Origin of the sequence: Priestia megaterium (assembly GCF_046599315.1) — a bacterium.
Classification (GTDB): domain Bacteria; phylum Bacillota; class Bacilli; order Bacillales; family Bacillaceae_H; genus Priestia; species Priestia megaterium_F.
Genome location: NZ_JBKIKC010000001.1, coordinates 1 through 110,077, shown reverse-complemented (window position 1 = coordinate 110,077; position 110,077 = coordinate 1). Strand labels below are relative to the sequence as shown.

The window sequence follows — 110,077 nt, the reverse complement described above, 5'->3', positions numbered from 1 at the left end:
GAAGGAGAGTGCTTTAGATTTGTAATTGCTTGACGGGTATCGTCATGGACATGCTGAAGAGTTTGTTTCATTCGTATAAAATCAGGATCACGCTCCAATTTGTTTTTTCTTCCGAATTTATTCATTTTAACAGATAGGAGAAACAGCGACTGCGCGATGCCGTCATGCAGTTCTCGCGCTAATTTTTCACGTTCAATAAGCGCTGCTTTCTTTTCTTTTTCTTGCCTTAATTCTTCTTGTATTTTTTCTAAAATAGAAAATAAATAACGCACAAATACAAGCGTTACAAAAAAGACAAGCAGCGGAGATAGCATATTTCCCATGTCCATTGAGATGTACGGAAGCAAAAAAGCATGGCGAACGTATTCCCAAAGTGCGATAGTCAGCGTAGGAAGCACTAAAATCAGCCATTTAATTTGTCTATATTTCACTGTATCACTTCTTTCGTTCATAAAATGTGTCTATATTTTATCATTTGAGATGAAAATTGCTAGAGGAAAGAAGAGAAATCACTCTTAGGGATGATTCGGTGCGATACTCACTTCAATCTATAAAGATAATGAAAGACAGCCTTACCTGCAATATCATACAAGAAAAATTTTAAAGTCAATGGTATGGTTAAGAAGCCTAGTAGCGAATAAGGAGGAAACGATGGATGCCAAAAGAAATTCGGACAGCGCACGCTGATGCTGATTTACATATTGAAGCTTACCGTTTTAAAGGAATTATGCAAAAGTTTCCCGCTCACTTTCATGAGTATTATGTCATTGGGTTTATTGAAGAAGGACAGCGTCATTTAATTTGCCAAGGCAAAGACTATATTATTAATCCAGGAGATTTGCTGCTGTTTAATCCGTATGATACGCATAGCTGTGAACAAATAGACGGGAAAACCCTTGATTATCGCTGTATTAACGTGACGCCAAAAGCGATGAAAAAAGCTGTTTTTGACATTAACGGCAGTGAAAGTCTTCCGCATTTCAACAGCAACGTGGTGCAAGGAGCTGAAGTGGTATCTATATTAAAGGAGCTTCATTTGCAAATTTTAAATGGTGAACGTGAGTTTAAGAAAGAAGAGTTATTTTTATATTTGTTAGAAGAACTTATGCAAGATCATTCAAACCTTTCCTTTTTCTCGACGGCCGTTGACACGTCTCGTGAAATCAAAACAATCTGCAGCTATTTGGAAGAAAATTACACAAAAAAGATAACGCTGGATGAATTAAGTCAATTAATTGGATGGAGTAAATATCGGCTCCTGCGCTCTTTTACAAAGCAAAAAGGAATCTCTCCATACAGCTACTTAGAAACAATTCGAATCAATCAGGCTAAAAAAATGCTAGAACAAGGAAAAAGGCCAATTGACGTATCCTTTTTAACTGGATTCAGTGATCAAAGCCATTTGACTAGATTTTTTAAAAGTCAGGTTGGATTGACACCAAAACAATATATGAAAATCTTTGAAAGTGAAAAGAAAACAGAATGCTAGTAATAGCTTAGAAGGGGGAGCGTTGCCATGGATCATTTAGCTGCTTACATATTGATGGCGCTGGTCATGTCGATGATACCTGGTGCTGATACAATTCTTATCATGAAAAATACGCTTCATCACGGAGCAAAAGCAGGTCGTTTTACCATACTTGGCATGGCGACGGGTCTCACGTTTTGGACATTAATTGCTGTGCTTGGTTTGTCAGTTGCTATCGCTCAGTCGGTGTACCTGTTTAATACAATTAAATACGTAGGTGCAGCGTATTTATTTTACTTAGGAATCAGAGTATTTCTGACAAAAAATACGCTCTCAGTGGAGACCATTTCAGAAGAACAAAAAGCTGTCAAGCCTTCATCTAATCACTGCTATAAAGAATCATACATGCAAGGTGCTCTTAGCAATTTTCTTAACCCTAAAACGGTATTAGTTTATATTACGTTCATGCCACAATTTATCAACTTGGATGCTGACACAAATCAACAGCTGCTGATGCTTGGTTTTATTCTTACTCTCATAGCGGTAGGGTGGTTTTTGATTTTAGTGTATGTAATAGATTATGTGAAAAGGTGGATTAAAAAGCCGGTATTTCAAAAAGCTTTTCAGAGATGTAGTGGAGTACTGCTAATTGGTTTTGGGATAAAGACGATAGTGTAATAGTGGTTATTAAGCAAAAAAGCCTTATTAAAAAATAAGGCTTTTTTTTAACGTTTAAAAACAGGGGAACGAAATAATTTGGCGTGTATCCACACCGGAAATGGTCCAAAAACGTCCATTCCATCTAAATCCTGCAACCAGTCGCGGGCCTACAAAAACAAGGGAATACCAGAAGCTAGAGCCGTTTCTAAGCCATAATAACATTTTTATATAAGCCTTTTTGATGAAGAAAAGTTTCGTTCCTAAGTCGGAAGTAAATTTCTTCATGAACTCAATAAAAGATGAATAAGATAAAGCATAGTGTGTTTTTAGAGGAGGAATTTTCATGGATAACAATCCGAAAAATACATTTACACCGGTTAAAACGTATCAACCTTTCCATAGTATCTATGATCCTTGCCGGCCAATAGGAGTTAAATATTACTCTACACCACCTCAATTATATATGGGATTTCAGCCGCCGAATCTGCAGCAGTTTTCGCCTAAAGAAGCGTTAAAAAAAGGAACGCTGTGGCCGGCTTTTTGGGACTACTATGAAAATCCATACAAAGATAAGAAGAGGGATGAAGAATGAAAAAACTACCTCCAGAGTACTATCAGGATTTAGAGGAAATACAGGCAATTGATTTTGCATTAGTAGAATTAACGCTGTATTTAGATACTCATCCAAATGACCAGCAGGCTATGCAGCAGTTTAATGAATACGCGCAGCAGGCTATGCAGTTAAAAAGAAACTTCGAGACAAAGTACGGGCCGCTTCAGCAGTACGGAAACAGCTATACCGACGGAAAGTGGAGCTGGGGAACAAGCCCTTGGCCATGGCAAATATAAGCAGATAAAGGCGGGAACTATATGTGGGTATATGAGAAAAAATTGCAGTATCCAGTTAAAGTAAGTACATGTAATCCAACGCTTGCCAAATATTTAATGGAACAGTACGGAGGAGCTGACGGAGAGCTTGCAGCTGCACTCCGTTATTTAAATCAGCGCTACACAATTCCAGATAAAGTTGTTGGATTACTAAACGATATCGGTACAGAAGAGTTTGCTCATCTTGAAATGATCGCTACGATGATTTATAAGCTAACAAAAGATGCAACGCCGGAGCAGCTGAAGGCAGCTGGATTAGCAGAGCATTATGTAAATCATGATAGTGCACTTTATTATAATAACGCTGCTGGCGTTCCGTTTACAGCTACTTATATACAGGCAAAAGGAGATCCGATTGCAGACCTTTATGAAGATATAGCTGCAGAAGAAAAAGCAAGAGCTACATATCAATGGTTAATTGATATATCAGATGATCCGGATTTAAATGACAGTTTAAGATTTTTACGAGAAAGAGAGATTGTTCACTCACAGCGGTTCCGAGAGGCGGTTGAGATTTTAAAAGATGACAGAGACAGGAAGAAAATCTTTTAACTAGCAAAAGGAACATCCCTCCTTAATAAATAAAAGGCGGGATGTTTTTTATTTTGGCTACCTTACTTATGCGCTAGAACTGCAGTGGCCAGACACAACCTTTAATGTTCCTTCAACATCTTTCCAAACCCGCGTATAGCAGTATTCGCCTCCGATGGCTTCACCGGTTGCCAGCGACCCATTTAACGCTACTTTTGTAACCGTCACGGCAAGCTCTTGAAACAGTTTAATTTCTTGTTCTAAAACTTCGATGCCCGCTATATCAAGACTTTTTGAACGATGAACATTTATATCTTCTTCCTTTGACAACCATTGCCCAAGGTGATTTACAAAAATAAGCTCATCTGAAAGCAATTCTTCTAACAGCTCTACGTTACTAGAAAGCATAGCTGAACGAAGCATTTCCTCGTATTCTATAACTCTTGCTTGATTCATTTTTTGTCCTCCTTTACGCCTTATATAACACTTTTCTATTTCCACTTTACCTTTCCTTTAAACTTGAATTTTTAATGATTAATGTTAATTTATGTTAATTAAGGAGGCAAGTGGACTACTTTTCTGTAAGCATAAAATATTCTGAAAGGCGTAATCATTTACCTTTAAATGGTATAAATTTGGATTGTAAGAACCTTTTCTTTCCACTTTCCTAGTTATCTTTTTACTATTAAGAGGCAGTTTTTTATACTTGTAATTGTAACGGAATGAACGTTCATTCCGTTTTTGAAAAGAGGTGATAAAGTGGAATCTACTCCAACAAAACAAAAAGCGATTTTTTCTGCTTCGCTTCTGCTATTTGCAGAAAGAGGATTTGATGCAACAACGATGCCAATGATTGCAGAAAATGCCAAAGTAGGAGCAGGAACAATTTATCGCTACTTCAAAAATAAAGAAAGCCTTGTAAATGAGCTTTTTCAACAGCATGTGAATGAGCTTTTACAGTGCATTGAAAGCGGCTTAGCAAACGAAAGAGATGGATATCGAGATGGATTTCATCATATCTTTGAAGGTATGGTGGCATTCACTAAAAATCATCCTCGCGCTCTTGGGTTTATCAAAACTCATAGTCAAGGAGCTTTTTTAACTGAAAAGAGCCGCTTAGCTTATCAAAAACTGGTGAAATTTGTCTGCACGTTCTTTAGAGAAGGGCAAAAGCAAGGCATTATTAGAAATCTTCCTGAAAATGCGTTAATCGCTATTTTATTTGGAAGTTTTATGGAAGTATACGAAATGATTGAAAATGACTATTTATCATTAACTGATGAACTTCTTGCCGGTGTAGAAGAGAGTCTGTGGGCAGCACTTAGCAGACAATCATGAAACTTAACAAGTGAAAGAGGGATATAATGACAATTAAAGAAATGCCTCAGCCAAAAACATTTGGAGAGCTTAAAAACCTACCGTTATTAAATACAGATAAACCAGTTCAAGCGTTAATGAACATTTCAAAAGAGCTAGGAGAAATTTTTAAATTCGAAGCGCCTGGACGTGTCGCACGTTACTTATCAAGTCAGCGTCTTGTGAAAGAGGTATGTGACGAGTCACGCTTTGATAAAAACTTAAGTCAAGCGCTTAAATTTGTGCGTGATTTTGCAGGAGACGGGTTGTTTACAAGCTGGACCCACGAAAAAAACTGGAAAAAAGCCCATAACATCTTGCTTCCAAGCTTTAGCCAGCAAGCAATGAAAGGCTATCATGCGATGATGGTAGATATCACGGTGCAGCTTATTCAAAAGTGGGAGCGTTTAAATGCAGATGAGCATATTGAAGTACCGGAAGATATGACGCGTTTAACGCTTGATACAATCGGTCTTTGCGGCTTTAATTATCGCTTTAACAGCTTTTACCGAGATCAGCCGCATCCGTTTATTACAAGTATGGTCCGTGCACTAGATGAAGCAATGAACAAGCTGCAGCGTGCAAATCCCGATGATCCAGCTTACGATGAAAATAAGCGTCAGTTTCAAGAAGATATCAAGGTAATGAACGACCTAGTAGATAAAATTATTGCAGATCGCAAAGCAAGCGGTGAACAAAGCGATGATTTATTAACACATATGCTAAACGGAAAAGATCCCGAAACAGGTGAACCGCTTGACGACGAGAATATCCGCTATCAAATTATTACTTTCTTAATTGCAGGGCATGAAACAACAAGCGGCCTTTTATCATTTGCGCTGTATTTCTTAGTCAAAAACCCACATGTATTAAAAAAAGCAGCAGCAGAAGCAGCACGAGTTCTAGTAGATCCCGTTCCAAGCTATAAACAAGTGAAACAGCTTAAATACGTTGGAATGGTCTTAAACGAAGCGCTGCGCTTATGGCCAACGGCTCCTGCGTTTTCTCTATATGCAAAAGAAGATACGGTGCTTGGAGGAGAATATCCTTTAGAAAAAGGCGATGAACTGATGGTTCTGATTCCTCAGCTTCACCGTGATAAAACAATTTGGGGGGAAGATGTGGAAGAGTTCCGTCCAGAACGTTTTGAAAATCCAAGCGCGATTCCGCAGCATGCGTTTAAACCGTTTGGAAACGGTCAGCGTGCGTGTATCGGTCAGCAGTTTGCTCTTCATGAAGCAACGCTTGTACTTGGCATGATGCTAAAACACTTTGATTTTGAAGATCATACAAACTATGAGCTAGATATTAAAGAAACCTTAACGTTAAAACCTGAAGGCTTTGTTGTAAAAGCAAAATCGAAAAAAATTCCGCTTGGTGGCATTCCTTCATCTAGCAGTGAACAGCCTGCTAAAAAAGTCCGCAAGACAGTTGGAAATGCGCATAACACTCCGCTGCTTGTGCTATACGGTTCGAACATGGGAACGGCTGAAGGAACGGCGCGCGATTTAGCGGATATTGCAATGAGTAAAGGCTTCGCACCGCAAGTCGCTACTCTTGATTCTCATGCAGGAAATCTTCCTCGCGATGGAGCTGTATTAATTGTAACGGCTTCTTATAACGGTCATCCACCTGACAACGCAAAGCGATTTGTCGACTGGTTAGACCAAGCGTCTGCTGATGAAGTAAAAGGCGTTCGCTATTCTGTATTTGGATGCGGCGATAAAAACTGGGCGACAACGTATCAAAAAGTGCCTGCTTTTATCGATAAAACGCTTGCCGCTAAAGGGGCAGAAAACATAGCTGATCGAGGTGAAGCAGATGCAAGCGACGACTTTGAAGGAACGTATGAAGAATGGCGAGAACACATGTGGAGTGATTTAGCAGACTACTTTAACTTAGAGATTGAAAACAGTGAAGATCATGCGTCTACTCTTTCACTTCAATTTGTCGATAGCGCTGCGGACATGCCGCTTGCGAAAATGCACAGTGCGTTTTCAGCGAATGTCGTAGCAAGCAAAGAACTTCAAAAACCAGGCAGTGAACGAAGCACGCGTCATCTTGAAATTGAACTTCCAAAAGAAGTTTCCTATCAAGAAGGAGATCATTTAGGTGTTATTCCTCGCAACTATGAAGGGATAGTAAATCGTGTAACGACAAGGTTCGGTCTAGATGCATCGCAGCAAATCCGTCTGGAAGCAGAAGAAGAAAAATTAGCTCATTTGCCACTCGGTAAAACAGTATCAGTGGAAGAGCTTCTGCAATATGTGGAGCTTCAAGATCCGGTTACGCGCACACAGCTTCGCGCAATGGCTGCTAAAACGGTCTGCCCACCGCATAAAGTGGAGCTTGAAGCCTTACTTGAAAAGCAAGCGTATAAAGAACAAGTGCTGGCAAAACGCTTAACAATGCTTGAACTGCTTGAAAAATATCCGGCGTGTGAAATGGAATTCAGCGAATTTATCGCCCTTCTTCCAAGCATGCGTCCGCGCTATTACTCAATTTCATCTTCACCTCGTGTCGATGAAAAACAAGCAAGCATCACGGTTAGCGTTGTCTCAGGAGAAGCGTGGAGCGGATATGGAGAATATAAAGGAATTGCATCGAACTATCTTGCCCAGCTGCAAGAAGGAGATACCATTACTTGCTTTGTTTCTACGCCGCAGTCAGGGTTTACGCTACCAAAAGACCCTGAAACGCCACTTATTATGGTCGGACCGGGAACAGGCGTCGCGCCGTTTAGAGGCTTTGTGCAGGCTCGCAAGCAGTTAAAAGAAAAAGGACAGTCGCTTGGAGAAGCGCATTTATACTTTGGCTGCCGTTCACCGCATGAAGACTATCTTTATCAAGAAGAGCTTGAAAATGCACAAAATGAAGGCATCATTACGCTTCATACCGCTTTTTCTCGCGTACCAAATCAGCCAAAAACATACGTTCAGCACGTTATGGAACAAGACGGTACGAAATTGATTGAACTTCTTGATCAAGGAGCGCACTTCTATATTTGCGGAGATGGAAGCAAAATGGCACCTGACGTTGAAGCAACGCTTATTAAAAGCTACGCTGAAGCTCATAAGGTGAGTGAAGCAGACGCTCGCTTATGGCTGCAGCAGTTAGAAGAAAAGAGCCGATACGCAAAAGACGTGTGGGCTGGATAAATTAAAAAGAGGCTAGAACAAAAGTAGTTTAGTTGGTTGAAAGAAAATCCGAACGATGAATCGTTCGGATTTTTTTATTGTTAGGGTGAACATGCATTTATTCAATTTAGTGGCTTCTAGCTGTTGATTGGAGGGCAAGGCGAAGACTCCGCTTTTCCCGCAGGAGTCTTGCACGGAAACCAACAGCGGTCTCACAAGCCATCCATATGAGCTCCTTTATTCCATTTGTTCGTCTTTAGATTAAATTGATTTCGTTATGTCTTAACCTCTTTTTTATAGCGCCTTAGCGTTTCTTCTGCGTGATAGCAGAGCTTTTCAATTAGTTCCTTAGGTTCTTCAATAAGAGCATGAGCACCTAGGGTATAGAAAAAAGAAGCCATGTAGTTTAGTTCATTTCCATCAGTTATCGTATCAATATAGCCACCGCCGTCATGCGTTACCTTCACATGATTTTCAAGCCACGGAACGCCTTTACACTGACGAACGCCTTCGTGCGTCAAGGTTACTTTTAACGAAATAGGCTGTGTGTTTACCGGAGTTGTTTCGAGCCATTCTTTTAACGTAAGAGACATATTTTCGTCTTTTTCTAAAATTTTTAACGAGTGAATACGATCCGCTCGAAACAATAACACTTTTTGCTTCTCGTAGGAATAAGCGGGGCAGTACCATAAACCGTTATGAGCATAAATGCCAAGAGGTTTGACTTGTTTTCTTGTTTGCCCCGCCTTTGAATCATAAAGAAATTCAATATAATTTCCTGCAAGACTTGCTTCTAAGAGCTCTTTTAAATAAGGAGTATCTAGATTTCTTTTGGGATTCCAAAATGCAATATGAGCACTCATTTTATCTACTTTTTTCTTTGTTTCCTCAGACAGATACACATAAAATTTTTGAAGAGCCGCATGAATTTCTGCATCAAATGGAAGGTAATGATAATGCTGCAGAGCTTGATAAGCAAAAAAGATAGAAATGGCTTCTTCTTCCGTAAACAAAATAGGGGGGAGAATACGATTTTTTAACACTCTGTAGCCGCCGCTTCGTCCTTTTTCACCGTAAAGAGGCAGTCCTAATTCACTTAAGTCCAGCAAATAGCGCTGAACGGTCCGTACGGAAAGGCCAAATTCCTCTGCTAGTTCTTTTGCTGTAAACGTTCTTTTTGTATTAATAAACATGAGCATATCAACAAGTCTTCTAGACTTAGCCATTTATTTTCACCTTTTTCTTTTAATGTGACAAAAAGTGTCGTATTAAGATGATATCATACAGAAGCAGTAAAGTTGAAAGGAGAAAAGGGAATGAAGAAAAAAATTATTGTATATATTGCCGCAAGCTTAGATGGGTATATTGCAAGAGAAAACGGAGAGATTGACTGGTTAGAAAGCGTAGAAGGAGAGGGAGACAACGGCTACGAAGATTTTTATCAAACGTGTGATGCGGTCGTTATGGGAAAAGCTACGTACGACTATGTGCTAAAACTCACCTCTGAGTTTCCGTATTCCGATAAAAAGTGTTACGTATTTAGCCGCTCAGCTCAAGGGGAAAATCAACATGTAGAGTTTGTAAACAAAAGCGTGGCGTCATTTCTCAACAACTTAAATCAAGACAATAAAAAAATATGGCTAGTAGGAGGCTCGGATATTCTCGCTGACTTCTTAAAAGAAGAAAGGGTGGATGAATTTATCATATCGGTCATTCCGGTTTTACTTGGGGCGGGTATTCCGCTATTTAAACGAGGGATTCCAGAAATGAACTTGAAGCTTACCGATATAAAGCAATACGGGCAAATTGCTCAGCTGTATTATGAAAAAGGATAAGCTCTTTACAATAGAAACTCTTTCTGTAATGTCAGTGTTCTCATCATGTATTTAACATACAGCCATTGTTATTTTAGGAACAGTGACATCAAGACCGTGTTTTTTTCATAGTATATTTTTGGGGTGAAAAAATGCCAAGAGTAAGTTATCGAGATTCAGACGTTGCTTTAATGGCAAGGATGATGAGAGCAGAAGCTGAAGGCGAAGGAAAACAAGGAATGCTGTATGTTGGAAATGTCATTGTAAATCGTCTTAAAGCAAACTGTTTAGATTTTAAGAATTTAAGATCCGTGCCGCAAGTTATTTATCAAGTGCAGGGTGGCAACTATTCGTTTGAAGCTGTTCAAAAAGGAAACGTATTTTATCAAAGAGCAAGAAGTGTTGAAAAAAGGTTAGCCAAAAAGAATTTGGATTACTGGAGAGAACACCCGGGAAATATGCCCTGTGGTACTTTAATCCATCCGCTCCATGCCCTCCAACCTGGTACGGTCAACCCGCTTCCGGTCAATACAAAAATCACTGTTACTATGAGCCAAAACCCGGAACGTGCGCTAGCGTTTATAGTGGGTAGATAGCCTAGTAGATATGCTGCATCCTGAAGGGGTGGCCTCACATTCAAATCTTTAGGTGTAGGTGACAAGGCAGTCGTTTTTCCTATAATAAAAGAAAGCCCTCTTTTAACAAAGGGGGCTTTTGTTAGTTGGGCATTCATTATTTTACTTCAAACTCTATGTTTTCACCGGCATCAAATTCCTCTTGCTCCTTCGTTTTTGTATCCTTTAATACCCACGACGTCTTTATCTTACCTGTTGCTAAAATTTCTTTAATTTGCTTATCGTTTAAGCCGTTCGTGTAAAGTACAAATTCCCTCGTATAGATATTTTTATTTTCTTGCTCTTCATCTGCACTGCTGCCAAACCAATATCTTATTTGCTGATCGTCTTTAATGTTATTAAAAGCTTCTCTATAGTGAGGTAGCTTAACTTGAATATCCGACAGGTAATCCGTCCCGCGTAACGTAAGAATCATACGCACGTTGCGAAAATCTTCTTTAGAAGGATTTGTTAACTCTGATGTTTCAACTTCACTAAATTCTTTTTTCGTCAGCGGTTTAACTGTAGTAGAAACAGAAACTTCCGGCTCCGATTCGTTTGTCACAACGTCTTCAGTACTGCAGGCACTTAACATGAACACCGTTAAAAGAGCACAAACTGCTCCCATTGCTTTTTTCTTCATGCTCATTCTCCCTTGTAATTAATAGATAATGGTACCTATTCGCCATGTTAAATGTAATTGCCTCCATTTGTCTTAATGTTATGATCAACAAAAAAAGTATAGCGTATCATTATATTCCAGTATTTGTGGGTTTATCTTAAAATTAAAAAGAGAAATGCCGGTGCATTTCTCTTTTTGTTCTATGAATCTGGATTAAGCGAAGTATGCGTGTATTCCGGCATACGTTCTTCTTTTTCTGTTAGTTGAGTATCTGGGCTTTGCTGCTCTTGTGAGACAGGAGACAGCGTGGATTTTTGTTCATGATTCATGTTTGTTATTCCTCCTTATATGAAGTGAGATGTTAATCAAGATTATACGTTTGCTCATCTTAATGTGCGTGATGTTGTAAAAAATATACAAATAAAAGGTGTATAAATTTAAAAATAGTAGAAAATACCATGATTATTTTTGTTTTAATACGGGTAGAGTTAAGTACATTACTTTTATCTATTGATGATTGAAAACACATACATAAAAAACAAAAGGAGTGGAGAAAGATGAGAAAAGAAGAGCAGCCGGTATTATCTGATTTTCTTGAAAAGGACCAATTTGAGTTAAATTCATATTTAACTTCTTTACTTGAAATGACAAATGAAAAGGAAGAGAAAAACAGTTGATGAGCTGAGAGTGTATAGAGCTACTTTCCATGTGGAAAGTAGTTTTTTTAATCTGTGAACTTGATATACTGATTGGACAAAGAGGTGAGAAAGGTGAACGAAAGAGACGTAGTTTCGAGAAGTATTTTAACAAAAGCAACCGGCTTTTTGGCATCGGGTTATACTCATAGTTTAAATCCGTATGCCGGATGCGCATTTTCCTGCAAATTTTGCTACGTGCGAGAGCTGCCGATTCAGCGTTTTAAAGAGATGGAGTGGGGGACATGGCTGGAGCTAAAAGTCAACGCAGCTGAAGTCTACCAAAAAGAAATACAAAAACTTCGAATAAAAAAACAGCCGGTGCGCATCTTTATGTCTTCAGCGACAGATCCATATCAGCCGGTTGAGCGAAAAGCAGGCATCACCCGCGCCCTTTTAGAAATGATGCTCGATCATCCGCCTGATTTTTTATTGATTCAAACAAGGTCGCCGCTTGTTACGAGGGATATTAATTTGCTTTTAGAGCTTCAAAAAGTATGTGATCTTCGCGTATCAATGACTGTTGAAACAGACCGTGAAGATGTAAAACAGATTTTTTCTCCTTATGCTCCGGGGATGAAACTTCGTATGAACGCGTTAAAACAAGTAAAAGAAAGTGGAATTTCAACGCAAGTAACGATTGCTCCCATGCTTCCTTTTACGCCTGAATTTCCTAAAAAAATAGAAGGAATGATGGACCGGATTTGCATTGACACGTTGTACTTAGGAGACGGTTCCTTAGGTAAAACGTCTAAAAGGCTAGGGATGCCGGAACTATTTGAGCAGCACGGTTTTCTAAACTGGTATGACAAAAACATTCATATCAAAGCCATTCGTTATTTTGAAAAATTTTATCCTTCTTCGATGATTTATCTTTCTCAAGAGGGATTTGCCCCGTAAAAAAAGAAGGGCCAGTGGAGCCCCTCTTTTTACATATTAGTTTTTATACGTATCCAACATATTTGTATCGTCAGGTACATTTTCTAAATAGCTAATTTTTCCGTTGTCGTCTAGCTTAGCAATATCTTTTCCCGTTTGAGTAAATACGCTGCCAGATGCACGTTTTCCGCATACTGCCCAAGGCGTTTCAAACATAGCTGTACCTTCAACTGCTTTCCAGCCTTCGAACATATGCTTAATATCAGCATTTTCTTTAAAAACCATTTTCACAAACAGCTTCCAGTTTTCAATGCCTTGCTTTTCGTGGCCGTTTAAGACAAATACGATATCGTCTGAAAACAGGCTGACTAATTCTTCAAATGCTTGTTCGCTTGTACGTGATTGATCGAATAAATCAAAATATCTATTTAAGTTTTCCATAATAATCTCCTTTGTGTACTACAGCACCATTTTTTCTTCTACTGTTGCTTTTAGCATGTCTAGGTTTTCTTTCGGACATTTTTTGTGAATTTCATTTGTGAGCATGGCAATGGTTTGCCGTTTTAAAATGGACTGCCATGAAGATTCGGCTTCTTCCATTAAATCTGATAATAAGCAAATATCTTTGTCTTTTAAGTTAAGCATATCTTGAAAAATACCGCTTGATGAATAAAGAGACTGCTTGCCTTCGATTGCTACGTATATGTCATAAATGCGGATTTCTTCCGGTGTTTTCTTCAAGCGAAATCCACCTTTGCTTCCCGGAACTGAAGCAAGTAAATCAGCGCTAACCAGCTTGCGAAGAAGCTTTTGAAAATACGTAGGTGAACCACCAAGCTGAGCACTGATGACATCTCCCGGCAACACAGCTTTTTCAGGTAAAAACGTAAGCAGCAAAATGGCATACACCGATTGCTCAACGCCTGTTTTCATATGCAAAAACATCATCTCCTGCTATATGTGTACAACGTGGATAATGTTTGTCCGCGTTTTGGATACCATAACGCTTATGAATCAAAAAGTAAAGCAGTTACTTAATATGCACGTGATATTCGTGTATACTGTGAAAGAAGCAGCAACAAAATACGGAGATGAGAGAATGACAACTATTGCAGATATCGCTCGGCTTGCAGGAGTAGCAAAAAGCACTGTATCCCGCTACCTTAACGGAGGGTCTGTGAGCGATGCGACGAAACGAAAAATTGAAGGGATTATTAAAGAAACAAACTATAGCCCAAATGCTTTTGCTCAAAGCTTAAAAGCAAAAAAAACAAATATCATCGGTGTAATTGTTCCGCGCATGGGTTCTTTTGCGACTTCCCGCACATTAGATGGTATTGACCAAGAACTTAGAGACCACCACTATCAAATGATTGTTTCCAATTCCAATCAAGATTTAGAAAGAGAAATCGAAAATATTTATACGCTCGCTAAGCAGAAGGTAGCTGGTATTATTCTGCTTGCCGTTCAAATCACAAAAGCTCATTTGGAAGCGTTCCGTACGATTTCAATTCCCGTTTTGCTAATTGGACAGCAGCATGAAGACGTCCACAGTTTAATTCACCAAGATTACGAAGCTGCATGTGACATTGGAAGGTACATAGGGGAAAAAGGACATAAAAAAATCGCTTTTTTAGGTGTAACAGAAAAAGACATAGCTGTAGGTGTAAAGCGAAAAGAAGGCTTAAAGCAAGGTCTTAAAGACAGAGAATGTGAGATTCGCTGTTATCAAACAAGCTTTAACATGAGCGACGCAATCGGAGCAGCTACGGCAGTCATGAAAGAATTTAACCCGTCCATTATTGTATGTGCGACCGATAACATTGCACTTGGCACATTAAAGGCAGCTTATTTAAATGGACTTCGCGTTCCCGAAGACGTATCGATTACCGGCTTTGGAGGCTATGAAATTACAGGTGTAATTCATCCAAGCTTAACGACCGTGAACTATTACTACAAAGAAGCAGGACAAATGGGGGCACAGCGAATTATCAAGCTAGTCAACGGAGAACAAGTCGAGAAACTTACGCTTTCTAACTATGAGCTGATTGAAAGAGAAAGCGTTGACCATCGTTTTACATAAAAAACGTTTGACAGAATGTAGGAGATACTATAGTATAAGTTGTGTAAATAAAAACAAATAATTGAACGTATCTCCTAAAGGGGAGTAGCTTTAACAGCAAAGTCGTCATTACAGAGATTATCTCTCGGCTTTGTTGGCGACATTATGTTGTTAGCAAGACCTTTACCGCTTATTTGGTAAGGGTCTTTTTTGTATTCAATTATAAAAAAGGAGGAAAAGGCTCGGACATTTAAAGGAGAAACGTTACATAAAAAAAGAAAGTGGAGGTAACTATGGAGGAACTAATTGGCGTATCAGTGCAAGGTTTGCTGCAAATTATTTTTCTTGATTTAATTTTGAGCGGCGATAACGCGATTGTTATTGCAATGGCGGCTCGTAACGTACCAAAAGATTTACAAAAAAGAGCGATTTTAATTGGAACAGGAGGCGCGATTGGTCTTCGGTTATTATTTGCGGCTATTATTGTCCCTTTATTAAAAATTCCATTAATCGGAGCGGTCGGCGGTTTGATGCTAGTATGGATTGCATATAAATTATTAGCGGATAATCACGATCATGGCGATAATCCTCAAGGTGGAGCAACGGTATGGAGTGCGGTTAAAACTATCATCATTGCAGATGCGGTTATGTCATTAGACAACGTATTAGCTCTAGCAGGTGTAGCCCACGAATTTGTCCCAATTATGATTGGTGTATTAATTTCAATTCCAATTATTATTTGGGGAAGCAGCTTTATTATGAAAGCAATGGAAAAGTTTCCAATTATTATTTATGCTGGAGCAGCGATGCTTGCATGGTCTGCAGGAAAAATGATTGTTGAAGATAAAATTATCGGCGGGTTTATTCCAAGTACAGCTCTACATCTTGCTGTTCAAATTATCTTAACTGTTGCAGTTGTAGGAGTTGGGTATATGAAAAACAAAAAAATGAAAAAAGAACAAGCCCACGCAGCTTAATAAAAAGAGAACGTACGGATGATCCGTACGTTTTTTTATGATTCGGGATAGTGCATAAGCAAAAAAAAGCTTGCTTCTTCTTCAGAAGAATTTATATAGCTGTGAGAGGTATTTCCTGAAAAATGCAGAGCGTCTCCTGAAACTAATTCATGTTCTTCGCTTTCAAAACGAACCGTTAATTCTCCTTCCTTAATAAGTAAGTATTCATCTCCTAAATGTGTTTTCGCTTCATGCACGCATCCAGGCTTTAACGTGACGATGTAAATTTCAAACTTTTTTTCCGGATGATAAGGAAAAAAAGAATACACTAAGTAATCACCTTTGTTGTCTGTGATGGGATCGAGCTGTTTTATGCTTACTTTCTGCACATCTGGGGTGTCTTCTTTCATAAATACAGAAAAAGAGACTTGAAGACCGTTGGCAATTTTCCAAAGCGTAGTAACCGTCGGGCTGGATTTACCTTTTTCAATTTGTGCAAGCATCGCTTTACTAACACCCGTCAATTCAGAGACTTGATCAAGTGTCAAATTTCGATTTTTTCGTAATTTCACAAGATTTTTAGCAATAATATCTTGGATTGCGTCCATTGTTGTTCTCCTTTAATTATTATAAGGATAGTATAACATACTGTTGTTTAATATAACGTATAGATGTATAATATAGCAGAAAAGGAGGAAGTACGGTGATCGCAGAAAAAGCAGTACAGCAGAGAGAAAAAATGAATTTAACGTTCAGACAAGGGGCTAAGGATTGTATCCCTACGCTACTCGGCTACATAAGCATAGGGCTTGCCGCTGGAATTGTTGGAGTGTCTTCACATCTTTCTATTATGGAAGTAGCTTTATTATCGGCGCTCGTATATGCCGGAGCAGCACAGTTTATTATTTGTGCGCTGATGGTTGCTAACAGCTCAATTTCAGCTATTATTCTTACAACATTCATCGTTAACTTACGACATTTTCTTTTGAGTGCTACGGTCGCACCTAAATTTACAAAATATTCGTTATTAAAAAATGTTGGAATTGGAGCGCTTCTGACAGATGAATCATTTGGAGTGTCTTCAAGTAAAATTGCAAAAGGGGAGCCAATTAATGACCGCTGGATGAACGGATTAAATGTAACAGCTTACGTCAGCTGGATTATTGCCTGTACGGTAGGAGCTATTTTTGGCCATTTGCTATCCAATCCAGAAGCCTTTGGATTTGATTTTGCCTTAACGGCTATGTTTTTAGCTCTGCTTGTTTTACAAATCGAAAGTGTGTTACCTTCAAAGCTTAATCATTATTTACGTTTAATCTTTTATATGGCGATTCTTATGATTGTGCTGTCTTTTTTGGTGCCTTCACATGTGGCTGTGTTGATTTCAACCATTATTGTAGCGACAATTGGGGTGGTGACGGATAAATGAGTATCCACTACCCAACACTTATCATCATTTTAGGGTGTGCCCTTGTTACCGTAGTTCCTCGTATTGTTCCGTTTTTAGTTGTGCGTAACATCGCGCTGCCAGAACCGATACTAAAATGGTTATCTTACATTCCTATTTGTATTTTAACAGCACTTGTTGTAGAAAACTTTATCATTCAAACAAATGACAGCGTAAAGGTTAATTGGCCCGTCATCATCGTAGTCATTCCAACCTTACTGATTGCACTGAAAACAAAAAGCTTATCCATCACCGTTATTAGCGGGGTTGGAATGATGGCGCTGCTTCGTTTTTTTCTTTTGTCATGAAAGCTCAAGTTATGCTCTTGAGCTTTTTTACTGTCTCCTTTACGTACGCTTTTTCATATAGTATGATAAGAGTGTAAATTAGAAGCCAATGAAAACAAAAATATAGATGAGGTGCTTTTATGAGCGGAGTAGTATCTAAATAGGAACAATTAAATGAAATAAATTGAATAAGTAAGATGGGTATTTTTTTAAAAAAATAAGGTACCCTTTATTTGCTTATGGATTTATTTCACTGCCTATGAAGATACCTACAATGCTTTATAAAGGGTTCGGCATTTGTCGTCAGGGAGGCGTCTGTTTTTACAGAGCTTTCTTTTGTGATATGTGCCCTAGACGCCTGATTAACGCAAAAAGCTGTGGGATCACCACAGCTTTTTTTCGTTTACTTTTTCATTGCCTTCTAATGAATAGGTATCTTCATATGTGATGACAAATCATAGTAAGGAGAAAAACCATGAATACGATGACATTTGAAAAATTGCAGTATCATGAATTAAAAGAAATCGTAAAATCTCACTGCGTAAGTGAGCTGGGAAAACAATTAATGGATAAACTTCAGCCGAGCACATCTCTTAAAACCGTAAAAAACCGACTCAAAGAAACAACAGAAGCACGGAGACTTCTAGATGCTGAGAAATCACTTCCGCTATCGGGTGTCTCAGGTATAGGAAGAGTCATTGAAAAGCTTGAAAAAGGCATGATTTTAGAGCCCGAAGAGTTAATGCGCGTATCCGATTTTTTAAAAGGCTGCAGAAAAGTAAAACAATATATGGTGGATAAAGAATTTTTTGCTTCGCTCTTAAGTTCCTATGCCCATTCAATGAAAGAACTGACAAGTATAGAAGAGGAAATTAACTTTGCGATCAAGGCCGGAAAAGTAGACGCTGCGGCAAGCAAAGAGCTCAAGCGTATCAGAAGACATATGGAAGGAACGGAAGCTAAGATTTCAGAACAGCTTGCGAAATTTTTACGAAACAGTAAAAACAAAGAGTATATTCAAGACTTCTTCATCAGTAAAAAAGGAGACCGCTATACGATTCCGATTAAGGCCTCCTATAAAAATCACGTTGGAGGAACAATTGTTGAAACATCTTCTAAAGGGTCAACAGTGTTCATAGAGCCGGCATCTATTACAAAGCTGAATGCGGAACTAGCGATTTTGAAAGCAGAAGAAGAGGTAGAAGAATATCAAATTTTAGCGTCTTTAACAGGAGTAGTGTTAGAGAAGCTAGCTGATATTCATATTAATTTAGAGCTAATTAGCCAATACGACATGGTGTTTGCTAAAGCAAAATACAGTAAACAGGCAGATGGAATCGAACCTAAAATTAATGATTATGGATATATCCATTTAAAAGGTGCATATCACCCGCTGTTAACGGGTGATATTGTTCCGCTTCAATTCGAAATTGGCGAGAATTATCGAAGCTTAATTATTACGGGACCTAACGCAGGAGGAAAAACCGTTGTTTTAAAAACGATTGGACTACTGACGCTCGCTACAATGTTAGGATTTCATATTACAGCTGATGAAGGAACAGAAATTGCATTGTTTGAGCATATTTTTGTCGATATCGGTGATAACCAAAGTATTGAAAATGCGCTGAGCACCTTTTCCTCGCACATGAAGAATATATCGGTTATTTTGCAAAAAGCAACGAACAATACGCTGCTCCTATTCGATGAAATCGGCAGCGGCACCGAACCAAATGAAGGGGCTGCACTTGCAATTGCGATTTTAGAAAAGTTTTATCATATGGGCTGTATAACGGTCGCGACCACGCATTACGGAGAAATTAAGCGTTTCTCAGAAATTCATCCTGACTTCATGAATGCCGCGATGCAGTTCAATAGTAAAACATTAGAACCTCTGTATCAGCTGTTAATTGGCACATCTGGAGAAAGCAATGCGCTTTGGATTTCAAAGAAAATGAAGGTAGAAGAAGAGATTTTACAAAAAGCAAAGTTCTACATGGAAAGCAAATCGTATGATACAGAAGTCGTGAGAGAAAATAAAATAAAAAAACCAACTGTTTTGAAGGAAAAGAAGAAAGACAGTGTTGAATACCAAATGGGAGATCGAGTAAAACTGTTAGATTATGAAAATCATGCGATTGTGTATCAGTCTAAAGACAACACAAACAATATAGTCGTACTCTATGAGAATGAGTTAATTGAAGTAAATGTTAAGCGAGTAGCTCTTGAAATCAAAGCTGCTGACTTATATCCCGAAGGCTATGACCTCGATTCGTTATTTATTAGCTATAAAGATCGAAAAGAGCAGCATGATCTGCGGCGAGGATCAAAAAAAGCATTGCGGAAAATTGAAAAAGATATACGGAAAAATAGGTAAAGCAGAAACCCAGCACTTATAGGAAAGTGCCGGGTTTTTGTTTTATGTAGCTTCTCAAAAATACATAGAACAAATCTTCAGCTAAATTTTAAAGGAATTTACATCATTTTTATAATTATTTATTGTTGTGGTTTTTTATTGTTTTAACGTGTTATAATATAAAAAAAGTGTGAAAACAACAAAAAACAACATCTAAAGCACTTTCATTTTGTTAAGTGTAAAAAACAGCCTCAGAGATAAGTGCACTCATTATTTTTACCGCTTTCGGCCATCGTAGGAATTCTCTACGAATGAGAAAACTATTTATCAAAGATATTGTAAATGGCAAATTAAATAACGAAAGGAAAGAGGGAAAATGGAAAAAATTGAAGCTGTAGTATTTGACTGGGCTGGAACAATGATTGATTACGGATGTTATGCTCCGCTTGAGGCATTTTTAGAGGTATTTAAAAGACAAGAGGTAGAAATTACAATTGAAGAAGCTAGAGAGCCAATGGGCATGCTGAAAATTGAACATATCCGAGCGCTTCTTAAGATGCCGCGTATTCAACAGGAGTGGAAAAAAGCACACGGATCAATGCCAACAGAACAAGATGTTGCAAAACTGAATGATGAATTTGAAGCAAGCTTATTCTATATATTAGAAGACTTCACCACGCCTATTCCCGGAGCCGTTGAGCTTACAGAGCGTTTGCGAAACAGAAATATTAAAATAGGTTCTACGACGGGGTATACGAAAAAAATGATGGAGATTGTTGCGCCCAAAGCAAAAGAAAAAGGATATTCACCGGATTGTTATTTCACAGCAGATGATGTAAAAGCAGGCAGGCCGTATCCATGGATGTGTTACCGTAATGCCATGGAGTTAGGTGTCTTTCCCATGAATCGTATCATAAAAGTAGGAGACACCGTAACAGATATGCAAGAAGGAAAAAATGCCGGCATGTGGACAGTGGGCGTGATTTTAGGAAGCAGTGAGATGGGACTTTCTGAAGAAGCGGAAAAGAATATGGATCAAAAAGAATTAAAAATAAAAATGGAAGAAGTGCGAAGCCGTTTAGAAGAAGCCGGGGCAAATTTCGTAGTTGATCGTATATCTGATCTTGATCAAGTGATTAATCAACTGGAACAACAATAAAAAGGAGGATTATTATGAAAAATCCATATTTGCTTCTAACTCCAGGTCCATTATCTACGACAGCTTCGGTTCGCGAAACGATGCTGAAAGATTGGTGTACATGGGATGATGAATATAATAATCTCGTCCAAGATATAAGAAAGCGCTTAGTCAAGCTGGCAACGGCATCTTCTTTATACACTGCTGTGTTAATGCAAGGAAGCGGCACGTTTTGTGTAGAAGCAGCCATAGGAACATTCATACCGAGGAATAAAGGGAAAATCTTAATAGCAACAAATGGAGCTTACGGCTTAAGAATGGTTCAGATGTGTGAAGCAATCGGAATTAATAACACTGTATATAAAGTAAATGAAACTGAGTCTCTTGATACAGATGCGATTGAACGACTGCTTCAGGAAGACGAAGACATCACTCATGTAGCTGTCGTTCACTGTGAAACGACAACAGGAATTCTAAATCCTATTGAAGAAGTATGTGGCATTGCTAAGCGCTATAATAAAGTGACTATTGTAGATGCCATGAGCAGTTTTGGTGGTATACCAATGGATATAGAGCAGCTGCAAATTGATTTGCTTATCAGCAGTGCAAATAAATGCATTCAAGGCGTTCCTGGATTCGGGTTTGTCATTGCTAAAACAGACGAGCTTAAAAAGTGTAAAGGAAATGCCCGTTCCCTTTCACTCGATCTTTATGATCAATATAAAACGATGGAAAAGGATAAAGGAAAATGGCGCTTTACCTCCCCAACTCATGTGGTCCGGGCATTTTATCAGGCGCTACTCGAACTTGAAGAAGAAGGAGGAGTCCAAGCTCGCTTTAAGCGGTATCGAGAAAATCAGCACTTGCTAGTGACAGGAATGAGGAAGCTAGGGTTTAATACGCTACTGCAGTCAAAACAGCAGTCACCCATTATTACATCATTTCTTTACCCTAACGATTCTCTTTTTACATTTCAAGGATTTTATCAATCTTTAAAAAAACAAGGTTTCGTCATTTATCCAGGAAAAGTTTCTCAAGTTGACACCTTTAGAATTGGAAACATTGGAGATGTACATAAACAAGATATCGAAAGGTTGCTAGAAGTGATTCATTCGACAGTGAGGCGGAAGGAGATTCAGCAATGAAAGTATTTTGTTTAGGTGGTGCCAGCAATATTTCGCACGAACCAGTATTAAATTTAGCGGAGTACTATCTTTCAAGAGGTAAAGAAGCAAGGTCTTACTAGACATGAAGAAAGAAAATATCATCTTTACATGAGCAAATTTTTTCATAGAGTTAGGAGTGCAATAATGTGTCTTTATTGGCAGAACAACGTAAAAAAACAATTTTAGATTTGATTGAACATCAAGGGCAAGTCAAAGTAAACGACTTAGCACACGCTTTTGATGTATCGACTGAGACTATTCGCCGTTATCTAGAAGAATTAGAAGGGGAAAAAAAGTTAAAAAAAGTGTATGGCGGGGCCGTGAAAATAGAAACAGAAATTACTGAGCCGCCTATGTTTGAGCGAGAAGTCATAAGAAGCAAAGAAAAGAAAAAAATAGGGAATAAAGCAACTGAGTTGATAGAGGAAGGCAACGTTATTTTTATAGATGAAGGCAGCACGACCATGCAAATGGTTTCGTCACTTGTCAATATTTCTAATATAACGGTTATTACAAATTCCTTTCCTCTTGTGACTATGCTAATTGACTACCAAAACAAGCAGGTTTTCAGCGGAGAAATTATTTTTCTAGGAGGTCATGTAAGAAGTAAGCATTTTCGGGCTTCTGGATCCCTAGCAGAAAGGGCTGCAAAAGAATTTTATGTAGATAAAGCCTTTATTTCAATTGACGGCCTTCATCCCGAAGCTGGGATTACGAGCTTTGATTTAGAAAAGTGCCTGCTGTCTAAAGTCTTCATCGCCAATGCAAATCAGACCATTGTATTGACTGATCATTCCAAGCTAGAAGTGAAGGCGAACTACAAAATAGATTCTTTAAAGCACATTGATTATATTTTATGCACTGCTCCTCTTCCGGAGACTTGGGGAGACTTAGACGCATGCTGGATAAAATGTTAAAAATAAAAAAGGCGAATGTTTATGAAACATTCGCCCTTTTGTTAATTACTTAAAAGGTAGGGAGGTTTCCTTTAGCTATATTAATAATCTATAGGTACAAAAAACATCTCTCACTGCTCTAATGTACTCGAGAGATGCGTTTAATAAATTATTCGTTCGTCGGAATGGGAAGACTTTTGAGCATTGAAAAACAAAAAGCCATTTTTTTCGCGAAGTGTAAAGGAGGCTCTACAGATTGAATGTGAAGATACATAAGGACAGGTTCTGTAAAAAGCCAGTGGTTATGCAAAGCGCTTAAGATAAGACCTTGGCGCGCAGCCGCTTCCGTAAAACGAGGAATTTCTTCTTATAAAATAGCAATTTCAGCCAAGTTTAACGCGTTGCCCTGTGCGTCTATAGCCTCAAATGATACACCAACAGGAACGACAGAGCTGCTTTTCCGCCCTTGAACTTGAGCTTGAAAGCTTCTTTTAAGCGACACTGAGCATCCCGTTGAACTAACTTTGCTTTTAGCATTTAAAATCTGGCCAAACTGCTGACAAATATCACTTGTGGTATACATATGAGCTTCCGCCTTTCTTCTAGTCTCTTAGTAAGCCTTATGACATAGGAGCTTCACTTATGCAAGTAGCGTTCTTATGAAAAAAAACCTCTTCACGATGAAGAGGTTTTTTTATTATTCAGCATGTGATGAGCGTTCGTTTAAAAGATTTTCATAAAAACGAGCAAGTGAAGAAGAAAGGTATGGAATAGACCATAAAAAGCCGATTCCCAGTGTGAAAATACTTAATAAAAACCATCCAAGAAAGCTTAATAGCAGCAGGAAGTACTGTCCTTTATAGCCATTCATCAACCTGCGGCTCTCTGTAATCGCTTGATTCATCGAGTAAGTGGGATTATCTTTACAAACAAAATACGTTTGTGAATATGCTAGTGCTTTAATAATTCCTGGGATCAGTAAAAGCAATGACCACAGCATCACATAAAGAGTCATTAGCACATAAATCCCTAATGACTTTACATAAAGACCAAAGTCTTGGAATGTTTTAAATAAATGCCCCACCTGGACAGATTCGCCTCGCGCCAAACCTAAAAATGCCCAGTAGTTCGCCATTAGAAGAGGCGAAAAGACGATAGCAAATGCAGTTGAAATCCATGAGGCCGAATCAGATTCACCGTTCATCCAATTCTCATAGCCTCCGCTTGCCACAATTTCAAACGGAATAGGTAAAAGCGTATATACTCCGTACGTTACCACCGTCAGTAAAATTGCTAGTCCCCAGCGATTTTTTAAAGAAGCTTTAGCTTCTCTTTTAATGGTACTGATATTCATGTTGTTCCTCCTTCAATTTTGCAAAATAGGTATCTGTTTTGCTCTTATTGACATGTAGACCATGCACAATTGTTAATTTTGTAGGAAATGAAAATAATAGTCAATAGGTTCTGAGATGAAAAGGAAAGCACTTACGAAAAATTTTTACTAGCCAGGTAGAAAACAATAAATAGATACAAAGTGTTTTAGGAGAATGCAGTGTTTTATTCATTTCTGACAGTATTTGTTATGGAGATTGTAGTGAAAATCATTAGCGATTGGATTGCAGGTAAGAATAGAAGCTATAACGTTAGTTGAACAAACCATACTCATATCTATAACCCGATATGAGGTATTACTTGTTCGAGTGAAAATAACGCGTTATTTCTTTATAATAAGTGTAAGAGGAGATGAGTAAAAATGAAGAATACTATTCAAACATTTTATGAGCTAGAATGCATACACTTAAAACCAGAAGTACGCACCTCTGCTATAGAGCTTTCAAACATTCTTGCAGATGATTACGTGGAGTTCGGCAGCTCGGGCAGGGTATGGAAACGAGAAGATTACAACGACAATCATGTACTTTCGCCAGATGTATTTGAGATATCTCATTTTCATGTAGACGTATTGTCTCCTGACTGCGTGTTAACTACATATCATCTTATGAACCATACGGCAGGAAAAAAGACGCTTCGCAGTTCTATTTGGCGAAAAGGAGAAGAAAAGTGGCGCTTGTTTTTCCACCAAGGCACAGTGACAAACGGTGATCAATAAATAAGATTATTCGGTTATTATTATACTTTCCCTCTATTTGATGCTATGATGAAAGTATATTTTGACGTAAGGGATGTTTTAAAATGAGCAAAAATAATGTAAAAAAAGAAGTGTTTTCATGGATTAAATCCATTATTATTGCACTAGTTATAGTAGTGGGAGTTCGCCATTTTTTATTTGCGCCGACTACGGTACACGGAGAATCAATGTCTCCAACGTTTGAAGATTCAAACCGCGTCATTTTAAATAAAATCAGTGATGTTGATCGCTTTGATATGATTGTGTTTCATGCGCCGGATGCAGATGAAAATTATATTAAACGTGTAATAGGACTGCCGGGAGATACGGTAGAAATGAAAAATGACGTTCTGTATATTAACGGAAAAGCTTACAAAGAGCCGTATTTAAAAGATTCTAAAAAATCTCTTGCACCTGGTGAAAAATTCACAGAAGATTTTACGCTTCAAACGCTGCCTGAAACTGACGGCAAAGTAAAGGTACCAAAAAATTCGCTGTTTGTAATGGGGGACAATCGTCCTGTAAGTCATGACGGACGAGCATTTGGCTTCATTTCACAAAAATCAGTTATTGGAAAAGTGCAGTTTCGCTACTATCCGTTAAATGAAGTGGGCGAACCGAAATAAAAAGACATAAAAAAGCGGCTTTATATACATATATAAAGCCGCTTTTTTACGTGACAGTTTCAAACTTCAGGGTATAAGGTGAGATAGTTTGTGTTTACCCGCCTATTCCTAAATAAAACAATCTAAATGATAATGAAGTAGAAATTATTTATTCTGTTTGTTTATAAAACGTTTAAATATAAAATAAAGTAGTTTAGCTTTGGGAAATAAGGGAAGTAACATACTAACTTGCCTATATATATTTAGAAAAGGAGGAATAAAGATGTCGTTAGCTCATTTTGATGATATTTCAGAAATTTGTTACGCATGCGAAAAACAGCCGCTTGGAAAAAGACAAAAACGCATTGGCGTATGGACGGAAAAAGAAATGAGGAAGCCTACTGAAGAGCGAGTAGAAAATCAGAAGATGGTCGCACTTTCGCGTTAATGTAAAAAAGCCTTTAGCTTATCTAAGGGCTTTTTTACGTATTGGTGTTTGGACATGTGTAAAGAGTCATAGCGGCAATCGTTATAAATCTTCTAGCCTTTGAACCTTTTTGCCTTCTATTTTATGCTGTTCCATCGTTTCTTTTAATTCTTTGTTTGCTGTTGTCATCGTTGTTTCATTTGTTACGCCCATAAATGACCAGCCGTGGGATTCAAGCCAGTACTTGAATTCCCGCAAAAACTCTTCCTGCGTTCCTCCCGTATGATAAAAAGCTCCTTGAATCGTGATAGCCGGTTTTTCCGTGTTATACGTCACATACATTTTATTTGCACACATCCAAATAGACCTCCTTTATTAATAAACAAACGTAAATTGACAAAGAAGCGTTGAATCATTCCTCAATAATTACACTATTTCTCTATTTGTCTGCTGTTTTCCTTTTTATCTCTGAGATTAATGATAAATAAAATCAAGGTTTTTACAGAAAGAGAAATCTAAGTAAATGAATAAAAAAGCTCGTTTCGCAATGGAATCGTCATATTTCTACATATTCTTTAAGGGTCATGTAAAAGTTGTAACATAACGAATGGCACTGTAAGAAACTTAATCCAATTAGAACAAATGTTACTGTTTTTTTTAATGAAAAGGCGAATCTATGTGCTAAGGTAATAGCAGGTTCAAATTTTAGGAGGTAGTTTTTGTGAGTAAAAAACGTGTAAAAAAATGGGCAGTTGCTTCTGCAGCGTCTGTAGCATTTCTAGCAAGTCAAGGAACAGCAGCAGCAGCAGCTTCGCACAAAGTCGTAAAAGGAGATACCTTGTGGGGGCTTGGCCAACAAAATGGGGTTACGGTAGATGAACTGAAAGGTGCTAATAACCGTCAAAACGACATGATTTACGTTGGAGAAACATTAACGATTCCTGACCAGGGACAAGCACAACCTGCCGCTAGTCCGGCATCATCTGTACATACAGTAGCACAAGGAGAAACTTTATATCATATTGCAACACAAAACGGCATGACTGTTGATCAGTTAAAAGCTGTTAACGGTTTACAAAATGATATCATTACAATCGGACAAACATTAAAACTTCAAGGAGAAGCACCGGCGCCGGCACAAACTGCTCCGTCTACATCGGTTTCTGCACAAGATCAAGATTTACTAGCAAGATTAGTAGAGGCAGAGGCAAAAGGGGAGCCGTACCAAGGAAAAGTAGCGGTAGCAATTGTGGTATTAAACCGTGTAGCTTCACCGGAATTTCCAAATAACATTCACGACGTTATTTATCAGCAGCTAGGAAACGGCGTATATCAATTTTCACCAGTAGCAAACGGAGCAATTAATCAGCCTGCATCAGAAGAATCAAAACGAGCGGTAAACGAAGCATTAGCAAACCCGCATGAAAACGATGCACTGTTTTTCTATAATCCGCAAATTGCCGAAAGCCAATGGGTTGCAACGCAGCAAGTAACGGCAGTTATCGGAAACCATGTATTTGCAAAATAAGTAGATTTCTTTCAAATATAAACATATATTTCATATATATGTATATGAAGTTAATACACAAAAAGGATAGCAACAAGGAGCCATCCTTTTTGTATACAGAGAGAAATCGTCATTTTCAAACGTAATTAAACCTTAAAATGCTTTAACAGAGCTACCTGTTAAGGCATTTTTTTTGCCTGAATTTTGATAAAACCATTGATTATTTAGAAAATAATGATATGATAAAAGAAGTCAATTGATAATGATAATCATTTACAGATGATGAAGGAGGAGATAAGTAGACTTATAGCGGGAAGAAAGGAGTAAGGAAAGTTGAAGTTTTATCAGTTAATTCTTGTATTTGCCGTACTAGCGGTTGCTTCTCTTTTTATAGGAGTACAAGATTTGTCAGCAGTAGACCTGTTTCATTTAACAAAAGAAGAAAGTCAAACGCTGTTTTTTAGTCGTTTTCCAAGGCTTTTGAGTATTATTATGGCGGGAATGAGCCTTAGTATTTGCGGATTAATTATGCAGCAAATTACGCGAAATAAGTTTGTATCTCCAACGACTGCAGGAACGATGGACTGGGCAAGACTTGGTGTGTTAATTTCTCTACTAGTATTTGCTTCAGCAAGCCCTCTATTAAAAATGACCATTGCTTTCATTTTCTCACTTGCGGGTAATCTATTGTTTATGAGAATACTAGATAGAATTAAATTCAACGATACGATTTATATTCCACTAGTTGGTTTAATGCTCGGTAGTATTGTAAGTTCCTTAGCTACCTTCATCGCCTACAAATACGATTTGATTCAAAACCTTTCTTCATGGCTGCAAGGTGATTTTTCGCTTGTGGTCAAAGGGAGATATGAACTTTTATACCTGAGTATACCGCTCTTAATAATTGCTTATCTTTATGCAGATAAGTTCACGGTTGCTGGTATGGGAGAAAGCTTTTCAATCAATTTAGGCGTGAAATATAAACAAATCGTGAACATTGGATTAGTCATCGTTTCGCTTATTACGTCAATTACGATTTTGACCGTTGGCATGCTGCCTTTTTTAGGGTTGATTATTCCAAATATCGTATCGATTTACCGTGGAGATCATTTACGAAAAAGTCTGCCTCATACAGCCCTGCTTGGAGCTGTGTTTGTACTTGCGTGCGATATCTTAGGCAGAATCATTATTTTCCCTTATGAAATCTCCATTGGGCTAATGGTTGGTGTAATAGGAAGTGCGATCTTTCTTTTTATGCTGATAAGGAGAGGTCGTTATGCATAACAAATATAAAATCATCATTCTTGCCGCGCTGGCCATTTTATCAGCGGCACTGTTTATTGGCTACGATTTAGGCTACTGGCAGTACACACTGCCGCGAAGAATTGAAAAAGTCGTTGCGATTGTTTTAACTGGAGGAGCCATTGCGTTTTCATCTGTTATCTTTCAAACAATTACAAATAATCGAATCCTAACTCCTAGTATTCTGGGGCTGGATTCACTGTATTTATTTCTGCAAACGTTTATTGTGTACATCTTTGGCTCGACGAATATTGTCATCATGAACAAAAATCTTAATTTTCTTCTTTGCGTTTCGCTGATGATTATTTTTTCAGTTTTGCTTTACATGCTGATGTTCAAAAAAGCCGGTAAGAATATTTTCTTTATTTTACTGGTTGGAATTGTGTTCGGCACCTTATTTAAAAGCATGTCTTCATTTATGGAAATGCTAATCGATCCGAATGAATTTCAAGTTGTACAGGATAAATCATTTGCAAGCTTTAACAATGTTAATACCGATTTGCTATACATAGCAGCCGTTATATTTATCCTACTTGGCATTTACATATGGCGCTTTACATCCATTTTTGATGTATTGTCGCTAGGAAGAGAACATGCGGTAAATTTAGGTATTGATTATGACAAGCTCGTCAAAAAAATGCTGATTGTGATCGCCATTTTTGTCTCAGTGGCTACAGCGTTAGTTGGGCCGATTACATTTCTTGGACTGCTTGTTGTGAACCTTGCGAGAGAGCTGTTCAAAACGTACAAGCACACCTATCTAATGATGGGATCACTGCTGCTTAGTGTTATAGCTCTCGTCGGAGGAGAATTTATTGTTGAAAAAGTGTTCACCTTCAGCACCACGCTGAGCGTCATCATTGACTTTGCCGGCGGAATTTACTTTATTTATTTGCTGCTAAAGGAGAATAAATCATGGTAGAAGTAACAAATGTCAGTAAAACATACGGGGGAAAAACCGTTTTAGAAAAAACATCCGTCGTGATTCCAAAAGGAAAAATCACGTCATTTATCGGCCCAAACGGAGCGGGGAAAAGTACGCTGCTTTCAATTATGAGCCGTCTCATTAAAGCTGACTCAGGGTCAATATCTATAGAAGGAAAAAATATAGAGAATATTGACAGCTCAGATTTAGCCAAAAAAATGAGCATTTTAAAACAGTCCAATCAGCTTAATATTAGGCTTAGCGTACGTGAACTCGTAAATTTCGGCCGCTTTCCTTATTCAAAAGGCCGCTTAACAAAAAGCGATGAACAAGCGGTTGACCAGGCGCTGAGTTATATGAAGCTTGAAAGTATTCAAGATAAATACTTAGATGAACTGAGCGGGGGGCAGTGTCAGCGAGCTTTTATCGCTATGGTCATTGCACAGGACACGGAGTATATCTTCTTAGATGAACCGCTCAATAACTTGGATATGAAGCATTCTGTTGAAATTATGAAGCTGTTGAAACGGCTCGTAAAAGACTTAGGCAAAACCATTGTGATTGTCATTCACGATATTAATTTTGCATCTGTCTATTCGGATTATATTGTGGCGCTTAAAAACGGTCGAGTAATCCGTGAAGGTCCAACAGAAACCATCATTCAAACGCCCGTATTAAAGGACATATACGATATGGATATTCCTATCCAAATGGTTGACGGACAGCGTATTTGTGTGTACTTTTCATAAAAATTTATTCATGAGGTGACGAACGTGAAAAAAGTATTATTAATGTTTGTAGCAGTCTTAACTGCGATTGTTGTAGCCGCTTGCGGTAATCAAGGGGCAAAAGAAACATCAAGTGGAGAAAGTAAACAAAAAGAGACGGTAACGGTAACGGATCAGTTTAATAAAGATGGTATTAAAATTGAGAAAAATCCTAAAAAAGTTGTAGTATTCAGCATGGGTGCACTTGATACGCTAGATAAACTAGGTGTTGAAGTAGCGGGCTTACCAAAACAAGCGCTCCCTGAGTATTTATCAAAGTATCAAGATGATAAGTACGCAAATGTAGGTGGCTTAAAAGAGCCTGATTTTGAAAAAATTGCAGAACTAAAACCAGACTTAATTATTATTCAAGGCCGCCAAGCGGATTCATTTGATGAATTCTCAAAAATTGCGCCGACGATCTATATCGATACAGACAACCAGCACTACATGAAGTCATTTAAAGAAAATACAAAAGTACTAGGACAAATTTTCGATAAAGAAGATCAAGTGAAAAAAGAGTTAGCAGCGATTGATAAGCAAATTGCGGATTTGAAAAACCAAGCTGACAAACTAGATAAAAAAGCACTTGTAATGATGGCAAATGATAGCAAAATGACAGCGTTTGGTCCAGGTTCTAAATACGGATTAATTCATGATGTATTCGGTATCAAAGCAGCAGATAATAGCCTAGATCCATCCGCTAAGCACGGTCAAAGCATTGCATATGAATATTTAGTTAAACAAAACCCGGATTACTTATTCGTGGTTGACCGCGGCGCAGCAATTGGTGAAAAATCATCTGCTAAACAAATTGTTGAAAATGAGTATGTAAAAGAAGTCAATGCAGTGAAGAACAATCACGTTGTGTACCTTGATCCAGGCCTTTGGTATTTATCTGGAGGAGGCCTTGAGTCAATGGAAGGTATGATTAAAGAAATCAAAGCAGGTATAGAGAAGTAATAGTAAAAAAGGAGCTGGTCTAAACCAGCTCTTTTTTTTATAAATAATTTTCTGTCTTGCAGTGGTTTTGACTATAAAAGAAAGAGCTTTATAAACTGAACGAATAGTAGAGAAATGTTTAGGTGGGTCCTTATCTTTAAGAATAGCATATAGGTCCTTTATCCTTCTCGTTGAGTGGCTGTCTGCTTATTAAAGTAGGTTTAATAGGTTTTTTTATCTATTTTCTTTCAAGATGACAAAAAGTAGAAAATTAGTGATTAATTAAAATAAGAAGAGGGAAACGAAAAAAAGAGGAAATAACAAATTTCTAAAAGGAAATTAAAGGAGGAGTTAACATGTTTCGTCATCAAAAAGAACTGCAATTTGAAGTGAAAGTAGATCGCCCAGATCCGATGCTTGCTCGGCAGATTCAAGAAGTACTAGGTGGACAATTCGGTGAAATGACAGTAATGATGCAATACCTCTTTCAAGGATTTAACTGTCGAGGAGAAGAAAAGTATAAAGATATGCTGATGGATATAGGTACAGAGGAAATTGGACATGTAGAGATGCTTTGTTCACTTATTAGTCAATTGCTTGATGGAGCCTCTCCCGAAGATCAAGCAGAAGCCGCGAAAGATCCTGCAACAGCAGCTATCATGGGAGGAATTAATCCTCAGCACTTACTAGTGAGCGGACTTGGCGGTTTGCCTACTAATTCAAATGGAGTTCCGTGGAACGGTTCATATATCGTAGCAAGTGGGAATTTATTAGCGGACATGCGTTCAAACTTGCATGCAGAAAGCCAAGGTAGACTTCAAGTAGCTAGGTTGTACCATATGACAAAAGATGAAGGTGTACGTGCGACGTTCCGAAAAATGCTAGCGCGTGATCGTTATCATCAGTATCAGTGGATGGAAGCGATAAAGGAACTGGAAGAAAAAAATGGAGTAGTTGTTCCGGCATCTTTCCCTCCTGAGGCTGAAAAAGAATCACAGCCGGAAGCTTATGAGTTTTGGAACCTCTCCCAAGGAGCTGAATCAGAAGAGGGACCATGGGCTAATGGAAGCGCTCCAGACGGAAGCGGTGAATATGTATATATCAAAGATCCTGTAGCAAAAGGACAGGTTCCTGATCCAGAAATTCCTGATACTTCGCTACATCATGATTTGACTCGTGAAAAAGTTTTCTCTAAATAAGAAAAGAAAGGCCCTCGACATATTCGAGAGGTCTTTTTTTGGGGTTCAAAAAAATTTGTTTTTCTCTACAAAAGAAAAGTTTCACGGTGAATTCAACGCATTTGCTATTCCATATAAGGACTGCAAAAAGACTGCTATAAGCAGTTTTTTTGCTTATTTTAAAGGTTAGTATCCACGTGTATTAATTAAGGTATCTGTTAATATCTAGAATAAAAAAGCCGCATAGGGAAACAGTAGTTATGTGCATATGTTAGAAAGGTGGCACACTATTATGAGTATTTTAAGGAGGATAACAATGGGTATTTTAAGCGGGAACCCTACAGATGAACCAATGCACTATGGTGAAGTTTTCGGTACGTGGTCGTTTCTTTCTGTCTCAAAAGGGTTAGTAGCTGGCTATCAAACATTTTTAAATCATGTAGGAGATAAAGATCTACATAAATTAGTTCAAGAAACAATCGAGCAGTGTCAGCAAGAGATGAAAGGTGTAGAGACATTGTTAAAAGAAAATGGAGTGGCTTTACCGCCGACTCCTCCTGAACGTCCAGAAGCATGTTTAGATGATATTCCAGTAGGGGCACGTGTTCAAGATCCAGAGGTTGCAGCAGCCATTTCAATGGATATCGCTGCTGGTCTCGTAACTTGCAGCCAATTAATTGGACAATCTATTCGTGAAGATATTGCAGCTATGTTTAGCCAAATTCATATGCAGAAAGTAGCTCTTGGGGGTAAGTTTTTACGCCTTAATAAAGAAAAGGGTTGGCTGATTCCACCACCTCTTCACAAATCAAAAAATACAGACTGTTAAGAAAGAGCTTTTATAAATTGCAAAAAGCAAATTGGAAATAAAAAAGGTACCTCTACTAAGTAGAGGTACCTTTTTTTTGCTTCAAAATAAGGTGATGCAATATTTTTCAAAGCTCTAACTCTAGGGGAAAAGAAACGCAATATCGAGGTTTGGTGAAGGTGTTTTTTTAGAAGAAATAGCTCATGTAGAACTCGGTCAAAATACTTTTAATGCATTGGGAGATGAATCTGGCGGAGCTGTTAGATCAGGCTCCTCTTGATGAAGCTGTAAAACATGCTAATCCTCATCACTATATTATTGGGGCTCAAAGTTCACTGGCAGTAGACGCAGGCGGGAATCCATGGAAGGCTAATGGGTTTATAATCACGGAAATCTAGTGGCTGATTTGCTCAATAACGTTGTATGTTATAAATAACTAAAATATATAGACACAGTCAAAAAAGCTCATATTATTTAATATATGAACCTTTTTGACCGCTTTAAACTTGTTCAAAGGAATTAGCATGTTTACAAATGGTTCCAGGAAGGTTATGGATCATGTTAAACAAAGCTAATGCTGTTGTTTCCAGTTCTTCATAACGATGCATGACATCGTTTTCATTGTCATGAATTTGAAAGCTGTTTAATTGCTTTGAATAACTTAGTGTAAACCTATTGGCAAGAGTATGAGTAATATCGCTATCTTTATAATTTACTAAATTTGCTATCATATGCTTAATTTCAGTGAGATTCATCCACCAAGTCACCCTTTCACGTTATTAAGGTTATCATACCATATACAGGCAATTTGAATGCTGGTTTTTACAATTTGTAACAACAATTTTTAAAATGAAACATAAAGGTAACAAAAAGTTAAAACGAGTAGCTTAATGCAAGCTGAACATTTCCTATGAGGGTGTCGAATCTTCTTTATGATAGGTCAACTTCAGCTTTTTATCCGCGATTTCTTTTAGACCAATACGAATCATACTGAATACTAAAATCCATAATATAACTGTTAAAATCGTATGTCCTGCCGGGAAAGTATTCAGTATAGGTGAATCCCAAAGAGCATGCATGAAAACGACAAGCAAAAATACCCCGAGAAATTTTGTTTTTATTAACATGCTCCACTGAAATCTCTTATCTCCTTGTACAATACAGACTGCAGCCCCTGTCAAGGCAGCCCAAGCCACATGTCCTCCGGGAGCAAAAATACTGCGCCAGAGTATTGTAGAATAAAGCATGTGAAAGCTGTCTGAAAGAAGTGCTCGTAAAGCATAGCCAGCAGTTTCAAAAGCAGCAAAACCTGCTCCTATTGCAGCTCCCAATAAAAGGCCGTTAAGGATATATCTATATTTAAGATTGCGCACAAAATAAATAACAGCGATAACTTTTGCCAGTTCCTCACATATTCCAATCACAATCACATTTGTATTATTTCCAAGAATATCGTAAAACACAAGTGCTAATAGAAGCGAGAGGATTCCGCCAATAAAAACTACATAAACGATTTTATAAATAGCAATATTTTGCGGAGCGTTCATTTCCCAAAAGAAAATCAGGGTAGTAAATGGAACAGCAAAAGCACCGACCACAATAAGACCTGGTATGAAGTTACTGTTTTCGAACAAACTTACGCCTAGATATAATCCTAAGTATGCGACAAGCGCAATAAGAAAAACCCTTGCAAAAAGCCAAGGTTTTGGCCATGTATTTACAACTTCTTCTATTTTAGGAGTCGTAAGTGCTGTTCCTACAATAAAAAGTCGTTCAGCTTCCATTTCACTGTGATGCCGGAAGACTCGAGAGAATATATTTCGAAATTTAGGTTCAACCGAACGTTCATTTCTCGGAATCTTATCAACACGATGGGCAAACAAGTAGAATATGCTGTAGTTTTCATCATGGTCCACGATTTCATGGCCGCAGTTTAAGCAGAATTGTACCCCTTCTGGATTAGAATAAGCGCAATGGGGGCATTTCATTTATCTTCCTCCTCTTTCTATAGACACATCATTTGACGCTTGCCTTGTGATAGTTTTTACATATATTTATTATATGAGCTGATGAAAAAAGCATAAGAGGGTTTGGTAAGCAATTTATTCAAATTATGGAATTATATGTATATAAAAGACAAGCAGCTGGCTGGCGTAGCTATTTTTGTATCACTCAAACCCCTTTATAAAAAACGCTCATTAAAAACAAAAAAGCTGTGCCATAAATCGAATATCCCACTTACGACACAACCATCTATATTATTGGAAATTTGAATTTGAGCAAGTTACACACCTGCTACGCAATAAAAAAGCTTCCCGACACAAAAACAATGACACCAATAATCATCATTAACGTTTCACGATCTTTTTTTTCTGTTTTTTTATTAGCAGGCAGCAGCGATTTTGAAAGGGGCTTGGCAAAAATAATGACAAGCATGCACACAGCAGCAAAGATGCCAAGCGCCACCTGGAAATTACCTTCAATAAAGACGCATGCCATTAAAAGTATGAGACTTATTTTCAGAAAATTTTTTGATAGGTTCACTATCAACACTCCTTTTGAACACTTAATACGAAAGACTTAGTGATTTTTTTATATTCCTGTTGTTTTCCACGGCTTGAAGCAGAAAATGAGCTACGTCAGCACGGCTGATGTTACGTCCGTTTTCCGGTATGCTTTCTTCTGCTATACGATAATACGTGGTTAATGGGCCTCTCGTTAAACCCATTGGTCGAGCGATGGTCCAGTTGAGTCCGCTTATTTTTAAGAGCTTCACCGCTTCGTGATGATCGCGAAGCACATTTTTTAAAATACGCTGAGCAAGCCAGCCTGTCACTCCTGGAATTTCTCCGTGGATTCCGGCAGAGGCCGTATAGGCGATACGCTGAATTCCGTTTTCGTTCATACATTGAATCAGCAGATTGGTCGTTTCGACTAAAAGGGTAGAAGGCCCTAAATTTTCGGTTCCAAGACAAGAAATCACTGCATCACATCCTCGCATGGCCTGACAAATTTCATAATAATCAAGCACGTCGCCTTGTATGACGTGTACGTTCGCATGTGTTATCTTAAGCTTAGCTGGATTTCGTACAAAAGCTTTTACATAATGTCCGTTTTTAATCGCTTGCTTGATCAATTCCTGTCCCGTCCTGCCGCTTGCGCCAATCAAAAAAATGTTCATACGATCAACCCTTTCGTTTCAATGTAGGTAGTAAAAACGAAATTTTCTTTTACCATAACACATTTTTCTCGATTTAGCTTGTCAAAACATAAAAGCTTCTTACGAGATTCACCAAGGTAAGGGGTATCCTCTGTTCTTTTTTAAAACTTATGTCATAGACTGTCTAGAAAACAAAGAAATGTACGAACGGTTTATAAAGGTGTTTAATGATATAGAAGCGAAAGGGTATGATAGGAATAAGGGACGAACAGAAGGGGCGATGCACTATGAAAAAATCGGTAAGCCGAGCACGTGTTATCATAGTACTAATAGGTTTTCCGCTCATCTTTCCCATTATGGCGCTTGTGACGGGTGAGTGGCGATATATGACTTGGACTATTCCACCTGCGCTGATGTCGTGTTGGACGGCGCTTTTTGTATTAAGGAAGCAAGAAGAAAGATAACAGGAAATTTGAACTATTGCATCGAATTTATAGAAAAAGTATAAAATGATAGAACGCTATAGTAAGAAAATTTAATGAAGGACGGTGTGAAGATGAACGGACAACAGTTATTGTATGGGTTGCTTACGTCTAAAGGCGATATCCTAAGAGCTGCTTATGTGTTATGTGACCACCGCATTTATACGGAAATGTCAGCGCAGTATCAGCAAACGGAGCATACGGATTTTCAGGCCTCATTGGTAGAAGAAATGAAATTGCTTGAAAAACAGCCTGAAGTAGACATGCATTTGCATATTTTGCTCGAAATGGCGAAGTTTTTTGAACTTCCTGTTTCCCATGCTACAACAAATGGCGAGCTGTATGAGCTAAGCGATAACATTGGAAATTTACTTGTATCTAAATACAATGAGCTGTTTTCAATTGCACGCTGTCATACGTTAGAAGACGTAATGCGCCATCAAATTCGACTGTTCTTTCATCTAATTGATTCGCAATATATGATTGCTACAAATCGTCAGCAAGCTGTGTTTCAGCAGCAGCTGATGACTTGGATTGAACAGCTATCCCCCATGTATCAGGAAAGAATGATTGATGCATTAGGAGAATATCAGCAGGAAGCACTTGTGAAACTACTGCAGAAAAAAGGGACAATTGAACTGTACAAACAGCTGCCTCCGCACGCATACCCTGCTATTTCAGGCCTTATGGCAACCGTAATGAGTATCTTTATTCCTGTTAATTACCCGCCAGCACTGCTATTTAGTATGAATGCGCCGCTGTTTTTAATGGCGAGCTTTGAAAGTCATGAAATTATCGCAAAACGCAAAGAAGCTGGAACTTTTTTACCGCTGTTATTAGTAGTTGTTCAGCAAATGTGGACGTACAAGCTTGAACATCAGGATGAGCTGTTGAATTATCAGTCTCTGCTGATTAAATGGTCATCTGTACACACAGCGTATCAAGATTATGTAAAAAAGAAAGAACAGTCACTGTTTGACCGTGAACGGTTAGACAATTTCATTTATAAAACAGAGCAGTATGTCAAGCAGCTCCGCGCTACGGAGAAAAAGACGGTGAAGCAAATTGAAACGCTCAAAACAGCCATTCGCCATCAGCTTGATGAAATGGAGCTCACATCGTTAAACGGAGGGCTTGTGCTTCAAAAAATGATTGAAGAGCACGAATCATTAAAACAAGATGTAGAAGAACTACAGCGCAAGCTTTCGATTAAAGGTGACTTCCTTTCCAAGGTAAGGCTCACATTCCGTTCTGCAGAACGAGCTGTCAAAAGCAAGGTGAAAGAAGTAGAGCGTAAAAAAGTGCTCATGCAAATGACGGACTTTATTTTAGCAAATCGGTTGCCCGTATGCGTAGATATTCAAAATGAGATTTATGATTATCAGGACGAGCTGACGACGACCATTTTTCAGATTAATCAGCAGCTCGAACTGCTTGAAGAAACAAAACAAAGCCGCCAGTTAGCAGATGCCAAGGTACGCCGCTATGACCAAGAAATAAAGCGGTTTGAACGGAACTACTATGGCTTAAAAGAAGGAACCGTTGAAAAGATGGCACAGTGAGGTTGGGACAAAAGCATTTTAGTTGAAGGGAAATCCGAACGGTGAATCGAGATTCTTGATGGAGAATCCGACTCGTTCGGATTTTTTTATGGTGAACATAGGTTTTATGTATACAGTTGCTTATAGCTTCTTCTAGCTGTTGATTAGAGGGCAAGACGAAGACTCCTACAGGAAAAGCGGAACAGATGAGACCCCGCAGGAGCGTAAGCAACGAGGAGGCTCAGCGGCCGCCCGCGGAAAGCGAAGCCTTGCACGGAAATCAACAGCGGTGTCAAAAGCAATCCATACGAGCTCATTTGTTCGTCCTTAGATTGGATTGATGTCGTTATGTCTCAATCTCATTCTCTGTCTGTAGGAGCGGACAACTGATCTTTATACTCATCTATATAGAGCATGCCATTTGTTGACACAACTGCATACAGCACTTGGTTCAACTGAAGCTGACGATTTGAAAGCTCAAGGTTAATCCACTGTTCGGTATATTGAGACGTTAAATTTTTACGAATGATCTCTCCGTCCATGACAAGTTCTACAGGTAAATTCATTTCTTTGAACGGCTTAGACAAAACGTCTTGTTTGGCAATGTTTTGATAAGCTGTTTTTTTTAATACAGATAGTTTCCCGCTTACTTCTAAAACAGCAAATTCTACTTCAGCAATGTTGAACGTCCCTAGTTCTCGTAAATGCTGATTCAAGTCATCAATAGAATATTTAACTTTTTTCATATTTGCTTCAAGAAGCTTTCCTTTTTCCATAATAACCGTCGGGCGTCCTGTAATCCATTTTCGTAAGCGTCTGCTTTTTAGAGCTGTTGATGCTAAAAGAAAATGAATGATTACAAGAAAAGCAAAAGAAGCGAACATCGGCAGAAATTTTAATTTTAAATCAAATCCCATATTTGCGATAAACGACCCAATAATAATGGACATCGCAAACGTAAAATGATTATTATGCGTGTTAATTTGTTTTCCAATCAGAAAAGTTGTAATGCTTAAAATAATAAAAGAGACAAAGGTTCTAAGAAGGGACAAAAGAATGTCTTCCATCGCTTGTGACGTCACCTGCTTTCTCATAAATAGAAAGAGTATCTATCTCTATAGCGTTATCCATTTAAAGGATCGTTATACAAGAGAAAACATCAAGAATAAGTGCGGATAATGCGTTCACATTCAGATGCTTAAAAAGGGGAGGAAAAGCTGTAGGTAAGGGGGAGAAGCGCACAAAAAGAATGTGCAAATTCCTTTGAAATTTTTTGGAGGATTTGTTACAATAAAGGTGCTTATTTTTGTTCGGTAAGGATAGTTCGAAGTGTTCGTCTTGACTTATTGTAAGAGCAGGAATAGAGTAATACACAATGTGTGGATTGTCACACAAGGAGGAAAAGAGATATGTTACAAGGTAAAGTAAAATGGTTCAACGCTGAAAAAGGTTTCGGTTTCATCGAAGTAGAAGGACAAGACGATGTATTCGTACACTTCTCTGCTATCCAAGGCGAAGGTTTCAAAACTTTAGAAGAAGGTCAAGAAGTTACATTTGAAATCGTTGAAGGCAACCGTGGACCACAAGCTGCTAACGTTCAAAAGTAATTTTTTTTATAAAGTGAAACATCGGTCAGCGGAACGTTTCGCCGGTCGTTCGTTAAACTAAACTGGGAGAAGGCCCCTTTTATAAAAGGGGTCTTTTCTTGTTCGCTTTTTACACCTTGTTGACGATTTCTTTAATTTTGTTGAAGTATTCAAATATGAAAAAAACTAGTCACGCAGTATAAAAAAAGCGTATAATGAAATGATGAAAATAGGAATTGTAGAGCAGAAAGGATTTTAAAACGTATGAGCAACCAACTTCAAGAAACAATGGTCGATTCGCGTCGTACATTCGCCATTATTTCTCACCCGGATGCCGGGAAAACAACGTTAACAGAAAAAATGCTGTTACTTGGCGGAATGATTCGTTCAGCCGGAACGGTTAAAGGAAAAAAATCAGGCAAGTTTGCTACATCTGACTGGATGGAAATCGAAAAACAACGTGGAATTTCGGTTACATCAAGTGTTATGCAGTTTGAGTATAAAGATCATTTTATTAACATCTTGGATACACCAGGACATGAAGACTTCAGTGAAGATACGTATCGTACCTTAACGGCTGTAGATAGTGCGGTCATGGTTATTGACGGAACAAAAGGGATCGAAGCACAAACGCTTAAGCTTTTTAAAGTTTGTCGTATGCGCGGTATTCCCATCCTAACGTTTATCAATAAATTAGACCGTGAAGGAAAAGAGCCGCTTGAACTGCTTGAAGAAATTGAAGATGTACTCGGTATTGAATCATACCCTGTAACGTGGCCAATTGGCATGGGGAAACGATTCCAAGGAACATATGACCGTTTTTCAAAACAAATTGAAGTCTATCAAGGAAACAAAGAGTCCTATTTTGCAGACTTTGACGGTGAAAATATCGACGATGAAATTAAAAAACATGTCGATGAAATGTATTTACCAGGCTTAGTAGATGATTTATCTCTATTAGACGAAGCAGGTAATGATTTTTCAATTGAAAAAGTAAAGCAAGGACTATTAACGCCTGTTTTCTTCGGAAGTGCGATTGCAAACTTTGGTGTACAGTCTTTCTTTAATTCATTTTTACAATTGACATCACCGCCGCAGCCTCGTGAATCAACGAACGGTACCGTTCAGCCTACGGATGAAAATTTCTCCGGTTTCATCTTTAAAATTCAAGCGAACATGAACCCAGCTCACCGCGACCGTATTGCGTTCGTACGCGTATGTTCAGGGAAATTTGAGCGTGGAATGAACGTAACGTTGGCAAGAACAAATCGTAAAATGAAGCTAGCTCAGTCTCATCAGTTCTTGGCATCAAGCCGTGAAACAGTAGACACAGCGTATCCAGGAGATATCATTGGTTTATATGATTCAGGCACATATCAAATTGGCGATACCATTGTAGGAGAGGGAAAAGTATTCGAATTTGATGCTCTTCCAAAGTTCCCGCCTGAACTATTTGTAAAAGTTCGTGCGAAAAACGCAATGAAATCAAAGCATTTTGAAAAAGGTATTAATCAGCTTGTACAAGAAGGAGCCGTACAGCTTTACCGTACGCCGTTCTTTGGAGATTATATTTTAGGAGCAGTTGGTGAACTTCAATTCCAAGTGTTTGAACACCGTATGAAAGGTGAGTACAATGTGGATCTTGAATTCACGCGCATGTCTCATAACATTGCAAAATGGGTAGACAAATCAACAATTGAAGATCGCATGCTAGATTCTCGCGTGATGCTAGTAGAAGACCGTGATAATCATTCCGTTCTTATGTTTGAAAACGACTTTGTATGGCGTTTGTTCCAGGACAAATATCCATCTGTTAAATTCCTAGATCCGTTTAATCTATAAAAGAGTATAAAAAAAGGAAAACGATACATACTACTTTCATAAGTAGACAGTCGATTTTCCTCCTTTGCTTAAGAGTCAGTATTTACTGGCTCTTTTTTTAATGAGCCACTGATTTTAAATTTAAAAGAATGACTCCCGCAATGATTAATACGATGCCAAATACCATCGTAAGACTGCCGCTTTCTTTCCAAATGACTACACCAATCACAGCTGTCACAGCGGTTCCTACGCCAGACCAAATGGCATACGCAATGCTGAGCGGAATGTGCTGAAGTGATGCGGAAAGCGCATAGAAAGCAAGACCAAATCCTAATAAAACACCAAGGCTAGGCCAAAATTTTGTAAATCCGTTTGATGCTTTTAACATAGATGTACCGAATAATTCTGAACTAATGGCAATCGCTAAAAATAAATAGGCTTTCATCGAAAACCCTCCTCTGTCAATTTCCGAAGTTGTTGTTGAATCTGTTTTTGCATGTCTGGATCCACAGGTGCGAGCCCAAACATTTGGCTGAACCATAGTCCGTCAGCTGCTAAGCGCACAATGGTAGCGAGAACTGGATCAATGTCGTCCTGTTCAATGTGCTGCTGCCACTTTTCATATTGCTTTTGAAAATGCTCTAGCAGTTCAGGATTCGTTGCAATACCTGCAAGTAACCCAGCACTCATCACTTGTTCACGCTGCAGGTCACGAAGCGTCTCAGCGAGGTATGCGCGGCTCCATTTGCCAGGAGCATCGTCATGTTCAATTTGTACGTGCAGTCCGTCATCATATTGTTTTGTGACTGAATATAGCATTTGCTTAATCAATTCATCTTTTGAAGAGAAGTGATACAGTAAGCCGCCTTTACTGACACCGGCTTCTTTTGCTACTTTTTCAAGCGTTAAATTTCCAACGCCGTCACGCTGTACAACCTGCGTAGCAGCAAGCAATATATCATCAAATGTAGACACATGAATTTCCTCCTTTTTTAATTTTCCCTAGAATACTTTACCGTCTAGACGGTTTGTTTGGCAATACTTTTATTTCGAATTTCAAAAAAAAATTTTGTGCACACTAACATATAAAGTATAAGAACAAAAATAAATGATTAAACAAAGGGTTTATCTCTTTACTATATGAAGAAAAAGGAAAAATAAAGCATGGGTATATAAAAGTTAAAGGAAAGGTGTGAAGAAACAGATGAGGGATGTGTATCAAAGCTTTCAAGAGTTATCTCAGTGCGAACGAGCGGGAATTGATTATGAAATAGAATGTGTTATGCGCCGAAGGGAAATTGTCGTGCTCGCTATTCACGGAGGAACGATGGAAATTGGGACAGGAGAACTGGCGGAAAAAATAGCGAAAAAGCTGAACGCCACGTTATATATATTTAAAACGCTGAAAGCAGAAAATCCATTTGAATTACATATTACGTCTGCAAACTATGATGAAGAAATGGCGCGCCAACTTGTTAAAAAATCAGCGGTCACAATCTCTCTTCACGGTGCCTATAGCGACGCCTCCACGACTTATATCGGGGGAAGAGACGAAAAGTTAGAAAAAGCGGTACGTCAAGCATTGTCAAGTTTTCCGATTAGTGAAGCGCCCGTACACTTAAAAGGCGTTTCGCCTCGAAATATTGCCAACAGCAACCTGCGCCACAAAGGGCTGCAGCTTGAAATAACCACTCCTCAATATGAACAATTACTACAAAATAATCAGTTGTTTAACGATTATGTGAATGCGGTAGTATCGGCTGTGAACTCAGTGATGTAAAGATAAATTCAACGGCTTCCTGTATATTGGATGCAATAAAGGCTGTTTGTACATCAGCCCATTTTTCTCGTTCATTTAACGTGTTGTGCCCAGCGCCTGTTAACACTAAAATACACTGAGCTCCTGCTGCACTAGCTGCTACGAGGTCTTTCAACCAGTCGCCAATTACGATACAGTTGGCTAAATTTAAGCTGTGCTCCGCGGCTGCTTTTAACAGCATGTCAGGCTTAGGTTTGCGGCATGAACTTCCGTCCGAATCTTCATGAGGACAAAGGTAAACACCATCAAATCCAAACACTAAAAGCTCAGAGGTAAAGTGTGATTTCTTTACCTTTCCTTACGCAATATCAGGTTGATTTGTAAAGGAAAACAGCGGAACGTTTTGTTTCTTTATTTCTCTAATCGCTTGCTTTGCTTGGGGAAACAGCTGGAAATTTCCTAGATATTCAATTTCATTACTGCCGCCAATCGTTCCATCTCGGTCTAAAAATATCGCTTCAATCATATAATTCACCTCTTTTTCCATCATAATGTAAAACTTAATTTATTTGAAAAAAACTTGTTTTTTTGAAAAAAATAAAAGAAATATGACTGTCTTTTTACTTCTCATCATATGGATAAGTTAAATAGAAGTGGTGAGGAGGGGAAGACAAGTGAACGAAGAATCGTTTTATTCACCATTTATAAGCGAAGACGGAAAGAAAAAAACGATTGGAGAAATTGAGTTTTCAGATGTTCAGGAAATGATGGAAAAACATTTAGAAGAAGGCTATCAGCTTGAGTTCAAACGAGAAGTAAGCTCAACGGTCAAAAGAAAAATTCCGAATATCATCGCTTCGTTTGCCAATGAAAAAGGAGGCTGGCTTATTTTTGGCATAGATGAAGACGACCATTCCATTAACCTGCTTGAACGCAAGGAATACGAGCTGTTTATTAATAATATGCTTAAAGATGTTACCAATCCAATTCCTCGTATCGTTACGCGTTTTTTATCACCTGAAGACCATCCTCAACAAGGCGTTTTTGTTATTTGGATTCCAGAAGGTCCGAACCCTCCTTATATGTCTTATGGGAAAATTTACAGAAGAATTGGAAGCGGCACATCACCCGTTACGGAAATTGATGATCGTTATCATTTAGATCGTCTCTATCAAAAATCGGAGGATCAAACGCAGCGACTAGAGGAATTTTGCACAAAAGAACTGTCTATCTATAACAGAAAATGGCCGATGCACGGAAAAAGCTATATTCATTACGGGATGTGTAATATGTACGTGCTGCCACTATATGATTTGCATTTAGTTGAACAAATGGAAGAAGAACGGTTAAAACAATATATTTTAAGCAAGTCTAATGAACCAAAATACTATCGTTTGGATGCCGAGAGCACGGTGATGCTGCATACACCGTTTGTTAAAGCCTCGTATTCAGCGGAATCCATTATTTTTCGAAGTACAGATGTAATTGATGCATATGATAAAACGATTGCGTGGGAGCAGTTTTATAACGGGTCGGCTAAGTTTCACATTCCTATTCCTTATATGGAAGAATCAAAACAAATTCATGGCGTACTGAAGTCAAGTATTTCAAGTTACATCGATGAGACGATTTTCGAGCAGTTTCAATATATAAACGGACCTTTTTTTCTTACATCTTTAGTCAGCTGCATCGGCGGATACATCGATTGTATGATGGAATTAAAAGCAGAGGTTGAAAATATGATTATTGTGATTGATTTAGAGAACGTTCGAAACGATGTGCTTTACTTTCCGCATCAGCAGTTTCAAGCCTTTTTAGAAAATGAAGGGCTCGTCTTTTCAGATAAAAAGCAGTATCGATTTAATCGATCATTTAAAACGACGAAATTAGAAGGGAATGTGGAGCTTCTTGCCTACGTGGATTATATTGTAACAGCGTTTGGACTTTCAAAAAACCAGTCAATTGATTTTCTTAAACACTCATTAAATCAAGGATAAAATATACAATTTTTTGACAATAACTAAAAAAATGACAAAAGTAAAAAAAAGTATGATAATATCTTTCGTAAGTAATGAGCAGGTAAAGAAGAGATAGGGGACTCTTTTTTGCGGATGCTGTTGCTAGGTAGGGTTAAACATAAGGGGAGAAAAAGTAATGAAAAAAGCGACATCCATACTTCTAATTGTCCTAGCACTGGCTGGATTAGGAGGAGTATGCGCTGCTTATTATCATTTGGAGCAGCAAAAGCAAACGAAAGAAATGACGTATGAACAGAAGTACATAACTGAAAGAAATGCATGAAAAAACCAGCCTATTGGCTGGTTTTTTTAGGTTTCAAGTCATAGTAAGTAAAATAAAGATTTTGCTTGTTCAGTTTTTTTAAATAATTCCAATGATGTATAGACGCAAAATAGAAAGCCAACGCTTGAAAAAACAAAAAACAAGCGGAGAAAAGGGCGTTTTTTTTGAATGCGAAAGTACGTAAAGACAACGAGTGAACATACAAGAAGTACGCTCATAGCAGCAAATTGAATCGCGAGGTCTGCTAAATCATCCACCGTGCGTTGAAACAGCTTTAGCGTTTCGTCGTTCAAATCAGTCTCAGGAATGTTCGTTTTGTCTTGTTGATTTAACACCCCTACATCCCATTTTTCTCGACTATAATCATGAGAAACCGTGTAGTAAAACGGACCAAGCTTTTTTTCATGTGCCCCATCATCAGCAAGCGCTGAAGCTGGATGCATGAATGCTAGAACAAAAAATAAAAAGCTCCACTTTCTCATTACAAAAGCCTCTTTCTAACTCAGTCTATCTCCCATTATAAACCAAAAATTTTTATGTTTCCATCATCCCTCTTTCCTATTTCAAATTCTATATATAAAGTGAAAGGGGGAATAAAAGATGGCAGAAAAAATTCAGCATTCAAGCCAGCTTCGCTTAGTATTAGAACAAGGAATAAAAGAGGATGGAAAACCCGCTTTGAAGACAAAATCCTATATGAACATTCAGCCTGGAAGTTCTGCAGATGCGCTCGTTACAGCGAGTGAAACCATTGCCAGCCTGCAGTCACTGCCGCTTGTTGAAATCAACGAAGTTGTCACGTTTTCACTTTTAAAATAAGAAAAGAGGTAGATTATGAAAACTTTAACGATGCAGTTTTTAAATGAGTCACAAAAAGCGGTAATCCTATCGATTGAATCACCAAAAGATACGTTAGACGCAGCAGCCATTGCAGCAGCAATGAATGCGCTAATCGCAAGCGATGTCTTTACTTCAAGCGGTGGAGCACTCGTTGCCAGAAAGGGCGCTCAAATCGTTGAGCGAAATGTAACCGAGTTTACGGTTTAAAAATCAAAGTCCTTCCACTTCGGTGCGAAGGGCTTTTTTAAAAGGAGAGAGGAAGATGACAGAGTGGTTTACGCTTGTTTCAGACGTTGGTTTTCCAGTGGTGGTGACGCTTTATTTACTTCACCGCATTGAAGCCAAGCTTGATACAGTTGTGCTGTCCATTCAGCATTTAACCGAGGAAGTAAAAAAATGATTATGACAATTGTAAGGCAGTTGTTATGGAAAAGTTGACGGATTTGACACCTCACACTACAATTAGTAGTGTGAGGTGTCAAATATGAAAATTGAAAAATTCAAATTTAACGAAACTGGCCTTAATCGCTTTTTTGGCCCGCTTGAAGCAAAAATTATGACGGCTTTATGGAATGGAAGTGAAATGTCCATTAAAGATGTACAGCACGTATTAGAAAAAGAAAAAGCAGTTAACTTCAACACCGTTATGACAGTCATGAATCGATTGGTGGAAAAAGGCGTGTTGCAAAAGCATTTAAAAGGACGTACATCCATGTATCAGCCGATTCTTTCTAAAGAGGAATTTATCGATGCTCAGTCGAAAGAGTTAACGCACGAATTGATCGATGAATTTGGCTCGCTCGCTGTTACTCATATGCTTGATGCGTTAGAAGAAGTGGATGATTCACTATTAAGCATGCTCGAATCAAAAGTCAAACAGTTAAAAAAGGATGAATAATCAATGAATCAAGGAATACTAAAGCGTTCTAAGCTTATTTTTAACCTGTGCTTTTTTATTGCCGTGACGTTGCTTATGCAAATGGGTATGTATGTGCTGCATTTGCTGTTTGGATGGAATTTATCGTTTAACTTGATTTTACTTTGTAATAAAGTAGCCCACTTTTTCGGCTTGTTTTTTATTGAATATATGCTGAATGCGGTTATTTTTCATACGATGTTTGTACTGTTCATTAAAGCTGTAAAGCAAGTGATTCAAATGCGGAAAGTCCGTAAAATGATTACAAAGCTGCGAAATGAAACAACAACGGCTGATCTACAAAAAGCGTACGGAAAAGATTTAACGGTCTTAACAACAGATCAGCCCATTGCATTAACAATGGGGTTGTTTACACCGCACATCGTCCTGTCTACAGGATTGCTATCGGTGCTTGATGAAAATGAACTAGAAGCTGTTATTTACCACGAGCAGTCACACGTTGCAAACAAAGATCCGCTCAAAACGTTTTTACTAAGCACGCTTGCCTCTGCATTATGGTATATTCCGTTTATTAAATGGAGCCATAAACGCTTCAAAGTAATGCGTGAAGTGCTGGCTGATCAAGATGCCATTGTGAAAAATGGCACGCCCGCTCACATTGGCAGCGCACTTTTAAAAATGGTAAAAACAGGACAGACAAGCTTTTCATGTGCGCATGTATCGTTTGCTGATACATCCGTTAATTATCGCATTCAATATATTTTAAATCCGGAAACAAAAATGCCGATGCAGCCTCCTGTTATTTTAACGCTGACGTCGCTATACGTGTTTTTTATTTTATGTGCGCTAATTTTTACAGCTCTAACAGCTTTGTAAGTTTGTAAGAGAGAGAAAGGGAAGAAGGAGATGAGATTGTGTCAAAAGCAAAGAAAAAGAAAAAAGTAACGCCCAATCAGCAAACGTCCTCGAGCAAGTGGATTTTTTGGGTGATTGGAATTATTGCGGTATGTATTTTAGGATTAATCGTCCTTTCTAATATGTCAAAGGGCGGAGGAGATGAAAAGGCCGCTCTTACATATGATAACCAACCGTATCTTGGAAAAGAGTCAGCCCCGGTAGAAGTGGTAGAGTTTGGAGATTATAAATGCCCAGCTTGTAAAAACTTTACAGAATCCTTTTTCCCGCTGATTCAAAAAGATTATGTAGATACAGGTAAAGTGAAATTCTACTTTATGAACTATGCGTTTATCAACAACGATTCATCTCGTGCAGCAGAGTTTGCCGAGACAGTATACAAAGAGCTTGGAAACGATACATTCTGGAAATTCCATGAACTTCTTTATAAAAAGCAAAATGCAGCGGATGAAAAGAAAGATGTCTTAACGGAATCTTACTTAGAAGATACGCTGAAAGAAGTATCTAGCGATGCGGATGCGAAAAAAGTAGCGAGTGCATTTAAAGATGGAAAAGGAAAAGATGCGTTTGACCAAGACATGAAGACAGCCAATGACTTAGGCATTACGGGTACACCAACGATTTATGTAGGCGGCAAAAAATTCGAAGGAAAAACAATCGATGACTTTGATCAAATGGTCAAAGATGCGGCTAAGGAGAACAAATAATGAACAAGTCTTTGGTTTTCGGGTGGATCACAGCGCTTATCGCGGTGCTTGGAAGCTTGACGTTTAGTGAAGTTCTTCACTTTATTCCGTGTGAACTGTGCTGGTATCAGCGGATTTTAATGTATCCGCTAGCGATTGTGCTAGGCGTAGCCGTGTATCGGAATGATACGTTCATCTATAAATACGTCCTGCCGTTTTCTATGATTGGTATGGCGCTTTCTGGCTATCATTATTGCCTTCAGAAGATACCAGCTCTTAAAGCATTTGAAACATGTACAAGCGGCGTTCCTTGCTCAGGTCAATATATTAACTGGCTTGGATTTATCACGATTCCTTTTTTAGCATTTATTGCTTTTACAATCATTACAATTATGATGCTTGTTCTTCGCAAGCAGGCGAAAAAAGCTTAACCTTCGGGTTAAGCTTTTTTGTATGAAAACAAAAAAAGTCCCGCTTACAAGAAGCGGGTGCAAATAGGGTACATCTATGAAAAATGATGAAATTGTTTTGACAAGAACAGTATATAAAAGAAAAGTGAAAAAACGGTGAAAAGTGAAAGACTTTTTTTAAAAGTGCTGGAAGAAAATAAGGGGAAATAAGCTTTTGCCATAAAAAAAGCCCCGCTCACAAAAAGCGGGGAATAAATAGGGGTCATTTATGAAAAATGATGAAATTGCTTTGACAAACTTAGTATACAAAAGAAAAGTGAAAAAACGGTGAAAAGATGGAAGCATTTAGAAAAATAAAAAAAGACCTGTTTTGGGGAAACAGGTCACTAGAAAGGGAGTAAAACTATGAAAAAAATATGCTAATTGGCTTCGCAAGTACTATCTTATACCTTTATGGTGAAAAGATGATGAAAATAGAAAATAGGTATAAAAAAGACCTGCTCTGGGGAAGCAGATCTTCAAAAGGAGTAAAACTATGAAAAAAATATGCTAATTGACTTCGCAAGTACTACCTTATACCTTTATGGTGAAAAGATGATGAAAATAGAAAATAGATATAAAAAAAGACCTGCTCTGGGGAAGCAGATCTTCAAAAGGAGTAAAACTATGAAAAAAATATGCTAATTGGCTTCGCAAGTACTATCTTATACCTTTATGGTGAAAAGATGATGAAAATAGAAAATAGATATAAAAAAAGACCTGCTCTGGGGAAGCAGATCTTCAAAAGGAGTAAAACTATGAAAAAAATATGCTAATTGACTTCGCAAGTACTACCTTATACCTTTATGGTGAAAAGATGATGAAAAGTGAAACTGGGTATAAAAAAGACCTGCTTTGGGGAAACAGGTCATTAGAAAGGGAGTAAAACTATGAAAAAATATGCTAATTGGCTTCGCAAGTACTATCTTATACCTTTATGGTGAAAAGATAGTGAAAACAACATTAGGATATAGCTTCTATTTTTCCATATTATAGATTTATTTCTCTTTAATAGGGTATACGTTCATTAGAAACGATATAAACTTGAAGAACTGGCAGGGAGGTATATATATGGAAAAGGAAAGCGAATCAACTACGAATCAGCGCGTAGCTCACCGCACTCGAAATAGCTGGTCAGGCTTTTTGTTTGGCGTAGGGCTAGTTGCTTTTATTGATGAAGCAGTGTTTCATCAGCTGCTTCATTGGCATCACTTTTATGATAAGTCCACAACGGCTGCTGGTTTAGTATCAGACGGCTTATTTCACGCATTCAGCTGGTTTGCTACAATTATATCACTTTTTATGGTAGCTGATCTCAGGCGCCGGCACGGCTGGTGGGTGAAAAGGTGGGTAGGAGGGGTATTACTTGGAGCCGGAGTGTTTCAGCTTTATGACGGGACCGTGCAGCATAAACTCATGGGACTTCATCAAATCCGGTACGGAGTGAAAATTGCACCTTATGATATTACGTGGAATGTACTTGCATGTTTGATGCTGCTCATTGGCATCGTTTTAACATGGCTTACAAGAAAACAAGGTGCACAGCATGACTAATTATGAAGTGCTATCTCAGTTTTTACTAGCGCTGCCTTTTGCAGCTGCCTTTCTTTTATACATGTGGGCCGTAGTGTTTTCGAATGCAACATATAAAAAATGGTCGCCATACAGAACAGCTTACTGGACACTTGGTATTGTATGTGCCATGTGTTCCGTAGCAGGGCCGCTCGCAGCTCGTGCTCATATGGACTTCACTGCGCATATGGCGGGGCATTTGCTTTTAGGTATGCTAGCTCCGCTTTTAATGGCTTTAGGAGCACCTCTTACGCTATTGCTTCGCACGCTTCCGGTTCGCGCAGCTAGAGAGGTTTCCAAACTGTTAAAAGGGCGGTTTGTTCGGTTTATCAGCAGTCCGGTGACAGCTTTTGTTCTTAACATAGGAGGACTTTGGATTCTTTATACCACAAGTCTGTATGGCATGATGCATCACTCTTTTTTCGTGCATGCTGCCGTACATATCCACCTGTTTTTAGCGGGCTATTTGTTTACCATATCAATAATTTCAATTGATCCTTCGCCGCATCAGAAAACTTTTACGCACCGAGCATCCGTATTGGTTCTTGCTCTTGCCGCTCACGGTATTTTATCAAAATATGTGTACGCTCACCCGCCTATGCACGTATCGGCGGAAGGGGCGCAGCAAGGGGCTATGCTGATGTATTACGGAGGCGATTTAATCGACTTATGTTTAATTGTGCTTCTTTGTTATGAGTGGTTTAAGCGAGTTCAAAAAGTCTCTCTCATATAAAAAACACGCAGATAGCATGATGCTTTCTGCGTGTTTTTTTAGTGAATGTTTCGTTTTTTAAAGCGTCCGCCGCGGACTTCAGTAATATCCGCAACGGCTAAAAAGGCAGAAGGATCAAAATCTTCAACAATAGTTTTTAGCTTTGATTCTTCAAGACGTGTAATGATGCAAAAAATTACTTTTTTATCATCACCGGTATAAGCGCCTTCACCGTGCAAATAGGTAACGCCGCGACCTAGACGCGCATTAATCGCATCGCCAATTTCATTAGAATGCTCACTAATAATCCAAGCTGATTTTGATTCTTCCAATCCTTCTACAACCGTATCAATAGCTTTGGCTGCAATGATGTAAGCAAGGATGGAATACATGGCGCGGTCCCACGTGAATACAAATCCCGCCGCTCCTAAAATGAAGAAGTTGAAAAACATCACAATTTCTCCCACAGAAAACGGAATTTTTTTGCTGATTAAAATGGCAAGTATCTCCGTACCGTCAAGCGCTCCGCCGTAGCGAATTACGAGTCCAATTCCAATTCCGAGAATAATTCCACCAAACACGGTAGCAAGAAGCACGTCTGCGGTAAACGCGGGGACATGGTGGAACGCAGAAGTTAAGATGGATACAACCAGTATGCCAAAAATGGTGGAAAGAGCAAATGTTTTTCCCATTTGCTTGTACCCAATAAATACAAACGGAAGATTTAGTACAAAAAGAAAGATTCCTAGATTTACGCCTGTAAGGTGCGATAGCATGATAGAAATACCGGTGATTCCTCCGTCGATAACGTGGTTAGGAACAAGAAAAATTTCAAGTCCTGTGGCCATGAGCAGTGCACCAATCGCAATGGCAATGGCCCTTCCAAATATTTGCCCCTTGGACAGCTTTCGGTGCTGAATTTTCGCTTTTTCGAGTTCTGTCATTTGCATGTCTCCTTTGATGTCTCCTATGTATTTCTCACTTTAGAAAAGTGAAACCATCTTTAATTATACCTTACTATGTACAATTAGTGGGAGGCAGACGCATTAATTACTATTTTCTCTACATAAAAAAGCCTGCTTTAGAGTCATAAGCAGGCTTTTTACGGAGTAAAACGATGAAAAAAGATAGTTGGCTTCACGGCTTTAACTATATAGAAACTTGATGAAAAAACAGTGAAAACGCCGGCATGTACGGTAAGAAAATCGGGGATACTAGTTAAAAAAGCCAAAAGGAGATGACGAAATGAATATGTGGATGGTGTATAATCACTTGATGCATTCGCAAACCTTTTTAAGCAGCGTATTAATTAGCGGTATTCTTCTTGTTAGTGGAGGATTTATATACGGCAGAATAATGAGCAAAAAGTGAACCTAATATTGCCACGGATAGGTTGTTAATGGAAGATGCTCGATAACTGCTTGGTTAATGTTATACTTGCTCCATAAGCGTGGAGGTGTCAGCATGAACAAGCATTATGATCTAACAGCATCATACGGAGAATCGTTAGTAACGTGTGAACATCAGTTCGAAGCTGGCTATTACTATCATCAAGTGAGCGAACAGTGCATGAATCAAATCCATGAAATAAGCAAAGTGGTAGATGAATTTGCCGTTGATTTTACAGATGAAAGTTTGAAAATCTTAGAGCTGCTTTACTATGATTTAGAAGACAGCAATTGCTTTGACTATTTTTCGATGACAAAAGAAGAATTTGAAGAATGTATGGGCGTATACTTTGGTGAAGTGGTTACGTCTACTATTGACGCAGCGCGCTGGGTTGTGAAAGAATACCCGCTTATGGAAAACAAGTATGTGACCGGAATTGAAAAAGGCAATCTTTCACTTATGTTTCCTCATGGCTTTTTTAACCACAAAGAGCGTCATCCAGAGTGCGCTTTTACCCTCTATCATTTATATAAACAGCTGCAAAAATAGTAAAAAGGTGAACGCAAGTTCACCTTTTTTATTGTCCAAGCTTTATAGGAATATAAATATCCATTTCGTATGTATCACTATATAAATTGCTGTGTATATCTGTATTTACAATTTCAAGAGCAGGACCTTCAATCATGCTGTAAGAAGAGTTCGGCAGCCATTCATTCCAGATGCTGTTATACGTCGACCCAAGCGATGTAATTGGACCTGTGTGTTTGAACTTCAGGTATGTGAACGAAGGAAACGTATGAACGCTCATACCGTTTGGAATACAAGCCGTATCAGCCACTTCTGTACCTGCAATATAAAAATAATTTTCTTTTCTCGGAGCCATGCAAATGCCTGTAACCATATGAGGTTCTTTTGAAGAGCTAATCATTTCTTTTTCCTTAAGTATTTGCTTCAAAAGATTCTCTTTTTGATACTCTCCGTTTTTTGCTATGCCTATCACTGAAAATCCTTCTTTATATACAACTTTACCTTGCATAATCCACCTCGAATTTTTCAAGCTCTAGCTCTTATTCTATCAATTATAAATTACTTTACCGTGATTGTAACATAATCTTAAGTAGATATCGATGCAGAAAATGGAACATGAGTAAAGCTTCAAATACGTGCTTGAGATACCGACCTTATTACATAAAAACAGCGCAGGAATTCGTGCGCTGTTTTTACTGATGTAACACTTTATTTATATAACGTTTATGAAGGGCAAATACGGGAAAACCCCTTAATATAAGTCAAAATGGTAGCTAAACCAGTAGTCGTCCTGCACATGTTTTGTGTTTGAAGCGACAATATGCTCATGACCTTGTTCATCCGTGGCAATCCAGTTGTAGTTGATGTCCATTTTAATCGGATACATATTGCCTTTCTTAAACAAAATAACTGGGGGAGTTACTTCAACAAACTCGTTTAGTTTTTTAACAACATCTTCTTTACAGCGAATTAGCTCCATGTTTCTTTCTCCTTCGGTGTTATTGCACAATCATATTTTTTGCATTGTGCACAATATATATTTTAAACTAACAGAAGTAAGTTTAGCACATTTTACAAAAAACAGAGAAATAAAAAGGAGCGATAGCGATGAATGAACAAATTTTATTAGCAGAACGCCCAAAGGGAATGCCAACAAAAGATACGTTTAAATACGAAAAAATTGAGATGCCTACAGCAGAAGAAGGGGAAGTAATTGTTCAAACGCTTTACCTTTCTGTCGATCCGTATATGAGAGGACGCATGAACGATACAAAATCATATGTTCCTCCATTTGAGCTAAACGCACCACTTGCAGGCGGCATTGTAGCGCGTGTAACGGAATCAAAATCAGATCGCTTCAAAGAAGGCGATATCGTGACAGGAATGCTTCCTTGGAAACGCTATTCAGCCGCAGAAGCAAAAAACTTACAGAAAGTTGATCCAGAGCTAGCGCCAATCACAACGGCTATCGGCGTTCTTGGTATGCCAGGTCTCACAGCTTACTTTGGACTGCTTGAAATCGGTCAGCCAAAAGAAGGCGAAACAGTGGTCGTTTCCGGTGCAGCAGGTGCTGTTGGATCTGTTGTTGGTCAAATCGCTAAAATTAAAGGCGCACGTGTTGTAGGCATCGCAGGTTCTGAAGATAAAATTGCTTATTTAAAAGATGAGCTCGGATTTGATGAAGTGATTAACTACAAAAAAGGAAATGTGAAAGAAGCGTTAGAAAAAGCGTGTCCTAATGGCGTTGATGTTTACTTTGAAAACGTTGGAGGAGAGATTTCAGATGCGGTTGTTAGCTTATTAAATAAATTTGCGCGCATTCCGCTTTGCGGCCAAATTTCACTGTATAACTTAGAAAAACAAGATGTTGGGCCGCGTGTTCAAACACCGCTGTTAATTAACAGTGCGTTGATGAAAGGCTTTATTGTAGCAGATTATGCAGACAAATTCCCTGAAGGTATTAAGCAGTTAGGCGAATGGGTGCAGCAAGGGAAAATCAAGTACAGCGAAAATGTTGTAGAAGGTTTTGAAAATGTACCTGAAGCGTTCCTTGGCTTATTTGAGGGAGCAAACTTAGGAAAACAGCTTGTAAAAGTCTCAGAATAAGTGTAAAAAACCGTGCAGGATCTTCCGGCACGGTTTTTTTTACATTGTTGAAGCCGTTTGTTGTTTGGCTTCTTCTTCAATATGTTCACCAGTTCGTTCGATTGGCGAGCGTTTGTGATAGCGTCCGAGCAGTCCTGTCATGATAAAGATACCAATTAACGAATAAAGAACTTGCACCACACCGAATACTACTGTTGCAGAGCCGACAATTAATACATCTGTCAAAAGCATTGTCTTACCTGGGTTAATGCCAAATCGTTTATCGAGAAACACACATAGCATGTTGATGCCGCCGAGAGAAGAACCGTGGCGGAATAAAAAGATTAGTCCAATGCCCACAATAATGCCGCCCACAACAGCAGCTACAAGCGGATGCGGAAGCGCAAATGAAAAGTTCGCAGCTAATAAGTCGGACATCACTGACATCAGGCTAACGCTGATGAAGCTTTTTATCGTAAATTGAAGCCCAATTTGCGTAAGAGCCATAAAATAAAACGGTAAATTAATAATAAAGAACAATACCCCAAATGAAATACCCGTTAAATGCTGCAGCACAATTCCAAGTCCTGCCGTTCCGCCAATAACAAGGTTAGAAGCGGTTAAAAATTGAATCCCGATGGCAACGCATAAACAGCCAAAGGTAATCCATCCCCATTGTTTTACGTGATTCATATCTCCATCCCCTTTTGTATATTTATACAATACTTTTGATAGAAAACACCGTCTTTTAATTCACAAAATCTATTTTACTATATATCTTTTCAAAAAAAAGCACTTTTGTGAGAGAAACTAACATAAGATAAAAAGTTAGATAATTCAGATTTATTGAGGTTTTTGAAGCAGATGAGAGATAAACCAACATGTTTCTAAAAAAAGATTAAAAAGAAAGAATGAAAAAAGCGCATTTCGGAAAATGTATAAACAAATATTTGGATAATGGTTAAAAAAAGGAAGGAAACATTAAATAAAGCGAACTATTTAAATAAAAAATAAAATATCATTCGTTTTTATATTGGTTTTTATTTTGATTTAGGTAAAATATAACATTGTTATTATAAAAATATGTAGAGGTGGAAGTGGATACAAAATGAATAAGAAATTATCAGCGTTAACAGGGGTGGCTGTACTTGCTTTTTCGCTTACAGCATGTGCCCCTCAGCAGGAAAAAGAAGTGTCGGCTGAGAAAAAAGAACCCCTTCAAAACCTAGCTGATCAGCAAATTATGGCAGACGCTTGGTATCAAACGTCCGGTGAAATGAAAGCTTTGTATTATCAAGGCTACAATACAGGGAAGCTTCGCTTAGATGAGGCGCTTGCAAAAAGTACCCATAAAAGGCCTGCCATTATTTTGGATTTAGATGAGACCGTGCTTGATAATGGTCCATTTCAAGCTTCGGCCATCAAAACTGGGAAAGGATTTCCTTATAAGTGGGATGAATGGGTGCAAGCAGCAAAAGCGAAAGCAGTACCAGGTGCTGTTGATTTCCTGACGTATGCGGATCAAAAAGGCGTAGATATTTACTACATTTCAGGTCGTACAACTTCTCAACTTGAGGCAACGATTAAAAATCTAAAGAATTTACATATTCCTCAAGCAACCAAAGATCATGTGCTGTTAACGGGTCCAAAAGATGAGGGAAAAGAAACGCGACGTCAAAAAGTAGCGACGTACCATAATGTAGTCCTACTGTTTGGTGATAATTTATCCGATTTTAGCGGCTTTGATAAAAAGTCTATTAATGAGCGGAATAAGCTTGTAGAAGAGCAAAAAGAAGCGTTTGGCCAAAAACTAATCGTGTTTCCAAATCCAATGTATGGAGATTGGGAAGGAGCTATTTATAACTACGATTACTCGATTTCGGGCAAACAAAAAGATAAGCTTCGTCGCGAACAGCTTCAGTATTTCAACTAAAAAAGAGGTTGAGACATAACGAAATCGCTCCAATCCAAAGACGAACAAATTGGATACATGAAACCTATGTTCACCATCACAATAAAAAATCCGAACGAGGTTGATTCTCCATTAAGAATCAACCTCGTTCGGATTTTCCTCCAACTAACATATTGTTGTGCCAGCCTCTTTTAATCTTTCCACTATAGCCTGTTCAAACGATAGCTTGTACAAATGATCCTGCTTTTTAAGAAAGAAGCCAAGGGGCATAAGGGGCTTGCTTCCATTCATGTTTTAACATCCCATAAATCACAAGGTCGTGGTAGTGATCATATAGATATTCACCTTCTCTGCAAATGCCTTCTTCTGTAAAGCCTAGGCGTGTAGGAATCGCTTTGCTTTTTTTATTATTAACGCCGCAGCGTATTTCAACTCGATGAAGGTTTAACGTATTAAACGCATAATTCAGGCATCCGTGTACAGCTCTTGTCATGATACCTTTTCCTTGGAAATCATGTCCAATCCAATAGCCAAGACTTGTGCTTTTATTTCCCCAATTAATTCCGTGAAAACCAATCATCCCAGCGATTTCTCCGTAGTACCTAATGATGGCCTGGAACCCTTGGTTATTATAGTATTGAGCTCTCCATTCAGGGATGAGTTCATCATAGTCAGCAATACTTTGCATGCTATCTACCCATGGGAGCCATTCTTTTAGGTAAGGTCTTGACTCGTTAATAAGAGAAAGCAAGGGGAATGCGTCAGTTGATTCGATTAAATGCAAACTAACTTCGTCATCAATTTTGTATTCAAACATACGAAAGCCTCCTGTGATGATGGGCCTGCTGAGATAAGCGTAGCGTGTAGGCAGTTCTAACATCTAGTTTTTCTTTATTCTACCACAAGTAGCAGAGTGGAGAAGGAGGAAGTTTAAGCTGAAAGTAAATAACGCATAAAGTCGATAGGATTTTAATGATTAAAAAAATTAATAATTGAAAGCACTTTTATCAATATTCTTACAGAAAAGAAGCGTATACAGTGATACAATGGAAGAAGAGATAAGCAGTTGTATTTATACATACTAAACATGGTATTGGATTGATAAAAGCAGGTGGTAAAAACATGGAAGTACAACTATTAATAACGGTATTTGCACTCGGGTTTTTCGGGTCATTTTTAGCGGGTATGCTTGGAATTGGAGGATCAGTTGTTTTGTATCCGCTGTTGTTATTTGTTCCGCCTCTTGTAGGAGTAGGAGCATTCAGTGCGCATGAAGTAGCTGGTATAGGAGCCGTACAGTCGCTGTTTGCGTCTGTTTCAGGAGCTCTTGCTTACAAAAAAGGCGGCTACTTGAATAAGCCGTTAATTTTATATATGGGTGTCAGCGTCTTAGCTGGCAGTCTCATTGGTTCAACGCTATCAAACTCGTTTTCAGAAGGAATGATCAATTTCATTTACGGCGTGATGGCAACAATTGCAGCGGGATTAATGTTTATGCCTAAAAAGAATAATCCGGCGGACGATTCATTTGAAGTGACATTTTCAAAACCTTTGGCAGCAACTCTGGCTTTTTTAGTTGGAATTTGCGGGGGAATTGTCGGAGCAGGGGGCGCATTTTTACTTGTACCTATTATGATTACCGTGTTAAAAATTCCTGTGCGTGTAACAATTGCAAGCTCATTAGCCGTGACGTTTATTTCGTCTATGGGAACAACATTTGGTAAAGTCATGACGCATCAAGTCCTATTGCTTCCGGCACTCATGATTATTGGAGCAAGCCTACTAGCAGCTCCGATCGGCGCTTTTGTAGGGCAAAAAACGAAGGTAGCGTCGCTGCAAGTTATCTTAGCGATCGTTATTACGGCGACTTCGGTGAAAATATGGTTTGATTTACTGATGAAATCTATTCATTAAAAAAAAGCTGCCTTTTTAAGAGCAGCTTTTTTACGTTGTTTTTGATGACACAAGGTGAGCGACTAAAATATAGCGTTCAGGTGCTGAGCCAATGTAGTTAAATGGATAGCAGGTGCTGACGGTTAAAGTGGCTCTAGGCTTTGGCACAATAACAGTGCGGTCATCCGCATCAACAATTCGTACTTTGTTCACTTTATATGTGAAGGTGCCTGCTGCCGTGTTCACCACGAGCGAATCGCCTTCACCTACGTCACCAAGCTTACGAAAAACCGTATCACGATGTCCTGATAGAACAGAATTGTCATTTTGACCAGGTAACACGCTTCCGGCAAAATGACCAACGCCTTTTTCTAATTCATCTTCGTTTGTACCATGATAAATCGGCAGCTTAGCGTTTAATTTAGGAATATATAATTCTCCCATTAAATCACCGATTTTTGGCTGTTTCGAATAAGACACATTTGACACTTTCGGCTTTTTTTCTGAGCTAGCAGTACGAGAGGGTACCGGTTTTTTAGATTCAACAGCAGAATCTTCAGGAGAGGAGTCTGCTGCTGAAGGTTCCTTGCTTTTAGAAACTGAAGCTGCGGCAGGTTCTTCTGTATCCATTGTTTTAAATGCCAAATAGCCCCTTGCAAATTTATAGGCATTTGTTGTTGTAAACCAAAGACCAAAGCAAATGACGGCGGATAAAAGGGAAAGAACAATCAACCGCTTTTTGCGATTGATTGTTCTTCTTGTTTTTCTTGGTTCCATTTTATGCGCGTCTCACTTTGCGGAAAAGAACAAAGCCAGCTGCTACAAGTACTAATCCAATTAATGTATTTGTTACATAATTAGAAGCCGTTTCCGGAAGTTTTGCACCTTTAACGGTTTTCTGCACAGCACTATTTGTTTGTTTTTTCGCCGGTTCCTGTTTCTTTTCAACTGCTGGCTTTTGCGTTTGAGCTGGCTTTGCTACAGCTTCAGCAGATTTTTCTACTTCTTTTCCTGTGTCTGTGATGATATCAGAATTGAACATATCGCCTGTGATCACCATGTCTGCTAAAAATTTACCGTCTGTCGTATAAAGAGAAATTTTTAGACTTGCATTTTTTAATTCTTCTAAGTTGATTAAATCAGTAAGAGAAAGCGGTTTTTCATTTCCGCCTTGTACAAGTGAAAATTTAGCGTCTAAATGGAAGATTGATAGTAGCTCTTTATAAATAGACATTAATTCGGCGATTTGATCCGCAGATAATTCTGTTGCTGTATCAAAATCTTCGAATGCCGCTAAGCGCTCTCCTAATTGATCTAAGCGGTTAAGCGTTGCTTCGTTTGAAAGCTCATCTTCTAACGATGTAAAGTGCGCTTCAATTCGATCTAATTCTTCTGAAGTTAAGCCGAATTCAGACTGCATAAATGAAAGTAGGTCAGTTAAATCTTCTTCGCTTAATTCATCATCGTAAGAAGTGTCCTCTTCGTCATATGACTCATCATCTTCATACCAATCATCGCCTTCTAGATAGAAGCCGACATCCTCGTATAAATCATCTAGGTACACATAATCATCTAAGCTTTGGCCATTCTCTTTTAATAATGCATTTAAGCTTGTTTTGTCTAAGTCAAAATCTGCATACACATCTTGCATGTTATGTAAGTCAGCTGCAATTGGTTCACCTAAAAAGTCTTCTAAATCTGCGATTGTATCGTAGTTTTCAAGACTATCATCATAAAGTGAAAGTGAATATTCAACGTCGTCTTTGGTTACTTCAAAGCCTCTCGTTTGGCTTACCGATTTTAAATACTTGTTGAAATCTGCGTCAAATGTTGACGCGGCTGCGAATGAAGACGTTGGAAATACGCCAACAAACAGCAGAAATGATAATAAAATTGTCCCCAGTTTTTTCATCAATTTTCTCCTTTTTTTACGTTTTCTACAAGATTATATAGTAAGAGTTATAAATTTACAATATATACTTATATTATATATACCTTGAATATAGTGGTAATTTTAGGTATTTGTAGAACTATATATTTTGAGAACCCCGTATGGAAGAGAGCGGAAAGACCTAGATACAAAAAATAAGAAAAAGATTTATGAAATATTTTTGGTAGAAGCGGAAATAGAAAAAAGCATCAAAAAAGAACAGCACTTAGAAGCTGTTCTTTTTGAAATGATATGTAAGCCATAGCATAGATGGTTGAAATTCGATACCGTTCCGCTTTAGAAAAAGGTGGTTATGAGTTATGATTTTAGTAAGGATAAAGAAGAAAAGTGAGAGCGCGGTTTTGTCAGCTCTATTTTAATTCCTTTTAGTCTTAAACGTTCTACAAACTGTTTGCGTTTTTTTCGCTTTTCATGCGGGGATTGATTCATATTTGCCTCATCCTCCATATTTAGTCAAGTAGCTAACATATCATTATCATAATCAAAAGATGACGGTTACACAATAAACATTCTTAAATATTCACAAAGATTTAAAATTTGTTACATTGATAGTGTACATGTACCCGATTCTCTTTTTTTCTAACATCTCAATGTGCTGTTTTTAAATTGAAGTTTGCAATTCCTGTTGTATTATCAAAATTTAATTAAAGTGAGTTGATTCCATAAAGATTCATAAGGCTAATATTCATTTTGAGCAGCGTATGATTGAATAAGTAGGTAGCTATTAAAATAAAAAAGAAACCCTTATTCATTAAGAGTTTCCGCAGCTCTTGCTTATTGGCATCCAGGCCAGTCCTTATTGTGTTTTATTGATCTTCTGGATCTACTTCAAGGCTTTCAACTTCGTTATTCTTTTTTACTTCTAATCGTACGACTTTATTTTTACTATCTCCAGACATATTATCATTATCTAGCTCAAAGTCTTTCGCTTTTTTATAGGTCTTTTCTCCACTAGATACTTTTATGGTGAGGTTCTTATCTGTTTCACTAGTTAATTTTCCAATTACGCTGTAATCTCCATTAGATTCTTTTTCATAGATACCATTTGAATCAGCTTTTGCCAGAGCCGTTAATTCTAAGCTTTCAGCATTTTGATCTTTAGCATTAATCTCTACTTTTACCTGTTTTCCATCGATGTTTTTAGGTGTATCTTTTTCTTTCTTAAACGAATTCTTCTTAGGTATCTTCACCTGTTTATCATCAATGACAAGCGTTAGCTCATCGTTTGTTTCTTTGTCTAAAGTTCCTACTAAATCAAAGTCCTCATCCTGTTTACTGTCAGGGTCTTTAGAATACCGCTGTAAATTTGATTTGTTTTCAGAGGAACTGCTTTCATTTTGAGATGTATTTTGAGATGAATTATCTTGGTTGGAGCAACCCGTCAAAGATCCTGCGGCTAAAGCTCCGGCTAATGAAATAGATAGCGTTAACATTTTTTTGTTCATATGGTTTACTCCTCCTTTTTTACTTATAGTTAATATTGCCTTTCTTATATAGAAGTAAACAGGCAGAATTTTGACGGAATGTCTTAACAAAATGAACCCGCAAATTTTTATAGTTTGATTCATTGTTCTTAAAAGCTATACTAATAGTGCGTGTAGAAAAAAGGAAAACGAGACTTTACATCCCATCTATTCGTATACAAAAAAGAAAGAGGGATTTCTATGAAAACAGAACAGCAGTATTTTGAAGAAGGAAAATCAATTCAAACATATATGAACGACATGAGTACATTAAAAGAGGAAAGTTTGGCTGTGTATGAACAATTTCAACTTCCCAAAGATGGACTAGCGGACATATTAAAGACTCATCAGCTTCACTTCTTAGCGATCACTGAAGATTGGTGTGGAGATGCGATGATGATTAACCCAATCATTCGTAAAGTAGCTGAAACTGCAGGCATTGACATGCGCGTTGCACTGCGAGATGCGGATACAGAATTAATTGATCGCCACTTAACAAACGGCGGACGTGCTATTCCGATTATTTTAATTTTTAATAACGAAGGGGATTTACTCGGAAAATGGGGTCCTCGTGCTCCCGAAGTTCAGCAAATCGTTGATGAGCTTCGTGCCACGCTGCCTTCAAAAGAAGATCCTTCGTTTGAAGAAAAACAAAAAGAAGTCTTTGGAGCTTTGCGAACAAGATATAAAGAGGAACCCGCTCTTTGGTCATATGTGTATAAAAGCTTTAAAGAAACGGTATTGGCTATTGTGAAATAACTCAAAAAAGCAAGCTGAAATGAGCTACATCATTTTAGCTTGCTTTTTTTCTGACATTTACCACAAGATAGCGTGTATATCCTTTAATGGAAAGGCCGGTTTTCTTAGCCGTAGTATTCGAAATGCGTACTTCTATTTATGAATACACGAGAAATTCTAAAAAAACTAAATATTTTTTATTCAAAACGCGTACTTTTTACCTTGATGATGATATAATAACAAATAATAAATGAAGGAGGTAGATACGTTAATGGATGTAAAAATTTTTGGTCATTATTTTTAAGCGGGATTTTTAGAGTTTGAAACAGATTATATTTTTTCTATTTAATGAAAGCGCTTAATAACTCACTTCTCAGAAAATATAGAAGAAAGGTGTTAGATACATGAATAACTTACATAGAAAAATGGGAACTTTTTCTCTCATGATGGTAGGTCTTGGGTCTATTATTGGATCCGGATGGCTGTTTGGAGCATGGAGAGCTGCTCAAATTGCAGGACCTGCAGCAATTGCTTCTTGGATTATTGGAATGATTGTTATTTTATTTATAGCTCTTTCTTACAGTGAACTAGGGTCTATGTTTCCAGAAGCAGGAGGTATGGTTAAGTATACGCAATACTCGCACGGCTCATTTCTTGGCTTTATTGCTGCTTGGGCAAACTGGATTGCAATCGTATCGGTTATTCCTGTTGAAGCGGTTGCCTCTGTTCAGTATATGAGTTCATGGCCGTGGGAGTGGGCGGGATGGACAGGCAGTTTAGTAGAGAACGGGATACTTACTGGAAAAGGCTTAGCTATTGCTACAGGACTATTAATCGTTTATTTTCTTTTAAATTATTGGACCGTAGGCTTATTTTCGAAAGCTAATTCACTTATTACCGTTTTTAAGATTGTGATTCCAGGTCTTACAATTGGTGCTCTTTTATTTGGAGGATTTCACGGAGGAAATTTCTCCTCTGCAGGAGGCGTTGCTCCAAATGGATGGGCAAGCGTTTTGACAGCCGTTGCTACTTCTGGGATTGTGTTTGCTTTTAATGGTTTTCAAAGCCCCATTAATATGGCTGGAGAAGCGAAAAATCCGGGACGATCTATTCCGATTGCAGTAGTAGGCTCCATTTTAATTGCAACCGTGATCTATGTTTTGCTTCAAATTGCGTTTATTGGAGCGGTAAATCCTTCAGAAATTGTAAAAGGGTGGAGTCATCTTAACTTTAATTCGCCGTTTGCCGATTTAGCGATTGCATTAAATATTAACTGGCTTGTTATTGTTTTATATGCGGATGCTTTTGTATCACCATCAGGAACAGGGATTACGTATACAGCTACAACTTCACGCATGATTTATGGCATGGAGAAAAATAAATACTTGCCGAATATACTAGGAAGAGTTCATCCGCTTTACGGAGTTCCGCGTCAAGCAATGTTCTTTAATTTGTTTGTCTCATTCATTTTTTTATTTTTATTTAGAGGCTGGGGAATATTAGCCGAAATTATCTCTGTAGCTACATTAATTTCGTATCTTACCGGTCCTATTACGGCTATGACCTTAAGAAAAACCGGGACGGAGCTTTATAGACCTTTACGTATAAAAGGGTTAAAGGTAATTGCACCTCTTGGCTTTATTTTTGCTTCACTTACTCTTTACTGGGCAAGATGGCCGTTAACTGGACAGGTATTATTTATCATTTTAATTGGGTTACCAATTTATTTTTATTATCAAGCAAAATCAAAATGGAAAGGCTTTGCTCAAAACTTCCGAGCTGGCGTTTGGATGATTGTCTACTTATTATGTATGATGACAATCTCGTGGATAGGAAGTGAAAAGTTCGGGGGACTCAATATTATCAAATACGGTTGGGATATGGGTATTATTTCAGTTGTTGCACTTTTCTTTTATGCTTGGGCACTTAAAAGTGGATACAAAACAGAGTATTTAAAAGAGGCAATCGATGTCAATAATGAAATGAAAGCAGCAAAAATGCAGGCTGCCTCGGCTAAAGAGCCCGTTATAGACAAACAAATTAAATAAGTAGTAAAAAAGCAGTCTGAATACATCAGGCTGCTTTTTTAGGCATACATTGTATTTTTTTGAATAATAGGTAGTAAAAAAATGCTATAATGGTGGGCAAAATCATGCAAGGGGAGAACGACTTATGGATATCGTATCAATCATCTCTTTTTTAGGTGTAGCCGCTTTGCTTACTGTTATGCCTGGTCCTGATAACTTATTTGTCTTGGCACAAAGTATATCAAACGGTAAATATGCAGGGATCTCAACTTCATTAGGGCTTTGTACTGGTTTGCTTGGTCATATAGCTGCGGCCACCTTGGGTCTATCGGCTATTATTTATCAATCGGCTTTAGCGTTTGCTATTGTCAAGTATGCTGGGGCAGCTTATTTATTATTTCTGGCTTATAAAACGTTTACAGCCAAAGATTCTGCTCTCGCTCTTGAAAATAAAGAAGCTGTTATGCACAAAGTATTATATAAAAAAGGGGTAATTATGAACCTACTAAACCCAAAAGTTTCACTTTTTTTTCTTGCTCTTTTACCTCAGTTTGTTAATCATTCAACTGGACACGCCACACAGCAAATGCTTGTTTATGGAGCTGTATTTTTAGTTCAAGCCCTGATTATTTTTACATTAATTAGTCTTTTTGCAGGGAAAGTAGGGGATTTTTTGCGAAAATCTCCGGCGCTGTCTAAGCGACTTAACCTCGTGCAAGGTTCTATCTTTACGCTTATTGGCTTAAAAATTGCTTTCAGTGAAAAATAGCAGTAGACACGCCAGTGAACCTGCTTTTTATCTCCATTAAGTCGCTTATAAAAAAGCGGCTTTTTGTGCTTTAAAAACAGCGGAGGGCAGCAGGTAGAATCTAGTTTTTTGAGTTAATGTTCTCGAAATGTTAAGAGGACGAACCCTTCTTGTCCGATTACATATATATATAGAATGAGAGATCAAACATCAGGAAAGGCAGATGTTACTTGCAGGTTCTTTCATATTATGGTTGAAGGGAAAGGTTCAAATGAAAAAAGTATGGCTAGATGCAGGACACGGCGGTACAGATTCAGGGGCTTTAGGAAATAATTTGCGTGAAAAAGATATTACGCTCCAGCTTGTATTACATGCGCGGGCATATTTAGAACATAACTATTCAGTAGAGGTTCAAGTAACTCGTTCAACAGACGTGTTCGTTTCCTTATCAGATCGAGCGAACCGCGCTAATACATGGGGAGCGGATATTTTTGTTTCTATGCACATTAACGCTGGCGGAGGTACTGGGTTTGAAACGTACCGCTATCCATCAGAAGAGGGGAGTCAATCTTCTCTTTTACAAAAAGAGCTTCACACTGAGATTTTAACGATCATGCGCAAATTTGGAACCATTGCAGATCGCGGTTTAAAAACGGCTAATTACGCGGTACTGCGTGAAACAAATATGCCTGCTGTTTTAACCGAAAACTTGTTTATCGATACAACAGCCGACGCTGAAAAATTAAAAAATGCTACGTTCCTTCGTGAGGTAGGAGAAGCGCACGCGCGTGGAATTGCTGCGTATTTAAAATTACCGTCTAATCAAGTTACATTCTATACCATTCAATCTGGAGATACGTTCTATAGCATTGCAAAGAAGTATAATATGACTGTTCAGGAACTGCAGGATGCAAATCCAGGCGTCGATCCGACGAAACTGCAAATTGGACAGCAAATTGTTCTTCCCGTCACTACGTATACTGTACAAGAAGGAGATACGTTCTACAGCATTGCAAAGAAGTATAATATTACCGTTCAGCAGCTACAGGATGCAAACCCAGGAGTCGACCCGACAAAATTACAAATTGGACAGCAAATTATCATTCCCACTGTTTAATACCCGCAAATAAAAAAAGATGACACAGCAGCGTGTCATCTTTTTTTATTTGCCATTCTTTTTTCTTATTGGACCAATCTTACAAGCATATGGGCAAGGTGATGCTGCTGTTCTTCGTTTCCAACTTTCCATAGTTCGTGAAGCAGATTTTCCTCTCGGTTGCGCGGCTCTTCATGCTTAGCAAGATAGTCAGCTACTTTCTGAGCTGTTTTAGCCAGCTGTTCTTCGTTCATCCCTAACTTTTCACCTTTTGAGACCTTGTCCCCTAGATAACTTTTAAATCCTTCGAAGCTAGAGAGAATATCCTCTTTTTTCTCTTCGCTCATAGAATTAATTGCTCCTTCAACTTTTGCTGAATGATTTGTTTCTACAGAATTACTCATAGTTTTTTTCTCCTCTCATGGTTATAATTGGGTTTAGAAAGCATATTCCCTGAGAACTCAATAAATAAACGTTCAAATATGTTATTTTTAAATTATGGTGTTTTATAATAACTTAAAAAGGTGAAGTTAAACGAGATTTCACAAAACGATAATAAAATCAGTAAAAGACTTTGGATAAAGAAACCAAAGTCTTTTACTGATTTTTATGCTGAAGCATCATACCTCGGGCGTAGGAGTGGGCTTGGCATACCCTTCCTTATATTTATCATCAATTTCTTGACGAATGTCTTCTATGCTTTTGCCTTTGTTGTAGTCTACTACAGCTTGAGCCGCTATTTCTAAACAGACGCCGCATTTTGTTCCATGATCGTCCCACGTCACCGAGCCGTTTTCTTTGTTTTCAAAGATAAAACAGTCATAGTTGTTTTGATGTTTAGCTTCTTTTCCACACCCGCAGTAGCAAGGGATGTTTTCTAGTAGGGCTTGATGCTTAGCAGCAGCTGCATAAATAAGCTGCATATCTTCTGGCTTGTCAATAAGAAAAGAGGGGAGAGTGTCACTACTTTCCGTTTCTTCTCGTTTATCAGCTAATGTGTGCTGCTGGTGCTCTTCGTGTTGTGTTGTTTCTGTATTTTCGCTGCCTGCACTTTCTTTACTTTCGTTTCCGCATCCCGATATCATGCTTGTCGCAAGGACAATCGTTATGAACCTTGATTTCGTTATCAACATTTTCATCCTTTCTTCAGTTAAAGATAGACAATGCTATGTACATTAATCATGTTAAAAAGACATAAGTGGCCTTGGAAGTCATTCCTCGACTTTCTGTAAAATAATTTTCCGATACATACCTTTCAACATGACGCTTGAATTTTCCTTCAAAATAAGATGAGCCCGACTTGCTTCAAACACATGTTCAAAAGAGAGGCCAATATCCGTTCCTAGCAATTTTACGAAAGGACGGAATATTTTTTTAGGAAAAGCCGCTGATTTCTTTTTGGTTTCGAATTTATCAAAAATAAGGATAGTTCCCTTAGGTTTTACTACTCTTGTCATTTCTTTTAAAGCCTGCTCAGCGTCTGGTACTACGCTCAGGACCAAGCTTGCTACAACAGCATCAAATGAAAGGGAGTCAAAGGTTAGCTGCTGGGCATCCATTTGGTGAAAGGTTATAGATGAATTTTTGTATTTCTCTTTTGCTTTTTGAAGCATTTCACTGGAATAGTCGATTGCCGTTACGTTTACATTTTCGTGAGGAATAAAAGCTAAATCTGCACCTGTTCCAACACCTACAAATAAAATACGCTGTTCAGATGTAAAGTAAACATCTTGAAAGACTTTTTTTCTGGCTCGATAGAACATTCCGTTATTAAAAAACACGTCATAAAAAGGGGCCCAACACTTATAAATAAATTGATTCCAGCGATTATTCACGCAAACCCTCCTAGTAAATAAGCTTTCCAACACATGATGGAAAGCTTATTGATTACATTTATTTTTTCATTTTAAGTAAGCGAAGACTGTTTAAAATAACAAGTAGTGCCGCTCCTGTATCGCTTAAGACGGCAATCCACAAAGTAAGCCATCCTGGGAAGATAAAGGCTAAGGCAATGACCTTAACAATAATAGAAAACCAAATGTTTTGTTTGATGACAGCTAATGCTTTGCGGCTGAGCTTCATTGTATGAGGAAGCTTTTCTAAATTGTCTGCCATCAGGACAATATCAGCTGTTTCCATGGCTGTATCCGTACCAGCACCGCCCATTGCAATACCAAGATCAGCAGTGGCCAAGGCAGGGGCATCGTTAATCCCATCCCCAACCATAGCTGTTTGATACCCTTCATGTTGAAGCTGCTGTATGGCCTTTACTTTGTCTTCAGGCAGCAAATCGGCAAAGTAGCGGTCTACTCCGGACTGAGAGGCAATCATTTTAGCTGTTCCTTCATTATCTCCGGTTAACATCACAATTTGCTGCATTCCGTTTTGTTTGAGGCTGTCTAAAGCAGATACGGTAGTACGCCTGATAGTATCAGCTACGCCAAGAATACCTAGAATACTTTTAGCTGTTCCGACAATAATAATCGTTTTACCCTCATTTTGAAGCTTTTCAATATGAGACCAGCAGTGGGATAGAGGTGTTCCTAAATCTGAGAATAATTTTGGATTGCCTGCGTAATAAACCGTTTCTTGAATTGTTGCTTGCACGCCTTTTCCTGTAAGGATTTTAAAATTTGATCCTTGTAAAGAACGGACTTTTTTCTCCGTTGTATAATCCACGATAGCGCGGGCAATGGGATGATTCGAATAGTCTTCAAGCGTTTTTGTTATCGCTAAAAGCTGGCTTTCTTCAGCAGCAAGGGAAACAACTTCTGAAACGGCTGGTTTGCCTTCTGTCAGCGTTCCTGTTTTATCAAAAGCAATCGCATTGATTGCACCTGCTTTTTCTAAAAACGTACCGCCTTTAATTAGTACGCCGTTTTTCGCAGCATTTCCAATTGCAGATACAATGGCGACGGGAGTAGAAATGACTAGCGCACATGGACAAGCTACAACTAATAATTCAAGTCCCTTGTAGAACCACTCACTCCATGCACCATCAAACAGGGGAGGGACCACCATAATGAATAAAGCTAAAATAAAGACAATAGGTGTATAAATGGTCGCAAATTTATCGACAAATGCTTGAGTAGGGGCTTTCTTCTCTTGTGCCTCTTCTACTAAATGAATGATTTTAGAAATCGTCGTATCTTCGACTAGCTTTGTTACTTTAATTTCTAAAGATCCGCTTTCGTTAATTGTGCCGGCATAGACAGCATCACCAATTACTTTATCAACTGGAATAGATTCACCTGTAATAGAAGCTTGGTTGATACTGGATTCACCATTTATAATTTCGCCATCTAACGGAATTCGATCTCCTGGCTTTACAACAATCGTGCTGCCGATTGAAATATCTTCCGCTGCTTTTTTAATCAGCTGATCGTTTTCTTTCACCCATGCTTCAGAAGGAGCTAAATCCATTAAACCTCGTATCGAGTTTCTTGTTTGTTCAATTGACCTTGTTTGTAGAGCTACACCTAAAGCAAATAGCCAAACAACCGTAGCACCTTCAAGCCATTCGCCAATCACAGCTGCTCCCAGTGCTGCAACAGTCATTAAAACATTCATGTCTAAAGAACGGCTTTTAATTCCGTAATAAGCACTTTTCGCCGGTTTATATCCGCTAACAATCATGGCAATAGCATACAGTACAGTGGTCATATAAGAAACAATTCCTGTATGAGAACCAATAAAACCTAATGCGATGAGAATACCCGAAAAAACAATCACTCCATTTTTTCCTTTATGATGCCGAGACTCAACAGACTGCCTGCTGCTGGTGACTAAAGTGGCGGTATAGCCGGCTTTAGATACTTCTTTAATAATGTCATCGGCTTCATTATCGTGCTCAATTTGTGCTTTTCCCGTTGAGAAGTTAACGCGTACGTCTTTGACAGCAGGAACGGTTTTTAAATGATTCACAATCGTGTTTGCACAAGCGGCGCAGTCCATTCCATCAATCAGATATGTTTTCATTTTCTTATTTGATTGAAGAGGCTCAATACTAAACCCTAGTTTTTCTACTGAGTTTGGGATACGTGACAATGCTGACTCACTTGCCGCCGCCACTTGAAGCTTTCCTGTATTGTAGTTAAGAGTTACATGCTGAATATCATTTAACGTTTTTAAACTTTTTTCAATCGTAGCAGCGCAGGAAGGGCAATCCATTCCATACACGCGGTATTCGGCCGTTTCTTCTATGCCACTATCACTGGTTACTATATCGTGGTCGCCGCAGCAAGAATCCTGGCTTTTGTTAGCTGTTAAAGCAATTGTATCTGAACAGCAGCTGTGACTGTGTTCTTGACTCTTTGTGCCGCAGGAAGAAGGCTCTTCAGTAGAGGCGGCTTCGGAGGAAGAGGAGCAGCAGGCCTTACTTTCAATTTCCAGTGAAGAAGATGCGCTGCAGCAGCTTCCGGTATGCTGATGATGTTTTTTATCTTCGTGTTTCATTTTGTTCCACTCCCTATATGGTAAGAAAAACTTAAATGGTTACGTCTTCTTTTTCAGCAAACATAATATCAATTACTTGTTTAATATGTGCATCCCTTAAAGAATAAAAAGCTAACTTTCCTTCTTTGCGATAATTGGCAATTCCTATATTTCGTAGCATTCTTAAGTGATGAGAAGCAGTCGCAACAGTAGATCCTACAATATTGGCTACATCACATACACACAATTCCTCGCCTTTATACAGAGCCAAGACGATTTTAAGTCTTGTTTCATCTCCTAAAGCTTTGAACAGGGTAGAAACACCTTGAACAGCTTCAACATCGATAGAAGGCTTAATACGATTCACCTTTTCTTCATTAAAACAATAAATATCACAGCGGTCTTTTGGCATGATTTCCTCCTTCATTCAAACATTCAAATGATTGTTTGTTTATAATATATGTCAATTCTCAAAAATGTTCAAACATTTATTGATTATTCGGAATTTTATTTTAGAGCAAAACATACGTATAGGAAGAATAAAGATGCAAAGTATGCCTATTAGTGTATGTGCTTTGTACTAAATGGTGTGTGGAAGGAGAATAACTTTTAATGCGGACAAAGACAAAAAGCCCCCGTTATAGGTAGCCTCTTTATGACTTCTGAAATTAAGAGGAATAATCGAATATGGCGCAGACCATGTTCACTTGATTATTGTTTTAATCGATTGAATAATAAAAATGAAGGATTTCACCTTCTTGATTTAATTGAAAGTAAGGAACGGGAATCCATTTAAGTATGTTACTTTCCAGCATGCACCTCTCCCAACTTAAGTAATCTCTTTTACCATATCACAATTACCTAATATTTGTATGATTTTTATGATTTCTCCTATTACTTTCCCATTTTAAGGTGAGAAGTCTTAAAAATTACTCAGTTTAAAACAGTTGAAAAAAGAACATGTGTTCGATAAAATGAAAATTAAAGGAGCGAATTCTATGCGACAGTTACTTCAAGAAAGCTACTCTTTAAAACGACCTGTTGAAATTATTTATATGGACGATAAAGGATGTTTGACACAGCGATCTATTCTTGTGTATAAAATTTGTCCTGAGAGCATAAAAGCTTGGTGCTTATTAAGAAACGAGAAACGAACGTTTAAAATAGAGAATATCCTTTCATGTGGGTTCAGTGATAAAAGAAAAAAAGGCTTTAGACAGAAAGCTTCCTCACAGTAAGTACGACTTTTTCATGTCATTTCCTCTCATGGCGCGTGGAGTATGTTCACATACTATACCCACTAGAAAGGGGAATGGATATGACATCAAAGCAAGGAAATGAAACTAAACATCCCGCTAAAGGAAGAGCGAAACAAACAGATATGACAATGCAGAGGGAGCAAAAGCAGCATCAAGCACAAAGTGCATCTTTATCTCATAATAATTGTCGGGCAACCCTTGATGGCGATTGATTAAAAAAGGAAAGCTTCTGAAACTGAAGCTTTCCTTTTTTGTATTAAGTTAACTCGTATTTTTCTGATCCAATTACAATATAGTCTCTTGCTTGATATATGAACTTTACTGATTTCTCACCAACTTCGTACGAGTAATTCTCTAAAACATTGCTTTTTTGATTAATATAATGCATAAAAGCACGCTGAAAATAACCACTCTCAACAAAAAGTTCACCGGTTTTGTACAACTTTTCATGTGCTTCTTCCAGCCATTTTGTAATTTGGCTGTCGTTATTATTAAATGAAAGGATGTGTGCATAGCGATCTGATAAATCCGTCATATCCTCTTTATCCTGGTCAAAGTAAAAAATCTTTTCTTTTTTTGACTGCAGCCTTTGTTTATGCAAGGTAATATTTTTTAACAGTTCTTTTTCAACATCTTCTTCGGGACTTATATAGATGGGGCAGGTGCCTGCTACCTCACCTTGATCTGTAAATAATACAACATAGTACAAATCAAACATCATATCTCTCCCTTCGTGTGCTCATACTATCCTATCTTGCACATTTAGTTTTTAGAATCATTTTTCTAATGTTTTTGCAACATTGGTTCTAATGTATTACTCAGAAGCTAATCCTAGTTTTGAAGGTAAAGAAGAAGGGGAAATAAAAATAAAAATTTGCGTTTCTTCATTATAATAAGAAAAAACGATCTGTTTACTAGTATTTAAATCTTTTGAAAAATCAAAATAAATAATGATTGATTTCATCACTTTATTGTGGTTTCATAATAAAGTGTAAAAAAACCATTTTTCTTGCAGGGAAAAATGAAATAAAGTACTTCTGTGTTGATTCTTTCTTTTTCATATAGTATACATACAGGGGTATAGAAATTATTTGGGAGGAAAACATGGCGATACTATATATGAGCATAGGTATTTTGTTTTTATTAATTTGTTACAGTTTTTATAAACGCTATGTACCGGTGCAAGGAATAAAGAAAGTGACAACGGTGGACTGTGCTTCTAGCACAATCTCGTATGTAGATGTTCGTCATTTTCATGAAATGAAACAAAACCCCTGTCAAAAAGCAATCCATATTCCACTTCCTTATTTAAAGAGACAGCATGCAGAAATTCCGTATAAAGAAGTGGTGGTAATTGTTCCTGACAGTATTTCCCGAAATTTAAGCATTCGGCAGCTAAAAAAACATGGATATCAAGTCAAAGGATACATGTGTGCGGAAAGATGCGTGTAACAAAAAGAACAGCAAAAAATCCTTAAATTAAAGCTGTAACATATAAGCTAAACGATACCCATTTCAAAGTAGGTATCGTTTTTTTGTCGTGAAGACGAGAAGGGGAGTAGCAATCGGTTTCTTTTGGTTCAACAGATACTGAGTCTTTTAGCGTGTTTTTATGTCAAAAGGTTTGAAAAATTGCTTTTGTGGTTAAAAAAAACGTAGTTCTCCTAGTGCATAGACAGAGGTATAATAGGAAGTTATAATTTAGACAATTACATAAAAGGGGAGTAAGCTAAGGAAGGTGAATAGATGTGCGAAAGATAAAGCGGTTGCTATTTCTGTTCATTTGTATAGCGGTTGTAATTGTTGCATATGAGATGATTCGATATCCGATTGAAAACAATGCTGCAAGTGTACAGCATCACTTGCGAAAATGGGAGCATAAAGAAAGTATTGATGGCTCAGCAAAGATTACGCTGCAAGATTTTAAACAGATTGATCACTCTAATACATATGTAGCCTTATTCTCCATACCTGGTGATAAAGAAGGAATGGCCGTATTGAAGCAAGGATGGAACAAACGTCTGCGCATTGAAGTCAGTACCAAAATGAGTAATTTAGTGGATTATGATGACATACATACAAATAAAGGGACATATGCGCTGTTTACAGGAACCAATAGAAGTAAACAAATTGAGCGGGTAAAGGCAGCTTTGGTGCACGATACATATACAATTGATGCCGCAGTTCCAAAAAGTGATTATTTTGTGCTGTATGAAAAAATACCGAGTCATATTAAACATCCGTTTCCAGCAACGACAACGCTGTTAGATAGAGCGGGGGATGACATTACGGTTAAAGAATTTATGGATCAAGAGCTGCGTGAATAACACGCAGCTTTTTTCATTAATAAAAAGCCTTCTTGAAAAAATTCACGTTTTGTTCATATTTTCGAGAGAAAGAATTTTAAGCAAAAAAATCAAATATTTGCTACAAAATAATAGTGATTTAACGGGTAAAATAATTTTCATACAGAACGTCACATTTTCTTTGAAAATTTGTCACAAAATATTCAATTATGTCGATGTTTATTGATATATCAATGTTGGAGCAAAGATACAAAGCCGATTTTGCAGTTATTCCTAAAGAAATAGTTAAGAAATGGGAGCTTAATCCTTTTATTTACATTTATTCATACCAAATTATGTGATAGAATATCGCAAGGTTGAAGCACTCTAACCCCATTGGTACAGTCACTATATTAGAATATTTTTAATATAAAAAATAAAACAAAAGGGACGAAAAAAATGTCATTTTGTATTACAATAGTAGTGGCCTACAAATAAGGGGAAAGAGAGTCTGTATAAAAATGTCGTTATCTCACGAAAGATAGCGCATTTTGAATGTTCATCAATATAGGCTTCGCATCATGTGTTGTTAGAAAGGAGAGTTTTAAGTGAAACCAAAAAAAGGATTTTGGAAGCTAGTAGGTTTACTATCTGCGCTTTCACTAGTATTTTTGAGCGGTTGTTCAAAGCTTGCTGTATTGAACCCGCAAGGTCCTGTTGCAAAAACGCAATCTGATTTAATCATTTGGTCTATGTGGATGATGTTGATCGTGGTTGTTGTCGTATTTGCTATTTTTATATTTGTTCTTGTCAAATATCGTGAAAAACCTGAAAACATGGACTATGAGCCACCTGAGCAAGAAGGTAACTTAAAGATGGAGGTTATTTGGACGGCGTTCCCAATCATCATCTTAATTCTATTAGCAGTGCCAACTGTTAAAGCGATCTATTCTGCAGAAGAAGTACCGGCAGAATCTAAGGATAAAGATCCAATCGTAATTCACGTTACATCTGCAAACTGGAAATGGATTTTCAGTTATCCGGAACAAAATATTGAAACGGTTAACTATGTAAACATTCCAGCTGATACGCCAGTGAAATTTGAGTTAACATCTCAAGGACCTATGAACTCATTCTGGGTACCAGAACTTGGTGGACAAAAATATTCGATGAACAATATGTCAATGCCATTATACTTAGAAGCTGATAAGCCTGGTTCTTATCTCGGACGTAGTGCTAACTTCTCTGGTGAACATTTCACTCAAATGCAGTTCGAAGTTCAAGCTCAAACGGACAAAGACTTCAAAGAGTGGGTTAGTGATGTAAAAAGCACAGCTGGTAAATTGACTGAAAAGAAATATGATCAAATCCTAAGCCCAGGCGTTGTTGGACGTCAAACTTACAATGGTACACATTTAAAATGGGTTGACCATGCAAAAGATGTATACATTCCTGGCAAAGAGCTGGAACGTGGTACAGGACATGACCACAGCAAGATGAAAGAAGACGAAAAAACAAGTAATGAAGAAATGGAAAACATGGATCACTCAAATCATGAATAACATTCATTTATTACACTAAATAACGCAATGATTGGGGGAAGACATAATGAAGCTAGATGAATTTTTCGTCACTGGCGAACCTATGATTTACGCTGCTGATGCAGCGATCGCTATGACGGTCATCGGTATCGTTTTTGTCTTAACATATTTCAAGAAATGGAAATGGTTATGGACAGAATGGTTAACAACAGTTGACCATAAAAGACTCGGTGTCATGTACATCCTTTCAGCTGTATTAATGCTTTTCCGCGGCGGAATTGATGGAATCATGATGCGTATGCAGCTTGCATTCCCGGGCATGAACATTTTAGATGAACATCACTACAACGGAGTCTTCACGGCTCACGGTGTTATCATGATCTTATTCATGGCAATGCCGTTTATTATCGGACTAATGAACGTAATCGTACCACTACAAATTGGTGCGCGTGACGTAGCATATCCGTTCTTAAACGCAATTAGTTTCTGGACATTCTTTATGGGAGCAATGCTATTTAACCTTTCTTTCGTAATCGGGGGAGCTCCTGATGCAGGTTGGACAAGTTATTTCCCGCTTGCAGGTAAAGAATTTAGTGAAGGCATTGCAAACAACTTCTATGCCGTTTCACTACAGATTGCTGGTGCTGGTACATTAATGACTGGTATCAACTTCTTTGTAACAATCTTAAAAATGCGTGCCCCTGGCATGACAATGATGAAAATGCCAATGTTTACTTGGTCAATCTTCATCACATCAATTATTATTATTTTCGCGTTCCCTGTATTAACAGTAGCGCTTGCACTTATGACACTTGACCGTGTATTCGGAACAGCCTTCTTTACAATGGCTAACGGCGGTCTTCCAATGATGTGGGCTAACTTATTCTGGATTTGGGGTCACCCTGAAGTATATATCGTTATTTTACCGGTATTCGGTGTCTTCTCAGAAGTTATCAGTACACATTCTCGTAAGAACTTATTCGGTTATAAAGCAATGGTAGTATCAATGGTCGGTATCGCGTTCTTAAGTTACATTGTATGGGTGCATCACTTCTTTACAATGGGTAACTCACCGTCAGTTAACTCGTTCTTCTCAATTACAACGATGTTAATCGCCGTACCAACCGGAGTTAAAATCTTTAACTGGCTCTTTACAATGTATAAAGGCCGTATCAAATTTACGACTGCGATGCTTTGGTCATTAGCGTTTATTCCAAACTTCGTAATCGGTGGGGTAACAGGGGTTATGCTTGCGATGGCATCAGCCGATTATCAATATCATAACAGTTACTTCCTAATTGCTCACTTCCACTATGTATTAATCTCTGGTACAGTGTTTGGCTGTTTCGCAGGTTTATACTACTGGTATCCAAAAATTTTCGGTCACACGCTGAACGAAAAATTAGGAAAAATTTCATTCTGGATTTTTGTTGTTGGATTTAACGTATGTTTCTTCCCTCAATTCTTCCTAGGTCTAGACGGTATGACTCGTCGTATGCAAACTTATGCAGACAACCTTGGCTGGAACGGATTAAACTTAGTTTCAACAATCGGTGCATTCTTAATGGGTCTTGGCTTCTTCGTATTAGTAGTTAACTTATTATACAGTGCATGGAAAAACAAACGCGACACTGCAAACGATCCTTGGGATGGTCGTACACTTGAGTGGTGGACTAAATCACCAGTTCAAGCTTACAACTTTGCAGTAATTCCTCATGTAAAAGAAATGGATGCATTCTGGCACATGAAAAAACGTAATGAAACAGAAATTAAAGCAGAAGACTTAAAACCAATTCACTTACCAAGCAACTCTGGTGTGCCGTTTATCTCAGGTATTTTCTGGTTTATCGGTGGATTTGGCTTAGTATTTGAATGGATGCCACTGGCTATCTTCGGCTTAGCAGGTATTTTTGCTTGTATGCTTGCTCGTTCATTTGATTATGATCCGGGCTTCTATGTAAAAGTAGATGAAATTAAGAAGGTTGAAGGAATTACAGGGGGTGACAAATAATGGCAGGGCATTTAGATAAATCATTGCCGTTAGAATACCAAGAAGAACAAAGTCGCCTGAATATCCTTGGATTCTGGATTTTCTTAGGTGCCGAGATCGCGTTGTTCTCTACGCTGTTCGTAACGTACTTAACGTACCATACGCGTACAGCGGGTGGCCCTACTGCAGAAGAACTGTTCGTTGTTAAAGATTTTATGATTGAAACATTACTATTACTATTCAGTAGTTTCACGATGGGAATTGCCATCTTTAAAATGCGTAACAATGATTTAAAAGGACTTTTAGTCTGGTTTGTTATTACGCTTGTCCTTGGTGGAGGATTCCTTTTCTACGAAATTCGTGAGTTTTATATGTACGCAGTTCACGAAGGTGCAACAATGCAAACAAGCGCCTTCTTATCAGGGTTCTTTACACTACTTGGAACGCACGGTCTTCACGTAACAGTTGGTGTATTCTGGGCAATTAGTATTATTATTCAGTTAGTAAGACGAGGATTAACACCAGTTACTGCTCGTAAAGTATTTATTATTGGGTTATACTGGCATTTCCTTGATGTTGTATGGATCTTCATCTTCACGCTTGTATACTTGAACGGATTGGTGGGATAAGACATGGAAAATAAACAAGGCCAAAAAGCAGGATTTCCGCTTAGTCATGTATTTGGGCTTATCCTTTCACTAGCCTTAACATTTGCAGCGCTTGGTTTAGTAATGTTAGCTGATCTATCAAGAAGCATTACGATGACTCTTATCATGATCCTAGCGTTATTACAAGCAGCAATGCAGCTAGTAATGTTCATGCACATGACTGAAAGTGAAAATGGTAAAGTACAGGTTGCCAACATTCTTTACAGTTTCTTTATTGCACTTTGTATCGTGGTTGGTACACTGTGGATTCTTGCAGCTCACTTTAACCATTAAAAATAAAACCACTTACTTCGGTAAGTGGTTTATTTTTTTTCATTCAGCTTATATTTCAATGTTTGATACTCTCCGGTTGGAACTTTTTTTACTATTTTTCCTTTGTCGTCCCTGTAGATATTCACTTGTTCGTACACTTCAATTCGGTATCCGCCTCTTTTTTCCGTTTTAACATGAACTTCTTTGACCGACATATTTAGCTGTTCCGCTTCGTCTTCATCCGCAGAGGTTTCAACAGCCCCTCCATCAAGTGAAAGGTGAGATAAGCTGTTAAACGACTGCTGGGAATTGTTATCAACATAGCTTGTCACGACTAAAATACCCGCAAAAAACAATACTAAAAAAAGCGTCCGGACTTTAATCTTCATCTTAAAACACCCCCGTAAACTGACAAACCAGTATGACTGCACCTAATATCCAGACGTAAACTGCAAACGTTTTTAATGAATGATGTTTTAAATAATTGATCATCCATTTTACTGCTACATAACCAAATAAAGCAGATGAAAGGGTAGCGACGAATAAAAAGAAAATAGAAAGTTGCTCAACTTCACCTGTTACTACATCTTTTAACTGAAGCAAAACCGCTCCGCAAATGGCCGGGGTTGACAATAAAAATGAAAAATAAGCCGCTGTTTCACGGTCTAATTTTCGCATTAGCGCAGCTACCATCGTTAAGCCCGATCTAGATACAGCAGGGAATATAGCAGCTGCTTGAAACGAACCGATAAAAAAGGCATCTCCGTATGAAATATGATCCATTTTTTTATAGCCATTCTTTACAGAATCACCAAACCATAAAAGCAGTCCGGTCGCAAGAAATTCCCAACCAATGGTTAATCCAGATTTAGAAATGCTGTCAAAATAGTCTTTGAACAAAAGACCAATAGCAACTGCAGGGATCGTTCCTATTACTAGAAGCCCTGTAAGCTTGCTAAACGGGTGGCGAATAATATGCCATAGCTCACGCTTATAAAACACAAAAACAGCAAGCAGAGTTCCCATATGCAGCATCGTATCTAAATATAACCCTGCATCGTCTAAGCCAAACAAATGACGACCTAAATACAAATGCCCCGTACTGCTTATCGGCAAAAATTCTGTAAGTCCCTGAATGATTCCCAAAATAAATGCTTCAAACCATGACATCTTATCACCTCATACTGCGTGTCCTTATTAGTAGTGTATAGAGGAAGTTATGAGAACATGACAAAAACATGGAAGTATAGGGAGTCATTTAGTGAAATAAATACATAAAAATAGGTCATAGTATAAGAAGAGACGACCATTCTTATCTCCATCTCATCCACAATGGAAAGAGGTGCTAGAAATGATACGAAAATGGGTTGCTGTATGCATCGTATTCGCTGCTTTTATTTTTCCACAAGCAGTAAGTGCCGAACAGCCAAAAGTAGAGGTATTTCAAATTGAAACGGGCAAAGTCGTTCGTTCAACGCTCAAACCTCCAAGTGTTCAAAAAGAAGCTGAAAAAAGTATTGCGTCCATTACTGGTTTATATAAAAAGGTAAGTCCGATTCCAAAAAAAGGATATCTTGTTAAAGTGCCTCTTGATCCAGCTATAAAAATTGAAAATAGGTCCGTCAACACGCTGGCAAGTGAAGTTATTTTTGTTCTTGCGCCAAATCAAAAGCCTATTATGATGGTATTTGATAATGAAAATAGAACGTATTTTTTTGAATTTACTCACGATATAACTCTTCTTAGAAAAGCATTACAGCTATAAGTCATCGAAATGATGGCTTTTTTTTACATAAGTAGTTGACAGTTTATTATGATAAATGTAAAATATTTAGAAAAATCAGAAATAAATTAAGGGGGAGAATTATGTGATAGCTCTACGACCGTTCTCCAAAAAAGATTTTAAACAGCTAATGGAGTGGATTCCCTCTGAGTCATTTATGGTGCAATGGAGCGGCTCTAGCTTTTCTTTTCCACTTACTCCTAGACAGTTAAAGCGCTACATTCGATATGCAAATGAAGACGGTGCTTCTACCTATGCTTTTTCCGTCATAGATGAAAACGAGCAGCTTATTGGGCATATTTCTCTAGCTCATATTGATTATTGTCATAAAACAGGAAGAATCGGCCGAGTGCTTCTTGATGAAAAGTATAGAGGAAAAGGGCTTTGCTCGCATATGTTTGAAAAAGTGCTAGCTTTCGGTTTTGAAGAACTGGGTCTTCACCGAATTTCGCTTGGGGTATTTGATTTTAACGAGCGAGCGATTCAGTCCTATGAACGAATTGGCTTTACACGCGAAGGTCTTCTTCGGGATGTCCGTCTTGTAGATGGACAGTACTGGAGCTTAATTGAAATGAGCATGTTAGAAAGTGAATGGGCACAGCGTGATGTCCATCAAAAATCAAGCTGAATAAAGCTACTAGTGAAAAGCCAGCTTCTGAACAAGCGGGCTTTTTTGATGTATGCTTAATTTCCCCAAGAGGGTATAAAATTTCATTCATTAAGGCATATAGAGAGTAAGTGATGTGAAAAGGAGACCGTATGAATGAAAAAATACAAAGCAGGCATCTTAGCAGCATGTATCTTGCTTTTAGGCACCGCAGTATTTGGAATCATCTATCAACAGCAAACATCTGCTAAAGAGCAGTCTCACTCGTTTAATGTACTGGTTATGGGCGTGGATGAAAGGCCAGGCGATACGGGTCGCTCAGATGTATTAATGGTGGTCAACTTAGATAAAACTCATAACAAAGCAAAAGTCATGCCAATTCCTAGAGATACGCGCGTACACATTGATGGAAAAGGAACGGATGAGAAAATTAATCATGCTTATCGATACGGCGGCATTCCTTTAACCGTACGCACGGTTGAGAACTTCTTAGATATCGACGTCGATTATTATGTAAAAGTAAATATGGAGGGGTTTAAAGATGTAGTAGATGAACTTGGAGGAGTGAACGTTCATAACCCATTTCCTTTTGTGTTTAACTCATTTATTTTTCCAGAAGGAGAAAATGCATTGAACGGTGAAAAAGCTCTTGCCTATGTGCGGATGAGACACGAAGATCCCAAAGGAGATTTAGGAAGAAATAATCGCCAGCGCCAAGTAGTGGAAGCCCTATTAGATAAAGGAATGAGCATGTCAACGGTAAAAAATATTCCAATCCTTCTCACGCTTGCAAAGAAGCATATTCGAACGAATATTGATGTCAGCGATGCATTTACGATGTATAACGTAATTAAGAATGGGCGGCCTGAATTCGAAACGGTAACGGTAAAAGGAGAAGGACAAATGGTAGATGGTACATGGTATTATGTTGTAAAATCGTCTGAAAAAAAACAGCTAAGTGCTATGTTTCAACAAACTCATTAATAAAAAAGAAGGCTGAATTTCTTCAGCCCTCTTTTTATTCACCAATTTCTTCTTGACGCTGCAAGCAGGAAATTTGTTTTTTCTCTGGATGGACACCAAATGTGTAGCCCCACGTTTGCAATTTATCTAGAATGATTTCGTCTTTTTTAAAGCCAAAGATCATCACTACATCTTGGTTTTCATCTAAAAGCAAATACTTTTCATCTTTGCGCCACATCGTTAAGTTTGACGCATAGAAAAGATTCCAGCCGTTATTCATACGATGACCGGTTGCTTGGTTTTTATAGTTGACAATCATATTTCTTCCTCCATTAGTGAATCTTTCTAAAAGTAAAACTTCAAAGAATATTATAAACGTTCTCCTTCTAGAAATCTATCATTTATCCTGGTGAGTTGGACTCGCTGCAATGTTCATAAAATACATGTGATAAAAGATTTAGTATATAAGGATATATTTAGATAAAATAAAACTTGAAAAGTAAGAAAACGGAGATAAGAAGGGCCTAAAAGGGTATATAATTGAAAAAAATATAAGTTATATAGCTTTAAAGACTTAAAAACACGCTTTTCAGACCGTGGCCATACTTTTTTAAATTTCTACCTACAAGAAAGAAGATAGAAGTGCGAAATGTGTAGGTGAATCTAAATGAGTTTACGGTAAACACGAGCCCCAAAACGTGGTACACGCTAAAAGAGGGGGAAATTCAAGCATGTCAAAAAAAGCGCTATGGATTAAAAATGCTTCGCAAGTTGTAACGGCTAAAGGAGATAAAGGTCCTTTAGCTGGAAAAGAAATGAAAAACTTGCTGGTGATTGAAAAGGGCTCAGTCTGGATAGAAGATGGCCACATTGTGACTGTAGGTACAACAAAAGAGCTAGAACAAAAATATGAAAGGAAAAGGGGGGATGTGACGATTATTGATGCTTCTCATAAAATTGTAACTCCGGGGCTGATTGATCCTCATACACACGTGGTGTACGCTGGCTCGCGTGAAGAAGAATTTTATAGGCGTTTTGAAAGGCCAACTTCTTACTTGGATTTATTGGAAGAAGGTGGAGGTATTCACTCCACTGTCGTTCAAACACAGGAAGAGTATGCGTACCGGATCTACCAGCAGAGCTACGAGCGTCTTACATCTTTTCTAGCCCACGGAGTCACAACTGTAGAAGTAAAAAGCGGGTATGGCTTAGAACTAGAAACAGAACTAAAACAGCTGCAAATCGCTAAAATGCTGAATGATACGCACGCAGTGGATGTAGTAAGTACCTTTTTAGGAGCGCACATCGTACCTTCTGCCTATAAAAGAGATACGCAGAAATACGTGGATTTACTCATTCACGAAATGATTCCTCAAATTTCTTCTTACAAGCTCGCAGCATTTAATGATGCTGTATGTCTTCCAAATGTTTTTTCATTTAAACAATGTCAAGAAATACTCGAAGCCGGGAAAAGACATGGCATGATTCCTAAACTACATGCCGATCCGTTTGAATACTGCAAAGGAGCGGAGCTTGCAGCAGAGGTAGGAGCGATATCAGCAGATTATCTTTTATATGCTTCTGATGAAGGGTTAAAGAAACTGGCTGAACAACGGATAGTAGCCACACTTTTACCCGGAAATTCCTTGTTTGTTGGAATGAAGTGGCCAGATGCTAGAAAAATGATTGATTTAGGCGTTCCGGTCACTCTGTCTACAGACTGCAATCCAGGTTCATCTCCAACGACTTCACAGCAATTTATAATGAACCTGGCATGTATGAATATGAACATGAGCCCTGAAGAAGTGCTTATAGCCACAACCATTAACGCAGCCTATGCTATTAATCAAGGAGATAAGATTGGGAGTATTGAAGCCGGGAAACAAGCTGATTTAGCGATTTTTAATGTCTCTAGCTACCGAACGCTTCAATATCAGTACGGCTTAAATCATATTGACAGCGTGGTGAAAAAAGGAGAAGTAGTTTTAGAAAACGGAAAAGTTTTGTGAAACAAGTTTATAGAAAAAGAGAAAAGGGTAAAGAATAGAGAATTTGTCACACATATAAAGGCAGGGAATTTAGATATGATTACAAAACAAAATGTTATTCCATTACTAAAAGAAGCTTGCCCGTCTTTTGAGCCAAGAGAAGAAGTTGATCTTAACGATAAAGAAGAGCTGCAGCATGAATTAAGCCGAGTTGCGGGTCATTTAATTTCTCTCGAATATAACGGCCAGCTCGAACGTGAACCGGATGTATTTGAAGCGATCGAACAGCTGTATATAGAAGGTGAATCTGACGTGAAGGAAGCTGTTACAACGGGACTTTTTCAAGCAATGCATGAAATGATTATAGATCAGCAAATTAGCCCGGAAGAAATTGGAATGTTATTAAAACCTCACTCACTGAAGTGGTGGAAAACGATTGACCATTTTAGTGAAAACAGTACGGAACAGTAAGGAAAAAGAACGTCATGGAAACATGATGTCCATGACGTTCTTTTCTTTTACTGTTCTTTTTTCAGCTGGCGCTCTAAAATAAAAGGACCAAATGGAATAATTGACATGAGAAATGCAAACAACGAGCGGCCGATTGACCATTTATGCGCGAATTTTACATGAACGACTGCAAAGGCATACAGCACAAAAAGTGCACCATGTGCTGCGCCTATAACTGATACAGCTTCAGGTATACCAGCTGCATATTTTAACGGCATAGCAATACCAAGCAAAAGTAAAAATGAAATTCCTTCTAGAATTCCTACTAAACGCAGGCGACCGATTGGTGATGTAAGAACCATGTTTTCTCCTCCCGTAACGACGGAATAAATTTCTATATCAATGACAAAAATGTACCATAGTGAGCTCTCCTTATACAAGCATCATTTGTATCTGTCACAAAAAAGTCGAAAACGCTTTAATTTGCTCTATATAAGCATTCTGTTCAAAGAACTGACATACTCTTGTGATGCAATGGATAAAAGAGCATACTACTTGTTGACAAGTTGTTTTAATTATTTTATATGTATAACATTGAAAACGTATGAGAGGATTTTTTACCATGACAAACCGAAAACAGCAGCGAGAGAAAATTTTAGACGCTGCTTTTGAAGTGTTCGGATCCAAAGGCTATTATGAAGCAAAAATGATTGATATTGCTAAACTAGCGGGTGTATCTAAAGGAACGCTTTACTTGTACTTTTCGTCTAAAGAGGCACTTTATATCGCTGTAAATAATCGTTCATTTGATGAATTTTTGTATTATGCAAAACGAAGAACGGATGAATGCCAAACGTTTCATGAAAAGCTGTATTCTGTTGCAAAGCATCACCTGCTCTTTTTTTATGAAACTAAAAAATATCCGGACTCTTTTTGGCAAGCTCCTCACCAAATGTCCGAAATGATGGCTCGTCTTCATCAATTTTTTGAGGATTATCACGGACTTGTTGCTAAATTGATTGAAGAGGAAAAAATAAAAAATGCTTCAGGTCAACGTCCAATTACCGGCATCTACGTCCTTGGAAAAAACGAACGACGTATCCTTAAAAATTGAAAAGATGTTTGCGGACCAAAACGAAATTTCGGATGTAACCACGGAAGTTGGCTCACGCGATTTCTCAACAGGTGTAAAACGCCCGAACCAAGTTGGCTATTTCTTAAACGTAAAAGAAGGCGTGAATGTCGATACGTTTATTGATAAAGTGCAAAAGAAAATGGAAAGCATCACTAAAGAAGAATCACCAAAAGCAACGGTTAATGTGCAAGAAGCATCAACAGGAGGCCCTCCTACAAATAATAACGTGACGGTTGATTTATATTCTTCTAATTTAGATGATTTACAAAAGGCAGCCAAGCAAGTGGAAAATCACTTATACAAAGACAGGCGTCTTAAATATGTAACAAATAACTTCTCAGATAAGCAAAAGCAGCTTGTAGTAGAAGTAGATCCTGATAAAGCCGCAGCGTACGGGGTATCTGGATTTCAGCTGCTTGGTACGATCTCTGATCAAACCAAACCGGTATCCGTTGGGGACTTAAAGTTAGATAATACAAAACGAGCCGTTCAGCTTTCATACGATAAAGAACTTGCCTCAATAAAAGAAATTAAAGATCTTCAAGTGTTTACAGAGCGAGGGCCTGTGTTAGTAAAAGATATTTCTGACGTTCGTACAATTGATACGTTCACGTCCATTCAAAAGCTCGACGGCAAAGTATTTGCTCGGGTAGAAGCAGACATTAAAAGCGATGATATTCAAGCTGTGACCAAAGGTGTTGTAGATGGAGTGAAAAATTTAGACTTGCTAAAAGATGTAATCTTAGACGGAGGAGGCGGAAGCGATGAGACGGTCGAAGTCTTCCAATCTCTTGGTCTAGCTATTTTAACAGCAATCGGTCTTGTGTATTTAACGATGCTCATTACATTTGGAAAAGCGCGTATACCATTTATCATTTTATCATCACTCATCTTTGTTCCAATCGGTTCGTTAGTTGGTCTTGTATTTGCAAAAGAACCGCTTTCTGTCAGCGTTATGATTGGATTCTTAATGCTGATTGGGATTGTTACAACAAATGCGATTGTGCTTGTAGATCGAATTACCCAAAATCGTGAGCAAAAAGGCATGACGATTCGTGAAGCCCTTATTGAAGCTGGGAAAACGTGCTTGCGTCCAATTTTAATGACGGCGTTTGCTATCATTGCTGCGTTAATTCCGCTGGCGCTTACTACATCAAGCGGGACGCTGATTTCAAAAGGCTTAGCTATCACGGTAATCGGAGGGCTTACGTCATCTACACTTCTTACCTTAATTATCATTCCAGTCGTATACGAACTCTTCTTCGCAAAACAAGTAAAAAGAGAAAAACAGCTGGAAAAAGAAACGACATAAGAACTATTTTCTAATAGAGGAAAATATGACCACTGACTATATGTTATAATAAAAGTACGTTTTAACCCCTTATATTATAGAAAAAGAAGCGGCGCTTTCGAGCGCCGCTTCTTTTTTATGTAAAAATCATTATTTACAAAAAATGATTAAATATCTTGTATGGAGGGAAAGAGTGTTAAAAGGAAGCTTTACTGTATTATCGTAGAATTATCTAAAAAACATATAAAGTACAGGAGTGTCGTTTTCGTGAGTTCAGCAAAGAAAGTTGTTTTTATCAGTTCTATTATTTTAAATATCCTATGCATAGGTGTTTTTGCTTTTTATGCAACAAGCAGCAGCGCGATGAAAAATCCGCTGTCTTCTAAGCATTCGGCAAAGCAAAGCTACCGAGATAATCCTTATTATATTGAACGGACAACTTTGTTCAAGCAACTAAGTATTCCTAAAGAGTCCATCGTATTTCTTGGTGATAGCATCACGCAGCGATCTGAATGGAGCGAACTTTTTCGTAACAAGCAGATTATCAACCGAGGCGTAGCTGATGACACAACAGAAGGAGTATTGCATCGACTAAAGAGTATTACCGATGCTAAGCCAAAAAAAATTTTCTTAATGATTGGCATTAACGATTTAAATGAGCAAAAATCTGTAAAACAAACGAAAGCAAATTACGCTGAAATTCTTGAGCGTATTCATAAGGAATCACCGGATACAAAAGTCTATATTCAAAGCGTACTGCCCGTGAACAATAAAAAATGCGGCGACGCAGTGGACAATAAAGATGTGATTGCATTAAATAACTATTTGGAGCGTCTGGCTAAGAAACATAATGATTCTTACATTGACCTGTATTCTAAAGTATCTAAAAACAATCAGTTAAAAAGTAATTTCACGGTTGATGGTCTTCATTTAAAAGGCCAAGGCTATGCTGTTTGGAAACAAGAAGTTAAGCCATACGTAAATGAATAAAAAAAGCGCTCCGGAGGGAGCGCTTTTTTTAGATAAGCTCTGGTAAATGTTTTTTAGCATCGTATTCGACAAGAGAATCGCCGTTTTTGATGCGGTGTAAATAATCAGGATTTGAAATAAGCGGACGGCCAATAGCAGCTACGTCAATCCAGCCGGCTTGCAGCGCTTTTTCAGCTGATTCAGGTGTTAAGTCACCTACACCGATAATCGGTCCGTCCCAATACTTACGCGTAATTTCATAAAGATTTTGACCGTTTTGGACATCTTCATAAAAATCAAGCATAGACGGGTGAATGATCTCGATTCCTGTTTCTTTAAATGCTTCTGTATACGTTTGAATGGCTTTTTCAGTATCATCCCAGCGGTAGTCTGGTTTATCAAGCTTATGAGGAGAGAAGCGAATGACAACGCGTTCTTTTCCAATAGCGTCAATAACGGAAGAAATCACTTCTTTCATAAACGTTAATCGCTGTGCAAGGTCGCCTCCGTATTCATCAGTGCGTTTATTAGAGCAGTCCGAATTAAACTGATCAATTAAATATCCGTGAGCCCCGTGAATTTCAACGCCGTCAAAGCCTGCTTCAACAGCATTTTTAGCTGCCTGAGCGTACTGTCCTACAACTTCTTTAATATCTTCTTTTGACATTTCTTCAGGCTCTTCGTAAGGCTTGCGGAAACGAGGAACTTGACCCTGTGCTGCAATAGCGGAAGGGGCCTGAGGCTTATGCCCGTTGATTAACCCAGAATGACTTAAGCGGCCGACGTGCCAAATTTGAGCAATAATCGTGCCGCCTTCTTCATGAACAGCTTCCGTTACCGGCTTCCATGAATCAATTTGTTTCTGCGTATAAATACCCGGAACGCCGGGATTTCCTTTTGCGCGTTCGCTGATAACAATTCCTTCACTAATAATTAAGCCAATACCATCCTTTGCGCGGCGGCGGTAGTAGTCTACAACGTCCTGACCGACTACGCCTGTCTCTGGATCAGCAAAGCATCTTGTCATCGGTGCCATTGCTGTACGAGTGTGTAAATCAAATGCTTCAATGTTTGTTGGTTGGAATAATTTTTCAAATTTACTCATTGTATATTCAGCTCCTTAAGGGGAAAGTCTAGCTGCGAACGTTTCTGCAGCAGGTTCAATTTATTGTAACAGGGGATTTGTTTTATCTTCAAACATTTCGACTTTCGAAAAATGCCCACAAAAAAAGTCGGCTGTCTTTACAGCCAACTTTTACAGCATTAATGCTGTTTGTTCGGAAGCTTTTTCTCAGGATGCCCAGTAGCTTGACCCTGCTTATTTTTACGCTGCTTTTCTTGATTGTCGTTCAGCTTTTGAACAAATTCATTTGTGTTTTCCATTATCCAAACCTCCTTTATGAGCTTTCACTGTTACTATAACCCATTGCACGTAAAAACATGACGCGAATCCCCTAAAAGCAACTCTATATGTACATCGGTATATAGAAATCAACAGGAAAATCGTGTATACTGTTATAAAAATAATGTTAATGTTTCGTGAGTTTATAATTTCTTATTCATTCATGAACAAGAAAAGGTGTTACGCAATGAGTGATTTTTTTAGCGGGAAAGAAATGTCGTTTATTTTAATTTTGACGTTCAGCGTGTACATATTTGTTTGGAATGTGCCTCTTCAGGCAACAAATGCCATGATGATCTACTTTATCCTGCTGTTTTTGTATACAGTCAGTAAGCTGCTTTTTTCTCCTCAGTTCCGACAGTTTCCGCTTGTTAAGGTGTTATTGGCCATTTTATTTGTTCTTATGCTGGCTGAAATAATCGTTGCTTACAGCACTCATAGCATCAAGATTACAGATTTAAATCATATTTTCGATTATTTTAGTCATATGGATTTGTATTCATAAGTTTTTTTGAATAGCTTTGTTAACACGCTTACGGAAATATATAAATCTCTTACCTTTGAATAGATGATACAAAAGCAGTGCATATCGTATGTAAAGTTTAAGAAACGCTTCTATTCTTCAGCTTTTTCTCTTTTAAATGAGTAAAAGGTCATTGTTCATGACCGGGCTCTTTCGAAAACCAATTCTCGTTCATTGCATGCTTATTAAGATAAGTATAAAAGATAAAAAAGGAGAGGCTCATGAAGGATGTAGTTTCAAAAAAAACAAGGCAAAATATTCAGCGAGACATTGAACAAGGGAATTTAGGAAAAGTGAGAGACCGCTTGCACGGTTTGCTTGTTACGTATCCAAATGAGCTGTCTTTGCGAAAAGAGCTTGGAGATATTTATTTTCACCTTCAAGACCTTCAAATGGCAGGGCGCTACTGGTATTTAGAAAAAGAAAAAACAGTGGAAATGACTCACGCTTGTCGGCTCTTCGAAAAGCGGTGCGGCGATAATCCAGATATAATTGCAAGAGCATTAAAATTCAAAGGAGACAAAGAGCAAATTCACGGTTTACGTATTCAGGAAATGCTCTCACAAACTCAGCGTACGGTAATAGAAAAGTTGATTGAACCGCCGGAAGAAGAAATGAGGGGCGATAAGCTTATTGTAGCTGGATGTGCGTTGATTTTCCTTACAGTCGTCAGTTTGCTAATCATTGGCGTATATACAGTTTGTACATGGCTGTTTTAATGAAAAAAGGTGCACATCTGTGCACCTTTTCTTTATGAATGTTGCTTTACTACGTGATTTACAATTTTTTCGGCTGCTGCAGCCGGACCGGATGCCTGTTGGAAACTTGCGTTGATTTCTTTTATTCCTGTTTTGTAGCGGTCGTCACGGACGACTTCGTCAACCGCATTTCGTAGAAGAGAGGCATTTATCGTTTCTTTTGCTAAGCGATACCCGGCGTTTAGTTCCACAAGCCTTTGAGCAACGAGCGGCTGATCTTTGCCCTGAGGTAAAACGACTAATGGTACGTTAAAATGAATAGCCTCATTTACGCTGTTCATGCCTCCGTGCGTGATAAAAACATCAGCTTCTTTTAACACGTCAAGCTGGGGAACATAGGACGAGATGATAAAATGCTCTGGGGCTTTTTTTATCTTTTTAAAATCAGCTCGATCGCCTGCGGCGATCACAACTTTTCCATCAAAGTCATTAAATGCGTCGATGCAAAGGTTGAAAAAGCCTTCTACATCATGGAGTACTGTTCCCATTGAAATATAAAGAACTTTTTCGTCTTTTAGCTTTTCTACCGGAAAGTCATGAGAGATGTGACGCTTTGGAAAGCTTGGACCAATAAATAAACATGAGTCATCAAAACGTTCATGAAGCGGCTGGAAAAAGCGACTTGTATATACAACTGTTAATTCACCTTCATTGTTCATAAACTGAAGCAGATTTTTAGGTTCTACTCCAAACTGATTTTTTAGCAAGCTGAGCCCGTACTGAGCTTGTTCATCAGGCTTAAATGGAACATCTGAATCAGGATGCAGAGGTATCATGGTTAAGCGTTCTTTTGGCATTAAAAAAGAAGCAGATGATACAATGCCGGGAATCCGCAAATAATCACGCACTAATTCGCCTGCTCCAAACTTGTCGTAGAATACAAAGTCAAAGTGAATTTTTTTTGATAGTGTATGAACAAGCTCAAGCGTATCTAAAGACGTTTGGATGTGGATGTTTAAAAAAGCGTTGATTCCTTGAGGGGTTTCAGGCTCGATGGATACACTGCTTAATAAGTCCTGGTGAGTGTGTACGATAGCTCCGACGTTTTCAAGACGCTCTTTAAAACGATCCGCCGTAATGTAATGAACGGTATCACCTCGGTCTGAAAAAGCTTTTACCATTCCAAGTGTTGGGTTTACGTGACCTTCAGCGGGAAAGTTAATCATTAAAATGTTTGCCATTTTTTCACTTCGCTTTCAGTAAGATTTCTTCAAGCGTAATCAAATATAAGGAAGTTGACAACTAATTTGGCTAGCGCATTTATTTTTCAAAACACTACCTTTGTGTATAAAGTGTGAAAAAATATAACTTTTTTCCTAAAAAATAACATGATTAAGCAAAGTTTATGGTAGAATTTTGAGAGCAGTAGAGAGAAAGAATCATTTTTGGAGGTTGCTATTTTGAGTACGTTATCAACAAATTCAGAACCGGTTTTAAAGCTTAAAAAGAAAAAAGAGTTTACTTATTTCACGTTGCTTCTATTTATCGTATTGGGCTTTGGACTGCAGATCATAGCCGGAATTGGAGTAGCTATTTACGATGAAGTTAGGGGTTCAAATATAACAGGAATTTTATTAGAAGGACCATATGCTCTTCTGGTAGACGCGGCGTTTTTTCTAGGTGTTGCGGTACTATACAGACCTGTGCGCAGATTTTTAAAGCCTATGTGGAATGTCTCGGTATTAAAAGAAGGAAAAACGTATGTATATATTGTGGTAGGCTTTTTAATTGTAGCTGCGGTGCAGTACGTGATGCTTTCATTTTTAAATGTAGAAAGCGCAGATCAGCAGCAGAAAGATTTAAATCAAGGTAGTTATGATGAAACGCTGATTTCAAGCTGGATATTTTTTATAAGTGTAGCAATCATCACGCCTATTAAAGAAGAACTTCTTTACCGGGGGATTTTATGTGGTTTTTTAACCAAACGCCATCACGTGCTTGTAGGCATTTTCGTTTCCGCTATCGTATTCGGTATTTTACATATTGGGTTTCCAATTACAGCTACTGTCATGGGACTTGTTTTTGCCCTTATTTATTATCGAACAAAATCTATTTTTCCATCTATTATTTTACATATGCTGTGGAATGGATTAGTGAGCATAACCGTGTTCTTTTAAAAGAAGCTGGGACAAAAGTATTTTAGTTGATTAATCGAAATTATGGCTTAATACTTCGATTTTTTTGTTGTCATGGTGAACTTAGATTTCGTCTGTTTAGTCGCTTCTAGCTGTTGATTGGAGAACAAGGCGAAGACTCCTGCGGGAATTTAGCTATGTCTGAATCTCTTTTTTATTTGGATAAAGGCGCAGAATACTTTACGCGAATTTTCCCAACAATTAATAATCCAAGAGGATAAACTAGTCCAAATAACAGACTGTACGGAATCCACGTATCTCTGTCCCACGTTTGTTCATATGGAATACTTGGATACACGATAAATGAAAATGTAACGGCAATAATGCCTAGTGGAAGAGTTAAAATTCGGTAGGTTTTAATTCAAGAATTTGAGCGAGTCCGGAAACGGTCGCATAATAGTAAAGAGACGTTTTGAAATAAAGAGATAAAAACCACATTATGGCCATAATTACTTCGATGTTTTTCAGAAAATCAGCTACTTCAATGCGCCTTGCAAGCTCATAGCTTGGATATAAAGCAATACGTGTATACGTATTGCCAAGTACAAGAATGCCAAGCAATACGATGATAATCATAATGCCTCCGCCGATTAAGCTGCCTGTAAAAAAAGCGCAGTTTCGTTGATCAGGTTCCGCTACGTGAGCAGGGAAAACGGTCAGCAATACAATAAAAGTGAGAGAAGTAATACTCTTAAAGACCAAAGTAGATCTGATAATAGGCTTAGCTCCTACCTCTAACAAAGGCTGTAAATTCTCATAATGAATTTGAGGAAAAATTAAAAAAACTAAGATTAGGAACGGAGTAACAAACCAAGGAAAGAGAATTTCAGCACAGCGGGCAATCGTTTCAATGCCAAGACGAACACCTACAATCACAATTCCCATAAACAAAAGATGAACAGCAAGCATAGGCGTTTGAATAATGCGAGTTGTTAGAAACGAACCTGCATAAAAAAACAAAACTTGACTGCAAAAAAGAAGAGTAGAAGCGACAAATAAAAGAGATACAAGCTTTCCTAGCCACTTGCCTAAAAGGGCTTCGTTTAGTTCTATGAGGGTTTTATTAGGATAAAGGCTAGGAAGTTTGATGTGCATCCATGCCTCTTGTTTAGAATCAGCTGTCAAGCTTCCAGGCACCACTAAAATAGTGCCGCCTAAACTATAAAAAATCACAAGTATTCGAAATTGTGCTGCGGATAAATTCATCTGATTGTGCACGTTGTTCACTTCCTTTTATTTCAGCAGACTGAACAATAAATCACTAAAAGGCCTTAATAAAAAAGCGATGCCGTCTCCAGGGTTAGGGATCCTCATACCGCTGTATTTTAAACTAACAATCCAAATACTAGCTATGAACAAACTCCAAAAAATTTGCTTTTCTTTTTTGTTGTTCACTTTTTTGAAAATAAGGTATTTCTACTAAACAAACAGCTGCACCAAGTAAAAAAATCCCTAAAAATATAAGCATGTATCAACCTCAATTAGTAACCCTTCAAAAAAGATGAAGGGATTTTGAAGACGCCTTTTTTTCAAAAATAGTATCACCCAAAAAGGCTTAAATTATGAAAAGTAAGACCAAAGGCAGTGCAAAACCATGTTATAATGACCAAGTTGAGAGTTATAATAGAGAAAAAAACAGCATGATTACAAACAAAATAGATACATAACAAGGTAAGGAGGGGAGAGATATATATGGCAGACGAGCTCAAAAAAATGCTAGATGACAAAGAAAAGGTGCAGCTTATTATCGCCGCCGTTGTCATGCTGGGAGGCCTGGTCGTTTTATTAAAAAGCGTTGCAACAGGGCAGGCCATGGGCCAAAAATGGCTAGAGAGTAAAGGGAATGCAGACACAGATATGTATCTTGAAACGGTGAAAAGCTACATACATCTTTATCAAATTGTGGGTGGCGTCATGTTTGGAGGAGGCCTTCTCACGTTACTTCGTGCTAAGCTAAAGAAATAAAGCGGCAGCAAAATAAAAGATCATAGTCCAAAAGAAGTGTCATATCTTTTTAATAACTTAAAAAATAGTGAAAAGGAGTTATGTATGAATAATGAAGAAAATACACCGGTCTATCATCTGTTTATGATGATAGGAGCGCTTCTTATGCTGATTTTTGGTGTTGTCAGTTTCTTTATTCAGTATCCTACTACGTTAAGTTTTGTGATGTGCATTGGCGGAAGTATTATATTTTTGCTGCACTTATTTGAATATATGAAACCTAAAAATGAGCTATAGCATCTTCAAATGAGGAAATCTAGAAGCAAAGGAAGATGAGAAATGCGGAAGCATCGTACGTATGAAACGCTAGTTGATCTTTATCAAAAAAGCGCAAAAATTCATTATGAAATCGATTATCGAGACAAAAAGTCTGTAAAAAAAGGCAACCGAGCTGCAGAAGATATGAAAAAAATTGCGCAGCTCATTCATTTATATTATCCAGGCATGCTGTTTGAATTTGCAACACTGCTGACGAACCCTACTTATCGAATTGACCTATGGGCTGCACATCATATTCTAGAAATTATGAGCTATTCACCAATGCTTGAGGACAACGCGCTTTCCGTTATTGAACGCTACGCCGACGAAAATGACTTTACGGCTTTAGGAAATCGCATGTGGTTAGATCAGTGGAGAGAAAAACAGCACTAGACTAGGCAAACAAGAGTAACCAAAGGGAAGATAAGTATATGAGTTTACGTAGATTAAAGAACGACATATGCGTCATCATTCGAGAAGCAGAACCAAAAGACGCAGAGAAAATGATTGCTTTTTACAACCGGGTAGGAGGAGAAAGCGATTTTCTTTCATTTGGAAAAGGCGAGTTTGTTAGACCTCTTTCAGAGTATGAGCTATTTTTAGCTTCTGTAAAACAAGAGCAAAATTCTCTTATAATAGTGACTGAAAAAGACGAAGAAATCATTAGCATTGCTTCCATTACCTCCTCCCAAAACCCGCGCAACAAGCATGTGGGTACCCTTGGCATCGTGGTAGAGAACGCCTATAGCGGGCTAGGGTTAGGAAGACTGCTAATGGTAGAGCTGATTGAATGGGCACATACCAATAAACAAACAAAAAAAATCGAACTTGTGACGCGAGAAGACAATCAAAGAGCTATTTCTTTATACAAGCAGCTAGGTTTTCAAACGGAAGGATTAAAAGAGAAAGACACCTATATAAATGGCGTGTACTATAATACAATGCTTATGGGGCTTCACTTATAAAAAGAAGCTGGGACAAAAGTAGTTTAGTTAAAGGAAGGTCCGAACGATGGATTGAGATTCTTGATGGAGAATCAAATTCGTTCGGATTTTTTATGCTTATGGTGAATGCAGGTTTCATATATTCAGTGGCTTCTAGCTGTTGATTGGAGGGCAAGACGAAGACTCCTGCGGGAAAAGAGGAAGAGGTGAGACCCCGCAGGAGCGTAAGCGACGAGGAGGCTCATCGGCCGCCCGCGGAAAGCGAAGTCATGCACGGAAATCAACTGCGGTGTAACAAGCAGTCCAGCTTATGTCTCCAATTTGTTCGTCTTTAGATTGAATTGATTTAGTTATACCTAGATCTCTTTTGTTTATTGTTTTTTAGCATCCGCAAATGCACTCATCGCATCCCTCATAAACTTTGCTAATCCCTTTCCATAGCGATCAATGTTATTTGTAAACCGCTCATCTTGCACATACATTTCTCCAAGACCTCGAAAGGCTTCTAACGAATACGCTCCAAAGTTCTCATTTAAAAATTGATACCATTGCCCAATTGCTTGTTGAGCTTCTATAGATGATGGTGACAGATGACGAAGAGAAGCTAAGTGAGTATAAATACTTTCCCATTTGTTTGATATGTGCTGCTGTTCTTCTGGTGAGAAGCTTTGTACTTTTTCATTCGCTTCATCTACTCGCTGATTTCCCCAGCGCTTCCGTGCTTCTTCTTCGTATGGGTTATGAGAAAAATCCAGCCCGTTAAACCGCTCTTTTTCGTTCATTTCAATCGCTCCTTTTTCATATTGAATCGTTTTATTAATGGTTAAAATCATTTGATCGAGCCGACTGCGTTTTTCAATCAGCATGTTTTTTTGCAAAATTAATGCTTCCGTCCGATTAAATGTCGAGTCTGTTATAATCTCATGAATTTGTTTTAAAGGGAAGCCAAGTTCTTTAAAAAATAATATTTGCTGAAGCATATCGAGATTAGCCGGTGAATAAAGCCGGTAGCCGGATTCATTGACGGCATCAGGTTTTAATAGCCCGATTTCATCATAGTGATGCAGCGTGCGGACGCTAATGCCTACTAAGTCAGCAACTTCTTTCACTTTTCTATTCATTTTTTCATCTCCCTTCTGAAATCTACTATAAAATATAACGCAGCGTAAGGGTCAATACTAAAAAAGAAATAATTGACTTTTAGTTTATATGCATTTATATTTAATTAGCATTAACTATTTATAACATGAAATAAATAAGCAAGCCTGGAGGAATAGATGTGACAAAAAGCAATCAGTATCTTGGAGATATTCGTTCATCGCTTCAAGTGCTATTTGAAAAGATGCATCCAGAAATGGTGGAAAGCCTAAATGAGCATGAAATGACTCCTACGCAATTATTTGTTCTTTCTTATTTAAAGAAGGTAGGGAGCAGTAAGGTTTCTCAAATTGCAGAGCTGATGGATGTAAAACCGAGCGCCGTGACTCTTTTAGTGGATCGTCTTGAACAACACAATTTTGTTGTAAGGGAACACAATAAAGAGGACAGACGAGTCGTTGATATTACCTTAACGGAGTTTGGGCATCGCAAGCTTGAAGATGTGCTGAATGGTCGAAAAGCCATTATGGACCGCTATCTTTTGCATTTAACAGAAGAAGAGCTTTCCATGCTGGCTTCTATTACGAAAAAGCTTGCAACATCAGCTGCTTCTTATACAGATAAGCAGTAGTAACAAAAAGAGGAGAGACACACGGTGGAAAATCAAAAAAATTCAAAGCGCACGCTCTTATTAATTGGATTAATTATTGCGATGTTCTTTTCTGCACTTGATGGAACCATTGTCGGAACAGCTATGCCAAGAATCGTAGGAGACCTTGGTGGATTAAGCATGATGACTTGGCTGACAACAGCCTATTTGTTAACGTCGACAACGGTTGTTCCGATTGCAGGAAAGCTCGCTGATTTAGTAGGACGCAGAGTGATTTATGTTACAGGGCTTATCATTTTTATGGTCGCTTCTGCTCTATGTGGGATGGCAAATAACATGACAGAGCTTATTTTATTCCGTGCATTACAAGGGATTGGCGGCGGCGTTATGATGCCGATGGCAATGATTGTAATCGGTGATTTATTTACGGGAAAAGCACGAGCTAAGTTTCAAGGAGTGTTCGGAGGAATTTACGGTCTTGCTTCCGTCATCGGTCCGCAAATTGGTGGATGGATTGTTGATTCACTGAACTGGAAATGGGTGTTTTACATCAACTTGCCGGTAGGGATACTCGCTACCGTTTTTATTGCTCTTGGACTTCAAGGAAAGAAACACACGGGACCTGTGAAATTCGATGTAGCCGGTATGTTCACAATGGTTATCGGCGTAGTAAGCTTGCTTCTTGCCTTGAGCTTTGGAGGAAAAGACTATGACTGGAACTCTTGGCAGATCATTAGTTTATTTGCACTTGCTTTTGTTGGGATCATAAGCTTTATCATTGTGGAAACGAAAGCCCAAGAGCCGATTCTTCCGATGTATTTATTTAAGAACCGAACGTTTACGCTCTTAAATATAATTGGCTTTTTTATGAGCATTGGCATGTTCGGAGCCATTACATTTGTTCCGTTCTTTATGCAAGGAATCGTTGGAGTAAGCGCCTCAGAATCAGGTACCATTATGACACCTATGATGATTTCAATGATTGTAACGAGTATTATTGGAGGACAGCTTGTTTATAAAGTTGGAATCAAGCCTCAAATTGTTACTGGTATGCTCATTATGGCAGGAGGGTTCTTTCTATTAACTACATTAGACCTTCATACTAGCAAGCTTGTTGCCACTTCTTATATGGCCATAATCGGTTTAGGAATGGGTCTTGTGATGCCAATTTTAACACTTGCTCTTCAAGAAAGTTTTTCAAAAGAAGAGCTCGGTGTGGTCACATCATCAAGTCAATTTTTCCGTTCAATTGGAGGAACGTTCGGTATTACCATTTTAGGAGCGGTAATGAATGCAAAATCAGGAACGCTTCTTACTGATAAACTTGTTCCTTATTTAAACACATTGCCTGCTCAAGCAAGTGCTTTTGCGGAAGGGTTTAAAAAAGCCATTGATACGAATCCTGAAAGTGTGCTGCAGATGCTGTTTAGCCCTGAAGCGCTAAAGAGTATTCCAGCTGCACTTTCAGACAGCATTGTACCAATTTTGAAGACTTCGTTAATGAGCGCATTGCACAGCGTATTCTTTATGGGCTTAGCTTTTATTATTTTAGGAGCCGTATGTACATTGTTCTTAAGACAGATCAAGCTTTCAAATAAAAAAGCCGAAGAAAAACCAGAAGAAGGCATTGCTGAAGTAAAGCCATCACATTAAAAAAGCGCACAAATTTGTGCGCTTTTTTTCTATAATTAACTAGTTGTTTCATTAGGCTTATGAAGAAAAGGAGATTGTTTAGACGTGTCATACGAAATTTGATCAAGCAAATACGTTAAATATAAGTTCAGTTCAAAACGATCTTCCGACACAAAATCTGTAAGCGCTTGCTTATTATCTTTCCACATGGGAATTCCTCCTTAATTTTACATACTAATGAATGGATTTAATCTCAGAAAGCAAAAGGGAAATAACAGCTTCATTTTCGTCTTTTACGGATAGAATTTGGTGATGGAGATTTAAGTCGTGTACACGGCCTTTGCACGTTTGTACCGTTCCATCTTTATAGTAAGAAACAGTTATCGTCCCACTTTTCGATAATTCTCGTAAAAACATTCAAGAAGCCTCCTTAAAAAAGATTACCTAATTTAAAAGCCAGTCCTTTCATGTGAGATGAGCAAAAGGGAATCGTATGTACTGCAAGCTTCCCTCTTTATCCTTCACCGTTTATGAATAGATTGAATAAAAGGTTGCTAGCCCATCTATAAATTGTCCTAAATTTCAGAATATACTGTCTTTTTTGTGTGGTGTTTTTTAAAAAGATTAATGTTACATTTATTATGTAACATTCTGATGAGAAAGAAAACCGTTTCTACAAAACTTCTCTAAAAATTACAAAATATTCATATTCACGTGAAGGATGTAGAACGAACAAATGTGAAAGGAAACGTGGTTCATAAAAAACGTAACTAAAGCATCAATTATTAATCATCTTAATGCTAGTCATCAATTATATGTATTTTACTAATTTATTCTTCTTCGATAAAATGCAGGTAGACGAATTTGATGAGAATTTTCTAATGATTTATATAATTAAATTTGATATAATCTATAGGAATAATAATGTATGAAGGGAAACATCATTGATTAATTAGACACAGGTGTTAAATGTTGTTGAAGATGATTCGTAAAAGCATACATATTTAAATTATATATTTTTGTGAGGTGGACAGTGTTGCAACTTAAGGTAGTAAACAGCCCTTTTAATCAAGAACAAGCAGATTTGCTTAATCGCCTTCTGCCGACATTAACAGAAGCTCAAAAAATGTGGTTGAGTGGTTATTTATCAGCAGCTCAATCTACTTCTGCCGAAGGAACGCCAGACGTTTCTACAGCAGCGCCTGCTCAAGCGGAGCAGAAGGTTTCAAAAGACATAACGATTCTTTACGGATCACAAACAGGAAATGCTCAGGGACTTGCTGAAAATACAGGCAAAACGCTTGAAGCAAAAGGTTTTAATGTAACTGTATCTTCTATGAATGATTTCAAACCAAATAATTTAAAGAAACTTGAAAATTTATTGATTGTTGTAAGTACGCATGGAGAAGGAGAGCCGCCGGATAATGCGTTATCTTTCCATGAATTTCTTCACGGCCGTCGAGCGCCAAAACTTGAGAATTTCCGTTTTTCCGTCTTGTCGCTTGGAGACAGCTCATACGAATTTTTCTGTCAAACAGGAAAAGAATTTGATGTGCGCTTAGCAGAACTTGGCGGTGAAAGACTGTATCCGCGCGTTGACTGTGATTTAGATTTTGAAGAGCCAGCAAATAAATGGCTAAAAGGTGTTATTGACGGGTTAAGCGAGGCAAAAGGAACCAGCGCCTCAGCAGCAGTGCCAGCGGAAGCACCTGCAGGAACTTCACCGTATTCAAGAACAAATCCTTTTAAAGCTGAAGTACTTGAGAATTTAAACTTAAACGGGCGCGGATCAAATAAAGAAACGCGACACCTAGAATTATCTCTAGAAGGTTCAGGTTTGACGTTTGAACCAGGAGACAGTTTAGGTATTTACCCTGAAAATGACCCGGAGCTTGTTGATCTTCTTCTAAACGAATTCAAATGGGATGCAAGTGAAAGTGTAACCATTAATAAAGAAGGAGAAACGCGTCCTCTGAGAGAAGCTCTAATCTCTAATTTTGAAATTACGGTGTTAACAAAACCGCTTTTAAAGCAAGCAGCTGAGCTTACTGGAAACGATAAATTAAAAGCGCTTGTGGAAAATCGAGAGGAATTAAAAGCATACACGCAAGGCCGTGATGTAATCGACTTAGTTCGTGACTTTGGCCCATGGAACGTATCGGCACAAGAGTTTGTAGCCATTTTACGCAAAATGCCAGCGCGCCTTTACTCGATTGCAAGCAGCTTATCAGCAAATCCTGATGAAGTTCATCTAACAATTGGAGCTGTACGCTATGAAGCACACGGTCGCGAGCGAAAAGGCGTTTGTTCAATTTTATGTTCAGAACGTCTGCAGCCGGGCGATACGATTCCTGTATACCTTCAAAGCAATAAAAACTTTAAGCTTCCTCAAAATCAAGAAACGCCGATTATTATGGTGGGACCTGGTACAGGTGTAGCTCCGTTCCGCTCATTTATGCAAGAGCGTGAAGAAACAGGAGCAAAAGGAAAGTCATGGATGTTCTTTGGAGATCAGCACTTCGTAACAGACTTCCTTTACCAAACAGAATGGCAAAAGTGGTTAAAAGACGGCGTGCTGACGAAAATGGACGTGGCGTTTTCACGCGATACAGAAGAAAAAGTATACGTACAAAACCGTATGCTCGAACATAGCAAAGAATTGTTCCAGTGGTTAGAAGAAGGCGCATCTTTTTATGTGTGCGGAGATAAAACAAATATGGCACGCGACGTGCACAACACGCTAGTTGAAATTATTGAAACAGAAGGCAAGATGAGTCGTGAAGAGGCGGAAGCTTACCTTGCTGACATGAAGAAACAAAAACGCTATCAGCGTGATGTATACTGAGGATTGAAAGGAGATTTTCAACATGGTAAATAAAACTTTAAAAGCGCCCGAAGGTCCTCCAAGTGACGTTGAGCGCATAAAAGATGAAAGTAATTATTTGCGCGGTACATTAGGAGAAACAATGATAGACCGCATCAGCTCAGGTATTTCGGAAGACGACAACCGTTTGATGAAGTTCCACGGAAGCTACTTACAAGATGACCGAGATCTTCGTAATGAACGTCAAAAACAAAAGCTAGAGCCGGCTTACCAATTCATGCTTCGCGTTCGTACGCCAGGCGGTGTTTCAACACCAGAACAGTGGCTAGTAATGGATGATTTAGCACAAAAATACGGAAATGGAACGCTAAAGCTGACAACTCGTCAAGCATTCCAAATGCACGGAATTTTAAAGTGGAACATGAAGAAAACGATTCAAGAAATTCATGCTTCTTTATTAGACACAATTGCAGCCTGCGGAGATGTAAACCGTAACGTAATGTGTAATCCGAATCCGTATCAATCAGAAGTACATGCCGAAGTATTTGAATGGTCAAAAAAATTAAGTGATTACTTACTGCCTCGTACAAGAGCGTACCACGAACTTTGGCTAGATGAAGAAAAAGTGATTAGCACGCCGGAAGTGGAAGAAGAAGTGGAACCAATGTATGGCCCGCTATATTTACCAAGAAAGTTCAAAATTGGCGTAGCTGTTCCACCGTCTAACGATATTGATGTATATTCACAAGACCTTGGCTTCATTGCAATTTTAGAAGACGAAAAGCTTGTTGGATTTAACGTAGCAATCGGCGGCGGTATGGGTATGACGCACGGAGATAAAGCAACTTACCCTCAGCTTGCAAAAGTGATTGGTTTCTGTCGACCTGATCAAATTCTCGAAGTAGCGGAAAAAATCATTACGATTCAACGTGACTATGGAAATCGCTCTGTGCGTAAAAATGCGCGTTTTAAATACACAGTCGATCGTCTTGGATTAGAAACCGTAAAAGAAGAGCTTGAAAATCGTCTGGGCTGGAGCTTAGACGAAGCAAAATCTTATCACTTTGATCATAACGGAGACCGCTATGGCTGGGAAAAAGGTGTGAAAGGAAAATGGCACTTTACCCTTTTTGTTCAAGGTGGACGTATTGCTGACTTTGAAGACTATAAGCTTATGACCGGCCTTCGTGAAATTGCAAAGGTTCATAGCGGTGATTTCCGTTTAACAGCCAACCAAAACTTAATTATCGCGAATGTATCGGATCAAAAGAAAAAGCAAATCAGTGACTTGATTGAACAATATGGATTAACTGATGGCAAGCATTATTCGGCTCTTCGCCGCAGCTCATTAGCTTGCGTATCGCTTCCAACTTGTGGGCTTGCTATGGCAGAAGCCGAGCGTTATCTCCCAGTTCTTCTTGAGAAAATTGAAGCAATTGTAGATGAAAACGGTCTTCGCGATAAAGAAATTACCATTCGTATGACGGGCTGTCCTAACGGCTGTGCACGTCCTGCTTTAGGTGAAATTGCTTTTATTGGTAAAGCACCGGGCAAATACAATATGTATCTTGGAGCAGCATTTGATGGCAGCCGCTTAAGTAAAATGTACCGTGAAAATATCAGTGAAGAAGAAATTTTAAATGAACTGCGCGTCTTACTTCCTCGCTACGCAAAAGAAAGAGAAGAAGGCGAGCACTTTGGTGACTTTGTCATCCGCGCTGGAGTAATCGAAGCTGTAACAGACGGCACGAATTTCCACGCATAATACGTATGGAGGGACTTTTCTAAACTTACAGAAAGGTCCCTTTTTCTATTTTAATATTCTCTAACAAATACAGCTACTCCAAATACCTCTAATCTTTCAGCGGTAATTTGTTCAAAGCTGTTATCAAGTAAACAATGTGCTGCTGTGCGGTAACGCTGACCTTGAGCTAATAAGCGTTCGCAAGGGTTTTCGCTCTCAATTACTGTTGCTTCTACAATGGTACGAGGAGCTTGTCTATCCAAAGGGTTTCGCTCCCAAAGAATTGTCACCACATCTGGAGGACGGGGAATAAATACATTGCCTGTGTGTTCATGCATAGTCATCACCTCCCTACACTATAGTAAATGTAAATGCAACAAAGTAGAGACTGCTTGTACACACGCTGATTTTTATAAAAAAAGGCATTTAACTACGCTTAAATTAACCATTTACATAGCAACGAAGGAATTAATAGAAACGGCTAGTAGAAAAAAGAATGCTATAATGTAAAAGAAACTAATTTTTACCAAGGAGGGAGAAACATGCAGCAAAAACGAGTAGCGGTTATTACAGGGGGAGCAAGTGGCATTGGCAAAGAGACAGCCTTAAAATTTTCACAAAAAGGAGACACGGTAGTCATTGCTGATTATGATGAAAGGAAAGGAAAAGAGACGCTTCAAAAAATTGAAGAAGGTGGAGGCAGCGCTTTGTTTGTGAAAACGGACGTCACAAAATTCGAAGAAGTGGAAGCACTGATTGAGGAAACTGTAAATCACTTCGGACGAATTGATATCATGTTTAATAATGCAGGTATTGGACGCCCTACTTCTATTTTAGATCAAGACTTAGAAGAATATCATCGTATTATTAATGTGAACCAGCACGGCGTTACATATGGAATTATGGCAGCGGGCAGGAAAATGAGAGAGTTAGGTATTAAAGGAGTTATTATCAATACGGCATCTATTTTTAGCTTCTTAGCCTCACCCGGCACCTACGCCTATCACGCAACGAAAGGAGCCGTTGTGATGATGACGAAATCAGCTGCGCTAGATTTAGCTAAATACGGTATTCGCGTTGTCGCGGTTGCGCCAGGCTTTGTTGATACGCCAATTATTCAAGGCTATAAAGATAACGGTATGATTGAAGGAATGAAAGCTAAAACGATGAGCAGAGAGCTCACTACACCAAAACAAATTGCAGATATGGTTTATTTACTTTCCTTAGAAGAAGCAGGAGCTGTAAATGGTAGCGTCGTCATGGCTGATGATGGGTATGCGGCATTCAAATAAAACAAAAAGGATTCTTTTTAATAAAAAGAATCCTTTTTGTTCCTATGTAGGAGACAGGGAGCTATAAACAAACGTATCGTGCGCTTTTCCGTTTTGATACATATAGTTTTTTAGCACTCCTTCTTTTTGAAATCCAAGCTTTTCAAGTACATGCTGCGATGCTTGGTTTTCAAGAAATACAACAGCTCCTATTCGGATTAACTGAAGGTTATTAAATCCGTAAGCCATAACAGCAGAAGCAGCTTCCGATGCATAACCGTGCCTCCAGTGCTGAGGGTGTAGCTCATAGCCAATTTCAGCGCGCTTATGCTTTTTGTTCCACAGATTAAATCCGACTGTCCCGATTAATTCACCCGTATCGAGCCGTTCAATTCCCCAGCGCATGCCTTTTTTGTTTCTGTAATTTTCAGCAAAAATATCAATCAGCATCAAAGCTTCTTGGATAATTGTCAATTTTTCCTGTCCGTAATATCTGATAACTTCTTCTTGAGAGAAAAGGTCAAAAATATAATCTGCATCAGCTTCTGTTATTTCACGCAGTGTAGTGCGAGGTGTAAGAAGAATAGGAAACATACTTTTCTCCTTTCCATTTTATATAGAAAGATTTCGGCAGCTCAGAGGAAATCCCTTTTATTTTATTTTTTTGTTACAAATAAGTAGAATTATGAGCTAAGTGACTGAGAAGAAAAGAGGAAGAGCTTCTAAATAACGTAAACAATTTTTACATGATAGTATCAAAAACAATATACTAAAAAAATAAATAGGGCTAGCTGCACGTATAGCAGCTAGCCTTCCCGTATGAAAGAACCTATTTTTTGGTTAACTGATTGCGATCTTCAATTTGAGGAGGTTCTTCAAGCCAGCCGTTTTTGATCATGATTTTCCCGCCTTCTTTCGCTAAACTGTAAATGTCTTTTGCAAGCTGCAGCATCTTTAATGGCAAATCACTTCTTAAGCTGAAGGCTCCTCCTAAAGCATTGCTTCCCAGACCGAACGTACTCAAAAGACTTGTATTGTACATCATCAGCTTATCTGAAAAAGGAGGAACGGTTGAATTCGTCGCTTTTCCGGCATGAGTAGCCGGGGGTTCTATGTAGCTATGGCGTAAAATATCACCTAGTTCTGTTTCAATTTTTTTCGAAAGCTTCATACCGCTGACAAAATGCTGCTGTGCCTCTTTGTTGTTGGCCACTTGAGCAAAACCAATCATCAGCTGCATTCCTACAAGATTTGTATCAATAGCATGCTGAATAAGGGACACTTCAATGGTATTAAGCGATCTTTTTTCGCTAAACCAGCTCAATCCGCCTATATAATTTTGCGTATGGACAAAATGGACTTCTTTGGGCATAGAAACGTATGGCGGTTTTGCGATGACGCCCGTTTCTAACAATATTTGTGTGGATTGACTGTATATATCCTGTGCTTCTGCTGTTGCCTCTAAGAAGAAATTTCGGACATCTTCTCGGTAAGACATAGTGGAATGCAAAGCAAACAGTCCCGTTTCAATTTGAGACATTAAGCGTATATACATGACTTCGAACATGTCGTCATATAGTTTAGGAACTCCTGTATTCACGTCATCTTTCGTAAAACCAATTGGGATAACAGCACCTTCGTTCTCAAATATTTCTTTAATCTGCTCTACGCTTTTTAAAGATCGGCTATAATACAGCTCAAAAAGTTCTATGTAATCTTGTTTATCCTCGAGGAAATATTCTAAAAATCTTATAATCATCGTTTTTTCTTGATAAGTCATCCATAAGTTTGCAAGTTCTGAGGACGTGAGAGGTGGCAGCTTCACATTACTCATTATACGTAAATCCTCCTAAAAAAAGTGATAATTTACCATGTTTACCTTCACTAGTATGCGTTTTATTTGTAGAGATATACTTATATCTGCTATCTAAAAAAGTTTTGCTGACTATTTTCTATTATAGTAAGATAGTTAAAAATAGCGTAAAATACCGGATTGACAAAGTGTTTGTATGATAACTGATATGAATAAAACTAAGTTTTTCTATTACTTTAAATAATTTGACAATTAGTGTTATTCTTACTATTATGGAAACATAAGTTTTACATATATTACTAGAGTTCGGCAGTAAATTCTAGCAGCACTATAAGTAAGGAGCTTACAATGAAGCACATTGTCCAAGCAACAAATCATCCTAGAACGAAAGACACATTAAAAGAAGATTTACGCAGGTTAGGCATAACACAAGGAATGACCATTATAGTGCATTCTTCGCTATCTTCATTAGGGTGGGTAAACGGAGGTTCAGTAGCAGTTGTTCAAGCTTTAATGGAGACAGTGACGGAGGAAGGAACCATCGTTATGCCGTCACAGTCGGTCGATCTTTCGGATCCATCGGAATGGGGCAATCCGGCTGTGCCAAGAGAGTGGTGGGAAACTATTCGGGAAACAATGCCCGCATATGATTCAGCTCATACACCAACAAGCGGTATGGGACAAATCGTGGAAACTTTTCGAACATACCCTGGCGTAAGAAGAAGCAGCCATCCAATGTATTCATTCGCCGCTTGGGGAAAAGACAGCGAAGACATCTTAAGAGATCATCCCCTCGAATTTAGTTTAGGCGAAAATTCTCCTCTTGAAAGGCTTTACAAAAAACATGCCTTTGTTTTATTATTAGGTGTCGGGTTTGGGAATAATACTTCTTTTCATCTAGCAGAATATCGTATTCCATATCGAAACGTTATTCGAAAAGGATCTCCAGTTATAGATTCAGGAAAGCGAGTATGGAAGACTTATGAAGAATTAGAGTTTCGAGAAGAGTTGTTTGAAGAGATAGGTGAGGCGTTTATTCAAGCAGAAGGAATAAAAGCTGAAAAAATCGGTTCAGCACGTACATTCTTCTTTTCAATGCCTAAAGCCGTAGATTTCGCTGAAACGCATTTGAAAGCGCTATAGTGAGTGGTTGTATGTTTTTTTAGTTGTCTGTATATCAGACAACTAAAAGTGGGACAAGTGAGAACTAACGCCCCTCTAGAATCTACATTAAAAAAGCGTAGAAGTCGTTCAAGCAAGATAGTTTACTTTTTATATTCCTTGTTTCATAATGGCACTTGTCAGTGAATTTATTCGGTCAGGTTGTCTTACAATTATGGAGATAAAAAGCAAGTGT

General features: G+C 38.3%; 128 protein-coding genes and 7 pseudogenes (1 of these 135 cut by a window edge). 85 read left to right on the top strand and 50 right to left on the bottom strand.

Features of this window, described 5'->3' with window-relative positions:
• Window positions 1–431, bottom strand: the 5' portion of a protein-coding gene (locus ACLHDF_RS00675) for a sensor histidine kinase (protein ID WP_413917134.1). It extends 391 nt beyond the left edge of the window; only the first 431 of its 822 coding nucleotides appear in the window; it begins with the start codon at window positions 429–431; its stop codon lies beyond the left edge, outside the window.
• Window positions 432–655: 224 nt separating this feature from the next.
• Between ACLHDF_RS00675 and ACLHDF_RS00670 the strand changes: the two genes are divergently transcribed.
• Both ACLHDF_RS00670 and ACLHDF_RS00665 read left to right on the top strand, forming a co-directional pair.
• Window positions 656–1,489 (top strand): AraC family ligand binding domain-containing protein, encoded by an 834-nt coding sequence (locus tag ACLHDF_RS00670; RefSeq protein ID WP_413917133.1) that lies wholly within the window; start codon window positions 656–658, stop codon window positions 1,487–1,489.
• A 27-nt stretch (window positions 1,490–1,516) separates the two neighbouring features.
• Window positions 1,517–2,146, top strand: coding sequence for a LysE family translocator (locus tag ACLHDF_RS00665; protein WP_413917132.1), 630 nt, complete (start codon window positions 1,517–1,519; stop codon window positions 2,144–2,146).
• Window positions 2,147–2,200: 54 nt separating this feature from the next.
• On the opposite strand, the pseudogene ACLHDF_RS00660 reads toward ACLHDF_RS00665, so the two are convergent.
• Window positions 2,201–2,344: pseudogene (locus tag ACLHDF_RS00660) on the bottom strand (transporter); the annotation flags it as partial.
• Between the two features lie 127 nt (window positions 2,345–2,471).
• On the opposite strand from ACLHDF_RS00660, the gene ACLHDF_RS00655 reads away from it, so the two are divergent.
• The 3 genes from ACLHDF_RS00655 to cotJC are packed head-to-tail and all read left to right on the top strand — an operon-like array spanning window position 2,472 to window position 3,568.
• Window positions 2,472–2,720, top strand: a complete 249-nt coding sequence (locus tag ACLHDF_RS00655; RefSeq protein WP_413917131.1) for a spore coat associated protein CotJA — start codon at window positions 2,472–2,474, stop codon at window positions 2,718–2,720.
• Window positions 2,717–2,977: a spore coat protein CotJB gene (locus ACLHDF_RS00650; RefSeq protein ID WP_025751042.1), complete on the top strand. Its 261-nt coding sequence runs from the start codon at window positions 2,717–2,719 to the stop codon at window positions 2,975–2,977. Before ACLHDF_RS00655 ends, ACLHDF_RS00650 begins: the two co-directional genes overlap by 4 nt.
• Before the next feature lie 21 nt (window positions 2,978–2,998).
• On the top strand, window positions 2,999–3,568 hold the full coding sequence (cotJC, locus tag ACLHDF_RS00645) for a spore coat protein CotJC (RefSeq protein WP_013083974.1): 570 nt from the start codon (window positions 2,999–3,001) through the stop codon (window positions 3,566–3,568).
• Between the two features lie 66 nt (window positions 3,569–3,634).
• Here the strand turns inward: cotJC and ACLHDF_RS00640 are convergent, their stop codons facing one another.
• Complete coding sequence (locus tag ACLHDF_RS00640) at window positions 3,635–4,003, bottom strand: nuclear transport factor 2 family protein (protein WP_413917130.1); 369 nt, start codon at window positions 4,001–4,003, stop codon at window positions 3,635–3,637.
• A gap of 303 nt (window positions 4,004–4,306) precedes the next feature.
• Here ACLHDF_RS00640 and ACLHDF_RS00635 point away from each other — a divergent pair, with 303 nt between their 5' ends.
• Both ACLHDF_RS00635 and ACLHDF_RS00630 read left to right on the top strand, forming a co-directional pair.
• Window positions 4,307–4,885, top strand: coding sequence for a TetR/AcrR family transcriptional regulator (locus ACLHDF_RS00635; RefSeq protein ID WP_413917129.1), 579 nt, complete (start codon window positions 4,307–4,309; stop codon window positions 4,883–4,885).
• Between the two features lie 26 nt (window positions 4,886–4,911).
• The gene (locus ACLHDF_RS00630; RefSeq protein WP_413917128.1) at window positions 4,912–8,061 is read left to right on the top strand and encodes a bifunctional cytochrome P450/NADPH--P450 reductase; all 3,150 of its coding nucleotides are present in this window, start codon (window positions 4,912–4,914) and stop codon (window positions 8,059–8,061) included.
• 254 nt (window positions 8,062–8,315) lie between these two features.
• On the opposite strand, the gene ACLHDF_RS00625 is transcribed toward ACLHDF_RS00630, so the two are convergent.
• Window positions 8,316–9,266: a helix-turn-helix transcriptional regulator gene (locus ACLHDF_RS00625; RefSeq protein ID WP_413917127.1), complete on the bottom strand. Its 951-nt coding sequence runs from the start codon at window positions 9,264–9,266 to the stop codon at window positions 8,316–8,318.
• A gap of 90 nt (window positions 9,267–9,356) precedes the next feature.
• Between ACLHDF_RS00625 and ACLHDF_RS00620 the strand changes: the two genes are divergently transcribed.
• Both ACLHDF_RS00620 and ACLHDF_RS00615 read left to right on the top strand, forming a co-directional pair.
• Window positions 9,357–9,875 (top strand): dihydrofolate reductase family protein, encoded by a 519-nt coding sequence (locus ACLHDF_RS00620; RefSeq protein WP_413917126.1) that lies wholly within the window; start codon window positions 9,357–9,359, stop codon window positions 9,873–9,875.
• 131 nt (window positions 9,876–10,006) lie between these two features.
• Window positions 10,007–10,446 (top strand): annotated as a pseudogene (locus ACLHDF_RS00615) (cell wall hydrolase).
• Window positions 10,447–10,586: 140 nt separating this feature from the next.
• On the opposite strand, the gene ACLHDF_RS00610 reads toward ACLHDF_RS00615, so the two are convergent.
• Entirely contained in the window at window positions 10,587–11,111 is a 525-nt protein-coding gene (locus ACLHDF_RS00610) for a hypothetical protein (protein WP_413917125.1), read from the bottom strand.
• Window positions 11,112–11,290: 179 nt separating this feature from the next.
• Window positions 11,291–11,419, bottom strand: a complete 129-nt coding sequence (locus tag ACLHDF_RS00605) for a hypothetical protein (protein ID WP_255219776.1) — start codon at window positions 11,417–11,419, stop codon at window positions 11,291–11,293.
• A gap of 441 nt (window positions 11,420–11,860) precedes the next feature.
• On the opposite strand from ACLHDF_RS00605, the gene ACLHDF_RS00600 reads away from it, so the two are divergent.
• Window positions 11,861–12,685 (top strand): SPL family radical SAM protein, encoded by an 825-nt coding sequence (locus tag ACLHDF_RS00600; RefSeq protein ID WP_413917124.1) that lies wholly within the window; start codon window positions 11,861–11,863, stop codon window positions 12,683–12,685.
• 36 nt (window positions 12,686–12,721) lie between these two features.
• On the opposite strand, the gene ACLHDF_RS00595 is transcribed toward ACLHDF_RS00600, so the two are convergent.
• Both ACLHDF_RS00595 and ACLHDF_RS00590 read right to left on the bottom strand, forming a co-directional pair.
• Window positions 12,722–13,105, bottom strand: coding sequence for a nuclear transport factor 2 family protein (locus tag ACLHDF_RS00595; protein ID WP_413917123.1), 384 nt, complete (start codon window positions 13,103–13,105; stop codon window positions 12,722–12,724).
• An 18-nt stretch (window positions 13,106–13,123) separates the two neighbouring features.
• Window positions 13,124–13,603: an RrF2 family transcriptional regulator gene (locus ACLHDF_RS00590; protein WP_413917122.1), complete on the bottom strand. Its 480-nt coding sequence runs from the start codon at window positions 13,601–13,603 to the stop codon at window positions 13,124–13,126.
• Window positions 13,604–13,703: 100 nt separating this feature from the next.
• Here ACLHDF_RS00590 and ACLHDF_RS00585 point away from each other — a divergent pair, with 100 nt between their 5' ends.
• A complete protein-coding gene (locus tag ACLHDF_RS00585; RefSeq protein ID WP_413918238.1) occupies window positions 13,704–14,747 on the top strand; it encodes a LacI family DNA-binding transcriptional regulator in 1,044 nt (347 codons plus the stop codon).
• A 272-nt stretch (window positions 14,748–15,019) separates the two neighbouring features.
• Entirely contained in the window at window positions 15,020–15,703 is a 684-nt protein-coding gene (locus tag ACLHDF_RS00580) for a TerC family protein (RefSeq protein ID WP_413917121.1), read from the top strand.
• A gap of 35 nt (window positions 15,704–15,738) precedes the next feature.
• Here the strand turns inward: ACLHDF_RS00580 and ACLHDF_RS00575 are convergent, their stop codons facing one another.
• On the bottom strand, window positions 15,739–16,290 hold the full coding sequence (locus tag ACLHDF_RS00575) for a helix-turn-helix domain-containing protein (protein ID WP_025751059.1): 552 nt from the start codon (window positions 16,288–16,290) through the stop codon (window positions 15,739–15,741).
• Window positions 16,291–16,385: 95 nt separating this feature from the next.
• On the opposite strand from ACLHDF_RS00575, the gene ACLHDF_RS00570 reads away from it, so the two are divergent.
• From ACLHDF_RS00570 to ACLHDF_RS00545, 6 genes are all read left to right on the top strand, one after another.
• Complete coding sequence (locus tag ACLHDF_RS00570; RefSeq protein WP_413917120.1) at window positions 16,386–17,111, top strand: AzlC family ABC transporter permease; 726 nt, start codon at window positions 16,386–16,388, stop codon at window positions 17,109–17,111.
• A complete protein-coding gene (locus ACLHDF_RS00565; protein WP_413917119.1) occupies window positions 17,108–17,437 on the top strand; it encodes an AzlD domain-containing protein in 330 nt (109 codons plus the stop codon). The genes ACLHDF_RS00570 and ACLHDF_RS00565 overlap by 4 nt, the downstream gene beginning before the upstream one ends.
• 454 nt (window positions 17,438–17,891) lie before the next feature.
• On the top strand, window positions 17,892–19,790 hold the full coding sequence (locus ACLHDF_RS00560) for an endonuclease MutS2 (RefSeq protein WP_413917118.1): 1,899 nt from the start codon (window positions 17,892–17,894) through the stop codon (window positions 19,788–19,790).
• Between the two features lie 355 nt (window positions 19,791–20,145).
• A complete protein-coding gene (phnX, locus tag ACLHDF_RS00555; protein WP_413917117.1) occupies window positions 20,146–20,928 on the top strand; it encodes a phosphonoacetaldehyde hydrolase in 783 nt (260 codons plus the stop codon).
• An 11-nt stretch (window positions 20,929–20,939) separates the two neighbouring features.
• Window positions 20,940–22,052, top strand: coding sequence for a 2-aminoethylphosphonate--pyruvate transaminase (gene phnW / locus ACLHDF_RS00550; RefSeq protein WP_413918237.1), 1,113 nt, complete (start codon window positions 20,940–20,942; stop codon window positions 22,050–22,052).
• Window positions 22,053–22,219: 167 nt separating this feature from the next.
• Window positions 22,220–22,990, top strand: coding sequence for a DeoR/GlpR family DNA-binding transcription regulator (locus ACLHDF_RS00545; RefSeq protein WP_413917116.1), 771 nt, complete (start codon window positions 22,220–22,222; stop codon window positions 22,988–22,990).
• Window positions 22,991–23,138: 148 nt separating this feature from the next.
• Here ACLHDF_RS00545 and ACLHDF_RS00540 read toward each other — a convergent pair.
• Together ACLHDF_RS00540 and ACLHDF_RS00535 are read right to left on the bottom strand one after the other, a co-directional pair.
• Window positions 23,139–23,552: pseudogene (locus tag ACLHDF_RS00540) on the bottom strand (DUF1259 domain-containing protein).
• 114 nt (window positions 23,553–23,666) lie between these two features.
• Window positions 23,667–24,323 (bottom strand): DUF975 family protein, encoded by a 657-nt coding sequence (locus ACLHDF_RS00535; protein ID WP_413917115.1) that lies wholly within the window; start codon window positions 24,321–24,323, stop codon window positions 23,667–23,669.
• A gap of 399 nt (window positions 24,324–24,722) precedes the next feature.
• Here ACLHDF_RS00535 and ACLHDF_RS00530 point away from each other — a divergent pair, with 399 nt between their 5' ends.
• The 3 genes from ACLHDF_RS00530 to ACLHDF_RS00520 all read left to right on the top strand — a co-directional run bounded on the left by ACLHDF_RS00530 (window position 24,723) and on the right by ACLHDF_RS00520 (window position 26,150).
• Window positions 24,723–25,079 carry a DUF4440 domain-containing protein gene (locus ACLHDF_RS00530; RefSeq protein WP_413917114.1) on the top strand — a complete coding sequence of 119 codons (357 nt, stop codon included), beginning with the start codon at window positions 24,723–24,725 and terminating at the stop codon, window positions 25,077–25,079.
• A gap of 83 nt (window positions 25,080–25,162) precedes the next feature.
• On the top strand, window positions 25,163–25,723 hold the full coding sequence (gene lepB, locus ACLHDF_RS00525) for a signal peptidase I (RefSeq protein ID WP_413917113.1): 561 nt from the start codon (window positions 25,163–25,165) through the stop codon (window positions 25,721–25,723).
• A gap of 262 nt (window positions 25,724–25,985) precedes the next feature.
• Entirely contained in the window at window positions 25,986–26,150 is a 165-nt protein-coding gene (locus ACLHDF_RS00520; protein WP_413917112.1) for a hypothetical protein, read from the top strand.
• Window positions 26,151–26,231: 81 nt separating this feature from the next.
• On the opposite strand, the gene ACLHDF_RS00515 is transcribed toward ACLHDF_RS00520, so the two are convergent.
• Entirely contained in the window at window positions 26,232–26,486 is a 255-nt protein-coding gene (locus ACLHDF_RS00515; RefSeq protein WP_013057893.1) for a hypothetical protein, read from the bottom strand.
• Window positions 26,487–26,850: 364 nt separating this feature from the next.
• Here ACLHDF_RS00515 and ACLHDF_RS00510 point away from each other — a divergent pair, with 364 nt between their 5' ends.
• From ACLHDF_RS00510 to ACLHDF_RS00475, 8 genes and pseudogenes are all read left to right on the top strand, one after another.
• Window positions 26,851–27,657: a cell wall hydrolase gene (locus ACLHDF_RS00510; RefSeq protein WP_413917111.1), complete on the top strand. Its 807-nt coding sequence runs from the start codon at window positions 26,851–26,853 to the stop codon at window positions 27,655–27,657.
• Between the two features lie 312 nt (window positions 27,658–27,969).
• Complete coding sequence (locus ACLHDF_RS00505; RefSeq protein ID WP_193422357.1) at window positions 27,970–28,920, top strand: ABC transporter permease; 951 nt, start codon at window positions 27,970–27,972, stop codon at window positions 28,918–28,920.
• Window positions 28,913–29,860 carry an iron chelate uptake ABC transporter family permease subunit gene (locus tag ACLHDF_RS00500; RefSeq protein WP_413917110.1) on the top strand — a complete coding sequence of 316 codons (948 nt, stop codon included), beginning with the start codon at window positions 28,913–28,915 and terminating at the stop codon, window positions 29,858–29,860. The genes ACLHDF_RS00505 and ACLHDF_RS00500 overlap by 8 nt, the downstream gene beginning before the upstream one ends.
• Complete coding sequence (locus ACLHDF_RS00495) at window positions 29,854–30,612, top strand: ABC transporter ATP-binding protein (RefSeq protein WP_413917109.1); 759 nt, start codon at window positions 29,854–29,856, stop codon at window positions 30,610–30,612. Before ACLHDF_RS00500 ends, ACLHDF_RS00495 begins: the two co-directional genes overlap by 7 nt.
• A 24-nt stretch (window positions 30,613–30,636) precedes the next feature.
• Window positions 30,637–31,593: a siderophore ABC transporter substrate-binding protein gene (locus ACLHDF_RS00490; protein WP_413917108.1), complete on the top strand. Its 957-nt coding sequence runs from the start codon at window positions 30,637–30,639 to the stop codon at window positions 31,591–31,593.
• A gap of 335 nt (window positions 31,594–31,928) precedes the next feature.
• The gene (locus tag ACLHDF_RS00485; protein WP_413917107.1) at window positions 31,929–32,771 is read left to right on the top strand and encodes a manganese catalase family protein; all 843 of its coding nucleotides are present in this window, start codon (window positions 31,929–31,931) and stop codon (window positions 32,769–32,771) included.
• 295 nt (window positions 32,772–33,066) lie between these two features.
• Window positions 33,067–33,579: a DUF3231 family protein gene (locus ACLHDF_RS00480; protein ID WP_413917106.1), complete on the top strand. Its 513-nt coding sequence runs from the start codon at window positions 33,067–33,069 to the stop codon at window positions 33,577–33,579.
• 104 nt (window positions 33,580–33,683) lie between these two features.
• Window positions 33,684–33,982 (top strand): annotated as a pseudogene (locus ACLHDF_RS00475) (manganese catalase family protein); the annotation flags it as partial.
• Window positions 33,983–34,058: 76 nt separating this feature from the next.
• Here ACLHDF_RS00475 and ACLHDF_RS00470 read toward each other — a convergent pair.
• The 4 genes from ACLHDF_RS00470 to ACLHDF_RS00455 form a co-directional block, all read right to left on the bottom strand.
• On the bottom strand, window positions 34,059–34,313 hold the full coding sequence (locus ACLHDF_RS00470; protein ID WP_413917105.1) for a hypothetical protein: 255 nt from the start codon (window positions 34,311–34,313) through the stop codon (window positions 34,059–34,061).
• A 153-nt stretch (window positions 34,314–34,466) separates the two neighbouring features.
• Window positions 34,467–35,546: a PrsW family intramembrane metalloprotease gene (locus ACLHDF_RS00465; protein ID WP_413917104.1), complete on the bottom strand. Its 1,080-nt coding sequence runs from the start codon at window positions 35,544–35,546 to the stop codon at window positions 34,467–34,469.
• A 307-nt stretch (window positions 35,547–35,853) separates the two neighbouring features.
• The gene (locus tag ACLHDF_RS00460) at window positions 35,854–36,102 is read right to left on the bottom strand and encodes a hypothetical protein (protein ID WP_413917103.1); all 249 of its coding nucleotides are present in this window, start codon (window positions 36,100–36,102) and stop codon (window positions 35,854–35,856) included.
• A gap of 22 nt (window positions 36,103–36,124) precedes the next feature.
• On the bottom strand, window positions 36,125–36,739 hold the full coding sequence (locus ACLHDF_RS00455) for an NAD(P)-dependent oxidoreductase (protein ID WP_413917102.1): 615 nt from the start codon (window positions 36,737–36,739) through the stop codon (window positions 36,125–36,127).
• A 266-nt stretch (window positions 36,740–37,005) separates the two neighbouring features.
• Here ACLHDF_RS00455 and ACLHDF_RS00450 point away from each other — a divergent pair, with 266 nt between their 5' ends.
• The 3 genes from ACLHDF_RS00450 (at window position 37,006) to ACLHDF_RS00440 (ending at window position 39,072) form a co-directional block, all read left to right on the top strand.
• Window positions 37,006–37,182, top strand: coding sequence for a hypothetical protein (locus tag ACLHDF_RS00450; protein WP_413917101.1), 177 nt, complete (start codon window positions 37,006–37,008; stop codon window positions 37,180–37,182).
• Between the two features lie 92 nt (window positions 37,183–37,274).
• A complete protein-coding gene (locus tag ACLHDF_RS00445) occupies window positions 37,275–38,762 on the top strand; it encodes a hypothetical protein (protein ID WP_413917100.1) in 1,488 nt (495 codons plus the stop codon).
• 139 nt (window positions 38,763–38,901) lie between these two features.
• Window positions 38,902–39,072, top strand: coding sequence for a hypothetical protein (locus ACLHDF_RS00440; protein ID WP_413917099.1), 171 nt, complete (start codon window positions 38,902–38,904; stop codon window positions 39,070–39,072).
• A gap of 28 nt (window positions 39,073–39,100) precedes the next feature.
• Here ACLHDF_RS00440 and ACLHDF_RS00435 read toward each other — a convergent pair whose 3' ends face one another.
• Complete coding sequence (locus ACLHDF_RS00435; RefSeq protein ID WP_413917098.1) at window positions 39,101–39,808, bottom strand: DUF421 domain-containing protein; 708 nt, start codon at window positions 39,806–39,808, stop codon at window positions 39,101–39,103.
• 342 nt (window positions 39,809–40,150) lie between these two features.
• Between ACLHDF_RS00435 and cspD the strand changes: the two genes are divergently transcribed.
• Complete coding sequence (cspD, locus tag ACLHDF_RS00430) at window positions 40,151–40,348, top strand: cold-shock protein CspD (protein ID WP_013057877.1); 198 nt, start codon at window positions 40,151–40,153, stop codon at window positions 40,346–40,348.
• A gap of 243 nt (window positions 40,349–40,591) precedes the next feature.
• Window positions 40,592–42,169 (top strand): peptide chain release factor 3, encoded by a 1,578-nt coding sequence (locus ACLHDF_RS00425; RefSeq protein WP_413917097.1) that lies wholly within the window; start codon window positions 40,592–40,594, stop codon window positions 42,167–42,169.
• Between the two features lie 97 nt (window positions 42,170–42,266).
• On the opposite strand, the gene ACLHDF_RS00420 is transcribed toward ACLHDF_RS00425, so the two are convergent.
• Both ACLHDF_RS00420 and ACLHDF_RS00415 read right to left on the bottom strand, forming a co-directional pair.
• Complete coding sequence (locus ACLHDF_RS00420) at window positions 42,267–42,593, bottom strand: DMT family transporter (RefSeq protein WP_413917096.1); 327 nt, start codon at window positions 42,591–42,593, stop codon at window positions 42,267–42,269.
• Window positions 42,590–43,123, bottom strand: a complete 534-nt coding sequence (locus ACLHDF_RS00415; protein WP_413917095.1) for a TetR/AcrR family transcriptional regulator — start codon at window positions 43,121–43,123, stop codon at window positions 42,590–42,592. The genes ACLHDF_RS00420 and ACLHDF_RS00415 overlap by 4 nt, the downstream gene beginning before the upstream one ends.
• A gap of 229 nt (window positions 43,124–43,352) precedes the next feature.
• Here ACLHDF_RS00415 and ACLHDF_RS00410 point away from each other — a divergent pair, with 229 nt between their 5' ends.
• A complete protein-coding gene (locus tag ACLHDF_RS00410; protein WP_413917094.1) occupies window positions 43,353–43,928 on the top strand; it encodes a poly-gamma-glutamate hydrolase family protein in 576 nt (191 codons plus the stop codon).
• Here ACLHDF_RS00410 and ACLHDF_RS00405 read toward each other — a convergent pair.
• Window positions 43,879–44,433, bottom strand: a pseudogene (locus ACLHDF_RS00405) (HAD-IIIA family hydrolase). The gene ACLHDF_RS00410 and the pseudogene ACLHDF_RS00405 overlap by 50 nt on opposite strands.
• A gap of 148 nt (window positions 44,434–44,581) precedes the next feature.
• Here ACLHDF_RS00405 and ACLHDF_RS00400 point away from each other — a divergent pair.
• Both ACLHDF_RS00400 and ACLHDF_RS00395 read left to right on the top strand, forming a co-directional pair.
• On the top strand, window positions 44,582–45,904 hold the full coding sequence (locus ACLHDF_RS00400) for a helix-turn-helix domain-containing protein (protein ID WP_413917093.1): 1,323 nt from the start codon (window positions 44,582–44,584) through the stop codon (window positions 45,902–45,904).
• 157 nt (window positions 45,905–46,061) lie between these two features.
• Entirely contained in the window at window positions 46,062–46,208 is a 147-nt protein-coding gene (locus ACLHDF_RS00395; RefSeq protein WP_413917092.1) for a hypothetical protein, read from the top strand.
• 38 nt (window positions 46,209–46,246) lie between these two features.
• On the opposite strand, the gene ACLHDF_RS00390 is transcribed toward ACLHDF_RS00395, so the two are convergent.
• On the bottom strand, window positions 46,247–46,690 hold the full coding sequence (locus tag ACLHDF_RS00390; RefSeq protein WP_413917091.1) for a hypothetical protein: 444 nt from the start codon (window positions 46,688–46,690) through the stop codon (window positions 46,247–46,249).
• A 118-nt stretch (window positions 46,691–46,808) separates the two neighbouring features.
• Here ACLHDF_RS00390 and ACLHDF_RS00385 point away from each other — a divergent pair, with 118 nt between their 5' ends.
• From ACLHDF_RS00385 to ACLHDF_RS00345, 9 genes are all read left to right on the top strand, one after another.
• Complete coding sequence (locus ACLHDF_RS00385; RefSeq protein ID WP_413917090.1) at window positions 46,809–47,027, top strand: DUF1659 domain-containing protein; 219 nt, start codon at window positions 46,809–46,811, stop codon at window positions 47,025–47,027.
• A 15-nt stretch (window positions 47,028–47,042) separates the two neighbouring features.
• Window positions 47,043–47,255 (top strand): DUF2922 domain-containing protein, encoded by a 213-nt coding sequence (locus ACLHDF_RS00380; RefSeq protein ID WP_413917089.1) that lies wholly within the window; start codon window positions 47,043–47,045, stop codon window positions 47,253–47,255.
• A gap of 55 nt (window positions 47,256–47,310) precedes the next feature.
• Entirely contained in the window at window positions 47,311–47,448 is a 138-nt protein-coding gene (locus ACLHDF_RS00375; RefSeq protein WP_129710525.1) for a YvrJ family protein, read from the top strand.
• An 84-nt stretch (window positions 47,449–47,532) separates the two neighbouring features.
• Entirely contained in the window at window positions 47,533–47,946 is a 414-nt protein-coding gene (locus ACLHDF_RS00370; RefSeq protein WP_098476227.1) for a BlaI/MecI/CopY family transcriptional regulator, read from the top strand.
• Between the two features lie 3 nt (window positions 47,947–47,949).
• Window positions 47,950–48,801, top strand: coding sequence for a M56 family metallopeptidase (locus tag ACLHDF_RS00365; RefSeq protein WP_413917088.1), 852 nt, complete (start codon window positions 47,950–47,952; stop codon window positions 48,799–48,801).
• 38 nt (window positions 48,802–48,839) lie between these two features.
• On the top strand, window positions 48,840–49,547 hold the full coding sequence (locus tag ACLHDF_RS00360) for a DsbA family protein (protein WP_014459307.1): 708 nt from the start codon (window positions 48,840–48,842) through the stop codon (window positions 49,545–49,547).
• Window positions 49,547–49,957 (top strand): disulfide oxidoreductase, encoded by a 411-nt coding sequence (locus ACLHDF_RS00355; RefSeq protein ID WP_413917087.1) that lies wholly within the window; start codon window positions 49,547–49,549, stop codon window positions 49,955–49,957. The genes ACLHDF_RS00360 and ACLHDF_RS00355 overlap by 1 nt, the downstream gene beginning before the upstream one ends.
• Before the next feature lie 1,089 nt (window positions 49,958–51,046).
• The gene (locus tag ACLHDF_RS00350) at window positions 51,047–51,529 is read left to right on the top strand and encodes a DUF2243 domain-containing protein (RefSeq protein WP_413917086.1); all 483 of its coding nucleotides are present in this window, start codon (window positions 51,047–51,049) and stop codon (window positions 51,527–51,529) included.
• Window positions 51,522–52,280: a cytochrome c oxidase assembly protein gene (locus ACLHDF_RS00345; RefSeq protein ID WP_413917085.1), complete on the top strand. Its 759-nt coding sequence runs from the start codon at window positions 51,522–51,524 to the stop codon at window positions 52,278–52,280. The genes ACLHDF_RS00350 and ACLHDF_RS00345 overlap by 8 nt, the downstream gene beginning before the upstream one ends.
• Window positions 52,281–52,318: 38 nt before the next feature.
• On the opposite strand, the gene ACLHDF_RS00340 is transcribed toward ACLHDF_RS00345, so the two are convergent.
• Window positions 52,319–53,203, bottom strand: a complete 885-nt coding sequence (locus ACLHDF_RS00340) for a YitT family protein (RefSeq protein WP_413917084.1) — start codon at window positions 53,201–53,203, stop codon at window positions 52,319–52,321.
• 301 nt (window positions 53,204–53,504) lie between these two features.
• Between ACLHDF_RS00340 and ACLHDF_RS00335 the strand changes: the two genes are divergently transcribed.
• Together ACLHDF_RS00335 and ACLHDF_RS00330 are read left to right on the top strand one after the other, a co-directional pair.
• Window positions 53,505–53,630, top strand: coding sequence for a hypothetical protein (locus ACLHDF_RS00335; protein WP_413917083.1), 126 nt, complete (start codon window positions 53,505–53,507; stop codon window positions 53,628–53,630).
• A gap of 93 nt (window positions 53,631–53,723) precedes the next feature.
• Window positions 53,724–54,197 carry a hypothetical protein gene (locus ACLHDF_RS00330; RefSeq protein ID WP_413917082.1) on the top strand — a complete coding sequence of 158 codons (474 nt, stop codon included), beginning with the start codon at window positions 53,724–53,726 and terminating at the stop codon, window positions 54,195–54,197.
• Between the two features lie 28 nt (window positions 54,198–54,225).
• Here ACLHDF_RS00330 and ACLHDF_RS00325 read toward each other — a convergent pair whose 3' ends face one another.
• Together ACLHDF_RS00325 and ACLHDF_RS00320 are read right to left on the bottom strand one after the other, a co-directional pair.
• A complete protein-coding gene (locus ACLHDF_RS00325) occupies window positions 54,226–54,705 on the bottom strand; it encodes a GyrI-like domain-containing protein (protein WP_413917081.1) in 480 nt (159 codons plus the stop codon).
• 222 nt (window positions 54,706–54,927) lie between these two features.
• Window positions 54,928–55,155 (bottom strand): hypothetical protein, encoded by a 228-nt coding sequence (locus tag ACLHDF_RS00320; protein WP_413917080.1) that lies wholly within the window; start codon window positions 55,153–55,155, stop codon window positions 54,928–54,930.
• Between the two features lie 128 nt (window positions 55,156–55,283).
• Here ACLHDF_RS00320 and ACLHDF_RS00315 point away from each other — a divergent pair, with 128 nt between their 5' ends.
• Entirely contained in the window at window positions 55,284–56,282 is a 999-nt protein-coding gene (locus ACLHDF_RS00315; protein WP_413917079.1) for an NADP-dependent oxidoreductase, read from the top strand.
• Window positions 56,283–56,321: 39 nt separating this feature from the next.
• Here the strand turns inward: ACLHDF_RS00315 and ACLHDF_RS00310 are convergent, their stop codons facing one another.
• Entirely contained in the window at window positions 56,322–56,954 is a 633-nt protein-coding gene (locus ACLHDF_RS00310; protein ID WP_057235141.1) for a YitT family protein, read from the bottom strand.
• Between the two features lie 415 nt (window positions 56,955–57,369).
• On the opposite strand from ACLHDF_RS00310, the gene ACLHDF_RS00305 reads away from it, so the two are divergent.
• On the top strand, window positions 57,370–58,194 hold the full coding sequence (locus ACLHDF_RS00305; protein WP_413917078.1) for a 5'-nucleotidase, lipoprotein e(P4) family: 825 nt from the start codon (window positions 57,370–57,372) through the stop codon (window positions 58,192–58,194).
• Between the two features lie 226 nt (window positions 58,195–58,420).
• Here ACLHDF_RS00305 and ACLHDF_RS00300 read toward each other — a convergent pair whose 3' ends face one another.
• Complete coding sequence (locus ACLHDF_RS00300; protein ID WP_413917077.1) at window positions 58,421–58,990, bottom strand: GNAT family N-acetyltransferase; 570 nt, start codon at window positions 58,988–58,990, stop codon at window positions 58,421–58,423.
• A 305-nt stretch (window positions 58,991–59,295) separates the two neighbouring features.
• On the opposite strand from ACLHDF_RS00300, the gene ACLHDF_RS00295 reads away from it, so the two are divergent.
• The gene (locus tag ACLHDF_RS00295; RefSeq protein ID WP_413917076.1) at window positions 59,296–60,087 is read left to right on the top strand and encodes a sulfite exporter TauE/SafE family protein; all 792 of its coding nucleotides are present in this window, start codon (window positions 59,296–59,298) and stop codon (window positions 60,085–60,087) included.
• A 30-nt stretch (window positions 60,088–60,117) separates the two neighbouring features.
• On the opposite strand, the gene ACLHDF_RS00290 is transcribed toward ACLHDF_RS00295, so the two are convergent.
• The 4 genes from ACLHDF_RS00290 to ACLHDF_RS00275 form a co-directional block, all read right to left on the bottom strand.
• The gene (locus ACLHDF_RS00290) at window positions 60,118–60,843 is read right to left on the bottom strand and encodes a class D sortase (RefSeq protein WP_413917075.1); all 726 of its coding nucleotides are present in this window, start codon (window positions 60,841–60,843) and stop codon (window positions 60,118–60,120) included.
• Between the two features lies 1 nt (window position 60,844).
• The gene (locus ACLHDF_RS00285) at window positions 60,845–61,978 is read right to left on the bottom strand and encodes a processed acidic surface protein (protein WP_413917074.1); all 1,134 of its coding nucleotides are present in this window, start codon (window positions 61,976–61,978) and stop codon (window positions 60,845–60,847) included.
• A 336-nt stretch (window positions 61,979–62,314) separates the two neighbouring features.
• A complete protein-coding gene (locus tag ACLHDF_RS00280) occupies window positions 62,315–62,446 on the bottom strand; it encodes a hypothetical protein (RefSeq protein WP_013057845.1) in 132 nt (43 codons plus the stop codon).
• A 377-nt stretch (window positions 62,447–62,823) separates the two neighbouring features.
• Window positions 62,824–63,462, bottom strand: a complete 639-nt coding sequence (locus ACLHDF_RS00275; RefSeq protein ID WP_413917073.1) for a hypothetical protein — start codon at window positions 63,460–63,462, stop codon at window positions 62,824–62,826.
• A 219-nt stretch (window positions 63,463–63,681) separates the two neighbouring features.
• Here ACLHDF_RS00275 and ACLHDF_RS00270 point away from each other — a divergent pair, with 219 nt between their 5' ends.
• The 4 genes from ACLHDF_RS00270 to ACLHDF_RS00255 all read left to right on the top strand — a co-directional run bounded on the left by ACLHDF_RS00270 (window position 63,682) and on the right by ACLHDF_RS00255 (window position 68,110).
• Window positions 63,682–64,239, top strand: coding sequence for a thioredoxin family protein (locus tag ACLHDF_RS00270; RefSeq protein ID WP_413917072.1), 558 nt, complete (start codon window positions 63,682–63,684; stop codon window positions 64,237–64,239).
• A gap of 383 nt (window positions 64,240–64,622) precedes the next feature.
• The gene (locus ACLHDF_RS00265; RefSeq protein WP_413917071.1) at window positions 64,623–66,266 is read left to right on the top strand and encodes an APC family permease; all 1,644 of its coding nucleotides are present in this window, start codon (window positions 64,623–64,625) and stop codon (window positions 66,264–66,266) included.
• Window positions 66,267–66,390: 124 nt separating this feature from the next.
• Window positions 66,391–67,014, top strand: coding sequence for a LysE family translocator (locus ACLHDF_RS00260; protein ID WP_413917070.1), 624 nt, complete (start codon window positions 66,391–66,393; stop codon window positions 67,012–67,014).
• A 250-nt stretch (window positions 67,015–67,264) separates the two neighbouring features.
• The gene (locus ACLHDF_RS00255; RefSeq protein ID WP_413917069.1) at window positions 67,265–68,110 is read left to right on the top strand and encodes an N-acetylmuramoyl-L-alanine amidase; all 846 of its coding nucleotides are present in this window, start codon (window positions 67,265–67,267) and stop codon (window positions 68,108–68,110) included.
• 65 nt (window positions 68,111–68,175) lie between these two features.
• Here the strand turns inward: ACLHDF_RS00255 and ACLHDF_RS00250 are convergent, their stop codons facing one another.
• The 5 genes from ACLHDF_RS00250 to ACLHDF_RS00230 all read right to left on the bottom strand — a co-directional run bounded on the left by ACLHDF_RS00250 (window position 68,176) and on the right by ACLHDF_RS00230 (window position 72,935).
• Entirely contained in the window at window positions 68,176–68,493 is a 318-nt protein-coding gene (locus ACLHDF_RS00250; protein WP_014459329.1) for a DUF3243 domain-containing protein, read from the bottom strand.
• Between the two features lie 216 nt (window positions 68,494–68,709).
• The gene (locus tag ACLHDF_RS00245) at window positions 68,710–69,216 is read right to left on the bottom strand and encodes a PCYCGC motif-containing (lipo)protein (RefSeq protein ID WP_413918236.1); all 507 of its coding nucleotides are present in this window, start codon (window positions 69,214–69,216) and stop codon (window positions 68,710–68,712) included.
• 84 nt (window positions 69,217–69,300) lie between these two features.
• Entirely contained in the window at window positions 69,301–69,924 is a 624-nt protein-coding gene (locus ACLHDF_RS00240; RefSeq protein ID WP_413917068.1) for a class I SAM-dependent methyltransferase, read from the bottom strand.
• Between the two features lie 58 nt (window positions 69,925–69,982).
• The gene (locus ACLHDF_RS00235; protein ID WP_413917067.1) at window positions 69,983–72,544 is read right to left on the bottom strand and encodes a heavy metal translocating P-type ATPase; all 2,562 of its coding nucleotides are present in this window, start codon (window positions 72,542–72,544) and stop codon (window positions 69,983–69,985) included.
• A gap of 31 nt (window positions 72,545–72,575) precedes the next feature.
• Entirely contained in the window at window positions 72,576–72,935 is a 360-nt protein-coding gene (locus ACLHDF_RS00230) for an ArsR/SmtB family transcription factor (protein WP_413917066.1), read from the bottom strand.
• A gap of 586 nt (window positions 72,936–73,521) precedes the next feature.
• Here ACLHDF_RS00230 and ACLHDF_RS00225 point away from each other — a divergent pair.
• A complete protein-coding gene (locus ACLHDF_RS00225) occupies window positions 73,522–73,761 on the top strand; it encodes a hypothetical protein (protein ID WP_413917065.1) in 240 nt (79 codons plus the stop codon).
• Between the two features lie 80 nt (window positions 73,762–73,841).
• Window positions 73,842–73,994 carry a hypothetical protein gene (locus ACLHDF_RS00220; RefSeq protein ID WP_413917064.1) on the top strand — a complete coding sequence of 51 codons (153 nt, stop codon included), beginning with the start codon at window positions 73,842–73,844 and terminating at the stop codon, window positions 73,992–73,994.
• A gap of 44 nt (window positions 73,995–74,038) precedes the next feature.
• Here ACLHDF_RS00220 and ACLHDF_RS00215 read toward each other — a convergent pair whose 3' ends face one another.
• A complete protein-coding gene (locus ACLHDF_RS00215) occupies window positions 74,039–74,500 on the bottom strand; it encodes a hypothetical protein (RefSeq protein ID WP_413917063.1) in 462 nt (153 codons plus the stop codon).
• Window positions 74,501–74,886: 386 nt separating this feature from the next.
• On the opposite strand from ACLHDF_RS00215, the gene ACLHDF_RS00210 reads away from it, so the two are divergent.
• The 6 genes from ACLHDF_RS00210 (at window position 74,887) to qoxD (ending at window position 80,539) form a co-directional block, all read left to right on the top strand.
• On the top strand, window positions 74,887–75,234 hold the full coding sequence (locus ACLHDF_RS00210) for a rhodanese-like domain-containing protein (protein ID WP_413917062.1): 348 nt from the start codon (window positions 74,887–74,889) through the stop codon (window positions 75,232–75,234).
• 296 nt (window positions 75,235–75,530) lie between these two features.
• Window positions 75,531–76,109, top strand: a complete 579-nt coding sequence (locus tag ACLHDF_RS00205) for a hypothetical protein (RefSeq protein WP_413917061.1) — start codon at window positions 75,531–75,533, stop codon at window positions 76,107–76,109.
• Window positions 76,110–76,675: 566 nt separating this feature from the next.
• Window positions 76,676–77,629, top strand: a complete 954-nt coding sequence (gene qoxA / locus ACLHDF_RS00200) for a cytochrome aa3 quinol oxidase subunit II (RefSeq protein ID WP_413917060.1) — start codon at window positions 76,676–76,678, stop codon at window positions 77,627–77,629.
• 46 nt (window positions 77,630–77,675) lie between these two features.
• Window positions 77,676–79,619, top strand: a complete 1,944-nt coding sequence (gene qoxB, locus ACLHDF_RS00195) for a cytochrome aa3 quinol oxidase subunit I (protein ID WP_413917059.1) — start codon at window positions 77,676–77,678, stop codon at window positions 79,617–79,619.
• Entirely contained in the window at window positions 79,619–80,227 is a 609-nt protein-coding gene (qoxC, locus tag ACLHDF_RS00190; RefSeq protein ID WP_013057825.1) for a cytochrome aa3 quinol oxidase subunit III, read from the top strand. Before qoxB ends, qoxC begins: the two co-directional genes overlap by 1 nt.
• A gap of 3 nt (window positions 80,228–80,230) precedes the next feature.
• Complete coding sequence (gene qoxD / locus ACLHDF_RS00185; RefSeq protein WP_413917058.1) at window positions 80,231–80,539, top strand: cytochrome aa3 quinol oxidase subunit IV; 309 nt, start codon at window positions 80,231–80,233, stop codon at window positions 80,537–80,539.
• A gap of 29 nt (window positions 80,540–80,568) precedes the next feature.
• Here the strand turns inward: qoxD and ACLHDF_RS00180 are convergent, their stop codons facing one another.
• Both ACLHDF_RS00180 and ACLHDF_RS00175 read right to left on the bottom strand, forming a co-directional pair.
• A complete protein-coding gene (locus tag ACLHDF_RS00180; protein WP_413917057.1) occupies window positions 80,569–80,907 on the bottom strand; it encodes a hypothetical protein in 339 nt (112 codons plus the stop codon).
• 1 nt (window position 80,908) lies between these two features.
• Window positions 80,909–81,688 (bottom strand): undecaprenyl-diphosphate phosphatase, encoded by a 780-nt coding sequence (locus ACLHDF_RS00175; protein ID WP_413917056.1) that lies wholly within the window; start codon window positions 81,686–81,688, stop codon window positions 80,909–80,911.
• 181 nt (window positions 81,689–81,869) lie between these two features.
• Here ACLHDF_RS00175 and ACLHDF_RS00170 point away from each other — a divergent pair, with 181 nt between their 5' ends.
• The 3 genes from ACLHDF_RS00170 (at window position 81,870) to ACLHDF_RS00160 (ending at window position 83,892) form a co-directional block, all read left to right on the top strand.
• Window positions 81,870–82,283, top strand: coding sequence for a hypothetical protein (locus ACLHDF_RS00170; RefSeq protein WP_413917055.1), 414 nt, complete (start codon window positions 81,870–81,872; stop codon window positions 82,281–82,283).
• 103 nt (window positions 82,284–82,386) lie between these two features.
• On the top strand, window positions 82,387–82,929 hold the full coding sequence (locus tag ACLHDF_RS00165) for a GNAT family N-acetyltransferase (protein ID WP_413917054.1): 543 nt from the start codon (window positions 82,387–82,389) through the stop codon (window positions 82,927–82,929).
• 135 nt (window positions 82,930–83,064) lie between these two features.
• Window positions 83,065–83,892: an LCP family protein gene (locus ACLHDF_RS00160; protein WP_413917053.1), complete on the top strand. Its 828-nt coding sequence runs from the start codon at window positions 83,065–83,067 to the stop codon at window positions 83,890–83,892.
• Window positions 83,893–83,926: 34 nt separating this feature from the next.
• Here the strand turns inward: ACLHDF_RS00160 and ACLHDF_RS00155 are convergent, their stop codons facing one another.
• Window positions 83,927–84,190: a hypothetical protein gene (locus tag ACLHDF_RS00155; protein ID WP_013057818.1), complete on the bottom strand. Its 264-nt coding sequence runs from the start codon at window positions 84,188–84,190 to the stop codon at window positions 83,927–83,929.
• Window positions 84,191–84,602: 412 nt separating this feature from the next.
• On the opposite strand from ACLHDF_RS00155, the gene hutI reads away from it, so the two are divergent.
• Both hutI and ACLHDF_RS00145 read left to right on the top strand, forming a co-directional pair.
• Window positions 84,603–85,880 (top strand): imidazolonepropionase, encoded by a 1,278-nt coding sequence (hutI, locus tag ACLHDF_RS00150; RefSeq protein ID WP_413917052.1) that lies wholly within the window; start codon window positions 84,603–84,605, stop codon window positions 85,878–85,880.
• 75 nt (window positions 85,881–85,955) lie between these two features.
• A complete protein-coding gene (locus ACLHDF_RS00145) occupies window positions 85,956–86,330 on the top strand; it encodes a hypothetical protein (RefSeq protein WP_413917051.1) in 375 nt (124 codons plus the stop codon).
• Window positions 86,331–86,377: 47 nt separating this feature from the next.
• Here ACLHDF_RS00145 and ACLHDF_RS00140 read toward each other — a convergent pair whose 3' ends face one another.
• The gene (locus tag ACLHDF_RS00140; RefSeq protein WP_413917050.1) at window positions 86,378–86,671 is read right to left on the bottom strand and encodes a DUF3817 domain-containing protein; all 294 of its coding nucleotides are present in this window, start codon (window positions 86,669–86,671) and stop codon (window positions 86,378–86,380) included.
• Between the two features lie 260 nt (window positions 86,672–86,931).
• Between ACLHDF_RS00140 and ACLHDF_RS00135 the strand changes: the two genes are divergently transcribed.
• The 3 genes and pseudogenes from ACLHDF_RS00135 to ACLHDF_RS00125 all read left to right on the top strand — a co-directional run bounded on the left by ACLHDF_RS00135 (window position 86,932) and on the right by ACLHDF_RS00125 (window position 89,725).
• Window positions 86,932–87,423: a TetR/AcrR family transcriptional regulator gene (locus tag ACLHDF_RS00135; protein WP_413917049.1), complete on the top strand. Its 492-nt coding sequence runs from the start codon at window positions 86,932–86,934 to the stop codon at window positions 87,421–87,423.
• Window positions 87,347–88,756, top strand: a pseudogene (locus ACLHDF_RS00130) (efflux RND transporter permease subunit); the annotation flags it as partial. The gene ACLHDF_RS00135 and the pseudogene ACLHDF_RS00130, both read left to right, overlap by 77 nt.
• Before the next feature lie 246 nt (window positions 88,757–89,002).
• Window positions 89,003–89,725 (top strand): GDSL-type esterase/lipase family protein, encoded by a 723-nt coding sequence (locus ACLHDF_RS00125; RefSeq protein ID WP_413917048.1) that lies wholly within the window; start codon window positions 89,003–89,005, stop codon window positions 89,723–89,725.
• A gap of 28 nt (window positions 89,726–89,753) precedes the next feature.
• Here ACLHDF_RS00125 and ACLHDF_RS00120 read toward each other — a convergent pair.
• Both ACLHDF_RS00120 and ACLHDF_RS00115 read right to left on the bottom strand, forming a co-directional pair.
• A pseudogene (locus ACLHDF_RS00120) lies at window positions 89,754–90,794 on the bottom strand (alkene reductase); the annotation flags it as partial.
• Window positions 90,795–90,967: 173 nt separating this feature from the next.
• Window positions 90,968–91,087, bottom strand: coding sequence for a DUF4023 domain-containing protein (locus ACLHDF_RS00115; RefSeq protein ID WP_013057809.1), 120 nt, complete (start codon window positions 91,085–91,087; stop codon window positions 90,968–90,970).
• Window positions 91,088–91,293: 206 nt separating this feature from the next.
• On the opposite strand from ACLHDF_RS00115, the gene ACLHDF_RS00110 reads away from it, so the two are divergent.
• Both ACLHDF_RS00110 and ACLHDF_RS00105 read left to right on the top strand, forming a co-directional pair.
• Window positions 91,294–91,611: a hypothetical protein gene (locus tag ACLHDF_RS00110; RefSeq protein WP_013057808.1), complete on the top strand. Its 318-nt coding sequence runs from the start codon at window positions 91,294–91,296 to the stop codon at window positions 91,609–91,611.
• Between the two features lie 239 nt (window positions 91,612–91,850).
• Complete coding sequence (locus ACLHDF_RS00105) at window positions 91,851–92,348, top strand: DUF6584 family protein (RefSeq protein WP_413917047.1); 498 nt, start codon at window positions 91,851–91,853, stop codon at window positions 92,346–92,348.
• 32 nt (window positions 92,349–92,380) lie between these two features.
• Here ACLHDF_RS00105 and ACLHDF_RS00100 read toward each other — a convergent pair whose 3' ends face one another.
• Window positions 92,381–93,568 (bottom strand): macrolide family glycosyltransferase, encoded by a 1,188-nt coding sequence (locus tag ACLHDF_RS00100; protein ID WP_413917046.1) that lies wholly within the window; start codon window positions 93,566–93,568, stop codon window positions 92,381–92,383.
• Window positions 93,569–93,787: 219 nt separating this feature from the next.
• Here ACLHDF_RS00100 and ACLHDF_RS00095 point away from each other — a divergent pair, with 219 nt between their 5' ends.
• Window positions 93,788–94,504, top strand: coding sequence for a lysostaphin resistance A-like protein (locus tag ACLHDF_RS00095; RefSeq protein ID WP_413917045.1), 717 nt, complete (start codon window positions 93,788–93,790; stop codon window positions 94,502–94,504).
• A 357-nt stretch (window positions 94,505–94,861) separates the two neighbouring features.
• On the opposite strand, the gene ACLHDF_RS00090 is transcribed toward ACLHDF_RS00095, so the two are convergent.
• Complete coding sequence (locus ACLHDF_RS00090; RefSeq protein WP_413917044.1) at window positions 94,862–95,740, bottom strand: GerAB/ArcD/ProY family transporter; 879 nt, start codon at window positions 95,738–95,740, stop codon at window positions 94,862–94,864.
• A 474-nt stretch (window positions 95,741–96,214) separates the two neighbouring features.
• Here ACLHDF_RS00090 and ACLHDF_RS00085 point away from each other — a divergent pair, with 474 nt between their 5' ends.
• The 5 genes from ACLHDF_RS00085 (at window position 96,215) to ACLHDF_RS00065 (ending at window position 98,023) form a co-directional block, all read left to right on the top strand.
• Complete coding sequence (locus tag ACLHDF_RS00085; RefSeq protein ID WP_413917043.1) at window positions 96,215–96,487, top strand: hypothetical protein; 273 nt, start codon at window positions 96,215–96,217, stop codon at window positions 96,485–96,487.
• Between the two features lie 84 nt (window positions 96,488–96,571).
• A complete protein-coding gene (locus ACLHDF_RS00080) occupies window positions 96,572–96,763 on the top strand; it encodes a hypothetical protein (protein ID WP_413917042.1) in 192 nt (63 codons plus the stop codon).
• Between the two features lie 42 nt (window positions 96,764–96,805).
• The gene (locus ACLHDF_RS00075; RefSeq protein ID WP_413917041.1) at window positions 96,806–97,177 is read left to right on the top strand and encodes a hypothetical protein; all 372 of its coding nucleotides are present in this window, start codon (window positions 96,806–96,808) and stop codon (window positions 97,175–97,177) included.
• Between the two features lie 38 nt (window positions 97,178–97,215).
• Window positions 97,216–97,749, top strand: a complete 534-nt coding sequence (locus ACLHDF_RS00070) for an N-acetyltransferase family protein (RefSeq protein WP_413917040.1) — start codon at window positions 97,216–97,218, stop codon at window positions 97,747–97,749.
• Between the two features lie 139 nt (window positions 97,750–97,888).
• Window positions 97,889–98,023, top strand: a complete 135-nt coding sequence (locus tag ACLHDF_RS00065) for a hypothetical protein (RefSeq protein ID WP_413917039.1) — start codon at window positions 97,889–97,891, stop codon at window positions 98,021–98,023.
• A gap of 76 nt (window positions 98,024–98,099) precedes the next feature.
• On the opposite strand, the gene ACLHDF_RS00060 is transcribed toward ACLHDF_RS00065, so the two are convergent.
• Window positions 98,100–98,849 (bottom strand): MerR family transcriptional regulator, encoded by a 750-nt coding sequence (locus ACLHDF_RS00060; protein WP_413917038.1) that lies wholly within the window; start codon window positions 98,847–98,849, stop codon window positions 98,100–98,102.
• Between the two features lie 158 nt (window positions 98,850–99,007).
• On the opposite strand from ACLHDF_RS00060, the gene ACLHDF_RS00055 reads away from it, so the two are divergent.
• Together ACLHDF_RS00055 and ACLHDF_RS00050 are read left to right on the top strand one after the other, a co-directional pair.
• Window positions 99,008–99,457 carry a MarR family winged helix-turn-helix transcriptional regulator gene (locus ACLHDF_RS00055; protein ID WP_413917037.1) on the top strand — a complete coding sequence of 150 codons (450 nt, stop codon included), beginning with the start codon at window positions 99,008–99,010 and terminating at the stop codon, window positions 99,455–99,457.
• A 24-nt stretch (window positions 99,458–99,481) separates the two neighbouring features.
• Window positions 99,482–101,089 (top strand): MDR family MFS transporter, encoded by a 1,608-nt coding sequence (locus ACLHDF_RS00050; RefSeq protein WP_413917036.1) that lies wholly within the window; start codon window positions 99,482–99,484, stop codon window positions 101,087–101,089.
• 35 nt (window positions 101,090–101,124) lie between these two features.
• On the opposite strand, the gene ACLHDF_RS00045 is transcribed toward ACLHDF_RS00050, so the two are convergent.
• On the bottom strand, window positions 101,125–101,277 hold the full coding sequence (locus ACLHDF_RS00045) for a hypothetical protein (RefSeq protein WP_413917035.1): 153 nt from the start codon (window positions 101,275–101,277) through the stop codon (window positions 101,125–101,127).
• A gap of 25 nt (window positions 101,278–101,302) precedes the next feature.
• A complete protein-coding gene (locus ACLHDF_RS00040) occupies window positions 101,303–101,485 on the bottom strand; it encodes a YolD-like family protein (RefSeq protein ID WP_413917034.1) in 183 nt (60 codons plus the stop codon).
• A 619-nt stretch (window positions 101,486–102,104) separates the two neighbouring features.
• On the opposite strand from ACLHDF_RS00040, the gene ACLHDF_RS00035 reads away from it, so the two are divergent.
• Both ACLHDF_RS00035 and cysI read left to right on the top strand, forming a co-directional pair.
• Window positions 102,105–103,913: an assimilatory sulfite reductase (NADPH) flavoprotein subunit gene (locus tag ACLHDF_RS00035; protein ID WP_413917033.1), complete on the top strand. Its 1,809-nt coding sequence runs from the start codon at window positions 102,105–102,107 to the stop codon at window positions 103,911–103,913.
• 22 nt (window positions 103,914–103,935) lie between these two features.
• Window positions 103,936–105,657 carry an assimilatory sulfite reductase (NADPH) hemoprotein subunit gene (gene cysI / locus ACLHDF_RS00030; RefSeq protein ID WP_413917032.1) on the top strand — a complete coding sequence of 574 codons (1,722 nt, stop codon included), beginning with the start codon at window positions 103,936–103,938 and terminating at the stop codon, window positions 105,655–105,657.
• A gap of 50 nt (window positions 105,658–105,707) precedes the next feature.
• Here cysI and ACLHDF_RS00025 read toward each other — a convergent pair whose 3' ends face one another.
• Entirely contained in the window at window positions 105,708–105,974 is a 267-nt protein-coding gene (locus tag ACLHDF_RS00025; protein ID WP_413917031.1) for a hypothetical protein, read from the bottom strand.
• A gap of 204 nt (window positions 105,975–106,178) precedes the next feature.
• Here ACLHDF_RS00025 and ACLHDF_RS00020 point away from each other — a divergent pair, with 204 nt between their 5' ends.
• Window positions 106,179–106,928, top strand: a complete 750-nt coding sequence (locus tag ACLHDF_RS00020; protein WP_413917030.1) for an SDR family NAD(P)-dependent oxidoreductase — start codon at window positions 106,179–106,181, stop codon at window positions 106,926–106,928.
• Window positions 106,929–106,970: 42 nt separating this feature from the next.
• On the opposite strand, the gene ACLHDF_RS00015 is transcribed toward ACLHDF_RS00020, so the two are convergent.
• Window positions 106,971–107,501: a GNAT family N-acetyltransferase gene (locus tag ACLHDF_RS00015; RefSeq protein ID WP_413917029.1), complete on the bottom strand. Its 531-nt coding sequence runs from the start codon at window positions 107,499–107,501 to the stop codon at window positions 106,971–106,973.
• A 235-nt stretch (window positions 107,502–107,736) separates the two neighbouring features.
• Window positions 107,737–108,741, bottom strand: coding sequence for a DUF3231 family protein (locus tag ACLHDF_RS00010; protein ID WP_413917028.1), 1,005 nt, complete (start codon window positions 108,739–108,741; stop codon window positions 107,737–107,739).
• A gap of 327 nt (window positions 108,742–109,068) precedes the next feature.
• Here ACLHDF_RS00010 and ACLHDF_RS00005 point away from each other — a divergent pair, with 327 nt between their 5' ends.
• Window positions 109,069–109,863, top strand: coding sequence for an aminoglycoside N(3)-acetyltransferase (locus ACLHDF_RS00005; protein WP_413917027.1), 795 nt, complete (start codon window positions 109,069–109,071; stop codon window positions 109,861–109,863).
• The last annotated feature ends 214 nt before the right edge of the window (window positions 109,864–110,077 follow it).

What these genes read in the sequence shown, in the direction of transcription:
- ACLHDF_RS00670 (WP_413917133.1), top strand. Translation starts at nt 656, where the DNA reads ATGCCAAAAGAAATTCGGACAGCGCACGCTGATGCTGATTTACATATT.
- ACLHDF_RS00665 (WP_413917132.1), top strand. Translation starts at nt 1,517, where the DNA reads ATGGATCATTTAGCTGCTTACATATTGATGGCGCTGGTCATGTCGATG.
- ACLHDF_RS00655 (WP_413917131.1), top strand. Translation starts at nt 2,472, where the DNA reads ATGGATAACAATCCGAAAAATACATTTACACCGGTTAAAACGTATCAA.
- ACLHDF_RS00650 (WP_025751042.1), top strand. Translation starts at nt 2,717, where the DNA reads ATGAAAAAACTACCTCCAGAGTACTATCAGGATTTAGAGGAAATACAG.
- cotJC (WP_013083974.1), top strand. Translation starts at nt 2,999, where the DNA reads ATGTGGGTATATGAGAAAAAATTGCAGTATCCAGTTAAAGTAAGTACA.
- ACLHDF_RS00640 (WP_413917130.1), bottom strand. Translation starts at nt 4,003, where the DNA reads ATGAATCAAGCAAGAGTTATAGAATACGAGGAAATGCTTCGTTCAGCT.
- ACLHDF_RS00630 (WP_413917128.1), top strand. Translation starts at nt 4,912, where the DNA reads ATGACAATTAAAGAAATGCCTCAGCCAAAAACATTTGGAGAGCTTAAA.
- ACLHDF_RS00625 (WP_413917127.1), bottom strand. Translation starts at nt 9,266, where the DNA reads ATGGCTAAGTCTAGAAGACTTGTTGATATGCTCATGTTTATTAATACA.
- ACLHDF_RS00620 (WP_413917126.1), top strand. Translation starts at nt 9,357, where the DNA reads ATGAAGAAAAAAATTATTGTATATATTGCCGCAAGCTTAGATGGGTAT.
- ACLHDF_RS00610 (WP_413917125.1), bottom strand. Translation starts at nt 11,111, where the DNA reads ATGAAGAAAAAAGCAATGGGAGCAGTTTGTGCTCTTTTAACGGTGTTC.
- ACLHDF_RS00605 (WP_255219776.1), bottom strand. Translation starts at nt 11,419, where the DNA reads ATGAATCATGAACAAAAATCCACGCTGTCTCCTGTCTCACAAGAGCAG.
- ACLHDF_RS00595 (WP_413917123.1), bottom strand. Translation starts at nt 13,105, where the DNA reads ATGGAAAACTTAAATAGATATTTTGATTTATTCGATCAATCACGTACA.
- ACLHDF_RS00585 (WP_413918238.1), top strand. Translation starts at nt 13,704, where the DNA reads ATGCACGTGATATTCGTGTATACTGTGAAAGAAGCAGCAACAAAATAC.
- ACLHDF_RS00580 (WP_413917121.1), top strand. Translation starts at nt 15,020, where the DNA reads ATGGAGGAACTAATTGGCGTATCAGTGCAAGGTTTGCTGCAAATTATT.
- ACLHDF_RS00575 (WP_025751059.1), bottom strand. Translation starts at nt 16,290, where the DNA reads ATGGACGCAATCCAAGATATTATTGCTAAAAATCTTGTGAAATTACGA.
- ACLHDF_RS00565 (WP_413917119.1), top strand. Translation starts at nt 17,108, where the DNA reads ATGAGTATCCACTACCCAACACTTATCATCATTTTAGGGTGTGCCCTT.
- ACLHDF_RS00560 (WP_413917118.1), top strand. Translation starts at nt 17,892, where the DNA reads ATGAATACGATGACATTTGAAAAATTGCAGTATCATGAATTAAAAGAA.
- phnX (WP_413917117.1), top strand. Translation starts at nt 20,146, where the DNA reads ATGGAAAAAATTGAAGCTGTAGTATTTGACTGGGCTGGAACAATGATT.
- ACLHDF_RS00535 (WP_413917115.1), bottom strand. Translation starts at nt 24,323, where the DNA reads ATGAATATCAGTACCATTAAAAGAGAAGCTAAAGCTTCTTTAAAAAAT.
- ACLHDF_RS00530 (WP_413917114.1), top strand. Translation starts at nt 24,723, where the DNA reads ATGAAGAATACTATTCAAACATTTTATGAGCTAGAATGCATACACTTA.
- lepB (WP_413917113.1), top strand. Translation starts at nt 25,163, where the DNA reads ATGAGCAAAAATAATGTAAAAAAAGAAGTGTTTTCATGGATTAAATCC.
- ACLHDF_RS00520 (WP_413917112.1), top strand. Translation starts at nt 25,986, where the DNA reads ATGTCGTTAGCTCATTTTGATGATATTTCAGAAATTTGTTACGCATGC.
- ACLHDF_RS00515 (WP_013057893.1), bottom strand. Translation starts at nt 26,486, where the DNA reads ATGTGTGCAAATAAAATGTATGTGACGTATAACACGGAAAAACCGGCT.
- ACLHDF_RS00500 (WP_413917110.1), top strand. Translation starts at nt 28,913, where the DNA reads ATGCATAACAAATATAAAATCATCATTCTTGCCGCGCTGGCCATTTTA.
- ACLHDF_RS00495 (WP_413917109.1), top strand. Translation starts at nt 29,854, where the DNA reads ATGGTAGAAGTAACAAATGTCAGTAAAACATACGGGGGAAAAACCGTT.
- ACLHDF_RS00485 (WP_413917107.1), top strand. Translation starts at nt 31,929, where the DNA reads ATGTTTCGTCATCAAAAAGAACTGCAATTTGAAGTGAAAGTAGATCGC.
- ACLHDF_RS00480 (WP_413917106.1), top strand. Translation starts at nt 33,067, where the DNA reads ATGGGTATTTTAAGCGGGAACCCTACAGATGAACCAATGCACTATGGT.
- ACLHDF_RS00470 (WP_413917105.1), bottom strand. Translation starts at nt 34,313, where the DNA reads ATGAATCTCACTGAAATTAAGCATATGATAGCAAATTTAGTAAATTAT.
- ACLHDF_RS00465 (WP_413917104.1), bottom strand. Translation starts at nt 35,546, where the DNA reads ATGAAATGCCCCCATTGCGCTTATTCTAATCCAGAAGGGGTACAATTC.
- ACLHDF_RS00455 (WP_413917102.1), bottom strand. Translation starts at nt 36,739, where the DNA reads ATGAACATTTTTTTGATTGGCGCAAGCGGCAGGACGGGACAGGAATTG.
- ACLHDF_RS00450 (WP_413917101.1), top strand. Translation starts at nt 37,006, where the DNA reads ATGAAAAAATCGGTAAGCCGAGCACGTGTTATCATAGTACTAATAGGT.
- ACLHDF_RS00445 (WP_413917100.1), top strand. Translation starts at nt 37,275, where the DNA reads ATGAACGGACAACAGTTATTGTATGGGTTGCTTACGTCTAAAGGCGAT.
- ACLHDF_RS00435 (WP_413917098.1), bottom strand. Translation starts at nt 39,808, where the DNA reads ATGGAAGACATTCTTTTGTCCCTTCTTAGAACCTTTGTCTCTTTTATT.
- cspD (WP_013057877.1), top strand. Translation starts at nt 40,151, where the DNA reads ATGTTACAAGGTAAAGTAAAATGGTTCAACGCTGAAAAAGGTTTCGGT.
- ACLHDF_RS00425 (WP_413917097.1), top strand. Translation starts at nt 40,592, where the DNA reads ATGAGCAACCAACTTCAAGAAACAATGGTCGATTCGCGTCGTACATTC.
- ACLHDF_RS00420 (WP_413917096.1), bottom strand. Translation starts at nt 42,593, where the DNA reads ATGAAAGCCTATTTATTTTTAGCGATTGCCATTAGTTCAGAATTATTC.
- ACLHDF_RS00410 (WP_413917094.1), top strand. Translation starts at nt 43,353, where the DNA reads ATGAGGGATGTGTATCAAAGCTTTCAAGAGTTATCTCAGTGCGAACGA.
- ACLHDF_RS00395 (WP_413917092.1), top strand. Translation starts at nt 46,062, where the DNA reads ATGAAAAAAGCGACATCCATACTTCTAATTGTCCTAGCACTGGCTGGA.
- ACLHDF_RS00390 (WP_413917091.1), bottom strand. Translation starts at nt 46,690, where the DNA reads ATGAGAAAGTGGAGCTTTTTATTTTTTGTTCTAGCATTCATGCATCCA.
- ACLHDF_RS00385 (WP_413917090.1), top strand. Translation starts at nt 46,809, where the DNA reads ATGGCAGAAAAAATTCAGCATTCAAGCCAGCTTCGCTTAGTATTAGAA.
- ACLHDF_RS00380 (WP_413917089.1), top strand. Translation starts at nt 47,043, where the DNA reads ATGAAAACTTTAACGATGCAGTTTTTAAATGAGTCACAAAAAGCGGTA.
- ACLHDF_RS00375 (WP_129710525.1), top strand. Translation starts at nt 47,311, where the DNA reads ATGACAGAGTGGTTTACGCTTGTTTCAGACGTTGGTTTTCCAGTGGTG.
- ACLHDF_RS00370 (WP_098476227.1), top strand. Translation starts at nt 47,533, where the DNA reads ATGAAAATTGAAAAATTCAAATTTAACGAAACTGGCCTTAATCGCTTT.
- ACLHDF_RS00365 (WP_413917088.1), top strand. Translation starts at nt 47,950, where the DNA reads ATGAATCAAGGAATACTAAAGCGTTCTAAGCTTATTTTTAACCTGTGC.
- ACLHDF_RS00355 (WP_413917087.1), top strand. Translation starts at nt 49,547, where the DNA reads ATGAACAAGTCTTTGGTTTTCGGGTGGATCACAGCGCTTATCGCGGTG.
- ACLHDF_RS00350 (WP_413917086.1), top strand. Translation starts at nt 51,047, where the DNA reads ATGGAAAAGGAAAGCGAATCAACTACGAATCAGCGCGTAGCTCACCGC.
- ACLHDF_RS00345 (WP_413917085.1), top strand. Translation starts at nt 51,522, where the DNA reads ATGACTAATTATGAAGTGCTATCTCAGTTTTTACTAGCGCTGCCTTTT.
- ACLHDF_RS00340 (WP_413917084.1), bottom strand. Translation starts at nt 53,203, where the DNA reads ATGACAGAACTCGAAAAAGCGAAAATTCAGCACCGAAAGCTGTCCAAG.
- ACLHDF_RS00335 (WP_413917083.1), top strand. Translation starts at nt 53,505, where the DNA reads ATGAATATGTGGATGGTGTATAATCACTTGATGCATTCGCAAACCTTT.
- ACLHDF_RS00330 (WP_413917082.1), top strand. Translation starts at nt 53,724, where the DNA reads ATGAACAAGCATTATGATCTAACAGCATCATACGGAGAATCGTTAGTA.
- ACLHDF_RS00320 (WP_413917080.1), bottom strand. Translation starts at nt 55,155, where the DNA reads ATGGAGCTAATTCGCTGTAAAGAAGATGTTGTTAAAAAACTAAACGAG.
- ACLHDF_RS00315 (WP_413917079.1), top strand. Translation starts at nt 55,284, where the DNA reads ATGAATGAACAAATTTTATTAGCAGAACGCCCAAAGGGAATGCCAACA.
- ACLHDF_RS00310 (WP_057235141.1), bottom strand. Translation starts at nt 56,954, where the DNA reads ATGAATCACGTAAAACAATGGGGATGGATTACCTTTGGCTGTTTATGC.
- ACLHDF_RS00305 (WP_413917078.1), top strand. Translation starts at nt 57,370, where the DNA reads ATGAATAAGAAATTATCAGCGTTAACAGGGGTGGCTGTACTTGCTTTT.
- ACLHDF_RS00300 (WP_413917077.1), bottom strand. Translation starts at nt 58,990, where the DNA reads ATGTTTGAATACAAAATTGATGACGAAGTTAGTTTGCATTTAATCGAA.
- ACLHDF_RS00295 (WP_413917076.1), top strand. Translation starts at nt 59,296, where the DNA reads ATGGAAGTACAACTATTAATAACGGTATTTGCACTCGGGTTTTTCGGG.
- ACLHDF_RS00290 (WP_413917075.1), bottom strand. Translation starts at nt 60,843, where the DNA reads ATGGAACCAAGAAAAACAAGAAGAACAATCAATCGCAAAAAGCGGTTG.
- ACLHDF_RS00285 (WP_413917074.1), bottom strand. Translation starts at nt 61,978, where the DNA reads ATGAAAAAACTGGGGACAATTTTATTATCATTTCTGCTGTTTGTTGGC.
- ACLHDF_RS00280 (WP_013057845.1), bottom strand. Translation starts at nt 62,446, where the DNA reads ATGAATCAATCCCCGCATGAAAAGCGAAAAAAACGCAAACAGTTTGTA.
- ACLHDF_RS00275 (WP_413917073.1), bottom strand. Translation starts at nt 63,462, where the DNA reads ATGAACAAAAAAATGTTAACGCTATCTATTTCATTAGCCGGAGCTTTA.
- ACLHDF_RS00270 (WP_413917072.1), top strand. Translation starts at nt 63,682, where the DNA reads ATGAAAACAGAACAGCAGTATTTTGAAGAAGGAAAATCAATTCAAACA.
- ACLHDF_RS00265 (WP_413917071.1), top strand. Translation starts at nt 64,623, where the DNA reads ATGAATAACTTACATAGAAAAATGGGAACTTTTTCTCTCATGATGGTA.
- ACLHDF_RS00260 (WP_413917070.1), top strand. Translation starts at nt 66,391, where the DNA reads ATGGATATCGTATCAATCATCTCTTTTTTAGGTGTAGCCGCTTTGCTT.
- ACLHDF_RS00255 (WP_413917069.1), top strand. Translation starts at nt 67,265, where the DNA reads ATGAAAAAAGTATGGCTAGATGCAGGACACGGCGGTACAGATTCAGGG.
- ACLHDF_RS00250 (WP_014459329.1), bottom strand. Translation starts at nt 68,493, where the DNA reads ATGAGTAATTCTGTAGAAACAAATCATTCAGCAAAAGTTGAAGGAGCA.
- ACLHDF_RS00235 (WP_413917067.1), bottom strand. Translation starts at nt 72,544, where the DNA reads ATGAAACACGAAGATAAAAAACATCATCAGCATACCGGAAGCTGCTGC.
- ACLHDF_RS00230 (WP_413917066.1), bottom strand. Translation starts at nt 72,935, where the DNA reads ATGCCAAAAGACCGCTGTGATATTTATTGTTTTAATGAAGAAAAGGTG.
- ACLHDF_RS00225 (WP_413917065.1), top strand. Translation starts at nt 73,522, where the DNA reads ATGCGACAGTTACTTCAAGAAAGCTACTCTTTAAAACGACCTGTTGAA.
- ACLHDF_RS00220 (WP_413917064.1), top strand. Translation starts at nt 73,842, where the DNA reads ATGACATCAAAGCAAGGAAATGAAACTAAACATCCCGCTAAAGGAAGA.
- ACLHDF_RS00215 (WP_413917063.1), bottom strand. Translation starts at nt 74,500, where the DNA reads ATGTTTGATTTGTACTATGTTGTATTATTTACAGATCAAGGTGAGGTA.
- ACLHDF_RS00210 (WP_413917062.1), top strand. Translation starts at nt 74,887, where the DNA reads ATGGCGATACTATATATGAGCATAGGTATTTTGTTTTTATTAATTTGT.
- qoxB (WP_413917059.1), top strand. Translation starts at nt 77,676, where the DNA reads ATGAAGCTAGATGAATTTTTCGTCACTGGCGAACCTATGATTTACGCT.
- qoxC (WP_013057825.1), top strand. Translation starts at nt 79,619, where the DNA reads ATGGCAGGGCATTTAGATAAATCATTGCCGTTAGAATACCAAGAAGAA.
- qoxD (WP_413917058.1), top strand. Translation starts at nt 80,231, where the DNA reads ATGGAAAATAAACAAGGCCAAAAAGCAGGATTTCCGCTTAGTCATGTA.
- ACLHDF_RS00180 (WP_413917057.1), bottom strand. Translation starts at nt 80,907, where the DNA reads ATGAAGATTAAAGTCCGGACGCTTTTTTTAGTATTGTTTTTTGCGGGT.
- ACLHDF_RS00175 (WP_413917056.1), bottom strand. Translation starts at nt 81,688, where the DNA reads ATGTCATGGTTTGAAGCATTTATTTTGGGAATCATTCAGGGACTTACA.
- ACLHDF_RS00170 (WP_413917055.1), top strand. Translation starts at nt 81,870, where the DNA reads ATGATACGAAAATGGGTTGCTGTATGCATCGTATTCGCTGCTTTTATT.
- ACLHDF_RS00160 (WP_413917053.1), top strand. Translation starts at nt 83,065, where the DNA reads ATGAAAAAATACAAAGCAGGCATCTTAGCAGCATGTATCTTGCTTTTA.
- ACLHDF_RS00155 (WP_013057818.1), bottom strand. Translation starts at nt 84,190, where the DNA reads ATGATTGTCAACTATAAAAACCAAGCAACCGGTCATCGTATGAATAAC.
- hutI (WP_413917052.1), top strand. Translation starts at nt 84,603, where the DNA reads ATGTCAAAAAAAGCGCTATGGATTAAAAATGCTTCGCAAGTTGTAACG.
- ACLHDF_RS00145 (WP_413917051.1), top strand. Translation starts at nt 85,956, where the DNA reads ATGATTACAAAACAAAATGTTATTCCATTACTAAAAGAAGCTTGCCCG.
- ACLHDF_RS00140 (WP_413917050.1), bottom strand. Translation starts at nt 86,671, where the DNA reads ATGGTTCTTACATCACCAATCGGTCGCCTGCGTTTAGTAGGAATTCTA.
- ACLHDF_RS00135 (WP_413917049.1), top strand. Translation starts at nt 86,932, where the DNA reads ATGACAAACCGAAAACAGCAGCGAGAGAAAATTTTAGACGCTGCTTTT.
- ACLHDF_RS00115 (WP_013057809.1), bottom strand. Translation starts at nt 91,087, where the DNA reads ATGGAAAACACAAATGAATTTGTTCAAAAGCTGAACGACAATCAAGAA.
- ACLHDF_RS00110 (WP_013057808.1), top strand. Translation starts at nt 91,294, where the DNA reads ATGAGTGATTTTTTTAGCGGGAAAGAAATGTCGTTTATTTTAATTTTG.
- ACLHDF_RS00105 (WP_413917047.1), top strand. Translation starts at nt 91,851, where the DNA reads ATGAAGGATGTAGTTTCAAAAAAAACAAGGCAAAATATTCAGCGAGAC.
- ACLHDF_RS00100 (WP_413917046.1), bottom strand. Translation starts at nt 93,568, where the DNA reads ATGGCAAACATTTTAATGATTAACTTTCCCGCTGAAGGTCACGTAAAC.
- ACLHDF_RS00085 (WP_413917043.1), top strand. Translation starts at nt 96,215, where the DNA reads ATGGCAGACGAGCTCAAAAAAATGCTAGATGACAAAGAAAAGGTGCAG.
- ACLHDF_RS00080 (WP_413917042.1), top strand. Translation starts at nt 96,572, where the DNA reads ATGAATAATGAAGAAAATACACCGGTCTATCATCTGTTTATGATGATA.
- ACLHDF_RS00075 (WP_413917041.1), top strand. Translation starts at nt 96,806, where the DNA reads ATGCGGAAGCATCGTACGTATGAAACGCTAGTTGATCTTTATCAAAAA.
- ACLHDF_RS00070 (WP_413917040.1), top strand. Translation starts at nt 97,216, where the DNA reads ATGAGTTTACGTAGATTAAAGAACGACATATGCGTCATCATTCGAGAA.
- ACLHDF_RS00060 (WP_413917038.1), bottom strand. Translation starts at nt 98,849, where the DNA reads ATGAATAGAAAAGTGAAAGAAGTTGCTGACTTAGTAGGCATTAGCGTC.
- ACLHDF_RS00045 (WP_413917035.1), bottom strand. Translation starts at nt 101,277, where the DNA reads ATGTGGAAAGATAATAAGCAAGCGCTTACAGATTTTGTGTCGGAAGAT.
- ACLHDF_RS00040 (WP_413917034.1), bottom strand. Translation starts at nt 101,485, where the DNA reads ATGTTTTTACGAGAATTATCGAAAAGTGGGACGATAACTGTTTCTTAC.
- cysI (WP_413917032.1), top strand. Translation starts at nt 103,936, where the DNA reads ATGGTAAATAAAACTTTAAAAGCGCCCGAAGGTCCTCCAAGTGACGTT.
- ACLHDF_RS00025 (WP_413917031.1), bottom strand. Translation starts at nt 105,974, where the DNA reads ATGCATGAACACACAGGCAATGTATTTATTCCCCGTCCTCCAGATGTG.
- ACLHDF_RS00020 (WP_413917030.1), top strand. Translation starts at nt 106,179, where the DNA reads ATGCAGCAAAAACGAGTAGCGGTTATTACAGGGGGAGCAAGTGGCATT.
- ACLHDF_RS00015 (WP_413917029.1), bottom strand. Translation starts at nt 107,501, where the DNA reads ATGTTTCCTATTCTTCTTACACCTCGCACTACACTGCGTGAAATAACA.
- ACLHDF_RS00010 (WP_413917028.1), bottom strand. Translation starts at nt 108,741, where the DNA reads ATGAGTAATGTGAAGCTGCCACCTCTCACGTCCTCAGAACTTGCAAAC.
- ACLHDF_RS00005 (WP_413917027.1), top strand. Translation starts at nt 109,069, where the DNA reads ATGAAGCACATTGTCCAAGCAACAAATCATCCTAGAACGAAAGACACA.